Below are 115,343 nucleotides of genomic sequence, written 5' to 3'. Positions count from 1 at the left end.
AGAAACCATCTTCCCGTTGCAGGGTCGAACAAAAGTAATTGAAAATCATCAATAAAAGACGATAAACGATACGGATATTTGTATATCAATTCACGAACTAAAAACCACGCAAAAAACGGAATGACAAGCACTTGAAATCGTTTGCCGAGTTTCACTTCTCTTCTTGAATTGAAAGAAACAAATCCTGACAAAAACATAAATAGTGGCATATGAAACGAGTAGATGGCTATGAATAATCGGTTTGAGGTATCGTAGCCAGAAAGCCATTGTACTGCGTGCCCCATAACTACCAAAAATATAGCCACCCCTTTGAGTAGGTCAATAAGTTCGTTACGTTTCATTTAACTTATTGATTGTTATTTATTTTTACTGTGTTCTTCTGGTTTTAATTTCCCAAAAAATACCTCCCAAAAGCAATAAAACAAGCAAGATATTTCCCATTAGGGCAATCGTGCTTCCTGTTGTAACTACTTCAGGTTCAAACTCAAAAACAATTGTGTGTTTTCCCGCAGGAATAGGCATTCCTCGCAACAGATAATTTACGCGATAGTATTCTTCCTCTTTTCCGTCAATAGTTGCTTTCCAGCCGTAAGGATAGTGCATTTCCGAGAAAACAGCAAATCCTGCATTTTGGTTGTTACTTTCATAAACCAATTTATTTGGCTGATAGCTCTTTAGCGAAATTGTGGCTGTGCTATCTGCTGCAAATTCAGCTTTTGTTTTGAAAGAAGATTTAGCGATATCGTCAGCCAAAATGATAGCCTCTTTTTTAGGATTTAATTTAGTGAGGTTTGCCATCATTTCGTCATTTGTTTTGACATTTTTTAGCTCGGAAACGAACCAAGCATTTCCTAAAGCATCTTCATTCTGCATCGGACGCGTTTGCCCTTTTTCGTCTCGGAGAAGTACGTACTTTACATTGAGCATATTAAGCACTTCCATATTTCCTTTAGAAATCTGATAGTCAAACAATTCTTGCAATCTTTTCGGTTTGGCTGCGTGATATCCTCCGATAGAATGATGAAAATACGAAGTTCTGGCTCCGTTAATTCCTACTTCGGGTTCATACACACGGAAATAGGATTCATCTTCAAGTATTTGGCTATCTGCCTGTGTAACTTGAAAAGGTTGAAGCATTTGGCGAGCTTGAACAAAATCCGAACTGTTTACGTATCTGTTTGCGACACCTCCCAAATCTAAAATGACGAGAAGTAACAAAGCGAGCTGCATTCCCCATTTCGGGATTTTGGAATTTTGATATAAAAACAACGCCAAAGTAGTCAGCAATATAAAGAAAATTGTTCTGAGAAGGTCTGATGTGTAGATAGATTGGCGGTCTTCCATAATCATTGCAACAACTTCTTTTCCGTAGTATTGTTCATATAAAGCATCACTAACTCCTTTAAAATCAAAGAATCCTTTAGTTAGGAATAGTAACAATAAGATTCCCAGAGAAATACATAACGAATAGAATAGAGGTTTTTTGTTTTCCTCTGAGTTATTTTTCGTGAATTGGTACAATCCTAACATAGCCAAGATTGGGACGCACAATTCCAAAATTACTTGAATTGATGAAACGGCACGGAATTTATCATACAGCGGGAAATAATCTATCATAAGGTCAGTTAGGAAACCGAAATTTTTTCCCCACGAAAGCAATAACGCCATAATAGTTCCGCCCAAAAGCCACCATTTTTTGTAGCCTTTGACCAAAAATAAAGACAATACAAAAAGGAAAAAAATAACCGCTCCGATGTAAGCAGGGGCAGCAACTATGGGCTGATTTCCCCAATAGGTAGGCAATCCGTCTGCAAATTCCAACGCCTGAGAAGAAGGAACACCCTGTTTTACTAAAAATTGATATGTATTCGAGTTTTCTCCTAAAGCTTCGTTATTGGAGCCACCAAATAACCTTGGGACAATTAAGTTCAGTGATTCCGCGATTCCGTAGCTGTATTCTGTGATGTATTCTTTTGATAATCCGTTGTTTGTCTTTGGAGTTCCTTCTGGGGTTATTGTCAGTTCAGATTTTCCTCGTGTACTCCATTTGGTGTATTCCTGTGTAGCCAACAGAGAAGTAGCGTTGGAAAGCAAGCTCAGCAGGGCAGCCACCAAAAGCACGGCTTTTGCTTTTAGGAATTGAGGTATAGTTTTGGTTTTCAGTGATTTGTATAGCATAAATCCTCCTAAAATGAGAACCAATAGCATTAGGTAATATGTCATCTGGAAGTGGTTGGCATTGATTTCCAAAGCCAAAGCCAAAGCAGTAAGCAATCCTCCCCAGAAATATTTTTTGTTGAAAACCAATAGGATACCAGCCAAAATTGGAGCAAAGTAACCTATTGCGTGTGCTTTAGCATTATGTCCCACTCCCAGAATGATAATCAAGTAGGTAGAAAAGCCAAACGCCACCGCTCCTAAAAACGCAGTTCTGGTATCAATTTTTAATGTCAATAATAAGATGTAAAAACCTATAAAATAAAGAAATAGATAATCAGCAGGACGAGGCAAAAAACGAATAGCTTTATCTACTTTTTTTATGAAGTCGTACGGATAATTGGCTCCAAGCTGATATGTGGGCATTCCGCCAAAAGCACTGTTTGTCCAATATGATTCTTTTTTTTCGGATGCTCGAAAATCATTACGTTCTTTTGCCATTCCCGTGTATTGTACAATGTCGCTCTGAAAAATGGCTTTTCCTTGTAAAACAGGATAAAAGAAGGCTAATGAAATGACAATAAATAGCCCGATAGCTACGAAATGAGGTATTAATTTCTTCATTTTTAAAAACTTTACCCTGCGAAAGTAATTAAAAAAAAGGAATCCTAAAAATTATTTTTCAGGATTCCGAAAAAGTTCTTTTTCTTTTATTCGTTGTATTTTCCTTTTTTGCTTCCCTCGTACATTTTGTAGTTGAGCAATCGGCTTTCTAATTTTCCGTTGAATAACTTGATTTTTCGTGAAGGGCGTAGTCCTACATATTTTAACGATTCCAAGTTGGAGGTAATAAACCAAGTGTCAGTATTTGGGTAGTTGTTTTTCAATGTGTTACCGATAGATTCATAGAATTTCGGAATATCAATTTGTAAACGTTCGTTATAGGGCGGATTGAAAACCATATGCAAAGGAGCGTTTTTGTTTTCTTTTTCACTTTCGAAGAAATTTTTCTGATGTATTTCAACGTATTCCGAAAGATTGGCGTTCTTCAAATTTTCTTTAGCCTTAGCAACTGCCGACGGAGCTTTGTCGTATCCTACAATAGAATGATGAAATTCACGAGTTTTTTTCAAACAGCTATCGAAAATAAGTTCGAATAAATCTACATCATAATCGTTCCATTTTTCAAAAGCGAATTCTCTTCGGTGGATATTTGCAGGAATGTTGCACGCAATCATCGCAGCTTCAATGAGAAACGTTCCACTTCCGCACATTGGGTCAAGAAAGTCAGACTGCCCGTCCCAACCGCTCAGTAGCAGTATGCCTGCAGCCAACACCTCATTAATAGGAGCGATGTTAGTAGCAGAGCGATATCCCCTGTGGTGTAGCGAAGCTCCTGAACTATCCAATGAAACGATGACTTCATTTTTCTGTATATGAATATGTAGTTGTAAATCAGGATGTAATGTGTCTACATTAGGGCGTTTTCCTATTTTATTTCGGAATCTGTCCACAATGGCATCTTTGGCACGCAGCCCCACGTATTGTGAATGATTGAAAATCTCGGTTTGCAGAGTTACGGAAATAGCAAAGGTCTGTTTTACGTCGAAATATTTTTCCCAATGGAAATCATACAGTTTTTGATAATAATCCTTCTCGTTGCGAATAAAGAATTTATGAATCGGTTTTAAGATTTTCAGTGCTGTTCGCAAGCAAAGATTGGATTTGTACATAAATCCTTTATCTCCTTCAAACGACACGCTTCGTACGCCTTTCTGCACATTTGCAGCTCCTAATTTCTGTAATTCAGTGGCTAAGATATCTTCAAAACCAAAAAAGGTTTTAGCCAACATCGGATAATTCTTTTCCATAAAAAATAAATATGAGTGCAAAGATACGCTAAAAAATTGATTGAAGTAAGTGATGAGATTTTTCTTTGTCCCGTGATAATACTTGCGTGAAATTTTAAGAATTGTTTTTTATTAACACCATAACAGGTTTGTTTTATTATTGCAAAATTGATTTATAGTCATTGTGTTTTTTGTAAGAATACTTTTTGTTGTTTTTTGTTGTTGTGGTAGAAATAATTTTTTTGATATTAAAAAATATTAGAAAAATTTGTTTGTTTAAAAAATATTTCTACCTTTGCCCTGTATTTATAATATATGTAAATGTATTTATGATTATTAAAAAGAATATATTTTTAAATTATATGTTTAATATAGAAAATATTTCTTTTTGGTGTAAAAATAGCTAAACGTAACAGAAAATAATTTTAAAAAACAGTATTATGAGTAAATTTAAACCAGCTACACAGGCATTACACGCAGGATATGACGCTAAACAACACGGAGGAAACAGAGCCATCCCGATTTATCAAACCGTTTCGTATGTTTTTGAAAACAGCGACCAGGCCGCAGCACGATTCAATCTTTCGGAAAGCGGATACATCTACACCCGATTGAACAACCCCACCAACGATATTTTGGAGCAACGTTTGGCTGCTTTGGAAGGAGGCGTTGGGGCGGTGGTTACGGCTTCCGGAACTGCGGCACTTTCCACTACATTCCTAACTCTGTTGCGTACTGGCGACCATATCGTTTCGTCCAACAGTTTGTACGGAGGGACTTATAATCTGTTAAACGTTACGCTACCTCGATTGGGCATTACAACCACTTTTGTTGAGCCGACAGACGCTAATAACTTCGATAAAGCAATTCAGGAGAATACAAAATGTATCTTTATAGAAACATTGGGTAACCCGAAATTGGACGTCCTTGACATTGAAGCAATTGCTGAGGTAGCTAAAAAGCACAATATCCCTCTTATTGCCGATAATACGGTAGCATCTCCGGCTTTGCTTAACCCGATTAAATACGGAGCCAACATCGTAATTCATTCTTTAACGAAATACATTGGAGGCAACGGAACCTCTTTGGGCGGGGCTATTATTGACGGAGGAAATTTTGATTGGAGTAGCGGAAAGTTCCCTGAATTTACAGAGCCTTCTGTAGGATACCACGGATTGGTACTGCACGAGGCATTGGGTAACTTGGCGTTCATTGCCAAAGTTCGCATAGAGGGGCTTCGTGATTTGGGGGCGGCACTTAGTCCGTTTAACGCTTTTCAGATACTTCAAAGTCTGGAAACTCTGGAAATCAGGGTGAAAAGGCATAGTGAGAATGCACTGGCTTTGGCAAAATGGCTTTCTCAGCAGCCTGAGGTGGCTTGGGTAAACTATCCTGCACTGAACGAGGCTAATAAAAAGCTCGTGGAAAAATATCTTCCAAAAGGGCAAAGCGGATTACTTACCTTCGGCTTGAAGTCGGGGTATGAAGGAGCTAAAAAAGCGGTGGATAATGTAAAAATCATTTCACTTTTGGCAAACTTAGGGGATACCAAGTCACTTATCATTCACCCTGCAAGTACTACACATCAGCAACTTAGTGAGGAATCGCAGAGACTTACGGGCGTAACCCCTGATTTAATCCGTTTGTCGGTGGGCTTAGAAGATATTGAGGACTTGAAGGCGGATTTGAAAGCTGCTTTTCAAAGCAATTAACCATCAGTAGTTGATTTTAAGCATTGACTTTTAGAATTTTAATCTTTCAATTTTTCTAATCTTGACCTCTAAACCTTACATAGAGATACCAAATTTTGAAACGCTTTCAGGAGCAAATTACCCGAAGCTACATCTACAATATCAGGTTTTCGGACCTCAGTTAGGTACAGCCCCTCTGGTGGTAGTCAATCACGCACTCACGGGAAACTCGCAGGTAACGGGTGAAAACGGCTGGTGGAATGAGGCTGTTGGAGTAGGAAAACCTGTTGATACGCAGCGATATACCGTATTGGTTTTTGACATTCCAGGTAATGGGTACTGCAACACGTTCCGTATAGAGAATCCCAAAGAGTGGGTGGCTCGTGATGTGGCTCGTCTTTTTTTGCTGGGACTGAATCATTTGGGGGTTGAAAAAGGTTTTGCACTTGTTGGCAACTCGGTAGGGGGAGGCATTGCGTGGGAAATGATAGCCCTCGCTCCTAATTTGTTCCAACATTTTATAGCTGTGGCAACTGATTGGAAGTCATCGGATTGGATTATAGCTAATAGTCTCATTCAGGAACAGATTTTGGAAAACTCTGCCAATCCGTTGCACGATGCCCGTATGCACGCGATGCTTTGTTATCGCTCGCCTCAGTCGTTTAAAATGAAGTTTGAGCGTAGTTTCAATCCTGAAAAATTACCACTTCGTAACGTGGAAACTTGGCTTTTGCATCACGGAGAAAAATTGGAGCAACGATTCACACTTTCAGCCTATAAACTTATGAATCAATTAGTAAAAACGATTGATATTTCCGCGGGAAGAATAAGTTTTGAAAATGCGATGCAGCAGGTTCAGACGGAAATTCACATCATCGGAACGAACTCGGATTTGTACTTTGTTCCTGAAGAAAATCGGCAAACCTATGCTATTTTGCAGAAAATGGGCAAGAAAGCCACCTATCACGAAATAGATTCCGTACACGGACACGACGCTTTTCTGATTGAATATCAACAGTTAGACAAAATTTTGAGAAAGATAATTTAACAATCAATACAATGAAAATATTAAAATTTGGTGAATTAATCTTTTTTAAAAACAATTAAATTGGTGATTAAATTCACTGAAAAATATATGAAATTGGTGAATATGAAAATTTTTCCTATTTTTGTACCAAAATACAATATATGATTTATAGGGATTTTACAGCGGTTTTGGAGCAGAAGATAAATAAAGGTAAAGTTTTACTTCTTATTGGTCCTCGGCAGGTTGGAAAAACAACACTTATTCGTACCTTACTTACCAATAAAAATTACTTGTTTTTAAATGGTGATGACAGCGAAATTGTTGAAATTCTGTCAAATGCAAATACGGAGACTCTCAGAAACATCATTGCTAATTATGAATACGTTTTTATTGACGAAGCTCAACGGATTCCTAATATTGGTTTGAAAATCAAGATTATATCCGACTTGTTTAAAAATGTACAAGTTCTGGTTAGTGGTTCTTCTGCCTTGGATATCAATGCAATGACGCAAGAGCCGCTTACGGGTAGGAAATTTGAATATAATCTTCTGCCTATTTCCTGGAACGAATTTGAAAAACACGTGGGGTATATTACTGCTCAACAACAATTGGAATTACGATTGGTTTATGGAATGTATCCTGATGTGCTGAATCATTTCGGTAATGAGGTAGAAGTACTTAAAAACCTTACTTCGAGTTATTTGTATAAAGATATTTTAGCAATGTCAATGGTCAGAAAACCCGAAGCTTTGGAAAAAATATTGAGAGCACTAGCCTATCAGGTGGGGGCTGAAGTGAGCTATAATGAAATAGCTCAACTTGTAGGAGTTGATAAAAATACGGTTGGCAACTATATCGATTTGTTAGAAAAAACTTATGTGATTTTTACTTTGCATTCATATAGTAAAAACCTTAGGAATGAGATAAAAAACAATCGAAAAATTTATTTTTACGATAATGGAATTAGAAATATGATAATTGGGGACTTTACCTCGTTCATACTTCGGCAAGACAAAGGAGCTTTGTGGGAAAACTTTATGATTTCGGAACGCAAAAAAAACTTGAACTTGAATCAAAGTCTTGCAAAACCTTATTTTTGGAGGACAACCGCACAGCAAGAAATTGATTACATTGAGGTTTCTGCTGATGGTATTGATGCATTTGAATTTAAGTGGCAAACCAATAGGAAAGTGAAAATTCCAAAGTCGTTTGAAAATGCCTATGATGTTAATTTTAAAGCGATAGACAAAAGTAATTTTAGAACGTTTGTCAATAAAATGCAATAAAATGCAACATAGAGAACAATATATTCAAGAAATTCGGCAAATTATATCAGAACAAGATAAAAGAAAACTTGAGAATGTTTTTTATAAAATCATTGCACAATACAGTCGTGATGAAGAGGTTTTATTATTACTCTGTCAAATATTTGAGTCGGATTGGCATACATTTCACGAGGATATGGCGTTAGGGTTTCAAAGTATTAGAAATCCTATTACTGCACAATCATTATTTAATATAGCATTCTCGAATTTTGAATATTTAAAAGAAGATGAAAATTATCCGCTACAACGAAAATGCACGTGGGCTCTTGCTGATATTGGTACAGATGAGGCTAAGAAATTTTTGGAAGAAATAAGATTAAAAGCTCTTCCAGCTATAGCCCAATTTGCTGACAAGCGTTTACGAAACTGGGAAGAAGAACTTCGTAGAAAAGGACAAAAATTAAGAAGTGAGAGAAATTATCATTTAGCAATCAGTCTTGAAAAATACACAGATAGTTTAAAAAATTTGCCTAATGAAGGACAAAATATTGTAGGGAATGTTCTTGAAATAAAAGATGCAGAATACAATTCCTTTTTAAGGAAGGTGGAGTATATTACAACAGAATACATAGTTGTATATCAGGCTTATAATCCAAAAATAGCTAAGTACGCCGTGGAAAATCAGACTTTAGGTGGTGAAGAATTTAGTTATTCTAGAATGAGTTGGATAAAAACTAATTTTTTGTGGATGATGTTCCGTTCAGGGTGGGCAGAAAAGCAAAATCAGGAGAAAATTCTAGCTATTTGGATAGAGAAAAAAGATTTTCAATCGATTTTACAAGATGCAGTTTTTTCGTCTTATCAACCTCATTTGTATGAATCGGAAGACGCTTGGAGGAAGGAGTTGGAGCAAAAGGAAGTGCGGTTACAATGGGATCCCGACCGCAACTATTTAGGTGAAAAATTAAAAAGAAGAGCCATTCAATTAGGACTAAAAGGTAAAAGCCTTGAAAAATTTGGCACAGAACAAATTGTAGGAATTATGGATATTACCGATTTTGTAAAAGAACAAAAGTCACTTATTGATAGTAATCAAGTAGATAAATTATTAATTCCAAAAGAACGTATAATTTATTTTGATGATGGAAAAAATAACAAAAGAATAGATTTAGGGCAAAGAAATAACCATAGTTTAGATACAGAAAATGTTGGGTGGTTTTCTAAAATTATAAGAAAATTTTTTTAGGTACAACATCTATCGTGGTTAAAATATACAAAAAGAGTAAGATAAGTAGAATTATTCTTGTTGTTGTAAGTAATGTTTTTGGGGTAAGGAAAATAAAATTTTTATGGTTTAGCTTCTTCCAAAATTTGAAAGATTATGCAATAATCAATTTCGACTCTGGAGGGATTTTTGAAAACTCCACAAATAGAAAATCTAGAACGTAAATAAATATAAAATAGTTGTCTGTAAAGGTATGAAAATATTAAAATTTGGAGGAAAATCATTAGCCAACGGCAAAGGGTTGGAAACGGTACTTGAAATTGTTGAGCAAAAAATAAAAAAGGGCGAAGCCATTACTTTGGTAGTTTCGGCACGCGGAAATGCTACCGACGATTTGCTGGAAATATTAGAAAAAGCCACTTCGGGTGAGCCGTATCTTCCTATTTTTGAATCGTTTAAAACGTATCAGAAAGCCTATTCGTTGGATTTTCCGCAGGAGTTTGCAATACTTGAAAAACTCTTTGGAGGTGTTTCACTTTTAGGCGATTACAGCGATAAAATCAAAGACCAGATTGTGGCTCAAGGCGAAATCATTTCGGCAAAATTAGTGTCTTATCTGCTTGAAAAAAAGGGAATTTCGTCGGTTTTTGTGGATAGCAGAACGCTTTTGGTAAGCGATAATCACTTCGGAAATGCACAGGTGAAAGAGGCAATTTCCGAGCAGAAAACAAAGGCTTTTTTCGAGCAACTTCCCAAAGGGACGGTGGCTGTGGTAACGGGATTCATCGCGGCAACCGAAAAAGGCGAAACCACTACTTTAGGACGAAATGGAAGCAATTATTCGGCTGCCTTGTTTGCTAATTTTTTGCAAGCCGAAGAATTACAGAACTTTACGCACGTAAACGGAATATACACTGCAAATCCGGATTGGGTTTCGGAGGCTCAAATCATTCGCAATTTATCTTATCAGGAAGCCAATGAGTTGGCAAATTTCGGGGCGACAATTCTGCACGCCAAAACGATTATTCCGCTGATTTCCAAAAATATTCCGCTTCGTATTCTCAATACGTTTAACGCCGATGATGCCGGAACGTTGATTCATTCGCAAACTACCGAAAAAGGAATACGCTCGTTGTCGGTTTTGGAAGGAAATGCTTTGATAATTCTTGAAGGAAGAGGATTGCTTGGGCAAGTTGGGGTTGATGCACGGATTTTCAGGGCTTTGGCACAACGCAATATTAGCGTGAGTATCATTTCGCAGGGTTCGTCGGAGCGTGGTATCGGCTTTTTGGTAGCAAATCAGGATGCCGAAAAGGCGAAAAAGGCTTTGGAGGAAGAATTTGAATCGGATTTTTACACGAAAGACGTTAGTGAGGTTTCTGTTGTGAAAAATGTGGGCGTGATTTCCATCGTGGGGCAGGATATGGCTACTTTTCATAAGCCTTATAACGCCTTGATTCGCAATCAGATAATTCCGCTTTTGATTAACAATGCCGTTACGGGGAATAATGTGAGTGTGGTGGTGTATAATCATCAGCTACAGAAGGCTTTAAATGTTATTCACGGTGAAATTTTCTCCATTTCAAAACGAGTGAATTTAGTGATTTTCGGAAGAGGAACCGTTGGAGGAACGCTCGTTAAGCAAATCTTTGAAGCTCAGGAAGCTATATTGTTACGAAAAAATATCAGTTTGCGGATTGTTGCGGTGGCGAATTCGGCGAAATGCCTTTTCAATCCGAAGGGAATAACTACAAATGAATATCAAAATTTTGAAACGCTCAGTCAGTCGTATCAGTTGGAAGATGTAATCAATTTCGCTAAAAAACATCATCTGGAAAACTTAATAGCGGTGGATGCAACGGCAAGTAAAACTTTTGTTGAAAATTATATTCCACTGATTGAGAATGGATTTGATTTAGTTTCGGCGAATAAAATAGCCAATACTGTTTCGTATGATTTTTATCAGAAATTAAGGCAAGTGCTTAAAGAGAATCAAAAACAATATTTGTACGAAACCAATGTTGGAGCAGGGCTTCCGCTGATTGACACCATCAAATTGTTACACCTTTCGGGGGAAAACATCACGCGTATTAAAGGGATATTTTCCGGAACGCTTAGCTATTTGTTTAATACGTTTTCGGATAGTGACAAACCTTTCAGTGAAGTACTTCGTACGGCTATCGACAGCGGTTACACGGAACCTGACCCGCGTGAAGACCTTTGCGGAAACGATGTTGGACGAAAGTTGCTTATTTTGGCACGTGAATTGGATTTGGAAAATGAATTTGACCAAATCGCTATTCAAAATTTAATTCCAGAGCATTTGCGAGAAGGAAGTGTGGAGGAATTTCTTTCCCGATTGAATGAATTTGATTCTGAATATCAGAGAATTAAAGAAGGTCAAGAGCCTAATCACGTTTTAAGGTATGTGGGCGACCTTCACGGAGATTTAAGCCGAACGGAAACTTCTCGTCTTGAAGTGAAATTGGTGTCCGTTCCCAAAGACAGTGCATTGGGGCAGGTAAAAGGTGCGGATTCCATTTTTGAAATCTATACCGAATCGTATGGAAATCATCCTATTGTGATTCAGGGAGCAGGAGCGGGAGCCGCCGTGACGGCACGTGGTATCTTCGGGGATATATTGAGATTAACCGAGAGAGACAGAAATTAAATAACAAACTTGTGGTGAAAATAGAATAAATTGCCTATGATGTTTGTCATAGGCAATTTTGCGTAAAATATAATTTTAAAAATATGAATTATCCTTTTATTATCTTTTCTTGTCGGTTGATGGACTCTTGGTGTATGGCTTTGAAAAGGTGTGTCACGAATTCTTCACTGAGCCCGCGTTGTTGCCCCTCCAGAATCATTTTGCCTAAAAGTGCATACCAACGCGAATTTTGAAGCACGGCAACGTTTTTATCTTTTTTGAGTTTTCCGATATTGTCCGAAGTTTCCATCCGTTTTCTCAGTAAATCAAGAAGTTGGTCGTCAAGAACGTCGATTTTTGAGCGTAACTCTCCCAGCTGACTTTGATAATCTTCTTCGGAAGTGGTTTGTTTACGCATACGCAAGTTTTTCATTATTTCTATCAGCTTGTCGGGCGTAACTTGCTGAGCTGCATCACTCCACGCTTGGTCTGGCGAAATATGTGTTTCAATCATCAAGCCATCAAAATTCAAATCCAAAGCGGTTTGAGAAACATCAAAAATCATATCGCGTTTGCCCGTAATGTGAGATGGGTCGCAGATGAGTGCCAATTCCGGAAATTTATTTTGAAGCTCGATAACTAACTGCCATTCAGGGATATTTCTGTATTTTGTCTTTTCATAAGTAGAAAATCCACGATGGATAACGCCCAAATTTTTGATTCCCGCTCGTTGCAAACGCTCCAAAGCACCAATCCACAAAGCCAAATCGGGGTTTACGGGGTTTTTTACCAAAACGATTTTATCCGTATTTTCCAACTCGTCAGCAATTTCCTGAATGATAAACGGACTTACAGTGGAGCGAGCACCAATCCAAAGCATATCAATATCGTGTTCCAAAGCTAATTTTACGTGGTCTTTGTTAGCTACTTCGGTGGCAACTTTCATTCCTGTTTCTTCCTTTACACGTTGTAACCACTTCAGTCCCAATGCTCCCACGCCTTCAAACATTCCGGGACGCGTGCGTGGTTTCCAAATCCCAGCCCGAAAGTAATTCACGTCAGTATCTTTCAGTTGATGAGCGATTTTCAACACTTGTTCTTCGGTTTCGGCACTGCAAGGACCTGCAATCACCAGAGGATGAGTTAATTGCAAGTCGGTTAACCATTTCTTATTTTCTGCTGTTATTTCCATAGTTTTCAAAATTTATCGTTGTTTTGAATATTTATTTTTATTTGAAATTCAGTTATTTATGTTTGACTTCTTACTTTAATATCTTTTTGATATAATTGATTTCTTTGATAGTTTTTCGGATTTTTCCATCTTCCTGATCTTGAATCATCTTTCGGAATTCTTCCAAATTTTTGATGTATTCATCAAGTGATTTTAGGACGTTCTCTTTGTTTTCCAGAAAGATAGGACACCACATTGCAGCGTCACTTTTTGCCAATCGCACCGTGGAGGCAAACCCCGTACTTGCCAAATCGAAAATGCTTTGTTCGTCTTTTTCTATTTCCAAAACCGTTTTTCCGAGCATAAACGAACTCACGTGTGAAAGATGCGACACATAAGCCGTGTGGCGGTCGTGGGCTTCGGGCGACATTATTTTGATTCTCATATTTAGCTTTTGAGCGAAATCCATTGCCTTATCTACCAGATGTTTATGACTTTTTTCAATTTCACAAAAAACCATTACTTTGTTGTCAAAAAGGTTATAAATCGCAGCTTCCGGACCTGAAAATTCCGTTCCCGCCATTGGGTGACTTGCTATAAAGTGACTTCTATTAGGGTGATTTTCAACAGATTTACAGATGCTTCCCTTTACCGAACCCATATCCATAACTGCGGTCTGTTCGCCTACATAGTCAAGAGTTTTTTGCAACACTTTCGGGATGATGTCCACAGGAACGGCAACGATAGCTATATCGGCGTTTGTAATGTCGTTGTAATCTACTATTTGGTCTATAATGCTCAATTCCAAGGCTTTTTGTGCATTTTCGGGATTAGCATCAATGCCCCAAATTTGGTATCCGCAACGTTTGCGAAGTTCCAAAGCCATCGACCCTCCGATGAGTCCCAAGCCTATAATAACTGCTGTTTTCATATTCTTTAAATGGGTTATTTTTCTGTTTTAAAATGAATTATTTCAGTGTGTTTTTGTAAATTCCTAAAACTTTAAAGTCTTCAGCCATAATGGATAACAATTTGTGTGCTTTTTCAAAATCTTCATAATTTTCAAAGACGATATCCACAAAAAAAGCGTACTTCCAAGGTGTTTCAATTACGGGAAGTGACTGAATTTTAGTCATATTGATTCGGCAATCGCTAATCACGTTTAAAACCGTGGCGAGGCTTCCTCTTTTGTGATGAACTTGAAATTTTAAAGAGGCTTTATTGGCTTGATTTCGGTCGATTTCCTCATTTTTGGCTGTTAATACCACAAAACGAGTGGCGTTAACTTTCATCGTTTGAATGCTGTGGCGGATGATATTTAATTGATACAATTCCGCTGCCGATTTTGAGCCAATTGCCCCAATTCCAAAAAGTTGCAGCCGATGAATACGTTCGGCGGTACTTGCCGTATCGGTGTCTTCTACCAATTTTATTTGCGGATAATCCTCAAAGAATTGCTTGCATTGAAGCAGTGCCATAGGGTGGGAATGTACCTCTTTCAGTTGATTGATGTCCTGCCCCGGAAGTGCCATCAGATGTTGCTGAATATCAATATAATGCTCCCCGATGATTTTTAGGTTTAATCGGTCGATGAGTGCGTAATTCGGCAAGATGGAACCAGCAATGCTATTTTCGATTGCCATTATCGCCAAGTCGGCATCGTTTTTTAGCAGGCTTTGAGCTACCTTATCAAAGGAATTGCACTCAACAATTGCGATTTCCGAACCAAAATACTCTTGGGCAGCCTGATAATGAAACGACCCTTTAATCCCCTGAATTGCTACTCTCTGTTGCATATTCTTTTCTTACTTGATGCTATAAAACACAAAAAAAGCCCCGCTGTTACTCGAGACTTTTTTCGTTGTTTAACCTTTAAATTTACTATTACCAATTATCGTATTCACACAAAGTCTCGATTCTTATTTAGAAAAATAAAAATAATAAAAATCGAAATATGTGTTGTGAGTTGTCATTATTTTTTGTGTATAACGTTCCGCAAAAATAAAAATTAAAACTTAAAACCCAAAATTTTTATTGAAAAAATCTTAATTAATACAAAAAAATCTCAGCAAATAGCTGAGACTTCTTCGTTATTAGTTTTAAAAAATAAATTCAAAAAATTATTTTTTTTCTTCCTTTTTCTTGCAACAAGATTTTTTACTTTCTTTTGAGCAAGATTTTGCGTCTTTGTTGCATTCTTTTTTGCCTTCTTTGTTTTTGCAACAAGATTTTTTACCTTCTTTTGAGCAAGATTTCTCGTCTTTTGAACAAGATTTTGCATCTTTGCTACATTCTTTTTTGCCTTCTTTGTTTTTACAACAAGATTTTTTCTCTTTTTCTTGTTTTATTCCGTCTTTTTCTTGTACGATTTGTACTTCTTGCTCCAAAGTTGTTGCTTGAACATTTGCATTAAAAGCAAACATCAAAAACGCAACTCCCATCATTTTTAAAGTGTTCTTCATCTTTTTAAAAAATTAAATTAATATTAAAATTACCAATCATCTTTCCTCCTTAGATTTTATTTTTTTCAAAAGGTTTAATTATGTAATAAGGAATAAGCCATTGTTGCTAAACCTACCTTTACATTTTCTACTTTAATTAATTGATTATAACAACTTTCGATAGTTGCTCCGGTGGTTATCAAATCATCAACAAGCAGAACATTTTTTCCTTTTATTTTATCTCCATTCCGGATTGCAAAAATATCTTTACTGTCAGCAAAACGTGACCATAAATCCTTTTGGGTTTGTGTGGTATTCGTTTTTACTTTTATCAGTACGTCATCAATGTATTCCGCTTGCAAAATTCGAGCCAAACATTTTCCAAAAAGAGCAACTTGGTTATATCCCCGTTTTTTTAACTTATTTTTATGTAAAGGAACGGGAATTACAATGTCTGTTTTTTGGAAATCTTGCACTGTTTTTATTTTTTCGCCCAACCAATTTCCCAACCAATTTCCGATTTCCTCCTTGCCTTTGTATTTCAATTGATGGATTAAATGTTGTACTACGCTATCTTTATGAAAATAAAAAAGTGAAGTGGCACAGAATAAATCGCATTGTCCGTAAAGCCGTTTTGTTATTCGATTTTCTTTTTGTAAATGCATCTGTGTTTCAGGAAGTTTCCCTCTGCAAGAGATACATAGAAAAGATTCCTTATCATTCAAGATACAACCGCACCCCATACAGTAATCAGGTAAAATCACGGAAAGTAAATCCCTAAAAATCATAAAATCAGATTTATTTTCAGGGCAAAAATATGTTTTTTTGAAATTATTTACTATGTTTGTGCGTTAAATTTTTGGTAAAAGTATTGATAGATATACTTTCACAAGATAAATTGATATTTTTAATTGTTAAAATAAGCTAAATAAGTGAATAAAAAGAATTTATATTAAAGATTTTTTGTGTTCATTTGTGATTTCAACTAAAAAACTATGGTAAATCAAGAAGATTTTTTCAAGAAAGTAATTTCTCACGCTAAGGAGTACGGTTATATTTTCCAGTCGAGCGAAATTTATGACGGGCTTAGTGCCGTTTACGATTACGGACAAAACGGAGTGGAACTCAAAAAAAACATTCGCGAATATTGGTGGAAAGCAATGGTTCAGATGAATGAAAACATTGTTGGGATTGATGCGGCTATTTTTATGCACCCCACCACGTGGAAAGCTTCGGGACACGTTGATGCCTTTAACGACCCACTTATTGATAATAAAGACTCCAAAAAACGCTATCGGGCTGATGTACTGGTAGAAGATTATGTAGCCAAAATTGAAGGAAAAATAGAGAAGGAAATTGCAAAAGCAGAAAAACGCTTTGGGGAAGCCTTTGATAAAGACCAATTTATAAGCACCAATGCACGTGTGATTGAGTATAAAAATCAAGCTGAGACCATCTTAAAACGCTTGGCGAAATCGCTTGAAAATGAAGACTTGGCAGACGTAAAAGCCTTGATTGAGGAATTGGAAATCGCTTGTCCTGAATCGGGTTCAAAAAATTGGACAGACGTGAAGCAATTCAACCTGATGTTTGGTACGAAACTCGGGGCAACCGCTGATACGGCGATGGATTTGTACCTTCGCCCCGAAACGGCACAAGGGATTTTTGTAAACTTCTCAAACGTGCAAAAAACAGGACGAATGAAAATTCCGTTTGGCATTGCACAAACAGGGAAAGCATTTCGTAATGAGATAGTTGCACGTCAGTTTATTTTCCGTATGCGTGAATTTGAACAAATGGAGATGCAGTTTTTCATTAAGCCAGGCACGCAAAAAGAGTGGTACGAATACTGGAAGGAGGCCCGCCTCAAATGGCATTTGTCATTGGGAATGGGCGATAGCAATTACCGTTTCCACGACCACGAAAAATTGGCACATTACGCCGATGCGGCTTGTGATATTGAGTTTAAGTTCCCGTTCGGATTCAAAGAGTTAGAAGGAATCCACTCACGTACCGATTTCGATTTGGGCAACCACGAAAAATATTCCGGAAAGAAATTACAATATTTTGACCCTGAGGAAAATAAAAACTACGTTCCGTATGTGTTGGAAACTTCCATCGGGCTGGACAGAATGTTTTTGGCGGTTTTCTCAAATTCACTACAAGAAGAAACTTTGGAAGGAGGCGATACGCGTACGGTGCTTCGTCTGCCTTTCGTGTTAGCACCGACCAAAGTGGCTGTGCTTCCGCTACTTAAAAAAGACGGACTACCGGAAATTGCCCGCGAAATCATAGACGAGTTGAAGTTTGATTTCAGTGTAGCTTACGACGAGAAAGATGCTGTTGGACGTCGTTATCGCAGACAAGATGCAGCCGGAACTCCTTTCTGCGTAACGGTGGATCATCAAACCAAAGAAGACCAAACGGTTACTTTGCGTCATCGCGACACAATGGAGCAAATCCGTATCCCAATTTCACAACTAAGAGACACCATTTCCAAAGAAGTAGATATGCGAAATTGGTTGAAAAAGGTAAAATAAAAAAATATAAAAAGAGGCTATTAAGCCTCTTTTTTAATATCCAAAATCTAAATATTCAGCTCCTTCCAAAATAAAATCGGTTATGCGTTGTAAGTAAATGTCAATCTGTGGGTTAGAAGAATTGAAAAGCATTGAAACTACTACTTGTTCTTGCGGATACACATAAAACCAAGCATATCCGCCTACGCCATTGCCAATGTGTCCGTAATATGGGCGGTTATTCCAATCTCTGCTTGATTGCCACCCGATGCTATAGCCTGTTTCTTTGTCGTCATCGGTACATAATGTTGTTAGCATTTCACTTTCAATTTCTTGTGACAGAAAATCGTGGCAAATAACAACATTTCCTAATTTAGCAACATCATCTGAAGTAGAGAGAAAGCCTCCTCCGGCAAGTTTGTAATAATTATGAACTGTGGTAGCCGGTTGAAAGCCTTTTTTTGTTCGGGAGTAAGGAATAGCTTGATTTTGAGTTATTTTTCCTTTGTCGGGGAAAGTATTTTGCATTTGAAGAGGCGTGAGAACTTCCTCCGAAACGATGTCTTCAAACTTTTTGTTTAGGCAACGTTCCATAGCCAACGAAACCAAATTCCAGTTGAAGCTACTGTACAAGTATTTCGTTCCGGGTGCAAATTCTAAAATATCATTTTTGAACATACCAATTCCTTCTTCGATAGACATTGGTTTGTTGCTGAAAATTTCATTTCCTTTGTAACTGCGAATGCCTACCAAATGACCTGCTAATTGCTTGATATTGAAATCGAAAGGTTTTTTGGGGAAATCGGGAACATATTCATAAAGCGATGCATTCCAATCGAATTCCTTTTTTTCTTGCAAACGAGCAAGAGCCACTGCCGAAAGCGGTTTGGAAACACTCGCAATTCGGAAAAGAGTTTTTTGCGGGTCGATTGTTTTCTTCTTTTCGATATCCGCATATCCGTATCCTTTTTGCCAAATTACGTGATTTTGCTTGGTAATAGTGATGGATGCCCCCGGAATTCGTTTTTCTTGCAATAGAAAATATATGATTTTTTCTGCTGATTTTTGAGCATCTTCAAATGAAACCACCTCGGAAGGATTCTTTCTGAATACTTCAACATCAGTAAGAGCTTTATTTTGTCCGAAAAGTGATTGAAAAAATGAAAAAATAGTTGAAAACAATAGAATATATTTTAAGTTCATTGATGAAATTATGAAAAACGTGGCAAAAATAATAAATTAATTTTAATTTAAAACGTAAGTCCGAACATTACTCCATCACGAATGAAACCGCCTTGGTAGGCCCGAACATATTCCACCCGAAGGAAACGAACCATTCCCCAACCGATATTTTCCAAACCAAAAGTAAATTCTTGATAAGGTTTTGAACCTTGCCGATTGATTTGATGAAATCCGGCAGTGAAATGCCATTGCAATTTGTTAAAAAATGGAATTTTGTTGGAAAAGTAGCCGTTAAAACGATGTCGGATATGAGTTTCTACATAATGTTTGTTCGTGGAATGCGAATAGTAGGGGAGCAAATAGAAGGAATTGTTAGGATTTTCCTGCAATTGCACGTGTGTTTGATTTCCGTTAAAATGCTTATAATCAATAAAGTTGATGTCCTTAGCATTGAAAAACGCTCCGCTCCGTATATTGACGTAAAGATTTCCTTTATTGTCGAAGGAAGGTGCATATTTTATCCGTCCTTCCAAATGCTGGTGTTGTAAGGATTTTTCGCTGGAAATGAACGCATTGGTAAGGCTTAAATGAAACGAAGGATAGGAATTTTCATAGTCGTAAATGCGTCGTTTTGGCAAACTGGTATAAGTTCGGTTGATGTAAAAATCGGCATTTACAGAAAGTTTGGCAACGTAATGTTTGCTAAAACTTTGCTCATAGTCGTAAGGTAGCAGTGGGTTGTTGGACGTGTAGGGTTTATCCCGCTTAGTCCAAGAATAATTCGTGTTGTTAAACAAGGGTTTACGCCAGCTGAAAGAGAAATTTCCCGAAAGGTTGATGTTATTTGAAATGTCTTGTCCGTACGAAATATTAAAAAATTCATCGTTGTACACCTTCATATAATTGTCCTTGAAAAACAGTGAAGTAACTTCATTAATTGCTCCCGAAATCGGATTTTCCTTGTTGAATTGTTGGGCTTGTACGCCTCCCCAAATCCGAAGTTTTGCGTTGTTAATTCGGTTAAATTGTCTGCTGATTCCGCCCGTGATACGAAGACGATTTTCAGAAAAACTGTACTGCAAATCCGTGTAAATGTTTGTTGAAGCAAAGGTTTCTTTGTTGGATTTGTAAAAAGAAAAACCAGTGCCTAAAAACAACCCCTGCACGGTGTTGAATCCGACACTCATTGGGTCTGTCAATCCGTTGTAAGACAAGTAAATGCCTTTTGATTTTTTGCGATAACTGTACCCTGTAAAGATGTCCCAAATGCTGAATTTATTGCGTTTAGTTTCTACCGAATCGGTGTATTTTTCGGACGAACGCACCAGTTCAATACTGTCTTTTTTGATGTAATTTTTCGTTTCTTCTTCGGTAAGCGGAATTTGACGAAATTTTGTCCAAAATAAGCTGTCTTTTTTATTGGCATTGTCCGAAAAACTACGGATTTCTCCCCTGAATTCTTTCTTGTCAAAAGTTTCTTTAAAGTTATGATTGCTATATACATACGAGAAAATTCCTTCCAGTTCAATCATAAAAACTTTGGCTTTCAGGTCAATGGTTTGTAGCGTTTTATACCAAGTTTGTTCTGCCTCATTAAAACTGAAATTCTGAACCAAACGAAGCTCTTTAAAGGCAGGATTTTGCATACGATAGCCTTTGAGAATAACCTCTACCCCGTAAATCGCCCACGAGTCTTCCATAATGTAAATGTAACCTTCAAAAACAGGCTCTTTGTCTCGCTTCGGGAGTAATTTTATCTTATTGATTAAAAGACCTTTATCGTTGTAAAAGGTGCTTTCCAACTCATACCTGTAATAGGAAAAGGCGGCATCGGCGATGGGCGAAACCATTTGGGCTTCAAAATTCAGATATTCGTCATAAAAATCGAAATTGGCTTCGGCTGCGGTGTTGATACTGAATCCGTTACTGTTTCCCGCTACTTTGGAAGCGATGATGTGTTCCTTTACCTTGTTGGGCTTCTGAAACTTAATTTTTGAAATGGTCTCGGACTGATACACAATTCCCGTTCGGGTAGAATCCAAACTTCCGTCCAAATCGCCTACTTCCTTTCCTAAAATTTTTTTAGGAACGTTTTTCATTCTGAGAAACCCTTTGGAGTAGAAATCAGCTTCAAATCGGTTGTTTTTTTGGCTGTTTTTCGCTCTGTTTTTTATGGCATTACGAATGATAGTGTTTGCTGGATTGTCTTTATTGCTGACAATCACTTCACTAAGTTGAAAACTTTCCTCCATCAGGGTTATATTTAATTCGTGAGGAAAACGCTCAATATCAAGCTGTTTTCTTTCTGTTTTGTAACCTAAGGACTGAAAGACGAGTGTTAGTTTTTTGTGTTGGCTGTTCAGTATATAATCGCCTTTTTCGTTAGTTGTCGTCCCAATAGTTCCGTTTTCCTGATAGATATTCACAAACGGGATAGGCTGATTATTTTTGTCAGTAACTTTGCCTTTTATTTGAGAAAAAGACATAGAAACTGTAAAAAACAGAATGAAAAGCGTTAAAATCTTCATATTTGTTAGAAAGTTTGGGTTGAAAATCTGGCAAATATAGAAATAAATCCAAAAAATCAAAAAAAATCCGTATTTTTGCGTAATGATTTTAAGAATCTCATTGTCAATATGTAACTAATAAGAGAATACGTAATGAGAAATATTAAAAATTCGGTAGAAAAAGCAAAATAGTAAGAAAAATGCGTATCGAAAAGAAATTTAAGATAGAATCTTTAAAAAATATAAAAAAGAAAGCCCTGTTTTGGGCAAATTCCTTACAAACTGAGATGATTTGGCTGGATTCCAATCACTATCCGGATAAATATCGTCGATTTGAAGCTGTTTTAGCATTTTATCCGCATAAAATATTAAAAAAATATGAATCAAAAGGTGCTTTTGATGCACTAAAATCATTTATTGATGCCACAAATGACTATGTTTTCGGTTATTTGTCGTACGATTTGAAAAATGATGTGGAGAAATTGTCTTCCAACAATGCGGACGGACTTCTATTTCCCGAAATATATTTTTTTCAGCCCGAAAAAATAATTTTTTTTCAAGAAGATTGTCTCGTTTTCAGTTATTTGGAAAACGTTTCTCAAGAAATTGATAGCGATTTTCAGAAGATTTGTACTTTTTCTGAGGAATCAAATTCAAAAAAGGCGGGGTTTTTGCAAAAAAATCCGGTTTCTGCACGAATTTCGAAAGAAAATTACGTAAAACAGGTCGGAAAAATGCAAAAACACATTGCTCGAGGCGATATTTATGAGGCTAATTTTTGTCAAGAATTTTATATTGAAAATATTGAAATTGAGTCTCTTGCAGTTTACGAAAAACTCAACGATATTTCAACGCCTCCTTTTGCCAGCTTTTTGAAATTTGACGGAAAATATGTTCTGTCCGCATCTCCGGAGCGTTATTTGCAACGAAAAGGGAATGTAGTTGTTTCTCAGCCAATTAAGGGAACGGCAAGGCGTTCTGAAAATCAGGAAGAAGACAGAAAACTCTGTTTGGAGTTAGAGCAAAATCCGAAGGAACGTTCTGAAAATGTGATGATTGTGGATTTAGTTCGAAATGATTTGTCGCTTTACGCGGAAAAAGGCAGTGTAAAAGTTACGGAATTGTGTAAACCATACACTTTTAGGCAAGTACATCAGCTTATTTCGACTATTGAAGTAAAAGTAAAAGAGGGAACGCATTCTGTTGATGTGATTCGTTCTACCTTTCCGATGGGAAGTATGACGGGGGCTCCGAAAATTTCGGCAATGCAAATAATTGAAAATCTGGAAGCTACTAAGCGGGGAGTTTATAGCGGTGCGGTGGGTTATTTCACTGCTGATGGCGATTTTGATTTTAATGTGGTTATTCGCAGTATTTTGTATAATTCTGAAAATAAGTATCTTTCTTTTTCGGTGGGAAGTGCCATAACTGCCGAAGCCATTGCTGAAAAGGAATATGAAGAATGTCTTGTAAAAGCCAATGCGATGCGAAAGGTGTTGGAATAGATTTATTTTTAGCGTTTGATGCAAAAAAATAATTTTTATTTGTTGCTTTATTTGTTATAAAATTGTACCTTTGAAGCTCCGTAATACAGAGGAAATATAACATAATAAATATATAAAATATGAAAGTAACAGTAGTAGGTGCAGGAGCCGTTGGAGCAAGTTGTGCTGAGTACATTGCAATTAAAAACTTTGCATCAGAAGTAGTTTTAGTGGACATCAAAGAAGGTTTTGCTGAAGGTAAAGCGATGGATTTGATGCAAACAGCTCCGCTTAACGGATTTGACACACGAATTGTAGGGGTAACAAACGATTATTCAAAAACAGCAGGAAGTGATGTGGCAGTTATCACATCAGGGATTCCACGTAAACCGGGTATGACTCGTGAGGAGCTTATTGGAACTAATGCCAATATCGTAAAATCAGTTGTGGAGCAATTGGTAAAACATTCACCAAACGTGATTGTGATTGTGGTAAGTAACCCAATGGATACGATGACATATTTGGTGAGAAAAGCTACAAACTTACCTAAAAATCGTATTATTGGAATGGGAGGAGCTTTGGACAGTGCTCGATTCAAATATCGTTTGGCAGAAGCTTTGGAATGCCCACTTTCAGATGTTGATGGTATGGTAATTGCGGCTCATAGCGATACAGGAATGCTTCCTTTAACTCGTTTGGCTACACGTAACGGAGTGCCGGTTTCAGAATTTTTGTGCGAGGATAAATTGGCTAACGTAGCTCAAGAAACTAAAGTAGGCGGGGCTACCTTGACAAAATTGTTAGGAACGTCGGCTTGGTATGCTCCTGGAGCTGCGGTTTCAGCTTTGGTTCAGGCAATTGCGTGCGACCAGAAAAAAATGTTCCCTTGTTCGGTAGTTCTTGAAGGCGAGTACGGACAAAGCGATATTTGTTTAGGAGTTCCTGTAATTGTTGGTAGAAACGGAGTTGAAAAAATCGTTGAAATTAAATTAAACGATGCTGAAAAAGCTAAATTCCAAGAAAGTGCAGCAGCAGTAAGGGAAGTAAACAAAGATTTGAACAGTGTTTTGTAAAAGAATCATTTACAAATAAATTTAACTGAGGGCTGCCTTTGGGTAGCCTTCTTTTTTGGAAAGAAAGGTAATTTTACTTGTAAATTTCAAAAAAATACAAAAAGCTGATAAAAAATATTATATTTGCGAGCTATCAATTTTCAACTGATGGTATTGATATAAAATTTAATTTATTTGAAGTTATGAATTTTCTGAAAAATGTATTGGCTGCCGTTTTGGGCTTTTTTATATCCATTGGGATATTTTTTGTATTGTTTCTGATTTTTATTTCAATGATGGTTTCTTCTTTAGGAGCAAATGATACGAATGTCGTTGTGAAAAAAAATTCTGTTTTGGAATTAGATTTTAAAACACCTTTGAAAGATTATGCCGAACGTGTTCATATTGAGGATTTTGATTATACGATAGAAGAATTCAACGGAATGAATTTCATTTTACAAGCCATTGAAAATGCCAAAACCGATGACCGAATAGAGGGAATTACCATCAAAAGTCCCGGAAATATAGGCGGACTCGTATTCGTGCAGGAATTGCGTGCGGCTTTGCAAGATTTTAAAACTTCAGGAAAATTCGTTTTGGCTTATAACGATATGATTCCTCAAACGGATTATTATCTTCAAACTGTGGCTGATAGCGTATTTTTGAATCCACTTGGATACTTGAATTTCAGGGGATTATCTTCCGAAGTGTTGTTCTTTAAGGATATTCAGGAAAAAACGGGCGTAACGATGGAAGTTATTCGTCACGGAAAATACAAAAGTGCCGTAGAGCCTTTCCTTGATAACAAAATGAGCGAAGAAAACCGCTTGCAAATCACAACATTACTGAACTCAATGTGGAGTGTTATCGTGGAAGATATTTCAAAAGACAGGAATATTCCAATTGAAAAACTAAACCAAATCGCTGACAACTTGGATGCAAGAACACCTCAGTTAGCAAAGGAAAATAATCTGATTGACGGAGTGATTTTTAAAGATGAATTTGAACAAATTTTGTGTAACAAAACTCAATCTTCAGAAATTAATGACGTGAACTTTATCAATATTGAAGAATATGCTGAAAGTGTGGCAACTAAAGTTAGTCTGAAAAAAGCGAAAGACAAAATTGCCGTGATTTATGCCGAAGGAAATATTATGTACGGAGTAGGAAAACCGGGTATTATAGGAGATGAAACCATTATAAAATCTTTGAGAAAAGCCACTGATGATAAAAACGTTAAAGCCATCGTGTTGCGAGTAAATTCTCCCGGCGGAAGTGCATTGGCTTCGGAATTGATTCACAGAGAGATAGAGATTGCCAAAAAACATAAAAAAGTATATGTTTCAATGGGGAATTATGCCGCTTCGGGAGGATACTACATTGCTTGCAATGCTGACAGAATTTTTGCCGAAGAAGGCACTATAACAGGTTCCATCGGAGTTTTTGGAGCGTATCCTAACGTGAATAAATTAGCAGAAAAGTGGGGAATTAATGCAGAGCAAGTCACAACGCATTCTAATTCATTGGAATACAGTTTGTTTGAAAAGCCAACTGAAAGTTTTATCAAAGAAGCTAAGGAATCGGTTGAAAATATTTATGATGTATTCCTCAACAGAGTCGCAAAAGGACGTAATATGTCTGTGGAACAGGTAAATGAAATTGCTCAAGGACGTGTATGGAGCGGGAGGGAAGCTTTACAAATTGGTTTGGTGGACGAAATAGGAACACTAAACGATGTTTTATCTTTCGTTTCAAAGGAAAATGGCTTAGAATCTTACAACATAGAATCTTATCCAATTTTTAAAACAAGTCTTAAAGAGATGTTTCAAGAATATCCAACTTCTCTAAAAGTAAATACATTACAAAAAGAAATGGGAAAAGAAGCTTACGAAATGTACCAAAGGATTCAAAATCTTTCTCAACAAGAAGGAATTCAGGCTCGTATGTTATTTAAAATTAATTTAGATTGATTCTATTGATTAACTAAAAATTAACGAATCTTTATCATATTCTTTCGTTTTTATTTTCTATCTTTGCTATAGAGAAACAAAAAAGAAAATTATTATGAAAAGACCTATGATTGAGTACACTAAAACGATTTTATCAAAGGTAAGTTTTGACCCGGGATTATTTCGTAAGGAACTTAAAAAAGCAACAGATAGGTTGTTACCTTACGAGGTGGAGGAGTTGAAAATTTGGTTGGATGCCTATACCAAAAATAAGCCAGAATTGATGGAATGTGTGGCTTACATAGAAAAATAGACAGTATTGATTTTATTCATAACTTGAGGAGAACGGCAGCGTTAGGGTTGCCGTTTTTTTGTTTTTACACTGAAAATAAATTTATTAAAAAGATATTTTATAAATTTGCAATTCGAATTTTAACAGAAGATGAAAGAAATCACAAGTGTTCAGAATCCGTTTATTAAACAACTGATTTTGCTCAGAGAAAAATCCCGAAATAGAAAAAAAGAAGGCGTTTTTGTCATCGAAGGTGAGCGGGAAATACAATTGGCAATTCAAGGAAATTATGTTTTGGAAACCATATTGTTTCAAAAAGAAATTTTTCCGGAAGAAAAGGTAAAACGCTTATTATCAAAAGGAAATAAAGAAGTCCAAACTATTTGTATTTCGAAAGAAGTATATGAAAAACTTACTTATCGCTCATCAACGGAAGGAATTATCGCTGTTGCAAAATCCAAATCTCATTTATTGAAAGATGTTGAATTTAAGGATAATAACCCTCTCATTTTGGTAGCAGAGGCTCCTGAAAAACCCGGGAATATAGGGGCTTTGCTACGCACTGCCGATGCAGCTGGTATCGATGCCGTTTTGATAGCTAATCCTAAAACGGATTTGTACAACCCCAATATTATTCGCTCAAGTGTTGGGTGTGTTTTTACAACTTCTGTAGCAATGGGAACAACCGCTGAAATTATTTCTTTTTTGAAACAGAAAAATATAAAAATATTTTGTGCAGCCCTTTCAGCTTCAAAACCTTACACGGAAATATTGTTTAAGGAAGCTTCGGCGATTGTTGTCGGAACAGAAGATGAAGGACTTACAGATGAGTGGTTGCAAAATTCTCATCAAAATATAATAATCCCGATGGAAGGTGTCATCGACTCAATGAATGTATCTGTGGCTGCTGCGGTTTTAATTTTTGAAGCAAAACGCCAACGTAAAAAATAAAAAGAGTTGCTTATTTTTAGCAACTCTTTCATATTTATTTTATATTTTTCAAGTTTATAATTTCTTGTTGAGTTAGTCTTCTCCAATGTCCGCGAGGAAGATCTTTTTTCGTCAATCCTGCAAAAACAACACGATCTAATTTTTCAACATTGTAGCCTAAATGCTCAAAAATACGACGAACGATACGATTTCTTCCACTGTGAATCTTCACCCCGATTTCATTTTTAGGTTTGTCATTCACATAGCTAATTTCATCAACTTGGATAAATCCGTCTTCAAGCTCAATTCCTTCTTCAATTTTTATCAAATCCTTGTAATCCAGCTTTCTATCAAGTACCACGTGATATATTTTTCGCACTCCGTGGGTTGGATGCGTCAATTTTTTGGCTAATTCACCATCGTTTGTAAGTAGCAGAAGCCCGGTTGTTGGTCTGTCCAAACGCCCGACAGGCAATATGCGAGCCGTTGTGGCATTGGTTACCAAATCCATTACCGTTTTTCGTCCTTTTTCGTCGTTTGTGGTTGTAATGAATCCTTTAGGTTTGTTCAGCAAAATGTATTCCTTTTTCTCGGAAGTGATTACTTTTCCGTCAAATTTTACGATATCCGTAGGTTTTACGCGGTATCCTAACGTTGTCATCACTTCTCCGTTCACTTCAACATTTCCCGATGAAATATAAATATCAGCGTTTCTTCGAGAACAAATTCCGGCATCTGCGATGAATTTATTCAATCGAATTTCTGTATTTACAGGCGTTGGAGCTTCACTTTCGGCGTTAGTGTTGTAATTTTTCTTAATAAAAGGCTTTTTATAATCGTTATTCTTTTTGAAATTAGGATTATAAGTCTTTTTTCGTCCTGAATCTTCTTTAAAATTAGGATTATATGTTTTTTTATAAGAACTCGTTTCTGTTTTTTCAGAAGAAAATCGATTGTTATTGTTCTTTCTGAAATTGTTTGATTTTGGTTTGTAGTCAGAATTCTCAGAGGAATTGCTATTGTATTCCTTTTTGAAGTTGCTTGAATAAGTTTTTTTCTTGTAGTTATTGGTGCGTTGTGAATTTGAATTTTCTCTGCTGGAATACTTTTTATTTTCCATAAGTTTCTCTATTTATTATGATTATTTTGGAGATTGATATTTTAAATTAAATGCTTCTAAAGGATGCAAATATACCATTTTGAAATGAGAAAAAATTATTTTTTGTCAGAAAAAAATAAAAAAAGGAATTATTAATCTGAATTAATACAAATTAATAATTCCTTTTTAGAAAAATTACGTGCTGTTATTTCGTTTCGAACAACTTATCGATACGGGCAACGATGTCTTTCAGATGATTTTTGGTCATAACATCTGCCGAAGATGCCGAGCGAGCCATTGTGCGGATTTGTGAAAGTTCAGCACGAACGGCAGCTTTTATGTCCGAAGTGTGTGCATTGGCACTCGTTCCTTTGAAATACGGGCTTGGTGGAGCAGGAGATAAAGGTTTGGTTTCCAGTAATATTCTTCCTAAAATTTCCACGTGCGAACGCTGCAAGTTTCTGCGGTAGGCATCTATTTTTGCTCCCGTTGTAAGTTCTGTCCATACTCCTTTGCGAATGTCATTCATCAATTCGGTAATTTTGTAGGCTTTTTCTCCGTTAAGAGCTTCATTTTCAATAACTCGATGTAGTCGGGCAACATCTAACAAATGCGATAAACCAACGGCCTGTATGTTTTTGATACGCTCCAAAGTTCCCGCATATTCAATACGTTTGATAATGGCATTATCAATAAGCCAAGAAGGGGTTTTAAACACTTCTTTATTAAGGAATTGAACTGCTTTTTTCTGAATGTCTTTCTCAACATAAACGTACACTTCACCGGGTTGGTCAGCAGTTTTGTAATGCTCGTAAACGCCCCCAACGTTAGCCGAAACGTGCCCGATGTAAAGTCGATATTGCCCTAAAACTTGTCCGTAAAGGGTTTTTAATTCCTCGTAAGTTTCTCCGTCTTTGGTTGTCCAATTTATCAAATTCGAAGCGATACGTTTGAGGTTGGCAATTCCGTACGTGCTTGCTTTCATTGCGTCATCTCCTAAATCCTCCGATTGCGAACTTGGGTCAACTATGTGTCCTACTTGCTGATGTCCAAAGCGATAGAGCGGGTCGCCGGCGTGTTTTAAAATCCATTGGTTTAGAATTTCTTTTTCTTCTTCGGCAGATTTATCCAAGATAGGGCGATATCCCCAAGCGATGGAATATTTGTCATAAATCCCGATTTCGGGCATCAAAGCCACGCCTTTATCCTCAGGTTGAGCAATGTAATTGAATCGAGCATAATCCATAATAGAAGGAGCTGTTCCGTGTTTCTTGGTGAAAGAAGCCGAACGCAACGAATCCACAGGATAAGCGTGGCTACTTCCCATATTATGAGGCAATCCGAGGGTGTGACCTACTTCGTGCGAAGACACAAATCGAATCAAACGACCCATAATTTCCGTTTTAAATTCCGGTTTTTGAGCATCAGGATTGATGGCTGCCGTTTGCACGAAAAACCAATTGCGAAGCAGCGTCATTACGTTATGATACCAGTTGATGTTGGCATTTAAGATTTCGCCTGTACGTGGGTCGCTAATATGCGGACCGTTAGCATTCGGTATGGGCGACGCCAAGTAACGCACCACAGAATAACGCATATCGTCAGGGTCCCAATCGGGGTCTTCTTCTTTGCTTGGCGGGTCTTTGGCGATGATTGCATTTTTAAATCCTGCTGCTTCAAAGGCTTTTTGCCAGTCTTCGATACCTTGTTTTATGTACGGAGCCCATTCTTTTGGTGTAGCTCGGTCGATGTAATAAACGATAGGTTTTTTAGGTTCAACAAGTTCGCCACGTTTGAATTTTTCGATGTCTTCATCTTTTACTTCCAATCGCCAACGGTCAAGATAAGTAACTGATTTTGTTTTTTGTACAGGAAGCCCGTAATCGGTTTGGCTGGTGGTAAACCAACCCACACGCTCGTCGAAATATCTGCGTTTCATCGGATTTTCAGGAAGCAGAATCATTGAGTTGTTGATTTCCACGGTTACGATTCCCGCAATGCGACTGGTACGGGCGGGCGGTTCGGTAGCATTATAGGTTTTGATGCTACGTACTTCAACGTTTTTAGGAAAAGTTTTTACTCGCTCGATAAAACTTCGTTTGGTATCTAAGCCTCCAACTTTGTATTGTTTTCGGTAATGTTCTGATAATCCGAAAGGTTTAGTGTCTTTTTCAAAAAGTTCGTTGATTTCAATAACCGATGAAATACTGTCTTTCCCTCGTGTTTTAATGTCGAAACTTGCCAAAATGGGTTCCACGTTTGAGTTGATAACTGCCTCGTAAATAGGCAAACTATCGCTGGCAATAATACTATGTGAGACCATTCTCACCAATATTTTTTTGTCTTTCTTTTCCCAACGGATTACCTGATTGTTAGCTTCTTCCCCTCCAAAACCAATGCCTGTTGCGGTTTTAGAAATACGAGTAACCATCAGCATTTCTTTACCCAATAATGAATCGGGAATTTGGTAGAAATACTTGTCGTTCACTTTATGAACGGTGAACAATCCTTGTGTGGTTTTTGCCGTTTTTGGGATAACAGCATCGAAGCCTTTGGGTTTAGCTGCTTCGGCTTTTTTCTTGGCTTCAGCCTCAATTTGGGCTTTTTTCTTTTTACTTTTGAAAAGCTGTGCATTTGCTTCATTTACAGAAAATAGCAAAAGCAATGCGGAAAAGTACAATGTTAATTTACGCATAAATAATATGTTTGGTTGTGTAAAATGAATTTGTTAAATCCCGACAAAGGTAATGAAAAATTAACCAATTCGGAGCTTTTCAAATTAAATTATTAACTTTGCCACTTGTTTGTTAAGATAAGAAATTTATGGCAGTACAAAAACCCAGCTTACCCAAAGGAACGAGGGATTTTTCCCCAACAGAATTAGCAAAACGCAACTACATTATAGATAAAATACGAGCCGAATTTGTGAAATTTGGTTTCCAACCCATTGAAACTCCGAGTTTTGAAAATTACGAAACGTTAATGGGAAAATACGGAGAAGAAGGTGACCGACTGATTTTCAAAATTTTAAATTCCGGAAATTTTGCTGAAAAAGTGAACACTATCGATTGGGAAACTAAAAACGTGGGCAAACTCACTCCACAGATTTGCGAAAAGGCGTTGCGTTATGACCTTACCGTACCTTTTGCTCGGTATGTGGTTCAGCATCAGAACGACATCACTTTTCCGTTCAAACGTTTTCAAATTCAGCCGGTTTGGCGTGCCGACCGTCCGCAAAAGGGGCGTTTCCGTGAGTTTTACCAATGCGATGCCGATGTGGTGGGAAGCAACAGTCTTTGGCAGGAAGTGGAGTTTGTACAGCTGTATGATTCTGTTTTTACCTCGCTGAATTTGAAAGGAGTAACTATAAAAATCAATAACCGAAAAATATTGAGTGGTTTTGCTGAGGTTATCGGTGAAAGTGAAAAATTGATTGATTTTACGGTGGCTTTGGATAAATTGGATAAAATCGGGCAAGAAGGTGTTGTAAAAGAAATGCTTTCCAAAGGAATTTCCGAGCAGGCGATTGAAAAAATAAGTCCGATTTTTAGTCTTGGAGGCAGTTTTTCCGAGAAAATAAATCTTCTGAAAGAGATTCTAAAAGATTCTGAAACAGGCAAAAAAGGTATTGAAGAACTGGAGTTTATCGAAAAAGCTATAAATCATTTATCGTTACAAACCGCTGTTTTGGATTTGGATGTAACTCTTGCTCGAGGGCTAAATTATTACACGGGAGCCATCTTTGAAGTTGCTGCTCCTGAGGGAATTGCAATGGGTTCGATAGGTGGTGGCGGTCGATATGATGACCTTACCAGCATTTTCGGACTTAAAGGCATCAGTGGTGTGGGAATTTCCTTCGGATTAGACCGTATTTGCCTAGTAATGGAAGAATTAAACCTATTTCCGGAAGAAATTGGCGACACTTTGGATGTATTATGTATCAATTTCGGAGAAAAAGAAGCCTTACAGAGCCTAAAACTCATTCAAAAATTACGTTCTTTGGGCAAAAAATCGGAATTATATCCTGAATCGGCAAAAATGAAAAAGCAAATGGCATATGCCGATAAACGAAATATTCCTTTTGTGGTTTTAATTGGCGAATCGGAATGCGAAAAAGAAAGTTTCATTCTGAAAAATATGAAAACAGGAGAGCAAAAAGAATATTTAATAAGTGAAGTAAAAAAAGAAATATTCAAATAAAAAGAAAAAAGGCAAGATTAGTTAACTTAACTAATCTTGCCTTTTTCAATTAATAAATTTCAAGCTCTCTTTCTTCCTCAAAGCCATCTCCAATACTGAAAACTATTTTGTATTTTCCTTTCGGAAGATAGTATTTTTTATCAACGGAAGCAGTCAAAATCAGTCTTTGCAAACTTTTTTCATACATTAATTTTCCTACATCTGAGATAGTTAAATCGTAAGGAATATAGTTGAATCCCTTGTTGGTTTTGTATGTGAAAGACTGCAATGTTGCTTTTCCTTTCATTATTTTCACGCTTACAGGTAAGTCTTCTTTTGCGGCAAATCCGTAAAAATGGATTTCTGGAGAAGTCGCTTTTTCCCATTCATTCCAAGTATTTCCCCAGAGCGGTGAATGTGCCACACGAATTTTTTCTTGCAACGGATAAAAATCTTGTGCTATGATTGCAGCACGAAGGTCTTGCAGAATGCTAACAGAAGTTTTATAAACACCGCTTCCTTCAGTGGAAACGAGCATTTCGCCACTATTTTCATCTATAAAAATATCTAAAATTCCTGTTTCTGGCAAATTTTTAACAAAAGGATGCCAGCTTTCTCCCAAATTGAAAGAAACATAAAGCCCATCATTAGTGCCTACATACAAAATTTGCTCATTTTTAGGGTCTTCTTTAATAACGTTGATTCTGCTTTCAGGCAAATCGGAACGAATTTCCGTCCAGCTTTTTCCCAAATCATTGCTTAAGAAAATGAAAGGCTCACGATTATTTTCATCGGTACTTTTAAGGGTGGCAATGACTCTGTTGCGATTGTGTTTTGAAGCTACTAAATTGTTTACATTTAATGGTTTAGGAAAAGCATTATAAATCATTTGCCAAGAAACGCCTCCGTTGTTTGATACGTGAATCATTCCGTCATCGCTTCCTGTGTAAATCAACCCGAAAAGGAAAGGAGATTCCGCGATGGAAGAAATAGTTCCGTAAGCTTTGTTTCCTTTTTTATCGCCATTGGTTAAATCGCCTGAAATAGTACGCCAGTTTTTACCTTTGTCCATTGAAATGTGCAGTTTGTTGCTTCCCGCGTATAAAATATCACTGTTTTGAGGCGAAATGAGTAAAGGAGTTCGCTTTCCAAATCGTAAAGGAGCTTTATTTTCTGCAAAATACATTGAACCCAGCGGATTTAGTACGTTTTTATTATCATCAAAGTCATAAAAACTACCATTTTCTGCTCCTACATATAGTTTATTTCCTGAAATAACTTGTGATTGAGGCAGAATTCTATTCCATTGCGAGTTATTTTTCATCAAAATGCCTTGTTCTCCTGCCAAATAGAAAGTGTTTTTGTTTTTATCGTATACAATTTTATCAAAGGAAGCCGATTGAGGAGCATTTTTAAAAGACCAATTTTTGCCATTGTCGTACGAAATCGAAAAACCGTTTCTGGTTGTCGCAAAAAGAGTATTTAATTGATAATGGATTTGATAAAATCCATTTTGAAGAGAAATAGAATGTTTATTTCTCCAAGATTTTCCTCCATCAACTGATTCTAAAAGCGGAAAGCCACCGATGAATATATGATTTTTATTTGCAGGATTTACTGTGATGCTCGCAAAATCATCTCCGTTTTGATAGAAAGTGTCGTTTAGCGGATTTGAATGCGTTTTTCCCCAAGAAGTTCCTCCGTCATTGCTAAAATAAACTTCTGCTCCCACAACTTCCTGATGTTTAGCTCCTAAGAAAGAAAAAAGTCTTGAAGGAGAGGTGATTTCTGCGGAAATCATATTTTTCAGATTTACGGCAGTATATTTTTCGTTCAAACCTATATTATGTAGGAAAGCGTCGAGCTGATTATCATCCAAATTTAGAAAATCGGACTTGCTCATAGTTTCAAAATCTCGGTCAGAAAGGTGAATTTTTGTTATTCTATCCACACTTTTTGAAGCGGAATTTCTTGTTTTTACAGAGCGATTATCCACAACGGCATAAATCGTGTTTTGGTCGTAAACAGCCAAACCTATTTTTCCTACGAAATTTCCATTGAGAAAGCCGTTGGATTGCGTTATTTTATTCCAGCTTTCGCCTCCGTTACTACTTTTGTATATACAACTTAAATTTCCGTAAGGTTTTGATTCCCAGTAAGAATCTTCAGGATGCCAAACAGAAGCAAAAAGAGTGTTGCCGTTATTGGTCGCTACAATTTGTCGGACGCCGGCACGCGTCCCGATGAAGAGTTTATGCTGCCAAGTTTTCCCTCCGTCATTGGTTTTGAAAATTCCTCTTTTTTCATCTGCATTATACTGATTTCCAAGTACTCCTACTACAACTTCTTCTGTGTTTTTAGGATTAATGGTGATGGAACTGATATTTTGTGAAGAGGCTAATCCTTTGAATTCCCAAGTTTTACCTTTGTCAAGGGAAGCAAACAATCCGTAAGGTGTTCCTACCCAGATTACTCCCGTTTTCCATTCCACTGCCAAGGCACTAATTTGTTGTGTAGGTTGGTTTTCAAAAATAAATTCGAAAGTTTCTCCACCGTTTTGGCTGTGCCAAAGTCCACCCGAATTTGGAGCGATAATAACTTCATTTGCATTGTAAGTATTCACGCTAAAAGTGTTGATTTTGTTGCCAATATCAGCGGCGTGAATTCTTTCAAAAGGAGTTTCTTTTACCCACGATTTTTCCTTCAATTCCGCTTTTTGCCGAATTGAAAGAGGAAGTGTTTCTTGTGCAGAAAGAGCAAGAGAAAATACTGTGAAAAAAGCTGAAAAAAGGTGTTTCATAGTATTGAAAATAAATTTATAAAGGGTTAAAAAGATTGAAATATAATGTTTTTCGTACCAACCTGCAAAGTTAAGGAAAATATATTTATGGAAAAGTTCAAGAAATCTTAAAACTTTCAAAAAAAAAGATTATTTTTGTCCTCAAGTTTAAGAAAAAAGGCCTCGTAGTTCAACGGATAGAATAGAAGTTTCCTAAACTTTTGATCCAAGTTCGATTCTTGGCGAGGTCACTATAATGGACAAATTTTATTAAATGGAATCATTTATGTTTCTGATATTTAATGATTTATAATTTTGTTCTAAAAATAAATTTGTTGGAGATAAAAAAAATATATACCTTTGACTTTCCATTGGTTATGGACTTAATTTATAGTAACTTAAAATTTATGTAGTTATGAAAGACCTTAATGAATATATTGAAGAGCTACTCTATAAGCATCAATGTGTGATAATTCCGAAGTTTGGAGCATTTATTTCCAACAGAAAATCAGCAAGATTGTTTGAGGATAAAACGTTCGTTCCGCCAAAACGTGAGCTTACGTTCAACGCGAGTTTGCACTCAAATGACGGATTATTAATTAAATATATTTCTGAAACCTCAGGAGTTGATTATAATTTGGTTGAAGATTACGTTAATTTGACTGTTGAAGGTTGGAAAAAGATTTTGCAACAAGGTGAAACTCTTACACTTAATAATATTGGTGTGTTGAGACAAACTCCGGAAGGAAGGCTTGCCTTTGAAGTATTTGAAGATGTTAATTATCTTACGGATTCATTCGGGATGTCGGCTTTTGTTCCTCACGAAATTGCTGAGGTAGAGGAAGTTATCAAGCCGGTTGAAAAACAGATTACTCCAACGTTAGATTTATCTGTTGAAAAAGAAGTAAAAACGGAAAATACTTTTGTAAATCGCCAACGAAAAGAAGAGCCGAAAAGAGCTAAAAAGCGTCCGTTTTTGGCATATACTGCAATTGCGATTGTTGGTTTGGGACTTCTTGCCTTTGGTGCGTTTAAGCTTTTTGGTGAGGCTATTATTACAGATGAAGCTCAAAATGAGGTAGTTATTACTGAAAGCCAAATTGAAGAGCAAGTACAACAAAAGCTAAGTGAAGCAACTTTCACAATCCCTTTGACTTTGCCTACGATTTCGTTAAATGCAGTGAAGGTAAAAGAACTTTCGAAATCAAAAGCAGAAGCAAGCCAACAAATGGTTTCTTCTCAAAAAACAGAAGTTACTACTCCGCAGGTGAAAGAGTCTAAAAAAGAGACTGTTACCCCGAAAGAAGTTGTAAAAGAAGTTAAAAAAGAGGTTAAGAAGGAAGTAGCTCCTGTGGCTGTAAAAGAGACTTCTTCTACTAAGAATAAAAAATTCCAAGTTATTGCAGGTGCTTTCAAAGAAGAGAAAAATGCACGTACAAGAGTGGAGCAACTTAAAAAATTGGGATATAAAAATGCTTCTGTAATAGGGAAAAATGCAAAAGGGCTTTACCAAGTAAGTTACGCCGGATTTGATAGTATGGCAGAAGCAGAGGCTCTGAAAAAAGAGGTAAAAGAAGCAAAAGACGAGAAAAAATTAGATGGAGGTTGGATTTTGGTTAATCCGTAATTGATAAGTATGCAGAAAAAAACACCATCTGAATCACGTACTATCTTAACGGATTTGGTACTAACCGGAGAAACCAATCACCTACATCATATGTTTGGTGGGGAGCTTTTGGCACGTATGGATAGGGCAGCAAGCATTGCAGCTCAGAGGCATTCTCATCATTTGGCGGTAACTGCTTCCGTGAATCACGTTGCTTTTAATCACAGCATTCAATTAGGAAGCATCGTAACTGTAGAGGCTTCTATTTCGAGGGCTTTTTCTACTTCGATGGAAGTTTATCTGGATGTTTGGGTGGAAGACCACGTCACGGGAGAAAGAATCAAAGCAAATGAAGCAATTTATACTTTTGTTGCGGTTGATGAAAATGGTCGTCCTGTGAAAGTTCCTGAAATTCAGCCGGAAACAGAACTTGAAAAGGTGCGTTATGAAGGTGCGTTACGTCGCAGACAGCTTAGTTTGGTACTTGCAGGAAAAATGAAACCACACGATGCTACCGAGCTAAAAGCTTTGTTTACAGAATTAGAAAACGAATAGATTAGGTTAATAAGGAGGGAAGCCGTCCGTTTGGTTTTATCTGATTAGAGCAAACCTATGGACGGATTCTCTGTTTATATAAACAAATTATAAATGACTTTATCTGAAGAAAATTACCTGAAAACAATTTTTCATCTTTTTAATGAAGCGGAAGAGGAGGTAAATACCAATGCCATTGCAGAGGCGATGAACACGAAGGCTTCTTCCGTGACGGATATGCTTAAAAAACTATCTGATAAAAAACTTATTAATTATGTTAAATATCAGGGAGTTACACTGACTTCTTTAGGAAGGAAAAAAGCGATTTCAATTGTGCGAAAACATCGTTTGTGGGAAGTGTTTTTGGTAGAAAAACTGAATTTCTCGTGGGATGAAGTACACGAAATTGCTGAGGAGTTGGAGCATATTGAGTCCGAAAAATTGATTGAGCGTTTGGATGCTTTTTTAGGATTTCCTGAAACTGACCCACACGGAGACCCAATCCCAAATAAGGAAGGTATTTTTGAAAAAACAATCAAAATATTGCTCAGCGAATTTGAGGAAAATGAAACGGGGATTTGTGTTGCGGTAAAAAACACTTCAAAGGAATTCTTGCTTTATCTGAATAAAGTTTCAATTGCTTTAGGAGATGAAATAACGGTTCTAAGTAAGGAGAAATTTGATAATTCAATGGTTGTTTTGGTTAATAATAAGGAAGTTACACTTTCGTCAATGGTTTGCAGAAATATTTATGCTCAGAAAGTAACTTCTTGAAAATCTATGTTAAAATAACAATACTATGAGAAAACTTTTACTTTTTTTTCTTTTAATTTTCGCTGTGGCTTGTTCCGACAAACCTAAATTTACTGAAAAAATAATAGAAAAAAGTCCGGAAAATTGTGAAGAAGACTGTCCGTCAATAAATTTGAATTATTTAATTTGCAAAAGACCCAATAAGTTTGCAGAAAATTTTAATAGGGAAATTGAATCACAGGTAGTAAACTTTTTGCTAAGCAACCAAATTGATTCCTTGAGAAATACCGATATGACCATTGATGAAAGTTTGGAGGCTTTTATAAAGGATTACGACAATTTGCATCAGTATTTCCCGAATATTTCCGCTTACGAGTTGATTTTAAACGATAGTATTTCTTTTCAAAATGAGAAAATGCTTTCAGTGGTTTCGAATCGATATTCGTATGTGGGTGGTGCTCACGGAATTGCATCAAAAGTGTTTTTGAATTTCGATATTTCCAACGGAGAGCTAATAGAAAAAGAGGATTTATTTACAGATTTTTCACAAGTACTTAAAGTTGCTGAAAATCATTTCAAGGAGGAGCAAAATATCTTGGTGGATAGCCTCAATGAAAAGGGATTTTGGTTTGAGGATGATAAATTTCATTTTCCTGAAAATGTGGGAATTGTGGGCGAACATCTAATTTTATATTACAATCCTTATGAAATTGCACCTTATGCCGAAGGAATTTTTGAGCTGAGAATCCCCATCGAGGAGGTGAAAAAATATTTGAAATACTAAAAAGTTATTTAGAAAGAGAATAATTGTTTGAAACTTTGAAGATTCGTAGATTTCAAACAATTTTTTATTTGAAAAATAATCAGTATTTTTGCTCTCTAAAAAATTTAAAATGAGCAAGCAAGCAGAACTACTTCAGCAGCAACTTTTAGGGAAAAATGAAATGGAATCGTTACAGTTTTTGGCTTCCTATTTTCCTGATGAAGTTGTTTTTTCTACCAGTTTTGGTATGGAAGATCAAGTAATTACGCATTTTATACGAAATAACGATATCCCAATAAAAATTTTTACCCTCGATACGGGGCGGATGTTTCCCGAAACTTACTCTACGTGGGACAAAACCGATATGAGCTACGAAGCTATTACAATTCCGTATTATCCTGATGCACAGTCTATTGAAGGCTATGTAAAGGATAACGGAATAAATGCTTTTTATAATTCTCCCGAACTTCGTAAAGAATGCTGTCACATTCGGAAGGTTGAACCCTTGAAAAGAGCTTTGGCAGGAAATAAAGTATGGATTACGGGGCTTCGGGCAGAGCAATCGCCTAATCGGGAACAAATGTCACAATTGGAATGGGACGAAGTGAATCAAATCATTAAATTCCACCCGATTTTGCATTGGAAAACTACCGAAGTTTTGGAATTTTTGCGAACCAACGGCGTTCCTTACAATCCGTTGCACGATAAAGGATTCATAAGTATTGGTTGTCAGCCTTGTACGCGAGCAGTTAAAGAAGGAGAAGATTTCCGTGCGGGTCGCTGGTGGTGGGAAGATAAAAGTAAAAAGGAATGTGGATTGCATTCCACAAAATAAAATGTGGCCTTAACAGAGAGAAAACGATGAGAAAAATTATTGCATTATTGATACTATTTTCTTTGGTGGACTGCCAATATTTTGAAAAGAAAAACACCTCGCAAGAAACTTCTTCGGAAATTATTGCAGATACAATATCTAATAAAAGTACGGATTCTTTAAAGATAAGGAAATATGTTACCGACCGGCAAGGAACTCAATTTAAGGAAGAACCCAACGAAAGTTCTAAAAATCAAGGAGATATAGAATATGGCTATCTGCTTGAAATTGAGGGTGAACAAGGCGATTATTACAAAGTAATGAATTATGAAACAGGGAATTACGCTTACGTTCTGAAGAGCAAAGTAGGAGATTTGAACCAAATTTCGCTCATTGCTTCCGATTTGGATATGGTTCAATATATTGCGAAAAACGAAGAAGATGGAGCGGAATTTCTGGAAACTCCTATTGTTTTGGATACGCTTATCAACATCGAGTTGATTGATAAATCGTCGTATGAAAAGGCAAAGAAATCGGCTGTTGATTTCCTTTTGCGTGATACGCTTGCAATCGTGAAAAAGAACGATGTGATTACGTTGCAATGCTTGGATTCTGTCGTTACTTTTAAGGATGTTGAACCTAATTTCGATATGGATAATCAGCAGGTATTCAAGTATGAAGGGCAGATTGAGTTTCTGAATCAGTTTGTGATTTCGGGCAGTTATTGGGAGGCTTACGATTATAAATTTATTGACAAAAAAACGGGAAAGGAAATCTCTTTTTCGGATTTTCCGTATATTTCTCCGGATAAGAAACATATAATTTGCGTATATACAAATCCGTATGACTCGAATAGTGAAATCAGTCTGTACACGATTGATAATGAGCTAAAAGTTAAGCAGATTCTTCTGGCAGGTTTTAAAAATTGGATGGCTTACAATTGGAAAATGGAAAATGCTTTTTGGAGCAACGACGGACATTTTTATATTCCGATAAATCATCGAGTTAAGTTTTGGAATGAAGAAGGTAATTACAATGAGAATTATCAATATATAAGGATTAAAATCAGGAAGTAATTCCGTTTTTTGTTCTTTTACTGGCAGAGAATTAGTAACTTTGCAAGTGGTTAAGTAGAATTTTCCAAAAAGAAAAAGATATACAGAAAAGAAAGATAATTTTTAATTTAGAAGTAAGATTCGCTCAAATAATTGAGGTTTCAAACTTTTTAATATTTTAAAAACATTGAACATTTAAATATGGATTATTTAGAACAATTAGAGGCGGAAGCCATTCATATATTCCGTGAAGTAGGCGGGCAGTTTGAAAAACCGGCGTTGCTTTTCAGTGGTGGAAAGGACTCCATCGTGTTGGTGCATTTGGCATTGAAAGCGTTTCGTCCGTGTAAGTTTCCGTTTCCGCTTGTGCATATTGATACGGGACATAATTTCCAAGAAGCGTTGGATTTTCGAGATAATTTAGTAAAGAAACTTGGTGAGCGACTTATCGTTCGTAAGGTGGAAGATACCATCAAAGCCAAGGGTTTAACAGAACCTAAAGGGAAGTTTGCCAGCCGAAATGCGTTGCAATCTTTCACCCTATTAGACACCATTGAGGAATTTGAGTTCGATGCCTGCATTGGTGGAGCGCGTCGTGATGAGGAAAAAGCTCGTGCCAAAGAGCGTATTTTCTCTGTGCGTGATGATTTTGGCGGTTGGGATCCGAAACTACAACGCCCTGAGCTTTGGCATACCTATAACGGGAAAATACATAAAGGCGAAAACGTACGTGTATTTCCTATCAGTAATTGGACGGAACTTGATGTTTGGAATTACATTCGTCGGGAAAATATTGAGTTACCGAGCGTCTATTTCTCACACGAACGCGAGGTTATTGACCACAACGGGCAACTTATCGCCGTTTCGCCACATATTCAGATTGACGAAAATGATGTAATAATGACAAAAAAAGTACGCTACCGAACCGTTGGCGATATGACTTGTACGGCGGCAGTAGAGTCCGAAGCGTATCATATTGATGATATTATCAACGAAATTACAGCAACCCGAACCAGCGAACGAGGAGAAACCCGAATTGACGACCGCATCTCCGAAGCCGCAATGGAAGACAGAAAGAAAAGTGGGTATTTTTAATCAGAAAATAAAATTTTTTCTTCTGACAAATTAAGGAAGAAAGAAGATAAAATATAAAATAATTAAATCGTTAAGAATAAATGGATATATTACGATTTTTAACAGCAGGAAGCGTTGATGATGGGAAGAGTACGCTTATCGGGAGGCTTCTGTATGACAGCAAAAATATTTTAATTGACCAAATGGAAGCATTGGAACGCAGCTCCAAAAATCGTGAAGACGGAAGTGTAGATTTGGCATTACTAACCGATGGGCTTCGGGCAGAGCGAGAGCAAGGTATCACTATTGATGTCGCCTATAAATATTTTTCAACTCCAAAACGAAAATTTATTATCGCTGATGCTCCGGGACATATTCAGTACACTCGAAATATGGTTACGGGTGCTTCAAATGCAGATTTGATAATCATTTTAATTGATGCCCGAAATGGTGTGATTGAGCAAACAAAAAGACATTCCATTATCGCATCACTTTTGAATATTCCGCACGTATTGGTCGCAATTAACAAAATGGATTTGGTTGATTTTTCTCGCGAAAGATTTGAGGAAATTAAAGCTGAATATCAGAAAGTTGCAGAGGCTCTTGAGCTTAATAATGTTGAGTTTATCCCAATTAGTGCATTGAAAGGAGATAATATTGTGGATAAATCAACTCAAATGGATTGGTACAAAGGTGATTCTTTGTTGGAAAGATTGGAAACCGTTGAATTACAGTCTTCTGTGAATTTAACTAATGCTCGTTTTCCTGTGCAATTGGTGCTTCGTCCGCAAACGGAGGAATATCACGATTACAGAGGATATGCCGGAAAGGTAGAAAGTGGCGTTTTTCGCAAAGGCGATAAAGTAAAGATATATCCTTCTGAAATTGAGGCTACTGTATCAGCAGTTGAAGTAGGAAATAAAGAAGTGGAAGAGATTTATGCCCCTCAAAGTGCTGTAATTCATTTGGAAGAAGATGTGGATATCAGCCGTGGGTCTTTAATTGCTAAGCAGGATAATTTGCTAAAAGTTTCTAACGAAATTGAAGCTACGATTTGCTGGATGGATGAACGCCCAATGAATGTAGGCGGACGCTATTTATTACAACACAATACGCGTGTGGTAAACGCAATCGTGAAGGAAATTAAGGAAAGAATTGATGTAAATACACTCGAAAAATTCAGTGATGTAATGTCAGTTTCATTAAATGAGGTCGTTACGGTGAAGTTGAAAACATCGGCTCCGTTAGCGTATGATAGTTATAAAGAGCTTCGTGAAACCGGAAGTGCTATTTTAATCGACCAGACAAGTTTAGTGACTGTTGGTGCTGTACTTTTCAAATAAAAATGGATTTGATATAAGAAAAGCTGTCTTTTTAGGCAGCTTTTTTGTTTTTTATTGAAAAATCAGTGGATTTTATCCAAGAAAGTGCGTGATGACACATTCTATAAGGCTATCAATGGTAGTTTTTTCCGGAATAATGCAATTTTTTGTGTGTTTTAGAGCTTCATCTGCGGTTGTTTTACCTATACAGAAGACAATTTCATCAGAAAAACTATTTTTCTGTAAAAAACTCTGAATCCCTGACGGACTGAAAAATAGAATTCCTTTTTGTGGAGAATTTATCCTTTCAGAACAGAGGACAGTTTTATAAACTTGTATTTCGTTATGCTCTATCTTAGTTTTTTTCAATACATTAGGAAGAATATCACGTCGTAAATTTCCTGAGAAGAAAGTAATTCTATTTTTTAAACAATGCTGACCTATATAATCACCTAAATCACTTGCATATTCTTCATAATGAATCACTTTCCAATTATTTCCTGACAGAAGTTCGGCTGTTTTTTCTCCTACACAGATGCAAGGTATTGATTTTAAAGAATCAACTTGTGGATGTTGCAAAACACTTCTTACAGCATTTTGGCTGGTAAAAAGTAGCAAATCTCCTATGTTATCAAGCTTAAATTCAGTGGAATGAGCTTGAATGAAATCAATCTCAGTAAGTAAAAAGCCTTTTTCTGACAGTTTTTTTTTCTGCTGTTCTGTTAATGTTTTGGTAGATAGTATAGGTATCATTTTTGAGGCGTTTCGCTGGAAAAATTACTTATTTTTTCGATGATAAACTCATAATCAGATTGATTTTTTACAAAATCCAACTCGGTAACATCAATAATTAAGGAACGAATATCATTATTTTTCTGGATAAAATCCAAATATCCTTGGTGAATCTGATTTAAATATTCTTTTGAGATATTTTTTTCGTATTCTCTGCCTCTTTTTTTGATATTTTCAATCAATCTGTCAGTATTTTGATACAGAAAAATGTACAAATCGGGCTTTACGATTTGGTTGTACAAAATATAAAATAGTTTTCGGTACAAAACGAACTCATCTTCGGTCAATGTTACTTGCGAGAATATCAGCGATTTAAAAATATCATAATCCGAAACGATAAATGGCTTAAAAAGATTGGTTTGTGCCAATTGTTCTGACATTTGCTGATAACGTTCGGTAAGGAAAGACATTTCCAAAGTGAAACCATATTGCTTCGGATTCTCGTAAAATTTTGGCAAAAACGGATTATCCGAAAATCGTTCTAATATAAGTCGTGCATCGAAGTCTTCCGCAATTTTGGTGGACAGTGTAGTTTTTCCCGAACCGATGTTTCCCTCAATGGCGATGTAATTATATTGTTTGAAGGGCGAAACTCGTTCAGGAATAGTAATTTTATCGCTGATTTTTGTTATTTCAGAAGTGTCGTTTGTATTTTTAATGAGTTCTTTAACAGATTGTTGCAAAAAGGGATGTTTTTTCTCCAGAGCAATATCCGCCAGAGGAAATAAAACAAATTTTCGGTTTTCAATCTGAGGATGAGGAATTTGTAAACTTTCTGTTTTTATGATTTTATCATCAAAAAAGAGAATATCCAAATCAATGCTACGCGGCTGATAACCTTCCGTATTTGCATTTCTGATTCTTCCTAATTCTTTTTCAATGGTTAAGAGTTTCTCAAGTGTTTCTTTGGGAGAAAGAGCGGTTTCGGCAAGCAGGCAAGCGTTGTAAAAATTGCTACTTGTGAAACCCCAAGCCGGCGTTTCGTAAATTGGAGAAATCTTGATAACCTTTCCAATTCGTTGATTTATAGCATTTACAGCTGACTGTAAATAGGATTTTCTGTCCCCAATATTGCTCCCTAATGATATGTAGATTTTATGTTTCATACTGTTCGCAAAAATAAATATTAAAGTCAGAAATGGAAAATGAAAAGTGAAAAGTTTTTTGTAATTTTGCGGGAACAAAAACCAAAGTTATGATTATACATCACTTAGGAGAAAACCCCTCCATATTAAATCGTTTTGTAGCAGAATTGCGAGATGTAAATATCCAAAAAGACCGTATGCGTTTCCGCAAAAATTTGGAACGTATTGGCGAAATTCTATGTTATGAAATGAGTAAAAATTTGCATTTCGAGAAAGAATCAATCACGACACCTTTGGGTGAAAAAGAAATGCAAATACCGAAAGACGAGGTAGTTATTTGTTCTATATTAAGGGCTGGATTGGCTTTACATCAAGGTTTGATGAACTTTTTTGATGGTGCGGACAATGCATTTATTTCGGCTTATCGCAAGCACACTTCCGAAACGGAATTTGATATTTTGGTGGAATATTTGGCGTCGCCTTCTTTGGAAAATAAAACTTTATTTTTAGCTGACCCAATGTTAGCGACAGGGCGTTCATTTGTGAATGTATATGAGGCTTTGAGTCCGCTTGGCAAACCAAAATCAATTCATTTGTTTGCTGTGGTTGGTGCAGAAGAAGGTGTTGAATATCTGAAAGATAAATTTCCTGCGGATACGCATTTATGGATAGCGACCATCGATCCTAAATTAAATGAAAAAGGATATATTATTCCAGGTTTGGGAGATGCCGGCGATTTGGCTTTTGGAGATAAAATGCAGCAGTAAAATAGCTAAAGGAATAATCAAGAAAATCCACAGAATAGTTTCCTTTATCCAAGCTCGTTCTATGTTTTCCGTATAAAGAGCAAACAAAATGGAAAGAGGTGCGAATATGAAAATAATTTCTTTTGAAAGAAAAACAACCGCCAACCCAACAAACAGAAATTGTATGATTACTTGGCTACTTCCTCTGTGATAATAGCTTTTAAAGAAATAAACGATAATCGAAACTAAAAGCATAATTGATGTAATTACCAATGAAACGAAAGTTGGTAAGTACATCATTTTTTTATAGTCAGCAGACCATAATTTATTAATTTCCGGCAAGTTAAAAGGAATGTTTAAAAGCAACAATCCGGCAGAAAATAAAATTACTATACAAAAAATTGCCGAAAAAGGGATTAACCAATATTTTCTCTTTTTTGAACCATAAAAAAGTAATGAAATCCAAATGTTTAGCAAGAAAATAAATGCCCAAATATGCAACAATCCCGCACAAACTATCAAAAAGGAAGCATCAAAAATCTTTTGAGGGATATTTTCTTCCGTTTTTAACGTCATAATCCTCCAAATTGCGATTATAACAAGCAAATTGGAAAGACAAAGAGAAAAATCATTGTAAACATTCGGAAAAATTGTTGAAAAGAAACCAAAAAAGAAAATTGAATATGAATTATTTTCTGTTAGTTCGTTCCATTGGACGATTATATTCAGAAAAAATACCGAAACAAACAAAACTAAGAAAGAACCTGCTCTCGTTAGTAAATTACTCGGATTCCACGCATCTTCAAAAATAAAAAAATCATACAAACAAAATCCGGCAAATAACGCAAAGAAGATTATGAGCAGATTTACAGATTTTTTATTTTCAAATCGGGTTGAAATCATAAATTATATCAGATAATTAGAATGTTTAAGTTTTTTCCGAAGTTTTAGTTGTTGATAGTCAGAGAATTTCCTGCAACCGAAATATTGTAGTTCAACAGAGGATATTGCTGCTCGGAATTGCTTGTTTTGATAATACTTCCGTTAACTAAGTTATAAACAGTTCCGTCACAAGGGCAAATTACAAAAATGTAAGACTTCGTGTCGGTTTCGCACGTTATAAAATCATCGCCACTTTTGGAGGCACATTTTAGTCTCTCACAATTGGACGGATTTCTGTTAGGGCAAGCGGCTTCCCAAGCTACGAATCTGTTATTGCCCAAGTTAGTAACAAAAACACCTTTAATCCCTATATTCGGAATATAAACCGTATTTTGAGGGTATTTCAAAGCATTATAAGCAGGCAAATCAATGTTTATTGTATAAGAAAAACGAACTTCTCCCAAATACGGATTTCGCTCAATCTTTGACTTTGAGCAAGATGCTAATATAATCAAAAGAAAACATACAACGAAACGCATTGAATTGATATTTATGGTTTTGTGAATCATTCCGAAATTCTTACTAATCATCTTGGACTTAAGTTATTAAAAAACGTAGCCCACTCCTACAGAAAGAACCGTGTTTTTGAAATTATAATTAGGACTAAATCCCGTATTCGTTAGTGAGCTTTCTTCTGACTCAAGAATGTTGGTCAAACCTTGGCTAAATCGTGCCTCAAAGCACCAACCAAAACTCGTTCTGTAATTGACTCCAACCACTAATGACATATCAAAAGAATCCACAGCTTTACGGCTGACAGTGGTGAAAACTTCGTCCTTCTCGAAAGAAAAGTCATTATTATTGACTAAAAAATTAAATTGAGGACCGGTGTGCAGGCTCAATCCTTCATATATATTAATTTTAGCCAAAGCAGGAACGCTCAAATAATCCAAAGTCAAATTTGTGTTTCCAACGCTTGGCGAACTGATTTTCGCTCCTATCCGAGAATATGAAGCTTCGGTTTGGAAAGAAAAAAATCTCGAAAGCGGAAATTCTAAAGTTACTCCGGCATAAATTCCGTGATTGCCACGAACCGAAGAGCCTTGGGAGGTGTCTCCGCTCAAAGTAGAATGATTGTACCCCGCTCTAACCCCGATGTATTGAGCTTGCATCTGTGAAAATGATGCGATTGCGAAAATTAAAAATAGAAACTTTTTCATTGTTAGTATTTTTTATAAAGTTTTAAAATGCATTATATTATATCTTCTTGGTAGAAATAATTTTAACGGGACACGCTTTTTGGGCGGCTTCACAAGGTTCAAAAATGTTATCATCGTGTGATTTCAACGTAAAAAAGCCCTTCTTTTCGGTGGAACGAAGCAATACGCTTTTTCCGTCTTTTTTGGACATCTGAAACTGCTCGGGAGCCATCTCCACACAGTAATTACACCCAATGCATTTGTCACGTTGTAAGGTTACTACTACCATTGTTTATTTTTATTTATCAATTTATTGAGATAGTTGGCTATTATTAAATAAGTCGCTTTTTGCAATGCCAATATTCTTGTCAGGCTGAGCGAAGTCGAAGCCTTGCGAGAATTTAATGTTTTTGCTTTCGTTCAGCCCGACAGATTAAAAAATCAGATGCTTATAAAACGTCATTTTACTTAATTTTAACGATATCTCTGCTTAAACCAATCAAAATTTTTACTTTTTCTTGGTGTATTATCTTTCTGAAAAAATCATTAGCTTCTTACAAATTTCCCGAGAGCTTCCAAAAGTTGCGGACGGTCTTCAAGGGCAATTTTAGCTACTTTATAGAATTTCGATACCCATTTATCGAGAGCTTCAAAGGCTTTGTTTTTGTCTCGGGTGGCTTGTTGGCTTTCGCCTTTTTCTTGCAGATATGTGGCGTAGGCTTTTTCCACTTCGGGGAATTCTTGAAGCTGATTTTTAATATCTTCCTCAGTGATTTTTAGTTGCTTAAGAGGCGTTAGAAGACTTGGAGTGGTATCCAAAAGCTGATAAAACGCCCGCATCTCTTCCATAGCTACGGCGATGGCTCTGGCAGCACTGCCTTTGAGTTTTAGCTGACGCAGGGCTTCTTCGTTGTCCTCAAAAACGATGCGTGCTTTTTTGCGATGTGTGCTGTATTTTTTCTGTACATTTTGATATTTTTCCTGAAAAGCCAATGATGCGGAAGTTTCTTCGCGTGTTTCTTTTATATTGGCATCGAATGTTTTACGAGCTTCATCGTAAAGGGCTTTTCCTTCAGCGATTTTGGCATCGTCGTAGCCGTATTCTGCTAATTCTGTTTTCAAATCGCCCTCTTTGGACAGATTTTCAAACATCGCTCCAAAATTCTGAAGCATTTGTTCGTTAGATAGATAATATGTTTTCATTTTTTAGCGTTTTTACAATTATTTTCCTATTCTTTGAATTCTTTTTATGTTTTGGTGTCTCCCTTTGTTATTTTAATACTTCGGAAGGTTTTTTAGTTATACATTTGCTTATTTTAGTCCCACATTGACTTATTAAAATGCTTCGGAATGTATTTTAGTGTTACATTGCATTATTTGAACGCTCCGAAGGGTGTTTTAGTGGTGCATTTGGTTATTATGAGTTACTACTTATTTCATTTGTTTCATCATTTCTTTCAGTCAGTAATTCCTTCATTTTTATAGGAAATTCTTTCGCTTTTTCATATAATGTATGAACTTCTTCTATAGTTTTAGGTAAATTATATGAAGCAAAATCATTATGTGCTGATTGATTTCTTTCTTTTCCTATATCCAAAAATGCATTCGTACTTTCTTTAAAATTTGCATTATTTTCTATTTCTGTCTCTACTCTCTTTTTAAAATCTGCACCAAACAAACCTGTAAAATTGTTTATATTCGCTGCGTTCCAATTAAATAGAGTGTGATAATCTCTACTTAAAATCTTATTTTTTACAAGCTCAGCTATTTTTTTATCACTAATATAATTTTTCACATATTCTTCTAATATTTTTTTCATTTCTGCTTCAAAAAAACTAGCACAAGAAAATAAAAATACTTTTGCCATAGTCTTTTCATAAAAAACTAATAGGGAAACTTCATCCTTATCCATTAAAATATTTCTAATATTATTAATTTCGTCCCATAGTTGTTCAACAGAATTACTCCCCATCACTTAGCAATATTTGTTTAGCAATACGATTCCTCTCATCTACATTTTTTTTACTTGAAGTATTATAAGATGATGCTCTGATGAAATCTTCATCCTTTTTCAATCTATTTATCTTTTCTAAACTTGTATTAGATATTGAGTTTTCATCTTCATTCTGATAAGCGTTTTCACACAATGTTGAAAAAATAGCTTCATACACTGAAATATTAAACCTATTATTTGATGTAAAAAATAAATTTTCATCTTTTAGATTCACACAAAACTCAATAAATTTATTAAAAATTTTTTCCAATAAATCTATTTTGTTTTTCTCGAAAGATTTTGCTTCATAAGAGAATATATTAAGGAACTTAGTCATACTTGGTCTATAATTATTCTTATTCACAAGCATAGCAAATCCTCTTAATAAAATTTCTACTTCTTTCATATTTATATTTGGAGTAGGATTTTTCAATAAACTTCTCCAATTCTCAGATGAATTTATTTTATACAACATATCGTAAAATTTCGAATGGTATAAACTTGTTCTAATTTCTTGTGGTTTTAAATTTACTCCCCCTGTATTAAGTCTATTAAAGATTTCAAATTCAACAGAATGATTATTTTCTTTATTCGATCTTATTATTATATTTCTTATTGTTTTTAACTCGAGTGCTGTTTTATCTGTATCCTCTAAAGTAGAATAGTTTTTTTTGTTAAATTTGTTTGGATTATCTGGTAATTGCTCTGGTAAATTTAAATTGAAATCTATAAAATATTCATTATTATATAATATTTCATCAGGAATTTTACTATTTTCCTCAAAAATCTTTCGTAATTCAACCCTTTTGTCTCTCTTTGGAAATCTTTCTTTCATAAAATAGTATATAGACATTAACCTTTGCTGTCCGTCAATAACTAAAAAATTATTTTTCCCTTCTTCGTATAAAAATATTTGAGGTATAGGAATATTCATCAATAGTGACTCTATTAATTTAGAAGCTCTTTTTATATCCCAAACATAATTTCTTTGAAATCCTGGTATTTTAAAAACACCTTTTTCTATAAAATTAAAAATAGTTCCTAAATTGAAATCATTTGGAGATACTGTGATATCATATTCAGATATAGAAGCCGATGATTCATTTTCATCATAATCCCCTTCGTATTTGTTTGTTTCTGTATTATTTTCGTTGATAATTAAATTTTCCATAACGATTCTATTTATATATAATTATTTATTTCATTTTTATAACTACTTCGCAAACTCCGTAGCTACAATCTTATATAGTTTATCTGACAGACGAATTCTGAAATCGGTTTTGATGGTGCAAGAGTCGCCTTTGGTTGCCGTTTGTGCAGGAGCGTCATTGACCATCATATTTTCCAAAACGAACTCCTGTACGCCTGTGGTAGGGCCTGTAATGAGGAGTTTGTCGCCCACTTTAATGTCATAGGCTTCGATGAGAAATTCCGCAATCCCCGATTTTGGAAAATAGTGCTTTCCTTGTCCTACATACACCTTTTTCTGTGTGGCGTTCGACCCCGGATTCTCGCTCCATTCTCCCAATTTCTGTCCCAAATAATATCCACTCCAAAATCCTCTGTTGTAAACGGTTGAAAGGGCTTCCATCCATTTTCCAACCTTTTCTTTTGAGTATGTCCCCTCGTAATACGCATCGATGGCTTCACGATAGGTTTTTATGACAGTCGCCACGTATTCGGGAGCTCTTCCGCGTCCTTCAATTTTGAGTACTTTGGCTCCTGCGTCAATCACTTGGTCGAGAAAGTCAATCGTACACAAATCTTTGGGCGACATCATATATTCGTTATCGATTTCGATTTCAAAACCACTTTCTTGGTCGATAACCGTGTATTTTTTTCGGCAATTTTGCTTACACGCCCCTCGATTTGCCGATGAATTATGCGAATGCAAACTCAAATAGCATTTTCCTGAAACCGCCATACACAACGCTCCGTGACCGAAGATTTCTATCTCGACCAAATTCCCTGACGGACCTTTAATCTGTTCCCTTTGGATTTGCTCGGCGATTTTCTTTACCTGCCTAAGGCTCAATTCACGACTCATTACCATTGTGTCGGCAAACATTGCATAAAAACGCACCGTTTCGATGTTTGTAATATTGATTTGGGTAGAAATATGCACTTCCATACCAATTTGACGAGCATAGGCAATCACTGCTTGATCCATAGCAATCACTGCGGTTAAGTTTGCCTTCTTTGCAGCGTCGAGCAAGGTTTTTATGATGGATAAATCGTGGTCGTATATGATTGTGTTTAAGGTAAGATAGGTACGGATACCTTTTGGGTGGCAACGTTTTGCAATTTCGTCCAAATCGTCAATGGTGAAATTGATGCTCGCTCTTGCCCTCATATTCAGCTGGTCAACTCCAAAATATACCGAATCAGCACCATTATCAATAGCTGCTTGTAACGATTCGAAGTTTCCTGCGGGAGCCATCAGCTCTATTTTTCCTGAATTTGTCATAAATTTGATTGAAAGTTAGCGGGTGCAAAGATAAAAATTTTTACTATATGTAGTGTGAACTAAATTCATATTCGCTAACTGACAATAGTTATAAAATACTTAATATAAATCTTTTACTTCTTGCCACGAACCTCCGCTGTAACATTCAATTCCTTGATTTTGTAGAAGTTTTGCTGCTTTCTGGCTTCTCATTCCTGAACGGCAACAACAGATAACAGGCTTGTTAAATGATTTGATTTCAGCTATTCTGTTTGGAATTTCATCCAAAGGAATATTCACAGAATTTTCAAAATGCCCCGACTGAAATTCTGACGGAGTTCGAACATCAATAACCACAGCTTTCGGAGCGACTTCCTTTAACATTTTTGTATTTTTCTTCGTCGGAACAAGAATGCTCAACAGCAGCCCGCCCATAACAGCCCCGTAAAGTGTACTATTTAGCGGATTAGAAGTAATAGCACAAGTTCCTGATGCACAGCCAATATAATAATAGTACAGATATCCTGCGATAGCTCCTAAAAAAACGCCTATTATTATCCATTTGTTTTTGATAAGATATTTCATTTCTTTTAGTTAAAATAGAAAATTAAGAAAGCACAAAGATAAAAATTTTTGTTTACATCATTTTTTTAAGTACATTTGATTTTTAAAAACTGATTTTATGAAACGATTATTGTATTTCATATTTGCATTTCTTTCTATGAATTTGGATGCTCAAATTTTGACAGAAAAGAATCCGTCTGAGTATATCAAAACAATCATTTTCAAAGCCTCTGAAAACGAAAGAGGACAATTTCCGTTGGTGCGTATCAATGAAACATTTACGTTACAGTTTGACGATTTGCGAGGTGCGGAAGAAGTTTATTACTATAAAATTACGCATTGCAATGCCGATTGGTCGCCTTCTACATTGCTGAAAAGTGAGTATATCAAAGGATTGGACGAACAATCTTTCCAGTCAGAAAGTAGTTCTTATGCTACATTACAGATTTACTCACATTACCGCTTAACATTCCCTAATGAGCTGACTAAAATAACATTAACAGGGAATTATTTGCTCTCAATAACAGATAGTTACGGAGAAGAAATCTTTTCACGCAGATTCGTGGTTTACAATCCGTTAGTAGGCGTTTTGGCTGAGGTGAAGCGTTCCCGTGACTTGCAATTTTTTGACACAAAACAAGTAGTTCAATTTTCTGTAAAAGAGAAAGATATACGCTTGCAAGACCCGAAATCTACCGTGCAAGTTGCTGTTTTACAGAACTATCGTTGGGATAATGCCATAACGAAATTGAAACCACAATATGTTATGGGTAACGAATTGATTTACAGGTATGATTCAGAAAGTGCTTTTTGGGGAGGGAATGAGTTTTTGAATTTTGACAGTAAGGATTTACGAGTTGCTTCGGCTGGAATTCTTCGGATAGAGCAAAATGAATTATTTGAACATTATCTGTTTGGAAATGAAAGTCGTGCAAATCGAGTTTATACATACTTTCCTGATATTAACGGTGATTTTCTGGTAAATACGATAAACGGAATGAATCCTGATAATGAGTCTGATTACGTTTGGGTTCATTTTGCTTTGGAAGGAAAACCAAATTATAATTCAAAGGAAGTTTATGTTTACGGAAAATTCTCAAATTATGAAATTTCAGATGCTTACAAGCTGACATATAACGAGAAAAATGGAATTTTTCAAGGGAAAGTACTTTTAAAACAAGGTTTTTATAATTACAAATTTGCTACGAAAGATAAAAACGAAATAAATTTTAACGAAGTAGGCGGAAATTTTCAGCAAACGGAAAATAATTATTTGATTCTGGTATATTATCGAGCTCCCGGAGCTTTGTATGATTCTGTTGTTGGCGTTGGTTCTGCAAGCGGAGCAAATATTTCAAGATAATTTTCTTGTAATTTTGTATTGATTGTCAATTGTTTATAAAAATAGTTCAAAAAAAATACTTTAAAGCTTGTAACATTTTACGGTTTTAATCGTCTTATTGATAAAAACATTTCATTTTTATCTTTTTTAATTGGTACAAAACAAATAAGCCGCTCCAAACTGGAGCGGCTTATTTTTGTTATTTGTTAGAGTGGTATTTATTGTCTTTTAAGTAAGCGTTGTGCTGCCTCAGAGGCTGCAATCAAACCTCCTGCTGACATAATGATATCTTTCAATACCAAACGTCCTGCACCTGAAAGATATGGGAAACCGAAGTTAGGTGTAGGCATATCTCCTCCTAAATTAGGTACGTAAACTTCAGGAGTTGTAATTAAGAATGAGAGAGTTACGATTGACATACCAAAGGTAAGAAGCCCTCCGATAACACCAATTTTTGGTGACCAAATTCCTAAAAGAACAAGTAATCCGATTATGCAGATAACAGTTCCTAATCCGTATGAAAACCAGTAGGTTCCATTTTGTTTGTGCCACTCAATGTTTTTGGCAACCATTTTCCCTTCAGGGTTTTTGTGTAAAGTGTATTCAGCAACTGTATCTCCTTTGTCATTTACAGCAGTTTTTCCTGTGTTATTGTAGAAAAAGTTCATAAAAGGGCTGTTAATTACAAAAGGAACAATCCCGTCTGCCTCGTATTGAAAAGCTTTCAAACCTCCAATCCAAGCCATTACGATGAAAATTGCTACTCGAATGAAATTCACAAAAGTACGCTGGCTATCTGCCAAAAATGTAAGTAATTTTTCCATTGTTTTTGATTTTTAGAATGTTACGATAATATGTGTTACGTTAAATTTTCGGGTGTAAATATAACAATTATTTGATTGATAATTAAATGGACAAAAAAGGATATAACATAGACTATTTTGCGACGATTGAGATTCCTACGTTTTCTCTGAAAAATTTTGGAGATTTTCCAACGGATTTTTTGAAAAAACGACTGAAGTAAAATTCGTCCTTGAAATTCATATCAAAAGCAATTTCCTTGATGGTTTTATGCGTTAGATGCAATTGTTTTTTAGCTTCCAAAATCATCCTTTCCTGTATCAATTTTGTTGGAGATTTTCCTAATAACTGTTTGATTTTCTTGCTGAAAGCATCAGGAGATAAATATGCTTGGTCGGCGTAGAATTGTATGCCACGCTCGGTTAAAAAATGTTCTTCCAATGATTTCTGAAAATTCAGAGCCAAATTATGCTCAGTGTTTTGTTCCGTTTTTTCTAAAATATTACTTTTTTCCTTGCTTGAAAGAGCCAAAATAAGCTGCAAGTACGCCTTGAGTATGGCTTGAGAATAAGCAGATTCAGATAGTAATTCATTTTCAATACGAGAAAAAATGTGCAAAATTTCCTCAAAGCATTTTTCAGAAACTTTAATATGAGGTAAAAGAAATATGTTATTGAATAACAGTCCGTTACAGGCAACTTCTTTTTTGTGATATTCAATGCAATAAAAATCGCCGTGAAATTGAAGCAGATTTATTTTTTCCATATTTCCTTCATTTTTCTGAAAATTTTGAAAGGGAGAAAGAAATAATAACGTATTACCATCATACTTATATTCCACAAAATCAACGGAAAAAGTACCACTTCCGCGAAAAGCAAAAATGCAATAATCTTCCACACTGAAATTTTCAGTGAGCTGTGTATGAGCAATATTTTTTATTGAAATAGACATTTCAAAAATAAATCCTTTTAAATTCAAAAGATGCGAAGCAAAAATAATTATTTTTCAGCTTTTTACAAAATATTGATATTTAAATATTTTCCGTACATTTGTAAATTATTGTACTTGGTAAATTAATTTTGATAATGAAAAAATTTCGGTATTCTTTATATTTGAGAGAATCTCTGATTTTCAAAATAATAGCTTTTTTGGTGGCTTTGATTCTTATAGTTCAAGTATTTCCTAAAAAGGCAAAATTTAAGTACGAATTTCAGAAAGGTAAGCTGTGGCAACACGAAACACTTTATGCTCCGTTTGATTTTCCTTTGAAAAAAACTGCGGAACAAATTGAGGCAGAAAAAGAAGAAATAAAGGAAAATTCAATTGTGTATTATGTGAAGGATACATCTGTTTATCAGTCTGTTATATCTAATTTCAATAATAAAAAAGAGTCATATTTTAATGATGTTCCCGAGCAAACAAAACAAGAATTACTTGCAAAAGCAGAGGAATTTTTGAAAAAGATTTATCAAGATGGAGTCATACTTTCAATGGAAAGCATTGGTGAGGGAGAAATAAACCTTATCCAACACGGTAATGAATTTTCTGAAATTTCAGCAAATAAGGTATTGAAGTTGAATGAGTTAAACTCGGAAGTTACAAAATATTTCGCCGAATATCCTTACAACAAATACAAGAAGAAATATCACGATTTGTTCTTTGAAATTTTGCAACCAGACATATCGATAGAGCAAAATTTTACAAAGAAAACACTTGAAGAAAATCTGAAAGAAATTGTTTACACGCGAGGTTGGGTAAAAAAAGGACAGCTTATCATCGCCAGAGGGGAAATGGTTGAAGGTGAGCGTTTTAATACGTTATTGTCCTTACAGTCTGAATATGAGGAGGAAACGTGGAATCATAAGAATTATGTGTGGTCATTAACAGGATATTACGTTTTGGTGAGCATAGTTCTTTTGGTTATAGGATTATATTTGAAAATTTACGAAAAAAGCATCTATAAGAATAACGTAAAAATAACTGTTATTCTGCTTAATATGCTCACAATAATTGCATTTGTGGGAATTATTACACGGACTTTCCCTCAGTATATTTACATCGTTCCTGTTGGTATGATGGCTTTGATACTCAAGTCTTTTTTTGATTTAAGAACGGTTATTTTCGTTTTCATAGCCACAATTTTGATAATAGGATTTATTGTTCCGAATAGCTTTCAATTTGTTTTTATTCAGATAGTTGCGGTTTTGGCTATTATCATTGCTCCGAGAGATTTACATTATCGTTTGAATAGCTTTGTATCAGCGGCTTTAATTACGGGAGCTTATTTTGTGATTTACATAGCTTTTCACGCAATTACGGAAGGAACCATTTCCGGATTGAACATTTCTTTGTTTACGCTTTTTTTTCTGAATGGAGTGGGAATGCTTTTCTCTCAGCCATTTACGTATATTTATGAAAAAAGTTTCGGGTTGGTTTCCGATGTTTCGCTTCTTGAGTTGAGCGACACAAATTCCAGATTATTGCGTGAACTTTCAGAGAAAGCTCCCGGCACATTTCAGCATTCAATGCAGGTGGCTAATTTGGCGGAAGCTGCGGCTTCTGAAATTGGTGCAAATGCTTTGTTGGTGAGGGTAGGGGCGTTGTATCACGATATCGGTAAGATGCTTAATCCTGTGTATTTTATTGAAAATCAGAAAACAAGTGCTAATCCTCACGATTCACTGACTCCTTTGCAAAGTGCTAAAATTATAATAAGGCACGTCACTGACGGAATTGAACTTGCACGCAAAAACAAGTTACCTCAGCGAATCATTGATTTTATCCGCACGCATCACGGCACCAGCCTAACATATTATTTTTTCAGAAAAGAACAAGAGCAAAATCCTAATTGTCTGGAGTCTGACTTCCGTTATCCTGGTCCTAAACCTTTTTCAAAGGAAACCGCAATTTTGATGATGGCAGATTCGGTGGAAGCAGCTACCAAAAGTTTAAAAAACCCAACATATGAAATACTTGATGAATTTGTAGAAAAAATCATCAAAAAGCAATTAGATGACAATCAGTTTATGAATGCGGATATCACGCTTAAGGAAATCGAAAAGATTAAAAAAGTCTTTAAAAATAAACTGACAAATATTTATCACATTCGGATAGAATATCCTGAGTAGTAAAGCAATTTTTTAATTAAGAAATATGAAGAACATCATTTTGGCATCGGCATCTCCTCGCAGGCAGCAGTTTTTCAAGGAGTTGCATCTGAATTATGAGATAATTTTAAAACCCATTGATGAAACCTATCCGGAAAATTTGCAAAGGGAGGAAATAACAGATTATTTATCTGTCCAAAAAGCTAAACCATTTTTCGGCACATTGAAGGAAAATGATATTTTGATTACTTCAGATACTATTGTGTGGCACGAAGGAAAGGCTCTCGGGAAACCTAAAGATTATGATGAAGGATTTGAAATGCTCAAATCGTTGTCGGGCAAGCAACACGAGGTGATTACGTCAGTTTGTTTTACCACGTCGAAAAAGCAAAAAATAGTCAATTGTGTTACAAAAGTGACTTTTAAAACGTTTACAGACAAGGAAATAGATTTTTATCTGACAGAATACAAACCTTATGATAAGGCTGGAGCTTATGGCATTCAGGAATGGATTGGTTATGTGGGAGTTACAGCTATCGAGGGTTCTTATAATAATGTTATTGGTCTTCCTACTCATTTGGTTTACAGTGCTTTGGAAGAATTTGAAAATGCAAGATAAAATATTTTGGGAGTAAGAATAAAAGTTGTACTTTTGGCACTATAAACATAAACTGAAATATAATGCAAGAAAATAAAAAAACAATGGAACCGGCTCAATATGAGTTATTTGAAAACGCTCAGAGAAGAATAAAACAGAAAAAACTTTTGTTTTTACATCTGTGGGTATTTGTTTTGGGATGTATCTTTATGGTGGTAATCAATAAGTTACTCTATTCTGAAACAACATATAATTGGTACATTTGGGGGATTCTCATCTGGACGTTTCTTTTTTTGTTACACGTTATAAATGTCTTTGTGATAGAGCGTTTTATGGGAAAAGAATGGGAAAGAAAAGAACGTCAGCGTTTGGTTGAGTTACAGCAGAAGAAAATTCTGAAAATGGAAGCCAGCGTAGAGAAAGAACTTCAAAAAGAGAGAGAAAAAGCTCAACAAGAATTACTAAAGGAACAAACGTTGAAGGAACAAACAGATGTAGTAATTAAGCCACAAGATACTCAAAACCAATGATAACACTGATTGCCGCAGCCTCTGAAAATAATGCTTTGGGGAGAAATGGAGGTTTACTTTGGTATCTTCCGGAAGATTTCAAACGATTCAAAAACCTAACCACCGGGCATTGTATCATAATGGGAAGAAAAACGTTTGAAACTTTTCCTAAGTTATTGCCTAACAGGATTCACATTGTAATTACACGGCAGGAAAATTACACGGCAGAGGGTTGTATTGTGGTCTCTTCCCTTGCTGAAGCAATAAAAAAAGCAAAGGAAATAGACGAAAATCCGTATGTAATAGGAGGAGGGGAAATTTATCATTTGGCGTTAGACATCGCTGACAAAATTGAACTGACACGCGTACACGCTACATTTGACGATGCAGATGCTTTTTTTCCGGAAATTCCTAAAGATAAGTGGAAATTGGAATCTTCACATTATGTGCCAAAAGATGAAAGACATCAATATGATTTTACATTTGAAACTTATGTAAAAAAGGCTCGAATCTAAAAATTCGAGCCTTTTTTTTATTGATAGTCAGTTGATTAAACGCCCATATCGCGTTCCACTTGTTTGATTTCTTTTAGGTGGTCAATAATTTTATTGATATTTTCCACATTATCAACTTCAATAGGGATTTCAGCTTTTAAATATTCCCATCGGATGACTAAACTAATCTTCGTTTGGCTAATACTTTCAAAGGAAATCTCCAATGATTCTTGTAATTCTTTCTGAGCTTGAACAGGAACTTTAATTTCGATAGCATTTTCATTTGGGTCGTAACTGTAAGCCCCCCAGGCATCTGCATCATAGTTTAAAACCACATTCCATTCGTGTTCCTCCGGAGTTATGAAAATAGCATATCTGCCTAATTTTGTGGGTTTACCACCAAACAGAACGCTTTGTTCAAAGGTAATGTTGGTAGCTTCATTAGCTCCCACACGCCAAATCTTTCCATAAGGGACTAATTCTCCAAAAATTTTACGCCCACGAACGCTTGGTCGCCCGTAATCAACAGATATTTTTGTTACCGAAAATTGTTGAGAAATTACTTGTCTCGGGCTCGCCATAGGATATTTGTAGTTTTGTGAGAAACCAATATAAGTACTTAATAATAGTGTGAAAGTTATAATTTTTTTCATTATTATTGCTCTTTTTTGTGTAAGGATTATTCAAAAGTGAGATTAATTAAAAAACCTCGTGATTTTATTCCGCCTAAATTTCCTGTCCAAGGGCTTGAAGCATTATCATCAGGAATGAGTTCGTTATTTACTGAAAACAAAGCTCGTATTGAGGGAGAAAGCCGAAAGAAAGGTGTATAAATATCCAACCCTATTCCCATTTCATAAAAGAAAACACTTCTTTGTGTTCTGAAAATACGTTCGTAATTATCAATATTCAAGTTGTAATTGCTACTTAAATTGATAGCCATCGAAGCTCCGGCAGTCAGATAAGGCTTAACATTATGCCAACGTTCCGAACTAAATTTTACCAGCAAAGGGATATAAATATAAGTAGATCTTACATTACGCAGATAATCTCTCTTTTCATTCATACCGGGAAAATAGAGGTCACGTTTGTTATAAACCAAACCGGGTTCAAGCCGAAGGTCAAGATATTTCATAAGTCGCATTGAGCCTGATAACCCTACGTTAAAACCCCAATTTTTAACGGTTTTGACTTCACGTATTGTGGGAGTTCCATAGTCCAAATCATTATAATCGAATTTGAAATCAAACATATTTCCGCCGAAATAGTAACCCCATTGTAACGGTTTCTCGTCGAAATGTTCCAAATTCATAAGCGGACCTCTTCGTTGTCCCCAAACAGAAAAACTCCCGACAAAGAGGAGAAAAAGAATGGAAAATATACAGATTTTTTTCATCTTAAAGTGTATTAGGTTTATTTCCTACATAAATAGTAGCCACTCCACCCAGAGTTTTTGGATAATATTTGGTTTGAGCATATCCGATTTTATCCAAAATAGCTTTGAATTTTTTTCCGTAAGGAAAAGCCGAAGCCGATTTTGACAGATAAGTATATGCCGAACGGTCTTTCGAGAAAACTTTACCAATTAAAGGCATAATAAATTTGGTGTAAGCAAAATATCCTTGACGGAAAGGAAACTTTTCAGGCACAGAAGTCTCCAAAACAACCAGTCTGCCACCGGGGCGAATAACTCGATAAATCTCCGAAAGCCCTTTTTCCAAGTTTTCAAAGTTTCGCACGCCAAAAGCCACAGTTACAGCGTCAAAATAATTATCGGCAAAAGGCAAATTTTCACTATCACCCGAAACCAATTCAATACGGTCAGAAAGATTTTTCTTCTGAATTTTCTCTCGTCCTACCGATAGCATTCCTTCGGAAATGTCAAGCCCAACAATGTTCAGTCCGTTAATTTCACTCAGAGCAATTGCCAAATCTCCCGTACCCGTTGCTACGTCAAGAACCCTTTTAGGAGTGATTTCAGCCACTTTTTCAACAACAAATTTCCGCCATTTGATATCCGAACCCAATGAAATTACTCGGTTAAGCCCGTCGTAAGTGCCTGATATGGAGTCAAACATTTGTGCTACCTGTTGTTTCTTTCCCTTGGAGGAGTTTTTGTACGGAGTGATGGTGTTTTCTGACATTTACCTTATTACAGTTTTTTTGCAAAGATAGAGAAAAAGTTGAAAGTTAAAACCCGAAAGCTAAAAAATAGATATAAGGATGTAACAAAACATAAAATATTGCCAAAATAACGTAATGGAGATGATTTTGATAGTTTTTTATAAAATCTTTATGGTTTGAGTTTCTAAAACAAGTTTCCGAAAGATATGCCCAAATCTTCTCGATTTTATGAAAAGCTATTATTTGTATTTTTTCTTTTCTTTTCTGGTCATTTCTTTGGTCAAAACTTCAGTGTTGATGACTGTTTTGTAGGTTTTTCTGCTTACTAAAGGAGCTATTCCGTCTTCGGTAAGGAAATTAGGCGTAATATAACTGTATTCTGCGGTTTTTTCACCCTCTGAAAGTGCCGAAAGATAGTAAATTACCAAACTAAGATGCTTTTCAGGAGCTTCTACTTGTATTAAACCACCTAAATAATCATTCGGAAGAACAGTGGTACCTACTTTTACATTAATTCCATTCTTTCTAAAGCCTTTGTATTCAGCAAAAGAACCATCTTGATGCTCTACAACTATCATATTTTTCTCGGAAGTATAAGAAGCATTGTGATTGATGTCTTTACCTTGTTCAACAAAGATTACAACTCCCTTGCGAATGGCAAAAACACTATCCAAAGCTTGTCCTTCAAAGGCATAGGCTTTCCACCCTTTTGGGGCAGGGCGATTCATATATCTTTCAAGCACATATGTTGATTCGCTAACATAAACTTCTTTTCCTTTAGCAAAAGGCAATAGATAAGGAAAAGATTTATCAATCTTTTGAGGTTGAAAAGCACCTTGTGTGTATCTGTAAGAATATGAAAAATTGATGCCTTGCTCTTTATTAGTAGGTCTCATAGTGAATAACTTACCTGAATTGTTTTTTAATATGTAATGAGGAGCTGGAGTATCGTACGAGTTACTCACATCTGAGAGTTTCAAAGTTAAGGTGTAAGAGGTAGCATTTCTTTTGGTATATAAAAAATCTACGGAATTATCCTGATTTCTTTTGGTTTCGATAGTTACTTCCTGTTGAGCAACAAGCTGGAAGCCCGAAAGAAGCAAACAAATAAAAATTAGTGTTCTCATATATTCATTTTTTATTAAGTTATATTTTTACTCAAACTCCAAACTACCATTTTCCCTGAAAGCAGCAAAAGGAAGCTTAAAACCAGCAATTTGCTTTCCGTTGAGATATACCGAAGTACCTTTTTTATCTTCCGAAGTATCTTTTTTATGATTTGTATCATCTTCAAGATGCTTTTTACCCTTAGTGATACTAAAAGTTTTATCATAAGGGAGCTTCATCGTTACTTTATCAAAAAGCGGATAGCCTAAAATATAATCATCTGTTACGGGAGTTACCGGATAAAAGCCCAAAGCACTAAACACATACCAAGCCGAAGTCTGTCCGTTATCTTCATCACCACAATAACCATCAGGGGTAGGGGCGTAGAGCTTACTCATAACCTGATGCAATCGTTCACGTACTTTTTCAGGTTTGTTTACATAATTATACAGATATATTAAATGCTGAATAGGCTGATTTCCGTGTGCGTAATTACCCATATTCATAATTTGCATCTCTCGAATTTCGTGTATGGTAAATCCGTAATACGAATCATCAAACAAAGGAGGCATTTGAAAGACTTCATCAAGCTTTTGTTCAAATTTTTCTTTTCCGCCCATAAGTTCAATAAGTCCTTCAATATCGTGAAAAACCGACCAAGTGTAATGAAAACTGTTTCCTTCCGTAAAAGCATCTCCCCATTTTAGCGGATTGAAAGGCGATTGGAACGAACCATCTTCATTACGTCCACGCATCCAACCGGTTTCTTTATCAAAAACATTACGATAGTTTTGAGCTTTCTTTTTATAGAGTTCCACAACATATTTCCGATTCATTTTTTCTGCCATTTTATAAATCGCAAAATCGGCATAGGCATATTCAAGCGTGCGAGCTACATTTTCATTAATTCCCACGTTGTAAGGAACATACCCCAGTCTGTTGTAATAATCCACACCTTCTCTTCCTACTGATTTTACGGGTCTGCCTGCATCTTGAGTAGCGTTTTTAAGCATCGCTTCAAGCAAAATGTCAGCATCTTTGTCATCGATATTTCCTTTCAAATACGCATCGGAAATAATAGGGGCAGAATTAGAGCCAATCATACAATCACGATGTCCCGGACTTGCCCACTCGGGTAACCAACCCGATTCTCGATACGTATTAACAAGTCCTTTCATAAACTGCTTGTTCATTTCAGGATACATCAAATTAAAGAAAGGAAATACAGCACGGAACGTATCCCAAAAACCATTGTCGGTAAACATATAACCTTTCTCTACCTTTCCGTTATAAGGACTGTAATGCACGATTTCTCCCTGAGAGTCAATTTCATAAAACGTACGAGGGAACAAAAGTATGCGATACAGACAAGAATAAAACGTACGGATGTTATCAATATTGCTATCTTCTACCGAAATTTTAGAAAGTTCTTTTTCCCAAATGTTGAAGGCTTTTTCTTTGGTTTGCTCAAAATTATCCGAGCCGATTTCATTTTTTAGGTTTAGTTCGGCTTGTTCCGTACTGATAAAAGATGAAGCTACTTTTACATTCACTTGCTCGCCACGTTTGGTAGCAAAACCGATAACAGCCCCCACGTGTTCTCCCTGATTTTCAGTGTTGTCCGAAAGTTTCCAGCCATCACCCCACGTATTATAAACCTCAAAATCTTTATCAAATTCAAGCACAAAATAGTTATGGAAATTCTCCGGAACACCTCCGTTATGGTTGCGAGCATATCCGACAATCTTTCGTTCATTAGGAAGAATCTTCACTTTTGAACCTTTAAAATATGCATCGAGCAAAATATATGCTTTTTCAGCCTTTGGGAAAGTAAAACGGAATTGAGCAGCTCTGTTAGTCGGCGTAATTTCTACCGTAGTGTCATAATCTGCTAAGTAAACCTTGTAATAGTGAGGCTTAACTTCTTCTGCTTTATGCGAAAACCACGAAGCACGCTCATTTTCTTCAATTTTTAATTCGCCTGTAACGGGCATTAGCGAAAAAGCTCCGTAATCATTAATCCACGGGCTGGGCTGATGTGTTTGTTTAAATCCGCGAATTTTATTGGCGTGATACTGATACGTCCAACCATCGCCCATTTTATTGGTTTGAGGCGTCCAGAAATTCATTCCCCACGGAACGGCAATGGCAGGATATGTATTTCCGTTAGAAAGCTCAAATTTGGAATCCGTTCCCATTAGCGGATTTACAAAATCAGTATAAATAACTTTGTTTGTTTCTTGAGGTTCTTCCGTTGGGTTACAAGAAAATATAAGAAATAGTACAGCAAAAAAGAAAATGTGTTTCATAGCATTCTGTTTTAGCGTTTAATTTTTTGTTGATTTTTTGTCTTTAAAAATAAGATACTTTAGGTAAAATCATTTAATACTGCTACAAAAATACAATAATTATTTATTATTTGGCAGGTTGTAATTATTTTTGGTAATAATTACGAATATTCATAAATAAAAACAGGTCTTCTGATATTGGAAAACCTGTTTTCAAAAATTAGTGAATATATAACGCTATGTGAATTCTACGCTTTTCGCTCAAATTCCTGAAGAACATCAACCAATACTTGCACGCTTTCAATCGGCATAGCATTGTAAATGGACGCTCGGTATCCGCCAAGGTTTCGATGCCCTTTGAGTCCGCTGATATCAGCATTTTGCCAAAGTGTATCGAATTTTTCTTGCATTGATGCATCTTTCAAAAAGAAAGAAACATTCATAAGCGAACGGTCTTCTTTTGTGGCATAACCTTCCACAAGCGGGTTGCGGTCGATTTCATTGTAAAGAAGCTCGGCTTTATCTTTGTTAAGCTTTTCAAGGGCTTTTACGCCACCTTTTTCCTGAATCCACTGCAAAACCAGCAAATTTACATAAACCGAAAACGTGGTGGGCGTGTTGAACATACTTTCGTGTTGTATCTGATTTTGATAATCTAAAATCGAAGGGATTTTTCGGGAAACTTTCCCCAGAATTTCCTTTTTTACAAGTACCATAGCAGTTCCTGAAGCACCTAAATTTTTCTGTGAACCTGCATAAATAAGGCTGAATTTGGAGTAGTCAATATCCCTCGAAAAGATGTCGGAACTCATATCAGCCACCAGCGGAATTTCAGTATCTGGGATATGATGAAATTGCGTTCCGTAAATGGTATTATTGGTTGTAATGTGCAAATAATCAGCATCGGAAGGAATGCTAAAATCTTTAGGAATGTATTTGTATCCATCAGCTTTTGAGGAAGCTATAATTTCTACATTGCCAAACAGTTGAGCTTCTTTCAAAGCCTTGTTCGACCAAGTTCCTGTATCAATATAAGCGGCTTTTTTCTCTAATAAATTATATGGGACGCACAAAAATTGTGTGCTTGCCCCACCGTGAAGAAATAAAGCCTCGTAGGAATTATCCAAACCCGCCGTTTGCAGTGCCAAAGTACGTGCCTTTTCAATTACATTGAGAAATTCTTTACTTCTGTGTGAAATTTCGAGGATAGATAAGCCTGAATCTTCAAAATTAAGAACTGCCTTTGAAGCCTTTTCAAAAACAGATTGTGGCAGAATAGAAGGTCCTGCACTAAAATTGTGTTTTTTCATTATATTAGGTAAAAAACAAACAGATAGCTGGTTGAGGGCTTCTGTTTGTGTGTGAATTCTTTGCAAAAGTCTTAAATTATTTCTTGATACAGTGTAAAAAGTATAGTTTTTTTGTTATAAATTTGTTAGAAATGTAACAGTGTCTACCCCATCAGCATAATCCCAAAGCTGTGGATGTTGTGTTTGTCCAAACGGAATTTCGTTTTTCATAAAGCCCTTTGATACAACACACTGTATTTTATCTGAATCGGTTTGGAGTCTCTCTTTCAAATCTTCTGGACTGTCGTAATATTCATAGAAAAGTGTTGCGATAGGCGAGGCATAGTTTGTGTCTTCTTTCAGAATTAAAAAACCATTTTCCCGAAGTTTAAACAAACTCATCAGATAAACAGCCTTATTATAATCATAGTTATTAGCATACTTCTGACCATTAATAATATCCTTGAAAGGATAAATAGCATTAAAAAGAAGGTCAAAATCATAGTTTCGAGGTACAAAAACCTTTGAAACACTTCGGCAACCCAGCCCGAAATATGTAAAAATATCTTTCCCAAGCTCGAAAAACTCTTTTTCAGTCTCTTTTCCTGTCAGAACAGCTACCGAATTGCGATTTTTTCGTATGATATGTGGTTTTTTTCCGAAATAATATTCAAAATAACGAGCCGTATTATTGCTTCCCGTGGCGATAACGGCATCGAAATTCGTCATTCGCTCATCGGTAAAAGTGAATTTTCCTTGCCAAGCAGGCTCAATATCTTGTAAATAGCTCGCCACAAAAGGCAACAATACTTTATCATCTGACGATAGTTTCACGATAGCCTTATGCCCTGAAACAAGCACTGACAGAAAGTCGTGAAAACCCACCAATGGAATGTTCCCCGCCATAATAATAGCAACGGTTTTCGGTGAAACGTTCTCTAAATCATATTTTTCGAGCCACTTATTGATGTTTTCCTCCGTCAGAGCCTTTGCCCACGAGTTACAAGCAAATTGTAAGTTTTCAGGAGTGAACCAACCGTTTTGTTGCTCTGCCAAAGCCAATGTTTCTTTAAATTTTTCAAAATGAAAATCATTACCAGAAGGTAAATTTTTATCCTCTGCATAAGGGAAAGAGGCAAATTGTGACAAAAACTTGCCTAAAACTACCAAACTATTATATTTTTGGTTATTCATATGCTATTATTCTGCTGATTATCGTGCAAAAGTAAGTATTATTTCCTAAAAATAAAACATAATTTATTCAAACTAATACGAGATGATGATAAAGTTAATTTTCTTATGTGAATTCTTTTGTTTTTAATTGATTATATGAGGCGTATATTAAAAGCCCCCAATAAAAAGTTTAGGCTAAATAAAGGAAAATTATTTGTTTTGTATAAGTTTTCCTCTATTTAGCCTAATGAATATGTTTGCCCTTATTTGTTTTATCTCACCCCGTGCATTAATTTCTTAACTAAAGGACTGATAAGAATAATAAGTAAGCCTGCAACGATAGGTACGATGGTGAATATCAAGAAAAATGTAGATAAGTTGTATTTTTCAGTGATGTTTTCAATCTGCCCACCTAAGATGGCTGCTAATTTGTTACCGATAGCAATCGCCAAGTACCACACTCCGAACATAAAGGCTATCATTCGGGCTGGGACGAGCTTCGATACGTAAGATAAGCCCACCGGAGCCATACACAGCTCTCCCATTGTATGGAAAAGATACGCTACAACCAGCCAAAGCATACTTACCTTCACCCCGGAGCCGACCCCGTTAGCCCCAAAGGCGAGTAAACCAAAACCAATAGCCATTATGATAAGCCCCATTCCGTATTTCACTGCCGCAGGCGGGTTGTAACGACTATCCCATATGCGGGAGAAAACATTTGCCAATGCGATGATAAAAAATGAATTGAGAATGGAAAACCAAGAGGTAGTAATCTCCACCCAATTGGCTTTTTCCTCCTTAACGGTGGCTCTTATAAGTCCGTTGCTGGCGTTTAGCTCCTCCGCACGCTGTTTTGCCCACGCCGCTTTCTTTACATCGGCATACCCGAAGGATGAGAACTTATTATCCTTGGTTAAGATGAGAATTTCTTCCCCTTTGTTGAAGTGATAATCCCCTTCGCCTATGATAGTCTCTCTGTTTACAATTGAAAGACCGTTGTTATTGCCCGGCACATAGAAGTCGAAAAGTTTATTGCCCTCTTTATCGGTTGCTTGCTTTCCTGTTTTGTTATCCACACGAGGCAAGGCGATTGTTTGAATGGTGTTTTCAATAATTTCAAAATTTCCCTTTGGTATTTTGCTCTCACTGTAAGGAATATGCTTCACGATTGTCTTCCCCTCAGCATCGGTTTCTGTTATTTTGAATAATTTCTCTGTCTTTTCGATGCGGTTTTCTTCTGTAAAAGTGATGTTGTTATCAACATTGAGGGGGATATACTTTGTTGCATAGCTTCCGTCCTCTTTTACTTTGAGGTTTTTGCCATCACTCTCATATACTTCAAATGCTTCATAGCTTACATTGTACGCCACTGTGTTGAAATCGCGTTGCAACATCCAGCCGACAATCACCCACACAAGCCCGAAGCAAATAATCAGAACGATGTTTGATGCCAATATCTTGGAGAAGGTCTTTTTAGCCAAGATGAATAATACATAAGTAATTAACGCAAGCGGAATGACAGTGAGCAAAGCATTTACAATGTTGAAAATGATTGCTTGATTATCTAAAAGCTCTCTTTGAACGTTGTCCCTCGCAAAAAGAATCAAGGAAGAAGCTCCTTGCTCGAAGGAAAGCCAGAAAAACACGGTGAAGAAAGCAAAAATGATGACGGTTATCATACGCTCACGAACGATTTTCGTGTATCGGGTAAGCCTTGAGATAATAACGAAGAAGAAAACAATTAGCCCAAAGATAACGGCGATGTATTGCCCCTTGATGTTGCTTGTTTCCAAGAAGGAGAATAAGTCAATCCCCCCGATGCGTGACAGCGGGTCGTTGATGGCGTATCCCAAACCGATAACGGCTGCCACTCCTATCAATATTTTGTCCAATAATGTAAATGGATTAGGTTTATCCTCGTCGGAGATAGGTTTATTTTGAGCTACTTTGCTTGTTTCTTGCTTGTTTTTTGATGGCACATCACCAATTGAACCAAAAAGCGGACGCGCTAACCAAAATTGAAGCGTACCGATGAGCATAAATATCCCCGCTAAACCAAATCCCCAGCTCCAACCTACTTTTTCAGCCATATATCCACAAAGCATCATTCCGAAGAAAGCCCCCGCATTTACACCCATATAAAAAATGGTATATGCTCCGTCTTTTTTCTCTGGAAGGTCTTTATACATATGCGAAATGATAGAAGTCATATTGGGTTTGAAAAAGCCCGTACCGATTACTAAAAGCCCCAGCCCTACATAAAGCCAAAATTCGGTTTCGAGTGCCATTGCAGCGTGTCCCAGTGTCATAATTACAGCCCCTATAACAATCGCCCATCGGTAGCCTATGAACCTATCGGCGATGGTGCCTCCCACAATGGGGGTGAGATACAAAAGCATCACGTAAGTCCCAAATAATGCCCCTGCGTTCTCTGTTGTCCACTCCCAACCAGGATTATACCCAATCAGTGCCATTGTTAGGAAGTTTACTAAAAGTACCCGCATTCCGTAGAAAGAAAAACGCTCCCACATTTCGGTAAAAAACAATACGAACAATCCTGCCGGATGCCCGAGTACCTGTGTATCAAAAAAGTTGGTTTTCTGTTGCGACATATTTTTCTTTATTTTGTTGTTACAATGAAGCATTTATAAGTTGTTTATTTGCTCCACGTTCTCTTTCTTTTATATTTTTTGTTATTATCTTCTTTTTTTATACTGTAATGTTTCCAGTGCACTTTTTTTCCTTTGATTTTCTAACCATCCGATGCTAAGTTGTAAGCTAATGGGATTTCCTGTTAAGTTTACAACCTTATTTAGTGTGTAGTCCACGATATTATATTTGATACGTAAGCCTAAATAAGCATTGTTTTTGAAATAATAACGATAGGCAATACCAAAATTTATATTGTAGCTGGTTGTTGAAGCACTTTTTAAACCTGCTTCTTCATCTTTTTTTAATGCATCGAAACCGTCAAAAGCAAGCCCACTGACGATTTGTATTTCATTGTTTCCTTTTCTGTATATATCTCTGCCGACTTCAGCTCCTATATGTCCTCCAAAGAAATGCCTCGTAGGTATATAATCTTCTTCTTTGTCTCTTTTTGCCATATATTCGTTAGCACTTTTCAAAAATCGGATACTCATTACAAAATCATAGTTCATTTTCTTATTTTTCAACCCTAATTGAAATCCTAACTCAGGGTGAGTTCCCAAAACATTTAGTTTTCCTGTCGGAATCCAAGCCCCCGTTAATATTGATAAATGTGCTTCGGGCAAATCTATGAATTCGGAAACTCTTTCTTTGTATTCTTTTACCAAAAATGAAGTTTCGTAAGTATTTTCTTGTAATTTCTCAAAGATATTATTATGGTTTCCGCTATAAAAGTCGCATAAAAGATATTCTGTACTCTCTGTTTTGAATTTTTCTTTCAGTTTTTCAAATTCTTTTTGAGTGAATTTGTCAAAATCTTTGCCTATGGGAACATAATCATAATAACTTGCATAGTTTTCATACAAGTATTCTCTTTTTTCTTCAATGAGTTGCATTCTATTTTGGTAGCTTATTATATAATAGATGGCTCTGTCAGTGAGCAAACCCTCGAAGAAACGATTTTCATAGATAGAAAGTAGTAATTTTGCCCTTTGCAAAGGTTCTGTAAGTCCGCATTTGCCTTCCCAATACTCTAAAAGTCTTTTTGCAGATTCTAAGTTGTTATTATTGTAGTATTCTTCAAAAAGCGAAGTGCTGTTGTAAGACACATCAGAGCAGGATAACTGTCTTTTTTCCATTAATTCATCAAAATTTTGACTGAATAGAGATAAACTACTAATGAAAATGAGTAATGTAATATATTTTTTCATATGCTTAGTACGTATTATATTAATATGTTAAACAAACTTTATCAAACCTCAAAGGGAAATAAAACTTTTATAGATTTTATTGTTATATCTTTGAAGTCTGATAAAGTATTATAAGTTTCAGATAGTTAAAAAACGATTGTTATTATTGACTTCGCATTTGTAACCCGATGCCTTCAAGTAGTTGTGGTTTGTCTTCTAAGGCAATTTTAGCAACTGCATAAAACTCTCGTATCCATTTATCTATCTCGGCAAAAGCTTTGTTCTTATCTTGTGTAGCCTGCTGGCTTTCTCCGGATAATTTCTCATACTTGGCTCTTAAAGAAACCACATTTTCAATGGCTGATAGTTGCTGTTGTGCAATGGCTTCCGTGATTTTGAATCTTTCAAGTAGCGGACGTGCTTCCTGATGCGTGATAGCTTGATTGTAGAATATCTTCGCTCCTTTTATAAACGGAAGATATGCTCTTGGGGTTTCTCCTTTGATAGAAAATGTTTCCCATACTTCAGATTTGTGCATCAAGGCTACTTTTGCTGCTTTCCTATGTTTTCCATATGCTTTCACAAGCTGTTCAAAGGCTTGTTCAAAAATAGCATAGGCTTCCTTTGCCTCTGATGTTTCTTGTGTGTTTTTATCATAGAGGTTTTGAGCTTTTACATAAAGCTGTTTTCCTTCATTCATACGGTCAGAATCATAGCCGTATTCTTCCAATTCAGATTTTAATTCTGACATTTCCTCATAATTTGCGAATACTAATCTGTATTTTTCAAGATATAGTAATTCTGAAATTCGTCTTCCCTTCATATTCTGTTGATTTTATATTATTACTATTTGATTTTTGAATTATTGTTGTTGTTTTTGTGTAATTACTGCTTTCTCTTCTAAATATCTTGCTTGATTTTTGATTATTTTTTAATTATTTGTGTTGCTCTTAATTGTTTTTGTATTTTATAGTGTTGTATTTTGATTATTTCTAATTGTTTTTCTGTTTCTTGTAATTGAAAAATTATTTTTAATGGTTGTTTTTGTGTTTTTATGCAATGTTTTTATGTTTTTTTCTTTTGTATTTCTTTTATTTTCTGTTTCAATTGTATTTTTATGTAATTATTCTGTTAATAATATAAATACTCTTATTTTAAATTGATATGTATCTGTTTAAAAATCTTTTTGTTACGTTTTAATAAGGGCAAATATAAAAATTATTTTTAAATATCAAAGTCATATTGTATAAATATTTCATATAAAAGGAATTGTTTTTGGTTGAAAATAAAATAAGACAATATAAAATCAGGTTGAAGATTGTTATATTGTCTTATTTTTTGAATGTTATAGATACGATTCTATTTTAATTCAATCACCATTGAAGTTTTTCCTGCAATTTGTAATGATTTTTGAAGCTGGAATTCTTTTCCTGAGATGATGTCTTTGCCTTTTGTAAATGTTTTTAAGCTTTCTGTAAACCGATTTAGGTCAATAGTTTGTGATTCTTTGTTATTATTTATTACCACCATAACAGATTCAAACTGATTGTACCTGAAATAAATATACACTTCATTATTAGGTATATATTGTTTTGTTTTTCCGTAGTGTATTACAGGTTTTTCTTTCCTCCAATTGAATAATTTTGCTGTAAAATCGAAATATTCCTTTTGTTGTTGGGTTCTTTCTGCCGGATTGAAAGCATTTTGCTTGTCCTCCTTCCAACCGCCGGGGAAATCTTGTCTGATATAAGCATCACCTTTGCTTTTATCGCCTCGCATTCCTATCTCGCTTCCGTAATATAATTGCGGAATGCCTCGTGCGGTGGCTAAAAGTGTCATTATTAATTTATAATCCTCCACATTTTGGTAGATTTCGTTTATTCGGGAAGTATCGTGGTTCTCCGCAAAGATTAAAACGTTATTAATGTCCTTATATAGGAAGTCATTTACGAAATTATCATACACCTGAATTATTCCTTTGTCCCACGAAGGAGTTGCCCGAAAAGCCTCTCCGATGGCATCGTGCAGTGTGAAATCCATAACGGACGGTAAGTGTGTGTTATAGCTTTGAATTGCACTGATTGGGCTGTCCTTTTGCCAATATGATATTTGTGCTTGGTCGTGTAGCCATACCTCTCCTACAATATTGAAGTTAGGGTACTCATTTATAATCGCCTTTGTCCATTTTGCAATGCCCTCTTTGTCATTATATGAGTACGTATCAACTCTGAGTCCGTCCAAGTCAGCATATTCTATCCACCAAATGGCGTTTTGTGTCAGATATTTTAAAACTAATGGATTGCTTTGGTTCAAATCAGGCATAGATTGTACAAACCACCCGTCCACACAGTATTTTTTATCTATTTCAGAAGTGTTTTTATCCATTTGTGTGCTCATTCGATAGTTACTTTGGGCGTATCCAGGGAACTGATGAATCCAATCGTATGTTGGTAGGTCATTTATCATCCAATGCTTCCAGCCCCAGTGATTCGTAACATAATCCTTGATGAGTTTCATTCCTCTTTTGTGCATTTCTTGGGCGAGTTGTTTGTACTCTTGATTGGTTCCGTATCTCGGGTCTATTTTATATACGTCACTTTGTCCATAAGTATGGTAGGAGTAGGTTTCATCATTGTCTTCGCACATTGGCGTACTCCAGATGGCGGTAGCCCCTAAGGATTTTATGTAATCTAACTGCTTGATGATGCCTTGAATGTCGCCTCCGTGTCTTCCCCCGGGCAAGTTTCTGTTTGCTTTTTCATTGAGAGACTTATGCGAGTCGTTGTTTGTGTCTCCATTAGCGAATCTGTCGGGCATTAATAGGTAAATTACATCTGAACTATCAAATCCCTTCCGAAAAGCAGAGCCTTCGCTTCGTTTTTTTAGCTCGTAGTTGAATGTTTTTGCTTTCCTGTTCTGTTGCACCAAACTGATTTTGTATATTCCTTCGTTTTTATTCTTTGTGTCAACAGTAAGGAAAATGTAATTTGGATTTTCAGTTTTAATTACATTTACAATGGGAAGTTCGCTTTCTACCGAATAGTGAGCTATGTTTTTTCCGTAAAGCATAATTTGCAATTCAGGATTTTTCATATCTGCCCACCAAAAAGGAGGCTCTGTTTTCTGGATTTGTGCGTTTATGTTTGTAATGAAAGACAAACAAAACACAAAAAATACAAGTTTAAAATTGAAAAAGTCTTTAATATTTAGCATAATATAAAAAATTATAGAAAAATTGAGGGCTAAATTACGAAAAAAGTTTAGAATCTAAAAATTGAGTGATTTTTGCATTTGAGTTTTGGGTATATTCTTTGAAGGTGAAAAACTGTCTTAAAAACGATTTGAATGTAATAAATTGATTTTTGATAGTTTATAAATGGTGTGTTGTTGTTTGTGTTTTATTCTTTAACTAATTGAAAAACAGTGCTTTGTTTTTTGAGGTTGTAAAATTATTTAAAAAAAGTGTTGATTTTTTTTGCTATGTAAAAATATATCTATACATTTGCACTCCGTTACAAATAAGGTTGTTGCTAACCTTACTTTTAATGTTTTGCCGATATAGCTCAGTTGGCCAGAGCACGTGATTTGTAATCTCGGGGTCGTGGGTTCGAATCCCTCTATCGGCTCAAAAGTTCATAAAATACTGTTTAAGATTATTGGGAAGATACTCAAGCGGCCAACGAGGGCAGACTGTAAATCTGCTGACTATGTCTTCGCAGGTTCGAATCCTGCTCTTCCCACAATTAAGTTAATTAATGCGGGAGTAGCTCAGTTGGTAGAGCGTCAGCCTTCCAAGCTGAATGTCGCGAGTTCGAACCTCGTCTCCCGCTCAATGAAGGCTTTGTGAAATAAAAGCCGGTGTAGCTCAGGGGTAGAGCGCTTCCTTGGTAAGGAAGAGGTCACGAGTTCAAATCTCGTCATTGGCTCTTGGTTTGCACACATTAAACACTATATTTATATAACTAAGATTTAAAAATTTATTTAAAATGGCAAAAGAAACATTTGATCGTTCCAAACCCCACTTGAATATTGGTACTATTGGACACGTGGATCACGGTAAAACAACTTTGACTGCTGCTATTACTAAAGTATTGGCTGATGCTGGTCTTTCAGAGCAAAGAAGTTTTGATTCAATCGATAATGCTCCTGAGGAGAAAGAAAGAGGTATTACAATTAATACATCTCACGTAGAATACCAAACAGCAACTCGTCACTATGCGCACGTTGACTGTCCTGGTCACGCGGATTACGTTAAGAATATGATTACTGGTGCTGCTCAGATGGATGGTGCGATTCTTGTAGTTGCTGCTACAGATGGTCCGATGCCACAAACTCGTGAGCATATCCTTTTAGGTCGTCAGGTAGGTATTCCACGTATCGTTGTATTTATGAATAAAGTGGATATGGTTGATGACCCAGAGTTGTTGGAACTTGTTGAGCTTGAAATGAGAGAGCTTTTGAGTTCTTATGATTACGATGGAGATAATGGTCCTATCGTTCAAGGTTCTGCTTTAGGCGCTTTGAATGGAGAGCCTAAATGGGTTGATACTGTAATGAAATTGATGGATGCTGTTGATAGCTGGATTGAGTTGCCAACACGTGATATTGATAAACCATTCTTGATGCCAATCGAAGATGTGTTCACTATTACAGGTCGTGGAACTGTTGCTACAGGACGTATCGAAACTGGTGTTGCTAAAACAGGTGAGCCTGTTGAGATTATCGGTATGGGTGCTGAGAAATTGACTTCAACTATTACTGGGGTTGAGATGTTCCGTAAAATCCTAGACCGTGGAGAAGCTGGAGATAACGTAGGTTTGTTGCTTCGTGGTATTGATAAAAAAGATATCAAACGTGGTATGGTTATCTGTAAGCCGGGTTCAGTTAAACCGCACGCTAAATTTAAAGCTGAGGTGTATATCTTGAGCAAAGAAGAAGGTGGACGTCACACTCCATTTAAAGATAAATACCGTCCTCAGTTCTACGTTCGTACAACTGACGTAACAGGTACTATTTCTTTACCAGAAGGAGTTGAGATGGTTATGCCAGGTGATAACTTGACTATTACAGTTGAGTTGTTGCAACCAATCGCACTTAATGTAGGTCTTCGATTCGCTATCCGTGAAGGAGGTAGAACAGTAGGTGCTGGTCAGGTAACTGAAATTCTTGACTAATCAATAAAAAATTGATATAAATAATAATAGAGAAGTTTTGAGGTGTTTCTCAAAACTTCTTTATGAAAAACGGGTGTAGTTCAAGGGTAGAATAGCGGTCTCCAAAACCGTTGATGGGGGTTCGAATCCCTCCACCCGTGCAAAAATGATAATGTGATGATTAACTATATTAAGGAGTCTTACGAGGAATTAAAAAATCATGTTACTTGGCCAGCATTGGCAGATGCACAGCGAGAAATGGTTGTTGTTGTTGTGTTTTCGATTTTGTTCTCACTTCTCATATGGGGTATGGATTCTTTTTTTGAATGGGTAATGGCTTTGTATTTTAACTTTATGAAGTAAAAGTAACGGTAGGATGTCGGTAGTGTTAGAAAAGAAATGGTATGTCGTTAAGGCTGTTACAGGGCAAGAAAATAAAGTTAAAAACTACATAGAAAGCGAGACATCTCGTCTGGGATATGCTGACTATGTGGAGGAAGTTTTGGTGCCTACAGAAAAAGTTGTTCAAATTCGTAATGGGAAGAAGATAAATAAGGAAAGAGTGCATATGCCTGGTTATGTGATGGTAAAAGCGAATCTTGTAGGAGAGGTTATACACATTATTAAATCAATACCTGGGGTTGTTGGCTTTCTGAGTGAAACAAAAGGTGGAGATCCTCTTCCGTTACGCAAGTCGGATGTGAACCGAATGTTGGGGCAGGTGGATGAACTTTCTGAAAATGTAGAAGTAATGGCCATCCCTTTTGTAGTTGGAGAAACGGTAAGAGTTGTTGATGGTCCTTTTAACGGATTTAATGGTTCCGTAGAGAAGGTTAATGAAGAGAAGCGTAAGTTGGAAGTGATGGTTAAAATTTTTGGAAGAAAAACACCGTTAGAACTGAGCTATATGCAGGTTGAGAAAGTATAAAAATATTAAAGGTACTGAAAGTCGGAAGTCCTTAGGAATATAAAAAATGGGATTTTTGACTTTCCTTTTTTAGTGAATAAATTAATTATTAATAATAAACAATGGCAAAAGAAATTAGTAAAGTAGTTAAGCTACAAGCTCGGGGAGGTCAAGCGAATCCGTCGCCACCAATTGGACCCGCTTTAGGTGCTGCCGGTGTTAACATTATGGAGTTCTGTAAGCAGTTTAATGCTCGTACACAGGACAAGCAAGGGAAAGTTGTTCCTGTTGTTATCACAGTTTATAAAGACAAATCATTTGATTTTGTAGTTAAAACCGCACCTACTGCAGTTCAGCTATTGGAAGCCGCTAAGGCTAAAGGTGGATCTGGTCAGCCTAACCGTAAAAAGGTAGCAAGCGTCACTTGGGATCAAGTGAAAGCGATTGCAGAAGATAAAATGCCTGATTTGAATGCATTTACAATTGAGTCTGCGATGAGTATGGTTGCTGGTACAGCACGTTCAATGGGAATAACAGTAACTGGAGATAAACCTTTTTAATCTGAGAAATTATGGCAAAATTGACAAAGAAACACAAAGAGGCTTTATCTAAGGTTGACTACAATAAATTGTACTCATTGACTGAGGCTTCTACATTATTGAAAGAAATCACTTACACAAAGTTTGACGCCTCTGTAGATATCGCAGTACGTTTGGGAGTTGATCCTCGTAAAGCCAATCAAATGGTAAGAGGGGTTGTAACGCTTCCTCACGGAACAGGAAAAGATGTTAAGGTTCTTGCTTTGGTTACTCCTGATAAAGAAGCTGAGGCAAAGGCTGCAGGTGCAGACTATGTGGGATTAGATGAATATCTACAAAAAATTAAGGATGGTTGGACAGATGTAGATGTTATCGTTACAATGCCAAGTGTTATGGGTAAATTGGGACCATTAGGACGTGTTTTAGGTCCGCGTGGTTTGATGCCTAACCCTAAAACAGGTACTGTAACAATGGAGATAGGTAAAGCTGTTCAAGAGGTAAAATCAGGTAAAATTGATTTCCGTGTTGACAAGACAGGAATTGTTCACGCTGCAATAGGAAAGATTTCATTCACAGCAGATAAAATTGTTGAAAACGCAAGTGAATTAATTCAAACGTTGATAAAATTGAAACCTACAGCTGCTAAAGGAACTTATGTGAAATCTATCTATATTTCAACGACAATGAGTCCTAGTGTGCCTGTTGATACTAAGTCAGTTTAATTTGTAGTTAAAAAAGAAAATTATGACAAGAGAAGAAAAATCATTAGTAATAGAAAATTTGACTGCACAGTTAACTGAAAATAATATTATTTATGTAACTGACCTAACAGGGTTAAATGCAGAAGAAACAACAAACTTGCGTAGAGCTTGTTTTAAGGCTAATATCAAATTAGCAGTTGTAAAAAATTCATTGCTGGCTAAAGCAATGGAGGCTTCTGATAAAGAGTTTGGTGAATTACCATCAGTTCTTAAAGGCAATAGCACTTTGATGTTTTCAGAGGTAGGAAATGCTCCTGCAAAATTGATTAAAGAGTTCAGAAAAAAATCAGATAAATTGGTTTTAAAAGGAGCTTTTATTGAGGAGGCTATTTTTATTGGAGCAAATCAATTGGAAGCATTATCTTCTATAAAATCAAAAGAAGAGGTTATTGGAGATATCATCGGATTATTGCAATCGCCTGCTAAAAACGTTATTTCTGCTCTTAAATCAGGAGGAGGAAAATTGGCAGGAATCATCAAAACCTTATCAGAAAAATAAAACAAAAAACGCACAAATTATAATTATAACAAATTTAAAAAAACGATAGAAAAATGGCAGATTTAAAAAATTTCGCAGAACAATTAGTAAATTTAACAGTTAAAGAAGTAAACGAGCTTGCTCAAATTTTGAAAGACGAGTACGGAATTGAGCCAGCTGCAGCAGCAGTAGCAGTAGCAGCAGGTCCTGCAGCAGGAGGAGAGGCAGCAGCTGAGAAAACAGAATTTGACGTATTCTTGAAATCAGCAGGAGCTAACAAATTGGCTGTAGTTAAATTGGTAAAAGAGTTAACTGGTCTTGGACTTAAAGAAGCGAAAGAAGTAGTTGACGGAGCTCCTTCAAAAATCAAAGAAGCAGTATCTAAAGATGAGGCTGAAGGTCTTAAAAAATCTTTAGAAGAAGCTGGAGCTGAAGTAGAATTGAAATAATTTTACATTGCTTAACATATAAGGTTTAGGTCTTTTCTTATGCAGGAATAGGCCTAAACCATTTTGCGTATTATATCTAAAAACTTATTGTTCAGATGCTTATTAAGTGTTAGTTTGTTCTTATCTTTTTGAATTTTAGGACTTTGTATCCGTGATTTAATAAAAGTGTATCACTCTAATACTTTTGAAGGTTGAGAAAAAATACACGGTAGATTAATCTATCGTTTTAGACAAAAATAGAATATCGTTTGTTGTTTATGTACAACGTAGCTTACGAGTTTTTGTTGAAAATTCAAGATATTCGGTGACATTTTTAGAAAAACTTATGTATGGTAAACACTGTCAGGTTTTTTGCAGTAGTCTTTCTAAAATGTACATTGTTAAGTAAAAACGTAACACATTTTGCAAGTGCTTTGCGTTTTAAAAGAATAAAGCATAAAATACATTCTTTAGGGAATGATTTAAAATTTAAAAACAGAAGTAAATGTCAACAAATCAAACTGCAAGAATCAATTTTGCTTCGGTAAAACACACGCCAGATTATCCTGATTTTTTGGATATTCAGATTAAATCGTTTCAAGATTTTTTCCAGTTGGAAACGAAATCAGAAGAAAGAGGCAATGAAGGTTTATACAACACATTCAAGGAAAACTTCCCTATAACGGATACACGTAATCAGTTCGTGCTTGAATTTTTGGACTATTTCATTGATCCGCCACGTTACACCATTCAAGAATGTATTGAAAGAGGGCTTACGTATAGCGTTCCCTTGAAAGCAAGATTGAAGTTATACTGCACTGACCCTGAACACGAAGATTTTGAAACCATTGTGCAAGATGTATATTTAGGGACAATGCCTTATATGACAGCTAGTGGTACTTTTGTTATCAATGGTGCTGAACGTGTAATCGTATCACAATTACACCGCTCTCCAGGGGTATTCTTTGGGCAATCGTTTCACGCAAACGGAACAAAATTGTATTCCGCAAGAATTATTCCTTTTAAGGGTTCGTGGATTGAGTTCGCTACAGACATCAATAATGTGATGTATGCGTACATTGACAGAAAGAAAAAATTACCTGTAACTACACTTTTCCGTGCAATCGGTTTTGAGCGTGATAAGGATATTTTGGAAATATTTGATTTGGCAGAAGAAATCAAAGTTTCTAAAACAGGTTTGAAAAAATATATTGGTCGTCGCTTAGCTGCTCGTGTGTTAAATACTTGGCACGAGGACTTCGTTGATGAAGATACGGGAGAAGTGGTATCTATCGAGCGTAACGAAATTATTCTTGATAGGGACACGGTTCTTGATAAAGACAATATTGAAGAAATTTTAGAAGCTGATGTGAAAACTATTCTTTTGCATAAAGAGGATAGCCAAGCAACGGATTATACAATCATTCATAACACTCTACAAAAAGATCCTACGAACTCTGAAAAAGAAGCAGTGGAACACATTTATCGTCAGTTACGTAATGCTGAACCACCCGATGAGGAAACAGCTCGTGGCATTATTGATAAATTATTCTTCTCTGATCAACGTTACAATTTAGGAGATGTAGGACGTTATAGAATCAATAAAAAATTAGGAATTGACATTCCAGAAGATAAGCAAGTTTTAACAAAAGAAGATATCATTACAATTGTTAAATACTTGATTGAACTTATCAATTCAAAAGCAGAAGTTGATGATATTGACCACTTGTCAAACAGACGTGTGCGTACGGTAGGAGAGCAACTTTCTGCACAATTCGGAGTGGGACTTTCTCGTATGGCACGTACGATTCGTGAGCGTATGAATGTGCGTGATAATGAGGTGTTTACTCCAATCGATTTGATTAATGCAAAAACGCTTTCTTCTGTAATCAATTCATTTTTCGGAACAAACCAGCTTTCTCAGTTTATGGATCAAACCAATCCGCTTGCTGAGATTACACACAAACGAAGGTTATCGGCTTTAGGACCTGGAGGTCTTTCCCGAGAGCGTGCAGGTTTTGAGGTGCGAGACGTTCACTATACGCACTATGGTCGTTTGTGTCCGATTGAAACTCCAGAGGGTCCGAACATCGGTTTGATTTCATCTTTGGCAGTGTTCTCGAAAGTAAACGGAATGGGATTCATTGAAACTCCTTACCACAAAGTAACTAATGGTAAGGTGGATTTGAAAGATATGACCTATTTGAGTGCCGAAGAGGAAGAAGGCTTGAAAATTGGTATGGCAAATATCAGTTTAGATGCAGAAGGAAACATAACAGAGGAGAGAGTTGTTGTTAAAGAAGATGGAGATTTCCCTGTAATTGAGCCAAATCAAGTTGAGTTTATTGACGTAGCTCCTAACCAAATTGCCTCAATTTCAGCTTCGTTGATTCCTTTCTTGGAACACGATGACGCGAACCGTGCTTTGATGGGCTCGAATATGATGCGTCAGGCAGTACCTTTGTTGAAGCCTGAATCTCCGATTGTAGGTACAGGTTTGGAACGCAGAGTGGCTTCCGATTCACGTGTTTTGATGAATGCAGAAGGTGATGGAACAGTAGAATATGTTGATGCTGAGAAAATTGTAATTACATACGACCGTACTGAAAATCAGAAATTAGTAAGCTTTGACGAAGATGAAACGATTTACAATCTGATTAAATTCCAAAAAACTAACCAAGGTACTTGTATCAACCTGAAACCGATTGTACGTAAAGGTGACCGAGTTACCAAAGGGCAGGTTCTTTGTGAAGGGTATGCGACAGAACAAGGAGAATTGGCTTTAGGTCGCAATATGAAGGTAGCATTTATGCCTTGGAAAGGGTATAACTTTGAGGATGCTATTGTGATTTCGGAGCGTGTGGTTCGTGAGGATATTTTTACGTCTATCCATATTGATGAGTATTCTTTGGAAGTTCGTGATACTAAATTAGGAGCTGAAGAGCTTACTAATGATATCCCGAACGTTTCTGAGGAGGCTACTAAAGATTTGGATGAGAATGGTATGATTCGGATCGGAGCGGAGATTCGCCCTGGGGATATTCTTATAGGTAAAATCACACCGAAAGGGGAATCTGACCCAACACCGGAAGAAAAATTACTTCGTGCGATTTTCGGAGATAAGGCTGGAGATGTAAAAGATGCTTCTTTGAAGGCTTCTCCTTCGCTTTACGGGGTAGTTGTTGATAAAAAACTGTTCTCAAGAGTAGTTAAAGATAAAAGAAAAAGAGGTAAGGATAAAGAAGACATAGCGGTTGTTGAAGCTAATTTTAATTCTAATTTCCAATCTCTTAAAGATAAATTGGTTAAGAAATTATTCACTTTGGTTGATGGAAAAACTTCACAAGGAGTTTTGAATGACTTGGGTGAGGAAATCATCGCAAAAGGAAGAAAATTCACTATTAAAATGCTTGATTCAATTGAGGATTACGCTCACTTAGTGTCAGGCGGATGGACAGACGAGAAGGAAACTAACGCTTTGATTGATGATTTATTACACAATTATAAAATCAAGTTGAATGACTTGCAAGGAGCGTTACGCCGTGAGAAATTTACTATTTCAGTGGGTGATGAACTTCCTGCAGGGATTTTGAAACTTGCTAAAGTTTACATAGCTAAAAAACGTAAGTTGAAGGTAGGAGATAAAATGGCGGGTCGTCACGGAAATAAAGGTATCGTAGCCCGAATTGTTCGTGATGAGGATATGCCTTTCTTGGAAGACGGAACACCAGTGGATATCGTGTTGAACCCTCTTGGGGTACCTTCGCGTATGAACATTGGTCAGATTTACGAAACTGTGTTAGGTTGGGCAGGTCAGAAATTAGGTCAGAAGTACGCTACTCCAATTTTTGACGGAGCTTCATTAGACCAAATTAACGAACTTACTGATAAAGCAGGCATTCCGCGTTTTGGTCATACGTATTTATATGACGGAGGAACAGGGGAGCGTTTTGACCAACCAGCAACTGTTGGAGTCATTTATATGATTAAACTCGGACATATGATTGACGACAAAATGCACGCACGTTCTATCGGACCTTACTCACTTATTACGCAACAACCACTTGGAGGTAAGGCTCAGTTTGGAGGTCAGCGTTTCGGAGAGATGGAGGTTTGGGCTTTGGAGGCTTATGGAGCTTCAAGCACGCTTCGTGAAATCTTGACAGTTAAGTCAGATGACGTTATCGGAAGAGCAAAAACTTACGAAGCTATCGTGAAAGGTGAGGCGATGCCTGAACCAGGATTGCCAGAGTCGTTCAATGTATTGATGCACGAGCTGAAAGGTCTCGGATTAGATATTCGTTTGGAAGAATAAAGGATTCAAATTCAGAAACTTTGCCGAAGTTTTTAGCTTTGGCAAAGTTGAATTTATAAATAATCTCAATTTGTGATGAATATTGAAGAATTGCGTGAATTCTGCCTGTCACTTAAAGCTTCAGAAGAAAGTTTTCCGTTTGATGATGAAGTTTTAGTTTTTTCAGTCAAAGGAAAAATGTTTTGCTTGGTAAACATTACAAAATATGAGTTTATAAATCTCAAGTGTGACCCTGAGGAAGCCGTTGAGCTTCGTGAACAATATGCCGAAGTTACTGCAGGTTGGCATATGAATAAAAAACATTGGAATAGAGTTCAAATTAACGGGAAAATTTCCGATAATTTACTTAAAAAATGGATTTTGAATTCATATAAACTTGTGGTAAAAGGGTTGCCAAAGAAAGTTCAAGAAGAATTATTTTAAAAATCTAAAATTCTTTCAATAAATCCTCTAAAATAAAATGTTTTAAGAACCTTTGAAGGTTTTACAATAAAATAAAAATTTTTACAACCATATAGTATGGCAAGAGATAAAAATACAACTGTTTCAAAATTCGATAAAATTTCTATCGGATTGGCTTCGCCAGAGTCAATTTTAGCGGCTTCTCGTGGGGAGGTTATCAAACCCGAAACCATCAATTATCGTACACACAAACCTGAGCGAGATGGTTTGTTTTGTGAGCGTATTTTTGGTCCTGTAAAGGATTACGAGTGTGCTTGCGGAAAATACAAGCGTATCCGTTACAAGGGGATTGTTTGTGATAGATGTGGTGTTGAAGTAACAGAGAAAAAAGTGCGTCGTGATAGGGTAGGACATATCAATTTGGTAGTGCCAATTGCTCATATTTGGTATTTCCGCTCGTTGCCTAACAAAATTGGATATTTGTTGGGCTTGCCATCTAAAAAGTTGGATATGATTATTTACTACGAGCGTTATGTAGTTATCCAGCCGGGTATAGCAAAAGGACCTGACGGAGAAGATATCCAACCATTAGATTTTCTTACAGAAGAAGAGTATCTTAACATAATGGAGTCACTTCCTGTTGAGAATCAGTATTTAGAAGATACTGACCCTAACAAGTTTGTGGCAAAAATGGGAGCAGAATGTTTGTTAGATTTGCTCCAACGATTGGATTTGGATGAACTTTCTTACGATTTGCGTCACAAGGCAAATAACGAAAGTTCTAAACAACGTAAAACAGAAGCTTTAAAACGCTTGCAGGTGGTTGAAGCTTTCCGTGAAGCGAAAAACAATCGTGAAAACAAACCAGAATGGATGATAATGAAGGTAATTCCTGTGATTCCACCTGAATTACGTCCGTTAGTTCCGTTAGATGGTGGGCGTTTCGCAACTTCCGATTTGAACGATTTATATCGTAGGGTAATTATCCGTAACAATCGTTTGAAACGTTTGATGGAGATTAAGGCTCCTGAGGTGATTTTGCGTAACGAGAAGCGTATGTTGCAAGAATCGGTAGATTCATTGTTCGACAATACACGTAAGTCATCAGCGGTTAAAACAGAATCAAACCGTCCGCTTAAATCACTTTCTGATTCATTGAAAGGAAAACAAGGACGTTTCCGTCAAAACTTACTTGGAAAACGTGTGGATTACTCGGCTCGTTCGGTAATCGTTGTAGGTCCTGAACTCAAATTGTATGAGTGTGGTCTTCCTAAAAATATGGCAGCAGAGCTTTATAAGCCTTTCGTTATCCGTAAGTTAATTGAAAGAGGAATCGTAAAAACGGTTAAGTCTGCTAAGAAAATTATTGACAAAAAAGAACCTGTAGTTTGGGATATCTTGGAAAATGTGATTAAAGGGCATCCGGTGCTTCTGAACCGTGCCCCCACGTTGCACCGTTTGGGAATCCAAGCCTTCCAGCCTAAACTAATTGAAGGTAAAGCAATTCAGTTGCACCCACTAGTGTGTACGGCGTTTAACGCGGACTTTGACGGTGACCAGATGGCGGTACACTTACCATTAGGTCCGGAAGCTATTTTGGAAGCTCAACTTTTGATGTTGGCATCGCATAACATCTTGAATCCTGCCAACGGTTCGCCGATTACCGTACCTTCACAGGATATGGTTTTGGGGCTTTACTATATGACCAAAGGCAGACGCTCAACACCTGAGTATCCAATTAAGGGAGAAGGAATGACTTTCTATTCTGCGGAGGAAGTAAATATTGCTTACAACGAGAAAAAACTTAGTTTGAATGCCTTTATCAAAGTTCGAGTAAGGGATTTGGACGAGGAAGGAAATAAAGTATATAAAGTGTTGGAAACCACAACAGGTAGAGTTCTTTTCAACGAAGTGGTTCCTGCAGAAGCTGGATATATCAATGAGGTATTGACTAAAAAGTCATTGCGTGATATTATCGGTCATATTTTGAAATCCACAAGTATTCCTACTACGGCAGATTTCTTGGATAAGATTAAGAATATGGGATACAAATTCGCTTTCCAAGGAGGATTGTCGTTTAGTTTGGGAGATATCATTATTCCGCAAGAAAAAGCCGATATGATTGCTGAGGCAAACGGTTTGGTTGACGGAATTATGATGAACTATAATATGGGTCTTATTACCAACAACGAGCGTTATAATCAGGTAATTGACGTTTGGACATCAACTAATGCTCAGCTTACTGAGTTGGCTATGAAGCGAATTAGCAACGACCAACAAGGATTTAACTCTGTATATATGATGTTGGATTCTGGTGCGAGGGGTTCAAAAGAGCAGATTCGCCAGCTTACGGGTATGCGTGGTTTGATGGCAAAACCGAAAAAATCGACAGTAGGAGGGGGCGAGATTATCGAAAACCCAATCTTGTCGAACTTTAAAGAAGGTTTGTCAATCTTGGAGTACTTCATTTCAACGCACGGTGCTCGTAAAGGTCTTGCCGATACCGCTTTGAAAACTGCCGATGCGGGGTACTTAACACGTCGTTTGGTGGACGTTTCACAAGATGTTATTATTAACACGGAAGATTGTGGAACGCTACGTGGTGTGGAGGTTCGTGCATTGAAGAAAAACGAAGAAGTGGTTGAAACTCTGGGAGAACGCATCTTAGGACGTGTTTCACTTCACGATGTTTATAATCCTCTTACGGAAGAATTACTTGTTAGGTCAGGAGAAGAAATCACTGAAAAAGTAGTGGCTAAAATCAATGAAGCTCCTATTGAAATGGTGGAAGTACGCTCTGCACTTACTTGTGAGGCTAAACACGGAATTTGTGCTAAATGTTACGGAAGAAACCTTTCTACAGGAAAAATGGTTCAAACAGGTGAAGCTGTGGGAGTTGTGGCTGCACAGTCTATCGGTGAGCCGGGTACGCAGCTTACGCTTCGTACGTTCCACGCCGGAGGGGTTGCAGGTAACGTTTCCGAAGAGAATAAGGCAGAAGCTCGCTTTAACGGTATCCTTGAAATTGAAGATTTACGTGCAGTAAAAGGTAAAGATAACGAAGGAAATCCGATTAGCGTAGTGGTTCGCTCTTCTGAATTGAAAGTAGTTGACCCAACTACCGGAATGGTATTGCAAACGCACGATATTCCGTATGGTGCGAGCATCTTTGTAAAAGATAAGCAAGAGGTTACTAAAGGAACTTTGCTTTTCCAATGGGATCCGTATAATGCGGTTATCATTTCTGAGTTTTCAGGAAAAATTGCTTACGAAGGTATTGAGCAAGGGGTAACTTATCAAATTGAAATTGACGAACAAACAGGTTTCCAAGAAAAAGTGATTGTAGAATCACGTAATAAAAAATTGGTACCAACGTTATTGATTTTGGATAAAAACGATGAGGTGTTACGTTCGTACACTTTACCGGTTGGTGCTCACATTATGGTTGAGAACGCAAGTAAAGTTGAAGAAGGAAAAGTATTGGTAAAAATTCCGCGTAACTCTGCAAAATCAGGGGATATCACAGGAGGTTTACCTCGAGTTACGGAGCTTTTCGAAGCACGAAATCCTTCAAATCCTGCAATCGTTTCTGAAATTGACGGGGTAGTTTCGTTCGGAAAAATCAAACGTGGAAATAAAGAGGTTATTGTTACATCTCGTTTGGGTGAAGAGCGTAAATATTTGGTGAAATTGTCAAGCCAAATCTTGGTTCAGGAAAACGACTATGTGCGTGCCGGAAAACCGCTTTCTGATGGTTCTGTAACTCCGGATGACATTTTGAAAATCAAAGGACCTTCGGCGGTTCAGCAATATTTGGTAAACGAGGTACAAGAGGTATATCGTTTGCAAGGTGTGAAAATTAACGATAAGCACTTTGAGGTAATCGTTCGTCAGATGATGCGTAAAGTTGAAATTCAAGACCCGGGAGATACCTTGTTCCTTGAAGGTCAGCTTGTTCATAAAGATGATTTTATCGAAGAAAACGATAAATTATTCGGTAAAAAAATAGTTGAAGACGTTGGTGATTCGGAGAATTTAAAAGCAGGTCAGATTGTTTCTCTCCGCCAATTGCGTGACGAAAATTCACTACTTAAACGTGCTGATAAGAATTTAGTAATTGCTCGTGATATTATTCCTGCAACGGCTACGCCTGTGTTACAGGGTATTACAAGAGCATCGTTGCAAACCAAGTCGTTCATTTCAGCGGCATCTTTCCAAGAAACTACAAAAGTGTTGAACGAAGCAGCCGTAAGCGGAAAAGTAGATACACTCGACGGATTGAAAGAAAACGTGGTTGTAGGACATAGAATTCCTGCAGGAACAGGTTTGAAACGTTACGAAAAAATCCTCGTAGGTTCAAAAGCAGAAATGGAAGTTGCTGAAAAGAAAAAATCAAAATAGATTATGAGTGATTTGAAAGAAAATGAAGGACAGTTGAGTATTGAACTTGATGAAAAAGTTGCTGATGGTATATACTCAAACTTGGCGATTATCAATCATTCAATGAGTGAGTTTGTTGTTGATTTTGTGAGTGTTATGCCGGGAATTCCGAAGGCGAGAGTACGCAGTCGGGTTATTTTAACGCCACAACACGCAAAACGTTTGCTAAATGCGTTGTCCGAAAACATACAACGATTTGAAAAAGCCAACGGAATAATCGATGAGAATTCACATCACTCAATTCCTCTATTTGGATTAAAAGGAGAAGCCTAATTAGTTAAAATAGAATTATATAACAAGGTTCGAAATGTACTTTTCGAACCTTGTTTTTTTGTTATTGTTCTTATGAAGCGGAATTAATTCTGATTGAAGAAGAGCAAAAAAAAGAGACTGCTGAAAAATCAGTCAGTCTCAAATCAACAAAAATATAATCATCTCTCTTATGCAGTTATAAAAATTCCTTTCTAAAAGATTTTTTGTTATAATCATATTATCTGTTAAATAAATGCTTTTATATGCTTCTTTTAAGAAAAAGAATAATTATAATGCAAATGTATGTAAAAAATGATTACAAAACAATTTTTGTGGTTACTTTTTTATTGAAAAATGTATTTTAACGTTTTATGTTATTGTTTTTTGATTTTTTTATAAATGTTATACAAATGATTTTTTTGATTTAGAAATTATGCTTATAAAAAATAAACTTTTGTTTTCTAATAATATAAACTTAGTTGATTAATAAGATTTATTTTTGTTATCTTCGCAAAATTAAAAAATGTAATGAGATGAAGAGATTATTTTTTTATTTATTGATGGTAAGTTCCTCAATTTTGTTTGCACAGAAAGCAGTAAACGAAGATAAAGAACAGCTGACACCTTACTATGATTTTAAAAAAGGAGTAGGGATAACGGCTCCTGATAGTTTATTTCAGATGAATATTCGTTTTAGGATGCAGAATCGTTTCAGTGTGGTTACGGACAAAAATGATGAAGTAGGCTATGAGGCTTATATTCGGAGATTACGTTTACGATTTGAAGGTTTTGTTGCAGATCCAAAGTTTGGTTATACGATACAGCTCTCTTTTGCTCCCCGTGACGTAAACGGAAACCACATCATTCGTGATGCAATTGTTTTCTACAAACCTAATAAAAATTGGTTGTTGAGCTTCGGACAAACGAAATTACCAGGGAATCGCCAGCGAATCAATTCTTCTGGAGCGTTACAACTTACAGACCGTTCTATCAATAATGCAACCTTTAATATAGACAGAGATTTCGGTTTTCAAGTTCATTATCTGAAACAATATAACGATAAATTTTCTTACAATTTTAAAACTGCCGTGACTACAGGTGAGGGGCGCGATTTTGTTGGTAGAAATACAGGACTTGCCTATACTGCTCGTTTTGAGGTTCTTCCTTTGGGTAAATTTAAAAAAGGTGGTGAATACTTTGAAGGAGATATTTTAAGGGAGGAAACGCCAAAACTTTATTTCGGAGCGACCTATCATTATAACCACAACGCTACAAAAACTCAGGGGCAAAACGGAAATACATTGGTTAATGACCAAACCAGAAATTTGCAATCAGTGTTAGTTGATGGTTTGATGAAATACAACGGTTGGGCTGCAATGGCATCATATATGCAACGTACAGCAAATAATCCTTTGGTTGATTTGAGTGCAAAGTCATTTGTAGAGACTGGGCGTGGATTTGATGCTCAGTTGAGTTATGCTTTCCCAAGTAACTGGGAAATTGCTTCCAGATATTCGCACCTTGCTCCAACTAATGATTTGAAAGACATAATGCCTAAGCGAAATCAACTTTCATTAGGAGTTACTAAATACATTTGGGAACACGCATTCAAGGCTCAGATGGAAATTACCAGAACTAATAAAACCTTGCTTGATAATTCTCAAAAAGAGTGGTACTTACGATTCCAAGTTGAGATAGGAATTTAAGAAAATCTCGGTAAAAACCAAAAAAAGACTTCTGAAACTCAGAAGTCTTTTTTCGATTATATTTGTTGTTTTGAGGACGTTTCAAATTTTTTTAAGTCGTGACCTTTCAGTGATGCTTCCACTAATTCGGGTAATTTATCGGGAGTGCAGGCAAAGCAGGCAATTCCTAATTTACTGATTTCTTTTCCTAATTTTTCATCATAATCGGGTCTTCCGCTATCGGAAAGAGCGAGCAAAACAATTACTTTTACTCCGTCTTCGTGCATTTGTGAAAGCCGTCGGAGTAATCCTGTTCTCACGCCACCTTCGTACAAATCCGAAATCAGGATAAACATTGTTTTTCTTGGATTTTCGATTAGCGTTTGGCAGTAAGCAACGGATTTGTTGATATCTGTTCCTCCTCCGAGTTGCACTCCAAAAAGCATATCCACAGGGTCTTGCCTGCAAAGTTCGGTAAGGTCTGTAACTTGTGTGTCAAAGGCAACTACGTGCGTGTCCAATGCCGGCATACTTGCAAAGATAGAACCCATTACCGATGAGTAAATGATTGAATCGCACATCGAACCGCTTTGGTCGATATCCAAAATAACAGTCCAATTTTTTTGTTTTTGGCTACGTTCAAAAAAGTAAAATTTTTCAGGAATTAGGCGTTTGGTTTTCGTGTCGTAATTTTTAAGATTTCGGTTAATAGTTCTTTTCCAATCAGTTGAGGCGAAATTAGAAATGGGAGAATGAGCTTTTTTGTTTAAAGCTCCTGTCACGGCACGACGCAAATCCTGCTCCATTCGTTTCATAATTTCATTTACCACTTCCTTAACAAGTTGGCGTGCAGCTTCTTTTGATTTTTCGGGAATTTGCCCTTTCAAAGCCATTAAAGTCCCGACTATTGAGATATCAGGTTTTACATTTTTAAGAGTTTCGGGTTCAAATAAAAGCTTTGTAAGCCCTTTACGTTCAATGGCATCGGATTGAATTATGCTAACTACATCTTGTGGAAAGAAACTCCGTACATCGGTAAGCCATTTGGCTAAATTTGGAGCAGAAGAGCCCAAACCAGCCTTCCTACTTCCGTTATTTTTCGTTGTATCTCCGTCATAGATGGCAGACAAGGCAGAATCCATTATGGATTGTTGCTCATTTAAAGAAGCATTTTCCAAAGCTCTTGCATCTTGCCCGAGAATTAATCGCCAACGTGTAATATTTTCTTCCATAATCAAACTTTCAAGAAACTATAAAATATAGAAAATCAACCCCATTTGTAAAAGAGAAGATTTCAGAGAAGCGTTATTTTCCAACTTCGCATTTTTGAGAATGGAAGACAGATTGTACTGTATGAAAAAATTCCAGGTGTTGTACCCGAAAGCTGAATAAACCTTAAAATGCCAATCTTTGTTAAGGTCTGAGTTATTGAAGTAAATAGTGATATCGTCGCGCTTGTAAAGGCTTCTTGCTCCGAAAACATATCCCAACTTCATTCCCGTGTAAATTCGCCAAAATTTGTGATTTTCAGCTGTTGAAGTTCGCCAACGAAACTCAATGGGGAATTCGAGCGTGTGTGTTTCAAAATAATTTTTGTTGATATTCAAATCGTTCAAATTACTTACGATATGATATAAATCAGAAGTGTTTTCGCGAAAAATATTGCTGTAAACCAAATCGTAAGAATATCCAACCCCCAAGGCAATACCAATATTTCTGCGTTGGTTCATTGGTAAATCTTTCTGAAAACCAGCGTGTATTCCTCTGGAAAGGCTGTGCTGAACAACTTTACTCGCATCAGAAATCAAATAGTCATACGTTAGCCCAACGTAAAACTGGTCTTCCAGATATTTCTGTCCTCGTCCTTTTTTTTCCTTTTTTTCGGTTTTTGTTTGAATCATTCCATCATCGGAATCATCTTGTGAAAAGGCAGATATCGGAAAACCAATAAAGACTAATAATAAGTATGTTAAGTGTTTCATTTTTCAAAAAAGATAAATATTTACAAAGGTAAATTTTTTATTTAAATAATCAAGATTTTGATTAGCAGAAATTACGAAAGAAGATTATTAATAAAAAAAACAATGTACCATTTCAGCACATTGTTTTTCAAAAAAATATGATTTTCTAAATATTATATTTCAAATTGAAGTCCGCCAAATAGGTTTAATTCTTTTGCGTTTTTAGACATTAAATTACTAACAATACTTCTTGAACCAATGAAAAGAGGACCTAAACGAACGGCTGTTCCTACGTTTGTTCCCATCCCGATGGCACTTGACATAGGAAGATAAAACCCGATGTATTTCCATTCCACTCGTGGAGTGATTACAAATCCGCTTGCGTACGAAGTGTTGTAAACTTTGCTGGTATTTGTAATGTTGAAATTTGCAGATACATCTACAAAAATAGGTCCTGTGATGCGTACATCGGCATTCAATCTGAGCGATGTTGGCAATGAAGAAATAATTGAAGCTCCTTTTAAAGATGTTTTTGAAACAAAAAGACTTTCGTCCATACTTTTTTGAACGTCAGATAAATTAATGTTGTGACTTCCCACGTTTAGAGAATATCTTTGAGAATCTTCGGTAGCAGAATATTTCAAACGACCGATGTCAGTAAAAGAAAATCCAAGTTTTAAATCATAAGGAGTTGTAGTACAGCTCGGGCAACCTTCTTTACGATATTCGTACACGAAACCAAAATCAAATCCTAAAGCAGAAGTCTGAGATTTTAAAATATCATTAAACTTTGGACTCTTAGTTACATTGATACCTCCGTTTGAAAGTAAAAATTCAGCATTTTGATTTCCTTGAACGTTTATATTTACAATAGCATCATTGTTGTTTTCAATCAAATTAGCCTTGATATTTCCGTTTATTTCCGAAAAACCAGCGTATGTGCTGATTGCTCCTCTGACAAATTTTGCAGTGATACCCGCTTTTAAGGAATGATTACTTGTTTTGGCTAACAATCTTGCCCAAGTAAAAGCAAATTCAGAGAAAGCGTTGGCAGAAACATTTTGTTTATCAAGATTGAAAGAATATCCTGAAGGAGAAAGGTTTAAATCGCTTGAATTTAATAAGAAAGACTCAAGTACCTTAGCATCAATGCCTCGTGCATCCATAAACACGCGAGCTCTTGAGGTGAAAGCAAAAGCGTTTTTTCGCCCTACGTGGAAATAAAAAGAAGGTCCTAACACGTCCAAGTTCACATCAGCATTGATGTCATTGTGTGAAGAGGCTTGCGATGTGAAGTCATTAAAACTTTTCTTCAAATCAAGGTTTAATCCCATTTTGTTGTTCCCGAAATCGGCATCAACTGAAACAACATTTATTGCAAATCTGCTCATTCCGTCAACAAAATTGGCGGGATTGGTTGTACCTTTGTACATACCACCGTATTGGCTTGTGTTTATCCCGGAAAAAGATTGTTGGGCATTGATTGCAAAAGTAGAAAAAATCGCAACCGAAAATAAAAATTTCTTTATCATTACAAATAAATTGAAAAATTAACGGGGGCAAAGATATAAAAAAGTTTGAAAGTCAATTGTGATGCACAAAAAATTAACATTCTCACTATAAAAAAGCATTTTCAGTGACAAGAAATCATTTTTTCATTTCTTCCAATTTTTTTATTTCATCCCGATATTGAGCTGCTTTGACAAAATCGAGTTCTTTGGCGGCAGTTTCCATCAGTTTGCGAGTTTCTCGGATTTTTTTCTCAATTTCTTTTTCGGAAAGAAGCTCTTTTTCAGGTGCTTTTTCTTTTTTGAACGAAGGGTCGTAGTGAAATTCGGTAATCGGACTTTTACTTAAAGTGTTTTCTATTTTTTTATTTAAAGGCTTGGGTGTGATACCATTACGAAGATTGTAATTCATCTGTTTTTCACGTCGATAGTTGGTGTCGTCAATGGTAATTCGCATACTTTGCGTAATTTTATCGGCGTACATAATGGCTTTTCCGTTTACGTTACGAGCGGCACGCCCCACCGTTTGGGTCAGCGAACGCGTAGAACGCAAAAAGCCTTCCTTGTCAGCATCTAAAATGGCAACGAGCGAAACCTCGGGCAAATCCAATCCTTCACGAAGCAGGTTTACGCCCACCAAAACATCGAACAATCCACGGCGTAAATCTTGCATAATCTCCACACGTTCAAGGGTATCCACATCGCTGTGAATGTATCGGCAACGCACCCCAATTTTGGTAAGATATTTGGTGAATTCTTCCGCCATTCGTTTGGTTAATGTTGTAACCAAAATACGTTCGTCTTTTTCCACCCGAAGCTGAATTTCTTCTGCCAAATCATCAATTTGATTCTCGCTCGGACGGATTTCAATTTCTGGGTCAAGCAATCCTGTCGGACGGATAATCTGCTCAACATAAACTCCTTGCGTTTTTTGAAGTTCATAATCGGCAGGTGTGGCACTTACGTAAATTACCTGATTTTGAAGTGCTTCAAATTCTTCAAATTTCAGCGGACGATTGTCCAAAGCAGCGGGCAAGCGAAAACCGTATTCCACTAAATTTTCTTTCCGACTGCGGTCGCCTCCGTACATTGCGTGCACCTGCGGAACGGTTACGTGACTTTCGTCGATAACCATCAGAAAATCATCAGGAAAATAATCCAACAAACAAAACGGACGTGAACCAGGTTCTCTTCCGTCCAAATAACGAGAATAATTTTCAATACCCGAACAATATCCCAACTCGCGAATCATCTCCAAATCGAAATTTGTGCGTTCTTCCAATCGTTTGGCTTCCAGATGTTTGCCTATTTCTTTAAAATATTCCACTTGTTTGGTCAAATCCTGCTGAATGTTCCAAATGGCTTTCTGCAATACATCGGGCGAGGTCACGAACATATTGGCGGGATAAATGTTCAAGCTATCGTAACGTTCTGTTACTTTGTTAGTTTGCGGGTCAAAAACTTCAATTTCTTCGATTTCATCTCCAAAGAAATGAATGCGGAAAGGCGTATCGGAATAGCCGGGGTAAACGTCCACCACATCGCCTTTCACTCGGAAATTTCCGTGAATGAAATCGGCAGTAGTTCGGGCGTACAAACTTTGCACCAAACGATGCATAAATTTGGTTCGAGGAAGTATTTCTCCACGTTTGATAGTGATGACATTCTTCTGAAATTCAACGGGATTCCCAATTCCGTACAGACACGAAACGGAAGCCACGACCAGCACATCACGTCGCCCCGAAAGCAAGGAAGAAGTGGCACTAAGCCTTAATTTTTCGATTTCTTCATTGATGGAAAGGTCTTTTTCGATGTATGTTCCTGTGGTGGGAATGTAGGCTTCGGGTTGGTAATAATCGTAATACGACACGAAATATTCCACCGCATTGTTCGGAAAAAAGGCTTTAAACTCGCTATATAACTGAGCTGCAAGGGTTTTGTTATGAGCCAAGACTAAGGTAGGATGTTGTACATTCTGCACCACATTGGCCACGGTAAAGGTTTTCCCAGACCCCGTAACGCCGAGCAAAACTTGATACTTTTCCCCTTTTTCGATACTTTGGGTAAGTTGCTTGATGGCTTGAGGTTGGTCGCCAGTAGGCTGAAAATCAGATTGTATGGAGAATTGCATTTTAGTATTGTTATAATTAAAAAGAAATATCAGTGTTTGTAAACTTAGTTATTGCTCCTTATTAATAAATTAAAATCTTTGGGTTCTAATGTAATATAGCTTGGATATTTCCCAAAATCGTAGGGAATGGAAATTACCGTTAAAGGTTTTTTTATAACTTTCAACTCGTTAGAAAGAAAAAACCGTTTTGTTGTATTTTTGGTGAGAAGTTTTATTGTAGCATCTTTCTCTGCAAAAAAATGCTCAACAACAATTTCTTGTGAGTCCTTTTTAGGAACAGAAATTTCTGCTTTTTCAGGAAAATCAAATAAGATGGCATAGTAACTGTCTTTTAAAGCAGAATTCAAAAAACTTCCAAAAAAATTTGCTTGGGGGCTTTTTTCTCTTTTAAAAGATTTTGCAACAAAGTGATTTCTTGACCATATAACAGATTTTCCATCTGTTAAGTTAAGAATTTCATTGGATAAATTCTCAGAAACGAGAGAGACAATTTTAGTATCATCATTGTTTACTTTTGCTATTTTCAGTAATGTGTTGGCAGAGTTTATATCTTTCATTAAGTGATTGTAATACTGATTTTTAGGCAATTTTTCAACCTGACTTATATTGTCCTTGTGCCAAGCTACGATTTTTTGACAAACGCCAATAACATAATCTTCGGTGATACTTTCTATCCATTTTTGTGAAGTAGATTTGCTTTCGCTTTTGTCCAATGGAGAAATATATTTATAAAAAAAATAGGACGGAGAAGGAGAGGAATACTCAGTGCCGTGTAAACTTATCTTTTTTTGGGGATTTTCTAAGTTATATTTTTTTAAAAAAGAAATCAAATCCCAAAAAGCGGAGATTTTAAATATAACATACTCTTTTTTTGTTTTGGAGGGAATTTCTGCAAATATGGAATCTATTTTTTCCTTTTCGTAGACCGAATCACTATTGATATAGTCATTAAAAGGTCTTAATAGAATGTCTGTCGCTGGTACGAAAACGTTCTTAAATTCTTTGTTTTTAATCAGAAATTTGCTTATCTCGAAAGCATAAGAAGAAATTTCTTCCGATGGGAAAGGACCAATGTCCCCCAACCCCACTACTTTTATTTCATCCGTAATTTGTTTATCCAAAATGCTATCTAAAGATATTTTATTTAAATTTTGAGTGTAACAAAATGAAATCAATAAAAAACAGGTAATTGATAATAAAAATTTCATAAAAAATTATTTTAAAATTCTGATAGGGTTTACATTCTGCAATATTACTAGTATATCCAAATCATCAACAATTGACATTATTTCTTTTCCAAACAAGTCTAAATCACTTAACATCAAAGGCTTTTTCTTTTGTAGCAGTTCATTATCTGAGAGCAAAACTCCTTCTTTGAACTTGTATCTTCCTCTCAGGAAAAAAGGAAAAGCGTAATTTGGACACTTAAAAGATTTATTTTCAAAAGGAAAAACTGATATAGAAGTTTCCTCTTTTGAAGAAAACTCTTTTTTTAGAACAGCTATAGTTGCTTCTTTGGAATAAGTTGTTGCTATAGTAAAGTACTGATTTCCATATTTTTTCCCTTAGAAAACTTCCTAAGCGTTTTGTTAAAATTTGATAATATGTTTTTTTATCTTCTTTCTTATAGTAATCTGTAATCGGTAAAATATGAGCATTATGTGCCCAAACAACACTCTTAGAATCAGCTAATTCACAAACATTAACAGCCATTAGGCTATCTCTGTATGTTTCATAATCTTGATGTCTTTTCTTAAGATGGCGTTGGGTAATGTAAGCCTTAGCATTTCTTATGTCCATTGAGCATAATTGAAAATCTTCCTCTTTCAATTTTGATTTTATTTTGTCTTTATTTTTTTCAAACCAATCGTAAATATTACTAATAGCTAACGAATCATTATGAGGAAGTGCCCATCTCTCAATATTTTTATTGACAAAATTAGTATCTATTTTCGTTAGGTAGTTATGTGTTAGATAAGGAATAGGAACAGGAACTATGGTATCAAAACCTCTGAATTTTACTTTTTGCTTACTTTTTAAATTGTGATGCTTTAACCAAATAAAAAAATCAATGTACTCTTCTGTAAAAAATATAGAATTTTTCAATTGAGCATTCACTAATGACTTAATTTTTTCATCGCTAAATTTCTGATTATCATCTAATAAGTAGTTATTAATAGGACGTAAATTTATATCTGAATATTCAAATATAATTTGTTTTACTGATTGATTTTCAATAAGATATTTGCATAATTCCGTTTTATAAAGCACAACCTCTCTCCCTCCGTGGGTGAACTCTCCCAAGCCAATAATTTTCACATTGTTTGGGATTTTGTCAAAAACAGTTTTATCTATAGTAATCTGTCCTGTTTTGGAGAAAATTTGGTTGCTTTTCTGACCATAGGAATGGTAAAAACATAATAGAAGTAATACTAAAAGTCTAATCATATCTATTACTTTTTAATGAAGGCGTGATGCTAGTTTACATTGACTTATTCTCAAAAACCAAGTGTTTATAAACTCCTCCTGCAAGAGGCTGATTATTAGCGTAAACAAATCCTAAGCGAGTGTACAGCCTTTCTGCTTGTGGATTTTTTTCATCAACCAACAAGCCTATTTTTCCTAATTGGTTGTCCGAAGCATATCTTTGAAGAAATCCAATTAATTGAGAACCAATCCCTTTTCCTTGTCCTTGAGGGCTAACGCTTACCGTGTCAATATAAATTTCTCCTTCCGAGGTTTCGTCTTCCACAATTATTTTTCTTCCTGAAATTCGCTCGGAAAGTGTTAAAACAGGTTGCCGAAGTTTATGTAAGTGGGCTCCATCATAAAAAACCAATGAACCTATAACTTGGTTATTTTCTTCAAAAACTATCGTATTTTCGTAGGAATATTGGTTGTTTTCTTCTAAAAATAGCATTTTTAGGAAAGAAATTGCTTCAATTTCATTTTCTTTCCCGATAAGTTTGAAAACAATTTCCTCCATCGCTTGAAACATAAGCGGAGCTACAAATTCAACGTCTTTTTTTGTTGCAAATCGAATCATTTTTTTGTTTTTTTTAGTTTTTAGCTTGTAAGATGTAATTTTTTCACAATTTCTTCCCCTAATTCCTCATTAATGAGAGCTACGATTTTTTCTTTTCCGTATCCCAATTCTTGGCAAAGGGCAGGGGAGGATAACTGCACGTAAAGCACATCTCCTTTGAGTTCAACTGATGTGGTGTATTTAACGATGGCGTTGCCCATTAATCGGTTCCAGATTTCTTGCACTTCTACTTTGTGAAGCCCGTATTCCAAACGATTTTGTTTGATTAATTGTTTTATAACGGAAGACAATAATTGAGTGTTTCCTTCCATAAGATTTAGATAATGAATATTTTAGGGTTTAATTCTTTACTTTTTTGTAATGATAGGTAATGTTAGCTTCATTTTTTACAATAAAGGAAGTTTCATTTACGGATTCCAGAATTTCTGTCCAATGATTTTCTCCATTTTCGTAATTCATTTTGAAGATTCCATCTTCTTTAACGATTTTAAAAATTTCGCTATCGTCGTTAGTCTGGAAATTCCCCATCAATTGCGGATAAACTTTCTTACGAAATCCTGCCAAATCCTTAATTTCGATATAATCATACGTGGTATTTACCTTGTATTCTTTTGTGCTTTTATCTGGCATAATCACTTTTTCAATTTCCCAATATCCGTTCAGATTTTGTAAATCATATTCTTTAATTTGTTGATTACAAGATATTAAAGTAAAGAAAATCAGTAAAGAAAGTAATTTTTTCATATCAGTAATGATTTAAAAATAGTTTTCAAAGGTACGAAAAAAATGTCGGAAAAATTTGGCAATATCAAAAATATTCTGTTGCTTTGCATTTCAAAGTGCTTTTAGAAATGGAAAACAGAAATTATCTTCAAGATTTACAAGATATTAGGCAGATAATGCAGAAATCTACTCAATTTCTGTCACTTAGCGGGCTTTCAGGGGTTTTGGCTGGAGTGTATGCTTTGGTTGGGGCTTATTTCGTGTATTTGCTTTTAGAAAATCACTATGCTTATAATCAGTATGTTATATTAGAAAGCCGTACTTTTAAGGCTATTTTGGGGATAGCTTTTGTGGTTTTGTTATTGTCTGTCGCAACGGCTTATATTTTGTCAAATAGGAAAGCAAAACAAAAGGGAGAAACGCTTGTAAGTGCTACTTCAAAACGTGCTTTTCTGAATTTTGCTATCCCAATGATTACCGGAGGTGTATTGATTTTGTTGCTTTTAAGAAATCAATATTACGGATTATTAGCACCTATGACACTGATTTTCTATGGTTTGGCTTGTGTGAATGTAAGTAAATATACATTTCGTGATGTGCGTTATTTGGGAATTACCGAAATTGTTTTGGGGCTTTTGTCGGTTGAGTTTTCGGGCTATGGTTTGGAATTTTGGACGATAGGTTTTGGAGTATGTCACATCCTTTACGGCTCAATAATGTATTTCAAATACGAATCGCGAAGTTCAAAAAAGATTGAATAACAGATTCTTATAGAGAAAATTAGGAAAAATCTCGGTTCATTATTACAGTGATGTACTTGAAGAAGTTGAGATGCGAATTATTGAGTTTGTAGATATATATTTATTTGATAAACAGATAGATAAGAATTAAAACTAAATTTTTGATAATCAGAATAGTGAAAAATATTCTTCAAAATATAAATAAGGCTTTTGACAATCGGGTAAGGTTGGGGATAATGTCCGTATTGATGGTCAATGAAAGTGCTGATTTTAATACACTTAAGGAATTACTCAATATTACCGACGGAAATCTTGCAAGCCATACAAAAGCTCTTGAAAGCGAGGAATATATAATAGTTGAGAAAAAGTTCATCGGGCGTAAGACCAACACAAGTTACAAAGCCACCGAAAAAGGAAGAAAAGCTTTTAAAGAACATTTAGATGCTTTGGAAAAGATTATAAATCAAGAAAATACGAAGCTTTAATCTCTATTTGAATTATATTTTTTTACAATATAACTTTGAAATTCAAAGTACTTTTAATAAATAAAAACAATTAATTAAATCATTTTTATGGAAACAAATCAAAAATCATTTTTAGCTAATTTATTGAATTCAAACACAACGCGTTTGATAATGATTGGAGCATTAACACTATTTTTGCTTATTCCTTTATTTTTGGTAAAGGGATTAATCAATGAAAGAGCTGTTCGGCAATCAGAGGTAATTCGGGAAATTAATTCAAAATGGGGAAATGAGGTGTTTTTCTATGGTCCTATTTTGAAAATCCCGTACGTAACATACGTACAAAGTGAGGTTTATGACAAAAAAACGGGTAAATCGGTTATTGAAAGAATTCCGGAGCAACATTATGCTTTTTTCTTTCCGGAGGAACTCAAAAACACGTCGAAAGTACAAACCGAAATCAAGAAGCGAAACAATTACGAATCGGTGGTGTTTACCTCTCAGATGGATTTTTCGGGAAGGTATATTCAGCCCGATTTTTCTTCAAAATACGTCTCCGATACGGATATTCAGTGGGAAAAAGCCACGATTCTTATCCGAACAACCAATCTTTCAAGCATTAAAAACAGTGTTAAAATGCTTTTTTCTGGTAAAGAATACGTTTTCGAACCAATTTATGAGGCTCAGGCGAATGAAGATTACAGTTATTATAGTGAAAATAACGGTTACAGAGCAGTTTCGTCACTTGAAACGCCGTTTTTCAATGTAAAAGACCATTTCGAAAACGGAAATTTTAGTTTTTCAATAACCTATGATGGAAGTTCCAAAATCGGTATTGTTCCTATCGGAAAAGTTACAGAAAGCACAATAAAATCCGATTGGAAAGATCCGAGTTTTAGCGGAAGTTTTCTTCCATTTAAGAAAGATATTACAAATGACGGATTTTCAGCTGATTGGAAGATTTTGCATATCAACCGACCCTTTTCACAACAAACTTTTGGTTCTTTGCCCGATATTGGAAAGTACGCTTTTGAAGTAGATTTCGTGATTCCCGTTGATGAATATCAGCAGAATGAAAGAGCCGCCAAATACGGATTTTTAGTTATAGGACTTACGTTTTTGATTTTCTTTTTGATACAGACAATCAGTAAGATAAAAATTCATATTTTTCAATATACGATGATAGGCTTAGCATTAACGATGTTCTACACATTACTGATTTCTATTACTGAACATAGCAGTTTTTCAAAGGCTTATTTAATGGCTTCGGTAATGATAATTTTGCTTATCGGTTTGTATTCAATTTCAATTTTGAAAAATAGAAAATTTCCGATGTTTATAGTAGCTTCTTTATCAGCTCTCTATGGCTTTATTTATGTTATCATTCAGTTGGAGAATTACGCTTTATTGGTAGGAAGTGTTGGTTTGTTTTTGATTTTGGCTTTGGTGATGTATGTTTCAAGGAAGATTGAATGGTAATATAAGTTTTATTAAGATGAAGAGTATTTAATAATACTCTTCATTTTTTGATATTCAATAAATTAAAGAGTCACCATTTTAATGGCAGCGATAGCAGCTTCAACTCCTTTATTTCCGTGTTTTCCTCCGCTTCTGTCCAAAGATTGTTGTAAATTATTGTCTGTCAGAACACAAAAAATAACAGGAACATCTTTCGTTGCGTTCAATTGGGCGATTCCTTGTGTAACTCCTTGACACACAAAATCAAAATGACGCGTTTCACCCTGAATCACACAACCAATGGCAATTACAGCATCAACATTTTGTGTGTCAATCATTTTTTTGCTTCCGTGTATAAGTTCGAAACTTCCGGGAACTTCCCAGCAAATGATATTTTCGTCTTCTGCTCCACAATCTTTTAAGGTTTCGATAGCTCCTTTTTTTAGTCCGAATGTAACTTGCTCATTCCACTCGGAGGTAACAATTCCAAAACGGAAAGGCTTTGCACTGGGAATTGTATTTTTATCGTATTGTGATAGGTTTTTATTTTCAGTAGCCATATTTGTTTATTTTTAAAATATTTACACCTGCCACTTTGGAGTAAATCCAAAAGGTGACAGGTGTGTTTATTGCGTATTATGAAAAATGTATTTTAGTTGTTTATTTTCCCAAGAAGAATGTCAATTGTTCTTGCTTCCTCTGAGGTAGGATATTCATTTTTGATACGTTCAAAATATTTGTTAGCCTCCTCATTGCTGTTTTGCAACATAGCTGTGATTCCCGCTTTTTTCAAATAAATAGGCGTTGTGAATTCATTTTTGCTATGTTCGAAAGCTTTTTTGTAATAATTCAAAGCTTCGGCGTTGTTTTTTTGCTGAGAATAAGCGTCACCAATGTTTCCTAAAGCTAAAGCCCCAAGAATTTCGTCAGGAGAATTGAATTTTTTCAAATGTTCAATAGCTTTTTCGTAGTTTCCTTGGTTCATATATGCCATTCCAGCCGAATAATTTGCCAAATTTGCAGCTTTCGTTCCGCTGTAGTTTTCAATTATTTCCAAGAAACCGTATTTTCCATTTCCTCCTTTTAATGAAACAGTAAATAAAGAGTCTTTAACTTTGTCATCCGTAGCATTCAAAGCTTGGTCGAAAAATTCTTGAGCGAAGAACAATTCATTAGCTCCTTCTTTTTCTTTAGGCTCGGACACGAACTGTTGGTAAAGCAAATAGCCCAAACCAATCACAGCTACCGCGATTAATGTTCCGATGATAGTTTTTTGATTTTTTTGAACCCAAGCCTCTGTTTTTGAAGCACCTTCGTCAAGAGTGTCAAATACCTCCGCTGTGGTGCTTTCTTGGTGGAGTAACTCTTCTTGAAGCTCATCCAAATCTTCTGTTTTCTTCTTTCTGTTAGGTCTGTCGTTTCTCTTTCTGTAAACTGCCATATCTTTTTCTTTAAAAGTTCGGCAAAAATAAAACTTTTATTTTTATTTGAAAGAGGTTTTTGAAAAATTTTTAGTTTCTTGTAGGAAAGTTTTTCGTTTTGAAACGCTTGTGTTTTGTTTTTGATGTTGAAATGAAGGCTGCAAACGTGAAGTTAGATTATTAATCTGCCCGAAATTAGTTTTGAGTGTATGTTTTTTATAAAGAAAGTTTGAATTTTAGGCTGTTTTTTATTCGACTTTCCAAATTATTTATTTATTTTTGCGACTGTTAAAAATATTAAAAGAATATGTCTAAAAAAGAACAACTGTCTTTCGATGTGTTAATCGAGATTCCGAAAGGAAGCCGAAATAAATATGAATACGATTTTGATTTGAAAAAAATCAGATATGACCGAATGATTTTTTCATCAATGATGTACCCTGCCGATTATGGTTTTGTACCTGAAACTCTGGCGTTGGATTCTGACCCGTTAGATGTGTTGGTATTAGTTTCCGAGCCGACTTTTCCGGGTTGCGTGATGGAAGTGAAACCACTTGGGGTTTTCCATATGGCAGATGAAAAGGGGCCTGATGAGAAGATGATTTGTGTTCCGGTTTCTGACCCTGTTTGGAGTAAACTCAATACGTTGGATGACGTAAATCCGCACTTAATTATGGAAATTGAGCACTTTTTCCAAGTATATAAAGATTTGGAAAAGAAAAAAGTAGCCGTGAACGGTTGGGGTAATTTGGAAGAAGCTGTGAGCATTTATCACGAATGCCGAGAGCGTTACGCTACAGGAGGTAAAAACTTCTCAATCAAGTAAAAAACTTCAACGGAGATTGAGTCAATTTCTAAGAGAAAAATAACTAACCACTGAAATTTAAAAAAATATAAAATAATATGAAAAACACAGCTTTAACCGATGTTCATATTGCATTGGGAGCAAAAATGGTTCCTTTTGCAGGTTACAATATGCCTGTTCAGTATGAGGGTGTTAACGCCGAACACGAAACCGTACGCAACGGCGTAGGAGTATTTGATGTAAGTCATATGGGAGAATTTATTCTCAAAGGTAAACACGCTTTGGATTTGATTCAGAAAGTAACTTCTAACGATGCAACGACATTGTACGATGGACGAGCACAATACAGCTACTTGCCAAACGAAAAAGGAGGAATTGTTGATGACCTTATCGTTTACAAAATTGCAGATGAACATTATTTGTTAGTTGTTAACGCTTCTAATATCGAGAAAGATTGGGATTGGATTAGCAAACACAATACTTGGGGAGTGGAAATGGAAAATGCTTCTGACCAATATTCGTTGTTGGCAATTCAAGGACCTAAGGCTTTGGAGGCTATTCAACCGCTTACATCTGTAAACTTATCGGAAATAAAAAACTACCATTTCGTAATTGGTGATTTTGCCGGAGTGAAAGACGTAATTATCTCTGCAACAGGATATACAGGTAGCGGAGGAGTTGAAATATATGTTAAAAACGAACATATTAAACACGTTTGGGATGAAGTTTTCAGAGTGGGAGAGCCTTTCGGGATAAAGCCTATCGGGTTGGCAGCTCGTGATACGCTTCGTTTGGAAATGGGCTTCTGCTTGTACGGGAATGATATTGATGACACAACTTCTCCAATTTCAGCAGGATTAGGCTGGATTACCAAGTTTACTAAAGATTTTGTAAGTTCCGATGCAATTAAATCAGATAAAGAAAACGGAGTTAGCAAAAAGCTGGTTGGTTTTGAAATGCAGGAAAAAGCTATTCCGCGTCACGGATATGAAATCGTTGATGCTGAGGGAAATGTCATTGGAAACGTAACAAGCGGAACGATGGCTCCTTCTCTTGGTAAAGGAATTGGTTTAGGATACGTACCTACCGAGCTTTCTAAACCGGGAAGTGAAATTTTTATCCAAATTCGTAAAAATAAAGTTCCGGCAACGGTAGTGAAATTGCCTTTCTATAAAGGATAGTTTTATATATGACTTAAAATCAGTAAAATAATTTTTAATATTAAGCTCAAAAATCTGAATTCTGTATTTAGATTTTTGGGCTTTTTGTTTTTGATTGAAAAGAAAAACTAATTATTTTAAGTTGATTTTCTTGTATTTCTATCCGTAAATTATATCTATTTGTGAGGATAATTATAATGATTGTTAAAAGTTATCCTAAAAAATGAAGAAAATTTTTACTTTTTTTAACTTTGTAATTGTTTGTTTTTCAGGTTTTTGTTTGTTTTTTGGATAAACAAAAAACTTTAGATTTATTCAAAATAAAAAAAAATGATATATGTCATTTTTTTAACTGATTAAGATTATGTATTTTTGCCACATCCATACGAGAACTGTTTTGAGATGAGTGTGATATATATGTTGATTAGTATAAGTATTGCGGTGGCACTATTGTTTTTTTTCTTATTCATAATGGCAGTAAGAAAAGGGCAATATGATGATAGTCATACACCTGCAGTGCGTATGCTTTTTGAAGACGAGCTTGTTGACGAAAAAACAGAGAATACAATTAAGGAGGAAAAACTAACTGAATAATTAATTTAATAAATAATGGAGAAGCAACAATTTTACTATGACAACAAAATTGTACGGAAGTTCCTTTTTGCAACTCTTTTTTGGGGAGTTATAGGAATGGTAGTAGGGCTATGGTTAGCCTATTTATTCTTGTTTCCGACAATGTCTAACGAAATTCCTTGGTTGAGTTTCGGACGCCTTCGCCCATTGCATACAAATGCTGTGATTTTTGCGTTTGTAGGGAATGCTATTTTTGCGGGGGTTTACTATTCACTACAACGGCTTTTAAAGGCTCGTATGTTTAGTGATTTTTTAAGTAACTTTAATTTCTGGGGATGGCAGCTGATTATCGTTGGAGCTGCGATAACCCTTCCGTTGGGTTACACCACTTCTAAAGAATATGCTGAGTTGGAGTGGCCAATTGACATAATGATTGCCTTAGTTTGGGTAGCTTTTGGGGTAAATATGATTGGAACGCTTTTGAGAAGAAGGCAACGTCATATTTACGTGGCTATTTGGTTCTACTTGGCTACATTTGTTACGGTAGCGGTACTCCACATTTTCAATAACTTAGAGCTTCCTGTGACGATGCTTAAGTCTTACTCTGTTTACGCAGGGGTTCAAGATGCGTTGGTACAGTGGTGGTATGGGCATAATGCGGTTGCTTTCTTCTTGACAACGCCTTTCTTAGGCTTGATGTACTACTTTGTTCCGAAAGCAGCAAACCGTCCGGTATATTCTTACCGATTGTCAATCATCCACTTCTGGAGTTTGATTTTTATCTACATTTGGGCAGGACCACACCACTTATTATATACGGCTTTACCTGAATGGGCACAAAACTTAGGAGTAGTATTCTCTGTAATGTTGGTGGCTCCGTCTTGGGGAGGTATGATTAATGGTTTGTTAACACTTCGTGGAGCTTGGGATACAGTTCGTGAAAGTCCCACATTGAAATTTATGGTTGTGGCTATTACCGGATATGGTATGGCTACTTTTGAAGGACCAATGTTGTCACTTAAAAACGTAAACGCAATTGCTCACTTTACTGACTGGATTATTGCTCACGTTCACGTTGGTGCATTGGCTTGGAACGGATTCCTTGCTTTTGGTATGATTTACTACATTGTGCCTAAAATGTGGAAAACGAATCTTTACTCTATGAAGTTAGCGAATTTCCATTTCTGGATAGGTACTTTAGGTATTGTATTCTATGCTTTACCGCTTTATGTAGCAGGATTTACGCAAGCTTCATTGTGGAAACAATTTAATCCGGATGGAACTTTGACATACGGAAACTTCTTGGAAACAGTAACTCAAATTATGCCGATGTATGCTTTGCGTGCTGTTGGAGGAACACTTTATTTGATTGGAGTTCTTGCCGGAGTTTATAACGTTATCAAAACATTGCAAACAGCTCCTAAATTGGAAGACGAGTTGGCTCAAGCTCCTGCTTTATCAACAATCAGCAGTGGAAGATTACAAGGAGAAACCCTACATACTTGGTTAGAGAGAAAACCTGTTCAAATGACAATTTGGGCTACGGTTGCTATTTTAATCGGAGGTGTTGTACAAATCGTTCCAACTATCTTTGTAAAATCGAACATACCTACGATTTCAAGTGTAAAACCTTATACGCCACTTGAATTAGAAGGACGTGATTTGTATATCCGTGAGGGGTGTGTGTCTTGTCACAGTCAAATGGTACGTCCGTTCCGTAGTGAGGTAGAGCGTTACGGTGAGTTTGCGAAAGCAGGTGAGTTTGTGTACGACCGTCCGTTCTTGTGGGGAAGTAAGCGTACAGGACCTGATTTGCTTCGTTTAGGAGGAAAATATTCCGATAACTGGCATTTTAATCATATGTACGACCCAACAAGTACTTCACCTGGAAGTATAATGCCGGCATATCCTTGGCTGACAAGAGATAAACACGACCGAAGTGATATTGAAGCTAAGATGCGTGGTTTGGCTAAATTGGGTGTGCCTTACACGGAAGAAGATATTGCTAATGCTCATAAATCAATGGATGAGCAAGCTGCAAAAATCGAGAAGAATTTGTATAATGACCCTGATTTTGTGAAACAATATGAAGCTTCTAAGGCAAAGGCTGAAAAAGAAGGTAAAGAATTCATTCCGATGAAAGACCGTGAAATTGTTGCACTTATCGCTTATTTGCAACGATTGGGAACAGATATTAAAATTAAAACTGCAAACGCTGAATAACAACAATGCTCAAGTTTATTAAGGAACATATGGCGACAATTGATGGGATTGAAATATTTCCCATCATATCGCTATCAATATTTTTCATTTTCTTTGTAGGGCTCTTTTGGTGGGTTTTTGGCTACAAGAAAGAAGCTATTGATAGGATGAATAATATTCCTTTTGATAACGATGACGAAAATAACAACACTTTATCATGAAAAGAAATTTAATACCATTTTTACGAGTAATAACCATTGTTGGTGTTGTGGCTCTTATTTTGGAACTTTTATATGGAAGCAAGGATGAGTGTGCCATCGCTAAGTATTCTCAAATACAGATGCTTTTGGTTTTCTTACTCTTTGTTCTGATTTTCACAGAAGTAGTTTTGCGAGGAGTTTCCAACTTAACTTATGGGGTTAAACCTAAGTCAGGGTTCGCAGCAGAAGAAGGCTCTTTGTGGAAGCGTTTTTACGCAAGTATGGTTAATCAAGTTCCGATTGAGCGTGAAAGTGAAATTATATTAGAGCACGAGCACGACGGAATCAAAGAGCTTGATAATACTTTGCCTACTTGGTGGGTGTATTTGTTCTACGCTACGATAGTTTTTATGGTTGTGTATCTTGTTCGATTTGAGGTGATTAAAGATTATAATCAAGTTGAGGAATACGACAGAGATGTAGCACAAGCCAAAATAGAAATTGCCGAATACAGAAAAAATAACCCGAATTTGCTTAATGCTGATAATGTAAAATTACTTACAGATGCTTCGGATATTGAAGCTGGTAAGAAAATCTTCCAAATGAATTGTGTGGCTTGTCACGCGATGGACGGAGGAGGAGGTATCGGTCCTAACTTAACGGATGACTACTGGATTTTGGGCGGAAGCATCAACAAGATTTTCAACACTATTTCAGAAGGAGGTAGAGACGGAAAAGGTATGGTGGCTTGGAAGGCTTCATTGAAACCGGAAGAAATCGCTCAAGTAGCAAGTTATATAAAAACGTTAAAAGGAACTACTCCGGCTAATCCAAAAGCAGCTGAAGGAGATTTATATACAGAAGAATAAGAGTTAGATCTTAAATATTAATGGTAGAGATTAGAGAATTTGGTACTGAATAGCTTCATTGCTATGTGTTCGCATTCTCTAATCTCTTTTCTTATTTTTAAACTAAAGTGTTATGGCACAGCAAGGTAAAGATGTATTTCGCGATTCGATAGGAACCATTGATGAGGAAGGGAAAAGAGCTTGGGTGTATCCTAAAAAGCCTTCGGGTAGGTATTATCGTTATAGAAAATACGTAAGTTATGTTCTTTTACTCATACTTTTTGCGAGTCCTTTTATAAAAATTAATGGTAATCAGTTTTTATTATTCAATGTACTTGACCGTAAATTTAATATTTTCGGACTTCCTTTTTGGCCACAAGATTTTTATCTGTTTGTAATTTCTATGATTATAGGAATTGTGTTTCTTTCCTTATTTACAGTAGTTTTCGGAAGGATTTTTTGTGGTTGGATTTGTCCGCAAACCATATTTATGGAAATGGTTTTCCGCAGAATTGAGTACTGGATAGATGGGGATAGAGGAGCACAAATGAGGCTAAACAAGCAACCCTGGAATGCGGAAAAAATTCGTAAACGTGTGCTGAAATGGACGATATTTTTCTTGATTTCCTTTTTGGTAGCAAACGTATTTTTGGCGTATCTGATAGGTTCTGATGTTCTTCTCACTTACATTGTTGAAGGTCCTCTGAATCATTTAAGTACATTCATAGCCTTATTTATTTTTACTTGTGTTTTTTATTTCATATTTGCTTGGTTCAGAGAGCAGGTGTGCATCATTGCCTGTCCGTATGGGCGTTTGCAAGGGGTACTTTTGGATAATCGTTCCGTGATTGTTGCTTACGATTATGTGCGTGGTGAGGGAGAAAAAGGACGTAAGAAGTTTCGCAAAAACGAGAATCGCCAAGAGCTTGGTCACGGTGATTGTATAGACTGCTCGCAATGCGTACACGTCTGTCCCACAGGGATTGACATTCGTAACGGAACGCAGTTGGAATGCGTGAATTGTACGGCTTGCATTGATGCTTGCGATGAGATAATGGACAAAACGGGCTTCAAACGAGGATTGATACGATTTGCAAGTGAGGAAAATATAGCCAAAAAAGCATCTTTTAAGTTTGATTTGAGAATGAAAGGATATACGGCAGTACTTACTATTCTTGTGGGAATACTGATAGGTATGCTGTTCGTTCGTACTGATGTTCAGGCAAATGTATTGCGAGTGCCGGGGCAGTTGTACAATCACGAAGAAGGAGGAATTATCAATAATTTATATACTTACAAGATTATCAACAAAACCACACGTGATTTTGATAACGTAACCATAAAAGTTGCGGGTTCGTTGAAGGCCGAAGTGGTTTTGGTGGGAAAAACATCTATTTTTGTTCCAAAACAAGGAATGGCAGAGGGGACTTTGTTCATAAAAATTGAAGAATCTTCTTTGGAGGAAGAAAAGACAAAGTTAATTCTGGACGTATATAGCGAAGGAAATAAAATAGAAACAGAGAAAACGATATTTTTAGGCCCGAGGGTTTTTAAATAATTTATAGATTTTTCTTTGATTATTAGTTTCTTACGTTGAAACATTCAAGATGCTTAAAGATAAAACGGAATTAAAACTTTCTATTGTCAAGTTTTAACTCCGTTTTATGAAAAATCATTATTTAAATTTATTGTATCATAAAAGGTTACTAATCGACTACTGATAACTTATAGATTAAATTTAAGAATTGCTGTTAATTTAATCATAAAATGTTATAGTGCAGTGTCTTTTGTTTGATTAATTGATATATTTGCAATTCAATGCACTTATATTAAAAAACGCTCATTATGAAAAATGCATTTAAACACATAAATATGAATTGTTTACGTTTTGTAATTTTAATGGTTGCCTCTCTTATTTTTTGGGAGGTGGGAGCTCAGGTAACTATTCCTCCAAATGGAGTTACGGTTACTGTGGGAGATGATTATGGTTTAGTGGATAATAACTATAAATTAGGAAAATTAACAACTCAGGTTACTTTTAGCGGTTCGGGGACTGCTGAGGTAGTTGTTACATTTCCTGAAGGTATTACTATGGAAGCCAATTCTTTGACGCTTACTCCCTCAACGGCAGTTGCTACAAACATCGCTCAGAATGGTTCGGTTGTAACCTTTCAAATTACGGGGGCATCTGGTTCGGTAACATTTTCGTTGGATAAGCTGATTTCTCCTCAGGCTCATCAAAGGGCTCGGAGTGCAGATACCTCGTATGTGTTGCAGGACAAAGTGAAAATAACTCAAAACGGGGATACGAAGGAACAGAGTAGCAAGGTCTATAACTATGCTTATCCTATATTGGGATTGTCTGGTGTAGTTGCAAATAACACAGCCGTTATGGGGTTGAATACCAGTGGATTTTCTGTTGTAAATACAGGGAACGGAAAAGCTACGGACATCTATCTGGTAGTAGAGTATCCGGCTGATATTACTCATAATGAGGTTTCGATGAACGGAACTCCACTACAACAAATTTCTAATAATGGTAACAAATATACTTTTAAGATAGGTAAGGACAGTTATAATAATGGTAATGGTTTAGTTAATGGGCAGCAAGCACTTGCTTTGGTTCATAAGTATAACGTTACATCGCGATGTGTAAAAAACACACAAATTAAATATGTAGTAAACTGGGGAGAAGGAGATACCGAAGATACTTGGTATCAGAATTCTGGTAATGAGGCTTTACGTACAGTCAGTTCAGAAGCAGGGGCACCCAATATTGAAATTACGCGTAAAGACACAGGCAAATCTAATAGTAAGTTTGACAACACTGATTATACAAAAACTTATTTTACAATCAAAAATGGGCATTGTGTTGCCGAAGGTGGCGTGGTAGGAACATTGCGAGTTTCATACACAAATTATGGTACCAATACCTCACTGGCGTCAGCGTTGTATAAGTTGGGCTTGTATTTGAGAGAAAATCTAAATGATGCTTCAAAGGCATATCATAAGCCAAGCAACGTTCGCGTGGGAAGTGCAACTTTACCAGTAACAGCAGTACCCCTGCCTAATGTTTCAGGTCAGGATAAGCTCTATAAGGTTGATTTTTCAGGGCTTACCTCTGATCCCGATGGAGCGAATGAAGGTTTGGCAGACTTGGATAACGATGGAGTTTTTGATGATTTGCCATCAGGAGCTACTTTTGTGATTGAATATGATTTGATTAAGAATGGGTCGGCAGCTGAATTCGAGTCACGTTGTGTAACCTCGAACATTCAGGGGGGAACGAGTTTTTCTGATTATTTAGTTTATTTGTACAGTAATTACGCTACTTACCAAACAATGTGTGGAGATAAAGTAGGAGGAGAGGGAGCAAACCCATTGGATAAGGCTGTATATTTGGAAAACAGATCATTCAGAAGATATCATCACGTAACTGACGGTTCATTCACTCCGGCTACTTTGTACAGTGGTGCTTCGCCTATTGAGGGACGTTTTGTGTTCGGGTCATCAAGTTTTTTTGTAACTAATATAGGCAGTACGGGAAGAGATAATGCCAAATGGCGTATTCAGTATAAGATAAATTTGCCTGCGGGAGTGAAAGCTACCAACATTAAGTGGTTCAACGCTGATGGATATCCAGCAACAGAACCAGCGACAAATTATGATTCTTCTTCTGTTACTACGGGTAGAAATTTAGTCATATTAGCTCCTCAAAATAATAAGCGAGGCTATGTAACAATGGACTTCGAAGCCGAGTGTGGTAGCAATGTAACTGATGCCATCACTTATGAAATCAATTTGTTAGATAATTATGGTGAAACCGCAGTATGTCCTATTAAGTTGGTATGTGGCAGTAAGCCTGTGAAGGTAGTTTGTACTACTGATTGTGATAATGATGGTCCTATTATGATTGAAACTTCGGGTGAACGTGCTGAAAATTCGTTAGGTTGGACAGACCATACGATGCAGACTCGTCACACGAAAGCCACACTTAAAGCAACCAATGCTGTGATGTTAAAACGTTCATTGCATCACGATGATATTGAGATTACTGCACGTGGAAAACAAGCCAGAGGTACAGCTGATAATCTGTACTACACGTTTACCACTGGTGAGGGAGTTTCGTTGATACCCAAAAGTATTGTAGTGAAGTTTGTATCGGGAAGCATCTCAGGAGTTACTCAAACTCTTACCGCTACCGAGGCAGGTGTAACTACCAATGCAGTAGGAACAGGAGCGGGACTTAAACGGCAAACTAAAATCACTTGGAATTTGACAAAAGCGTTAAATTCAAAAGCTTTGCAACCCGAAGATATTTTTGAAGTGGTGGCAACATATCAGGTGAGCAAGTATGATGACATTAATGAAATTTATTTAGCCAATTCAGCAGAGCGTTTGGTAGGGCACTCATCTTATTTCTATATGCTTGATGCAACAGGGAAAGAACAGTATTGCGGTTCGGCATTAACCCCTGAAATGTACACATCGCTTACAACACCATTTGATGGAGACAACGGAGGCCAACAAAAATTTTCTGGTTGTACAAAAACAAACATAGGTGGAGGTTTTCTTGCGTTTATGGCACGACGTACACCTTCTTCAAATACAAAACTAATTGGAGAGTTCCGTCCTGACCGTTTGTTGAAGCAAATTTCGTTTACATTGCCTAAAACACTCGTGGTATCAAACCCTATGACGTATTATGAGTACGCAACACATTATGATACTAGAACGGGAGTAGCATCACGTCAAACGATTAATATTCCATTATCTGATTACACTAAAACGGAATCGGGTAACTTTGTAACTTATACACTTAAAAACGAATATAATCCTAATACAAAAACCTACAAGATGCCTCCGGGGCTTTTGGTTAATCACAATGCCTACTCTGCTTTATTGCGAGTAGAAACGGTTGGTTCTTGTGATTCTCCTGAGGTTTTTGAGGAAAGAGGACGTGTAGCCAATAATCCAGAATATTATGACTAC

97 protein-coding genes and 6 tRNA genes (2 of these 103 running past the window's edge) are annotated in these 115,343 nt (G+C 36.2%); 55 read left to right on the top strand and 48 right to left on the bottom strand.

Going from position 1 to position 115,343, the window contains the following annotated elements:
- The 3 genes from CGC58_RS03550 to CGC58_RS03540 form a co-directional block, all read right to left on the bottom strand.
- On the bottom strand, nt 1-341 hold the start of the coding sequence (locus CGC58_RS03550; protein ID WP_095895147.1) for an acyltransferase family protein. 565 nt of this gene lie to the left of the window's left edge; the window shows 341 of its 906 coding nt (coding positions 1-341); the start codon lies at nt 339-341; the stop codon falls past the left edge of the window.
- Nucleotides 342-366: 25 nt separating this feature from the next.
- Nucleotides 367-2,781 carry a YfhO family protein gene (locus CGC58_RS03545; protein ID WP_095895146.1) on the bottom strand — a complete coding sequence of 805 codons (2,415 nt, stop codon included), beginning with the start codon at nt 2,779-2,781 and terminating at the stop codon, nt 367-369.
- A gap of 86 nt (nt 2,782-2,867) precedes the next feature.
- A complete protein-coding gene (locus CGC58_RS03540; protein ID WP_095895145.1) occupies nt 2,868-4,028 on the bottom strand; it encodes a THUMP domain-containing class I SAM-dependent RNA methyltransferase in 1,161 nt (386 codons plus the stop codon).
- Nucleotides 4,029-4,447: 419 nt separating this feature from the next.
- Here CGC58_RS03540 and CGC58_RS03535 point away from each other — a divergent pair, with 419 nt between their 5' ends.
- The 5 genes from CGC58_RS03535 to thrA all read left to right on the top strand — a co-directional run bounded on the left by CGC58_RS03535 (nt 4,448) and on the right by thrA (nt 11,886).
- A complete protein-coding gene (locus CGC58_RS03535) occupies nt 4,448-5,719 on the top strand; it encodes an O-acetylhomoserine aminocarboxypropyltransferase/cysteine synthase family protein (RefSeq protein ID WP_095895144.1) in 1,272 nt (423 codons plus the stop codon).
- Between the two features lie 61 nt (nt 5,720-5,780).
- Nucleotides 5,781-6,746, top strand: a complete 966-nt coding sequence (locus CGC58_RS03530) for an alpha/beta fold hydrolase (RefSeq protein WP_095895143.1) — start codon at nt 5,781-5,783, stop codon at nt 6,744-6,746.
- A 140-nt stretch (nt 6,747-6,886) separates the two neighbouring features.
- Complete coding sequence (locus CGC58_RS03525) at nt 6,887-8,011, top strand: ATP-binding protein (RefSeq protein ID WP_095895142.1); 1,125 nt, start codon at nt 6,887-6,889, stop codon at nt 8,009-8,011.
- 1 nt (nt 8,012) lies between these two features.
- Nucleotides 8,013-9,236, top strand: a complete 1,224-nt coding sequence (locus CGC58_RS03520) for a DUF4291 domain-containing protein (protein ID WP_198540748.1) — start codon at nt 8,013-8,015, stop codon at nt 9,234-9,236.
- A gap of 232 nt (nt 9,237-9,468) precedes the next feature.
- The gene (thrA, locus tag CGC58_RS03515) at nt 9,469-11,886 is read left to right on the top strand and encodes a bifunctional aspartate kinase/homoserine dehydrogenase I (protein WP_095895141.1); all 2,418 of its coding nucleotides are present in this window, start codon (nt 9,469-9,471) and stop codon (nt 11,884-11,886) included.
- 88 nt (nt 11,887-11,974) lie between these two features.
- Here thrA and CGC58_RS03510 read toward each other — a convergent pair whose 3' ends face one another.
- From CGC58_RS03510 to CGC58_RS03490, 5 genes are all read right to left on the bottom strand, one after another.
- Nucleotides 11,975-13,057, bottom strand: coding sequence for a bifunctional 3-deoxy-7-phosphoheptulonate synthase/chorismate mutase type II (locus CGC58_RS03510; protein WP_095895140.1), 1,083 nt, complete (start codon nt 13,055-13,057; stop codon nt 11,975-11,977).
- 70 nt (nt 13,058-13,127) lie between these two features.
- The gene (locus tag CGC58_RS03505) at nt 13,128-13,967 is read right to left on the bottom strand and encodes a prephenate dehydrogenase (protein WP_095895139.1); all 840 of its coding nucleotides are present in this window, start codon (nt 13,965-13,967) and stop codon (nt 13,128-13,130) included.
- A 37-nt stretch (nt 13,968-14,004) separates the two neighbouring features.
- Nucleotides 14,005-14,832, bottom strand: coding sequence for a prephenate dehydratase (locus CGC58_RS03500; RefSeq protein WP_095895138.1), 828 nt, complete (start codon nt 14,830-14,832; stop codon nt 14,005-14,007).
- A 324-nt stretch (nt 14,833-15,156) separates the two neighbouring features.
- The gene (locus tag CGC58_RS03495) at nt 15,157-15,498 is read right to left on the bottom strand and encodes a hypothetical protein (RefSeq protein WP_095895137.1); all 342 of its coding nucleotides are present in this window, start codon (nt 15,496-15,498) and stop codon (nt 15,157-15,159) included.
- 74 nt (nt 15,499-15,572) lie between these two features.
- On the bottom strand, nt 15,573-16,265 hold the full coding sequence (locus CGC58_RS03490; RefSeq protein ID WP_095895136.1) for a ComF family protein: 693 nt from the start codon (nt 16,263-16,265) through the stop codon (nt 15,573-15,575).
- Nucleotides 16,266-16,472: 207 nt separating this feature from the next.
- On the opposite strand from CGC58_RS03490, the gene CGC58_RS03485 reads away from it, so the two are divergent.
- Nucleotides 16,473-18,017, top strand: coding sequence for a glycine--tRNA ligase (locus CGC58_RS03485; RefSeq protein WP_095895135.1), 1,545 nt, complete (start codon nt 16,473-16,475; stop codon nt 18,015-18,017).
- A 33-nt stretch (nt 18,018-18,050) separates the two neighbouring features.
- Here the strand turns inward: CGC58_RS03485 and CGC58_RS03480 are convergent, their stop codons facing one another.
- Complete coding sequence (locus tag CGC58_RS03480) at nt 18,051-19,199, bottom strand: serine hydrolase domain-containing protein (RefSeq protein WP_095895134.1); 1,149 nt, start codon at nt 19,197-19,199, stop codon at nt 18,051-18,053.
- A gap of 47 nt (nt 19,200-19,246) precedes the next feature.
- Nucleotides 19,247-21,706 (bottom strand): DUF5686 and carboxypeptidase regulatory-like domain-containing protein, encoded by a 2,460-nt coding sequence (locus CGC58_RS03475; protein WP_095895133.1) that lies wholly within the window; start codon nt 21,704-21,706, stop codon nt 19,247-19,249.
- 179 nt (nt 21,707-21,885) lie between these two features.
- Between CGC58_RS03475 and CGC58_RS03470 the strand changes: the two genes are divergently transcribed.
- The 5 genes from CGC58_RS03470 to CGC58_RS03450 all read left to right on the top strand — a co-directional run bounded on the left by CGC58_RS03470 (nt 21,886) and on the right by CGC58_RS03450 (nt 27,413).
- Nucleotides 21,886-23,190, top strand: coding sequence for an anthranilate synthase component I family protein (locus CGC58_RS03470; RefSeq protein ID WP_095895132.1), 1,305 nt, complete (start codon nt 21,886-21,888; stop codon nt 23,188-23,190).
- A gap of 119 nt (nt 23,191-23,309) precedes the next feature.
- Nucleotides 23,310-24,242: a malate dehydrogenase gene (gene mdh / locus CGC58_RS03465; RefSeq protein WP_095895131.1), complete on the top strand. Its 933-nt coding sequence runs from the start codon at nt 23,310-23,312 to the stop codon at nt 24,240-24,242.
- Nucleotides 24,243-24,424: 182 nt separating this feature from the next.
- The gene (gene sppA, locus CGC58_RS03460; RefSeq protein ID WP_095895130.1) at nt 24,425-26,191 is read left to right on the top strand and encodes a signal peptide peptidase SppA; all 1,767 of its coding nucleotides are present in this window, start codon (nt 24,425-24,427) and stop codon (nt 26,189-26,191) included.
- A 94-nt stretch (nt 26,192-26,285) separates the two neighbouring features.
- Nucleotides 26,286-26,483 carry a hypothetical protein gene (locus CGC58_RS03455; RefSeq protein WP_095895129.1) on the top strand — a complete coding sequence of 66 codons (198 nt, stop codon included), beginning with the start codon at nt 26,286-26,288 and terminating at the stop codon, nt 26,481-26,483.
- Between the two features lie 129 nt (nt 26,484-26,612).
- Entirely contained in the window at nt 26,613-27,413 is an 801-nt protein-coding gene (locus CGC58_RS03450; protein WP_095895128.1) for a TrmH family RNA methyltransferase, read from the top strand.
- Nucleotides 27,414-27,447: 34 nt separating this feature from the next.
- Here CGC58_RS03450 and CGC58_RS03445 read toward each other — a convergent pair whose 3' ends face one another.
- Complete coding sequence (locus tag CGC58_RS03445; RefSeq protein WP_095895127.1) at nt 27,448-28,512, bottom strand: pseudouridine synthase; 1,065 nt, start codon at nt 28,510-28,512, stop codon at nt 27,448-27,450.
- A 184-nt stretch (nt 28,513-28,696) separates the two neighbouring features.
- Nucleotides 28,697-31,186 carry a zinc-dependent metalloprotease gene (locus CGC58_RS03440; RefSeq protein WP_095895126.1) on the bottom strand — a complete coding sequence of 830 codons (2,490 nt, stop codon included), beginning with the start codon at nt 31,184-31,186 and terminating at the stop codon, nt 28,697-28,699.
- Between the two features lie 128 nt (nt 31,187-31,314).
- On the opposite strand from CGC58_RS03440, the gene hisS reads away from it, so the two are divergent.
- The gene (gene hisS, locus CGC58_RS03435; RefSeq protein ID WP_095895125.1) at nt 31,315-32,691 is read left to right on the top strand and encodes a histidine--tRNA ligase; all 1,377 of its coding nucleotides are present in this window, start codon (nt 31,315-31,317) and stop codon (nt 32,689-32,691) included.
- A gap of 49 nt (nt 32,692-32,740) precedes the next feature.
- On the opposite strand, the gene CGC58_RS03430 is transcribed toward hisS, so the two are convergent.
- A complete protein-coding gene (locus CGC58_RS03430) occupies nt 32,741-35,470 on the bottom strand; it encodes a beta propeller repeat protein (RefSeq protein WP_095897092.1) in 2,730 nt (909 codons plus the stop codon).
- Between the two features lie 158 nt (nt 35,471-35,628).
- Between CGC58_RS03430 and CGC58_RS03425 the strand changes: the two genes are divergently transcribed.
- The 9 genes from CGC58_RS03425 to CGC58_RS03385 all read left to right on the top strand — a co-directional run bounded on the left by CGC58_RS03425 (nt 35,629) and on the right by CGC58_RS03385 (nt 43,391).
- A tRNA-Arg gene (locus CGC58_RS03425) sits at nt 35,629-35,700 on the top strand.
- Nucleotides 35,701-35,864: 164 nt separating this feature from the next.
- The gene (locus CGC58_RS03420; RefSeq protein ID WP_095895124.1) at nt 35,865-37,076 is read left to right on the top strand and encodes an HU domain-containing protein; all 1,212 of its coding nucleotides are present in this window, start codon (nt 35,865-35,867) and stop codon (nt 37,074-37,076) included.
- A gap of 9 nt (nt 37,077-37,085) precedes the next feature.
- Nucleotides 37,086-37,610 (top strand): acyl-CoA thioesterase, encoded by a 525-nt coding sequence (locus CGC58_RS03415; RefSeq protein ID WP_198540747.1) that lies wholly within the window; start codon nt 37,086-37,088, stop codon nt 37,608-37,610.
- 93 nt (nt 37,611-37,703) lie between these two features.
- On the top strand, nt 37,704-38,363 hold the full coding sequence (locus CGC58_RS03410) for a metal-dependent transcriptional regulator (protein ID WP_095895123.1): 660 nt from the start codon (nt 37,704-37,706) through the stop codon (nt 38,361-38,363).
- 25 nt (nt 38,364-38,388) lie between these two features.
- Nucleotides 38,389-39,126 carry a DUF3298 and DUF4163 domain-containing protein gene (locus CGC58_RS03405; RefSeq protein ID WP_095895122.1) on the top strand — a complete coding sequence of 246 codons (738 nt, stop codon included), beginning with the start codon at nt 38,389-38,391 and terminating at the stop codon, nt 39,124-39,126.
- 109 nt (nt 39,127-39,235) lie between these two features.
- Nucleotides 39,236-39,940, top strand: coding sequence for a phosphoadenylyl-sulfate reductase (locus CGC58_RS03400; RefSeq protein ID WP_095895121.1), 705 nt, complete (start codon nt 39,236-39,238; stop codon nt 39,938-39,940).
- 26 nt (nt 39,941-39,966) lie between these two features.
- Nucleotides 39,967-40,995, top strand: coding sequence for a hypothetical protein (locus CGC58_RS03395; protein ID WP_232748859.1), 1,029 nt, complete (start codon nt 39,967-39,969; stop codon nt 40,993-40,995).
- A 180-nt stretch (nt 40,996-41,175) separates the two neighbouring features.
- The gene (gene cysD / locus CGC58_RS03390; protein WP_095895120.1) at nt 41,176-42,069 is read left to right on the top strand and encodes a sulfate adenylyltransferase subunit CysD; all 894 of its coding nucleotides are present in this window, start codon (nt 41,176-41,178) and stop codon (nt 42,067-42,069) included.
- Between the two features lie 80 nt (nt 42,070-42,149).
- Nucleotides 42,150-43,391 carry a sulfate adenylyltransferase subunit 1 gene (locus CGC58_RS03385; RefSeq protein ID WP_095895119.1) on the top strand — a complete coding sequence of 414 codons (1,242 nt, stop codon included), beginning with the start codon at nt 42,150-42,152 and terminating at the stop codon, nt 43,389-43,391.
- 72 nt (nt 43,392-43,463) lie between these two features.
- Here CGC58_RS03385 and CGC58_RS03380 read toward each other — a convergent pair whose 3' ends face one another.
- Complete coding sequence (locus CGC58_RS03380; RefSeq protein WP_095895118.1) at nt 43,464-44,123, bottom strand: uroporphyrinogen-III synthase; 660 nt, start codon at nt 44,121-44,123, stop codon at nt 43,464-43,466.
- The gene (gene folK, locus CGC58_RS03375; RefSeq protein WP_095895117.1) at nt 44,120-45,268 is read right to left on the bottom strand and encodes a 2-amino-4-hydroxy-6-hydroxymethyldihydropteridine diphosphokinase; all 1,149 of its coding nucleotides are present in this window, start codon (nt 45,266-45,268) and stop codon (nt 44,120-44,122) included. Before folK ends, CGC58_RS03380 begins: the two co-directional genes overlap by 4 nt.
- 89 nt (nt 45,269-45,357) lie before the next feature.
- On the opposite strand from folK, the gene upp reads away from it, so the two are divergent.
- Nucleotides 45,358-46,014, top strand: coding sequence for a uracil phosphoribosyltransferase (gene upp / locus CGC58_RS03370; protein WP_095895116.1), 657 nt, complete (start codon nt 45,358-45,360; stop codon nt 46,012-46,014).
- Here the strand turns inward: upp and CGC58_RS03365 are convergent.
- The 9 genes from CGC58_RS03365 to CGC58_RS03325 form a co-directional block, all read right to left on the bottom strand.
- Entirely contained in the window at nt 45,937-46,896 is a 960-nt protein-coding gene (locus CGC58_RS03365) for a DUF6427 family protein (protein ID WP_095895115.1), read from the bottom strand. The two genes, upp and CGC58_RS03365, sit on opposite strands and share 78 nt — an antisense overlap.
- A gap of 44 nt (nt 46,897-46,940) precedes the next feature.
- On the bottom strand, nt 46,941-47,465 hold the full coding sequence (locus CGC58_RS03360; RefSeq protein WP_232748858.1) for a hypothetical protein: 525 nt from the start codon (nt 47,463-47,465) through the stop codon (nt 46,941-46,943).
- A gap of 15 nt (nt 47,466-47,480) precedes the next feature.
- Nucleotides 47,481-48,095 (bottom strand): porin family protein, encoded by a 615-nt coding sequence (locus tag CGC58_RS03355; protein ID WP_095895114.1) that lies wholly within the window; start codon nt 48,093-48,095, stop codon nt 47,481-47,483.
- Between the two features lie 37 nt (nt 48,096-48,132).
- Nucleotides 48,133-48,363, bottom strand: coding sequence for a ferredoxin (locus CGC58_RS03350; protein ID WP_041997440.1), 231 nt, complete (start codon nt 48,361-48,363; stop codon nt 48,133-48,135).
- A gap of 257 nt (nt 48,364-48,620) precedes the next feature.
- Nucleotides 48,621-49,277: a hypothetical protein gene (locus tag CGC58_RS03345; protein WP_095895113.1), complete on the bottom strand. Its 657-nt coding sequence runs from the start codon at nt 49,275-49,277 to the stop codon at nt 48,621-48,623.
- Nucleotides 49,278-49,491: 214 nt separating this feature from the next.
- Complete coding sequence (locus CGC58_RS03340) at nt 49,492-50,046, bottom strand: HEPN domain-containing protein (RefSeq protein WP_095895112.1); 555 nt, start codon at nt 50,044-50,046, stop codon at nt 49,492-49,494.
- Entirely contained in the window at nt 50,036-51,238 is a 1,203-nt protein-coding gene (locus CGC58_RS03335; RefSeq protein ID WP_095895111.1) for a GmrSD restriction endonuclease domain-containing protein, read from the bottom strand. The genes CGC58_RS03340 and CGC58_RS03335 overlap by 11 nt, the downstream gene beginning before the upstream one ends.
- Nucleotides 51,239-51,280: 42 nt before the next feature.
- Complete coding sequence (locus CGC58_RS03330; protein ID WP_042344443.1) at nt 51,281-52,534, bottom strand: peptidase U32 family protein; 1,254 nt, start codon at nt 52,532-52,534, stop codon at nt 51,281-51,283.
- Nucleotides 52,535-52,633: 99 nt separating this feature from the next.
- Nucleotides 52,634-53,098 carry a DUF6132 family protein gene (locus tag CGC58_RS03325; RefSeq protein WP_095895110.1) on the bottom strand — a complete coding sequence of 155 codons (465 nt, stop codon included), beginning with the start codon at nt 53,096-53,098 and terminating at the stop codon, nt 52,634-52,636.
- A gap of 97 nt (nt 53,099-53,195) precedes the next feature.
- On the opposite strand from CGC58_RS03325, the gene CGC58_RS03320 reads away from it, so the two are divergent.
- Nucleotides 53,196-54,440: a type IX secretion system plug protein gene (locus tag CGC58_RS03320; RefSeq protein WP_095895109.1), complete on the top strand. Its 1,245-nt coding sequence runs from the start codon at nt 53,196-53,198 to the stop codon at nt 54,438-54,440.
- Nucleotides 54,441-54,637: 197 nt separating this feature from the next.
- On the opposite strand, the gene CGC58_RS03315 is transcribed toward CGC58_RS03320, so the two are convergent.
- Both CGC58_RS03315 and CGC58_RS03310 read right to left on the bottom strand, forming a co-directional pair.
- Nucleotides 54,638-55,243, bottom strand: coding sequence for a DUF417 family protein (locus tag CGC58_RS03315; protein ID WP_095895108.1), 606 nt, complete (start codon nt 55,241-55,243; stop codon nt 54,638-54,640).
- 112 nt (nt 55,244-55,355) lie between these two features.
- The gene (locus CGC58_RS03310) at nt 55,356-56,171 is read right to left on the bottom strand and encodes a helix-turn-helix domain-containing protein (RefSeq protein ID WP_095897088.1); all 816 of its coding nucleotides are present in this window, start codon (nt 56,169-56,171) and stop codon (nt 55,356-55,358) included.
- 134 nt (nt 56,172-56,305) lie between these two features.
- On the opposite strand from CGC58_RS03310, the gene CGC58_RS03305 reads away from it, so the two are divergent.
- From CGC58_RS03305 to CGC58_RS03290, 4 genes are all read left to right on the top strand, one after another.
- The gene (locus CGC58_RS03305) at nt 56,306-58,348 is read left to right on the top strand and encodes an HD family phosphohydrolase (RefSeq protein WP_095895107.1); all 2,043 of its coding nucleotides are present in this window, start codon (nt 56,306-56,308) and stop codon (nt 58,346-58,348) included.
- A 25-nt stretch (nt 58,349-58,373) separates the two neighbouring features.
- Nucleotides 58,374-58,946 (top strand): Maf-like protein, encoded by a 573-nt coding sequence (locus CGC58_RS03300; protein WP_095895106.1) that lies wholly within the window; start codon nt 58,374-58,376, stop codon nt 58,944-58,946.
- A gap of 62 nt (nt 58,947-59,008) precedes the next feature.
- Nucleotides 59,009-59,455, top strand: a complete 447-nt coding sequence (locus CGC58_RS03295) for a 2TM domain-containing protein (protein WP_095895105.1) — start codon at nt 59,009-59,011, stop codon at nt 59,453-59,455.
- Nucleotides 59,452-59,949 carry a dihydrofolate reductase gene (locus CGC58_RS03290; RefSeq protein WP_095895104.1) on the top strand — a complete coding sequence of 166 codons (498 nt, stop codon included), beginning with the start codon at nt 59,452-59,454 and terminating at the stop codon, nt 59,947-59,949. Before CGC58_RS03295 ends, CGC58_RS03290 begins: the two co-directional genes overlap by 4 nt.
- 35 nt (nt 59,950-59,984) lie before the next feature.
- Here the strand turns inward: CGC58_RS03290 and CGC58_RS03285 are convergent, their stop codons facing one another.
- The 11 genes from CGC58_RS03285 to CGC58_RS03235 form a co-directional block, all read right to left on the bottom strand.
- Nucleotides 59,985-60,581, bottom strand: coding sequence for a DUF2911 domain-containing protein (locus tag CGC58_RS03285; protein WP_198540746.1), 597 nt, complete (start codon nt 60,579-60,581; stop codon nt 59,985-59,987).
- Between the two features lie 26 nt (nt 60,582-60,607).
- Nucleotides 60,608-61,324, bottom strand: coding sequence for a type IX secretion/gliding motility protein PorT/SprT (gene porT, locus CGC58_RS03280; protein WP_095895103.1), 717 nt, complete (start codon nt 61,322-61,324; stop codon nt 60,608-60,610).
- A 1-nt stretch (nt 61,325) separates the two neighbouring features.
- A complete protein-coding gene (gene ubiE / locus CGC58_RS03275; protein ID WP_095895102.1) occupies nt 61,326-62,072 on the bottom strand; it encodes a bifunctional demethylmenaquinone methyltransferase/2-methoxy-6-polyprenyl-1,4-benzoquinol methylase UbiE in 747 nt (248 codons plus the stop codon).
- A 219-nt stretch (nt 62,073-62,291) separates the two neighbouring features.
- The gene (locus CGC58_RS03270; RefSeq protein WP_095895101.1) at nt 62,292-63,179 is read right to left on the bottom strand and encodes a M23 family metallopeptidase; all 888 of its coding nucleotides are present in this window, start codon (nt 63,177-63,179) and stop codon (nt 62,292-62,294) included.
- Between the two features lie 27 nt (nt 63,180-63,206).
- Nucleotides 63,207-65,468: a GH92 family glycosyl hydrolase gene (locus CGC58_RS03265; protein ID WP_095895100.1), complete on the bottom strand. Its 2,262-nt coding sequence runs from the start codon at nt 65,466-65,468 to the stop codon at nt 63,207-63,209.
- A gap of 227 nt (nt 65,469-65,695) precedes the next feature.
- Nucleotides 65,696-66,757, bottom strand: coding sequence for a 3-phosphoserine/phosphohydroxythreonine transaminase (gene serC / locus CGC58_RS03260; protein WP_095895099.1), 1,062 nt, complete (start codon nt 66,755-66,757; stop codon nt 65,696-65,698).
- Nucleotides 66,758-66,871: 114 nt separating this feature from the next.
- Entirely contained in the window at nt 66,872-67,930 is a 1,059-nt protein-coding gene (locus CGC58_RS03255; protein WP_095895098.1) for an acyl-CoA reductase, read from the bottom strand.
- A gap of 251 nt (nt 67,931-68,181) precedes the next feature.
- A complete protein-coding gene (locus tag CGC58_RS03250) occupies nt 68,182-70,524 on the bottom strand; it encodes an oligopeptide:H+ symporter (protein WP_095895097.1) in 2,343 nt (780 codons plus the stop codon).
- 84 nt (nt 70,525-70,608) lie between these two features.
- On the bottom strand, nt 70,609-71,772 hold the full coding sequence (locus CGC58_RS03245; protein WP_095895096.1) for a hypothetical protein: 1,164 nt from the start codon (nt 71,770-71,772) through the stop codon (nt 70,609-70,611).
- 142 nt (nt 71,773-71,914) lie between these two features.
- On the bottom strand, nt 71,915-72,574 hold the full coding sequence (locus tag CGC58_RS03240) for a hypothetical protein (RefSeq protein WP_095895095.1): 660 nt from the start codon (nt 72,572-72,574) through the stop codon (nt 71,915-71,917).
- Nucleotides 72,575-73,110: 536 nt separating this feature from the next.
- Complete coding sequence (locus tag CGC58_RS03235) at nt 73,111-74,964, bottom strand: glycoside hydrolase family 13 protein (protein ID WP_095895094.1); 1,854 nt, start codon at nt 74,962-74,964, stop codon at nt 73,111-73,113.
- 339 nt (nt 74,965-75,303) lie between these two features.
- Between CGC58_RS03235 and CGC58_RS03230 the strand changes: the two genes are divergently transcribed.
- From CGC58_RS03230 to CGC58_RS03150, 17 genes are all read left to right on the top strand, one after another.
- Nucleotides 75,304-75,377: transfer RNA gene (locus CGC58_RS03230), tRNA-Thr, on the top strand.
- A gap of 32 nt (nt 75,378-75,409) precedes the next feature.
- Nucleotides 75,410-75,491, top strand: a tRNA-Tyr gene (locus tag CGC58_RS03225).
- A gap of 17 nt (nt 75,492-75,508) precedes the next feature.
- Nucleotides 75,509-75,581: transfer RNA gene (locus CGC58_RS03220), tRNA-Gly, on the top strand.
- A 24-nt stretch (nt 75,582-75,605) separates the two neighbouring features.
- A tRNA-Thr gene (locus tag CGC58_RS03215) sits at nt 75,606-75,677 on the top strand.
- Between the two features lie 60 nt (nt 75,678-75,737).
- A complete protein-coding gene (gene tuf / locus CGC58_RS03210) occupies nt 75,738-76,925 on the top strand; it encodes an elongation factor Tu (protein WP_095895093.1) in 1,188 nt (395 codons plus the stop codon).
- Between the two features lie 69 nt (nt 76,926-76,994).
- Nucleotides 76,995-77,065, top strand: a tRNA-Trp gene (locus tag CGC58_RS03205).
- A 16-nt stretch (nt 77,066-77,081) separates the two neighbouring features.
- Nucleotides 77,082-77,267 carry a preprotein translocase subunit SecE gene (gene secE, locus CGC58_RS03200; protein WP_095895092.1) on the top strand — a complete coding sequence of 62 codons (186 nt, stop codon included), beginning with the start codon at nt 77,082-77,084 and terminating at the stop codon, nt 77,265-77,267.
- Nucleotides 77,268-77,280: 13 nt separating this feature from the next.
- Nucleotides 77,281-77,832 (top strand): transcription termination/antitermination protein NusG, encoded by a 552-nt coding sequence (gene nusG / locus CGC58_RS03195; RefSeq protein ID WP_095895091.1) that lies wholly within the window; start codon nt 77,281-77,283, stop codon nt 77,830-77,832.
- Between the two features lie 101 nt (nt 77,833-77,933).
- Complete coding sequence (gene rplK, locus CGC58_RS03190; RefSeq protein WP_095895090.1) at nt 77,934-78,371, top strand: 50S ribosomal protein L11; 438 nt, start codon at nt 77,934-77,936, stop codon at nt 78,369-78,371.
- An 11-nt stretch (nt 78,372-78,382) separates the two neighbouring features.
- A complete protein-coding gene (rplA, locus tag CGC58_RS03185) occupies nt 78,383-79,072 on the top strand; it encodes a 50S ribosomal protein L1 (protein WP_095895089.1) in 690 nt (229 codons plus the stop codon).
- Between the two features lie 22 nt (nt 79,073-79,094).
- On the top strand, nt 79,095-79,610 hold the full coding sequence (gene rplJ, locus CGC58_RS03180) for a 50S ribosomal protein L10 (protein ID WP_095895088.1): 516 nt from the start codon (nt 79,095-79,097) through the stop codon (nt 79,608-79,610).
- Nucleotides 79,611-79,663: 53 nt separating this feature from the next.
- A complete protein-coding gene (rplL, locus tag CGC58_RS03175; protein ID WP_018280437.1) occupies nt 79,664-80,038 on the top strand; it encodes a 50S ribosomal protein L7/L12 in 375 nt (124 codons plus the stop codon).
- Between the two features lie 484 nt (nt 80,039-80,522).
- Complete coding sequence (gene rpoB, locus CGC58_RS03170; RefSeq protein ID WP_095895087.1) at nt 80,523-84,332, top strand: DNA-directed RNA polymerase subunit beta; 3,810 nt, start codon at nt 80,523-80,525, stop codon at nt 84,330-84,332.
- A 75-nt stretch (nt 84,333-84,407) separates the two neighbouring features.
- Nucleotides 84,408-84,755 (top strand): MmcQ/YjbR family DNA-binding protein, encoded by a 348-nt coding sequence (locus tag CGC58_RS03165; RefSeq protein ID WP_095895086.1) that lies wholly within the window; start codon nt 84,408-84,410, stop codon nt 84,753-84,755.
- 96 nt (nt 84,756-84,851) lie between these two features.
- The gene (gene rpoC, locus CGC58_RS03160) at nt 84,852-89,135 is read left to right on the top strand and encodes a DNA-directed RNA polymerase subunit beta' (protein WP_095895085.1); all 4,284 of its coding nucleotides are present in this window, start codon (nt 84,852-84,854) and stop codon (nt 89,133-89,135) included.
- Nucleotides 89,136-89,138: 3 nt separating this feature from the next.
- Nucleotides 89,139-89,447, top strand: coding sequence for a DUF3467 domain-containing protein (locus CGC58_RS03155; RefSeq protein ID WP_095895084.1), 309 nt, complete (start codon nt 89,139-89,141; stop codon nt 89,445-89,447).
- A gap of 512 nt (nt 89,448-89,959) precedes the next feature.
- Nucleotides 89,960-91,132, top strand: coding sequence for a porin (locus CGC58_RS03150; RefSeq protein WP_095895083.1), 1,173 nt, complete (start codon nt 89,960-89,962; stop codon nt 91,130-91,132).
- Nucleotides 91,133-91,188: 56 nt separating this feature from the next.
- Here CGC58_RS03150 and CGC58_RS03145 read toward each other — a convergent pair whose 3' ends face one another.
- The 9 genes from CGC58_RS03145 to CGC58_RS03105 all read right to left on the bottom strand — a co-directional run bounded on the left by CGC58_RS03145 (nt 91,189) and on the right by CGC58_RS03105 (nt 100,501).
- Entirely contained in the window at nt 91,189-92,343 is a 1,155-nt protein-coding gene (locus CGC58_RS03145) for a VWA domain-containing protein (protein WP_095895082.1), read from the bottom strand.
- A gap of 18 nt (nt 92,344-92,361) precedes the next feature.
- Complete coding sequence (locus CGC58_RS03140; RefSeq protein WP_095895081.1) at nt 92,362-93,093, bottom strand: outer membrane beta-barrel protein; 732 nt, start codon at nt 93,091-93,093, stop codon at nt 92,362-92,364.
- Nucleotides 93,094-93,245: 152 nt separating this feature from the next.
- Entirely contained in the window at nt 93,246-94,604 is a 1,359-nt protein-coding gene (locus tag CGC58_RS03135) for a DUF5723 family protein (RefSeq protein WP_095895080.1), read from the bottom strand.
- Between the two features lie 115 nt (nt 94,605-94,719).
- Nucleotides 94,720-96,711: an excinuclease ABC subunit UvrB gene (gene uvrB, locus CGC58_RS03130; protein ID WP_095895079.1), complete on the bottom strand. Its 1,992-nt coding sequence runs from the start codon at nt 96,709-96,711 to the stop codon at nt 94,720-94,722.
- Between the two features lie 44 nt (nt 96,712-96,755).
- Nucleotides 96,756-97,919: a TraB/GumN family protein gene (locus CGC58_RS03125; protein WP_157909183.1), complete on the bottom strand. Its 1,164-nt coding sequence runs from the start codon at nt 97,917-97,919 to the stop codon at nt 96,756-96,758.
- A 232-nt stretch (nt 97,920-98,151) separates the two neighbouring features.
- Nucleotides 98,152-99,159, bottom strand: coding sequence for an erythromycin esterase family protein (locus CGC58_RS03120; RefSeq protein WP_095895077.1), 1,008 nt, complete (start codon nt 99,157-99,159; stop codon nt 98,152-98,154).
- 34 nt (nt 99,160-99,193) lie between these two features.
- Nucleotides 99,194-99,757: a GNAT family N-acetyltransferase gene (locus CGC58_RS03115; protein WP_095895076.1), complete on the bottom strand. Its 564-nt coding sequence runs from the start codon at nt 99,755-99,757 to the stop codon at nt 99,194-99,196.
- A gap of 20 nt (nt 99,758-99,777) precedes the next feature.
- Nucleotides 99,778-100,068: a DUF721 domain-containing protein gene (locus CGC58_RS03110; RefSeq protein ID WP_095895075.1), complete on the bottom strand. Its 291-nt coding sequence runs from the start codon at nt 100,066-100,068 to the stop codon at nt 99,778-99,780.
- Nucleotides 100,069-100,096: 28 nt separating this feature from the next.
- The gene (locus CGC58_RS03105; protein ID WP_095895074.1) at nt 100,097-100,501 is read right to left on the bottom strand and encodes a hypothetical protein; all 405 of its coding nucleotides are present in this window, start codon (nt 100,499-100,501) and stop codon (nt 100,097-100,099) included.
- A 107-nt stretch (nt 100,502-100,608) separates the two neighbouring features.
- Between CGC58_RS03105 and CGC58_RS03100 the strand changes: the two genes are divergently transcribed.
- From CGC58_RS03100 to creD, 3 genes are all read left to right on the top strand, one after another.
- Complete coding sequence (locus CGC58_RS03100; protein ID WP_095895073.1) at nt 100,609-101,241, top strand: hypothetical protein; 633 nt, start codon at nt 100,609-100,611, stop codon at nt 101,239-101,241.
- 155 nt (nt 101,242-101,396) lie between these two features.
- On the top strand, nt 101,397-101,705 hold the full coding sequence (locus CGC58_RS03095; protein WP_095895072.1) for a winged helix-turn-helix domain-containing protein: 309 nt from the start codon (nt 101,397-101,399) through the stop codon (nt 101,703-101,705).
- Nucleotides 101,706-101,792: 87 nt separating this feature from the next.
- Nucleotides 101,793-103,163, top strand: a complete 1,371-nt coding sequence (creD, locus tag CGC58_RS03090) for a cell envelope integrity protein CreD (protein WP_095895071.1) — start codon at nt 101,793-101,795, stop codon at nt 103,161-103,163.
- 62 nt (nt 103,164-103,225) lie between these two features.
- Here creD and ribH read toward each other — a convergent pair whose 3' ends face one another.
- Together ribH and CGC58_RS03080 are read right to left on the bottom strand one after the other, a co-directional pair.
- Entirely contained in the window at nt 103,226-103,702 is a 477-nt protein-coding gene (gene ribH / locus CGC58_RS03085; protein ID WP_095895070.1) for a 6,7-dimethyl-8-ribityllumazine synthase, read from the bottom strand.
- Nucleotides 103,703-103,794: 92 nt separating this feature from the next.
- Nucleotides 103,795-104,583, bottom strand: a complete 789-nt coding sequence (locus CGC58_RS03080; protein WP_095895069.1) for a tetratricopeptide repeat protein — start codon at nt 104,581-104,583, stop codon at nt 103,795-103,797.
- 287 nt (nt 104,584-104,870) lie between these two features.
- Here CGC58_RS03080 and CGC58_RS03075 point away from each other — a divergent pair, with 287 nt between their 5' ends.
- The 8 genes from CGC58_RS03075 to CGC58_RS03040 all read left to right on the top strand — a co-directional run.
- Nucleotides 104,871-105,389, top strand: coding sequence for an inorganic diphosphatase (locus CGC58_RS03075; RefSeq protein WP_095895068.1), 519 nt, complete (start codon nt 104,871-104,873; stop codon nt 105,387-105,389).
- 77 nt (nt 105,390-105,466) lie between these two features.
- Nucleotides 105,467-106,549: a glycine cleavage system aminomethyltransferase GcvT gene (gene gcvT, locus CGC58_RS03070; protein WP_095895067.1), complete on the top strand. Its 1,083-nt coding sequence runs from the start codon at nt 105,467-105,469 to the stop codon at nt 106,547-106,549.
- A gap of 381 nt (nt 106,550-106,930) precedes the next feature.
- Nucleotides 106,931-107,122, top strand: coding sequence for a cbb3-type cytochrome oxidase assembly protein CcoS (gene ccoS / locus CGC58_RS03065; protein ID WP_095895066.1), 192 nt, complete (start codon nt 106,931-106,933; stop codon nt 107,120-107,122).
- Between the two features lie 15 nt (nt 107,123-107,137).
- Nucleotides 107,138-109,324 (top strand): cytochrome-c oxidase, cbb3-type subunit I, encoded by a 2,187-nt coding sequence (gene ccoN / locus CGC58_RS03060; RefSeq protein WP_095895065.1) that lies wholly within the window; start codon nt 107,138-107,140, stop codon nt 109,322-109,324.
- A gap of 5 nt (nt 109,325-109,329) precedes the next feature.
- A complete protein-coding gene (locus CGC58_RS03055) occupies nt 109,330-109,524 on the top strand; it encodes a CcoQ/FixQ family Cbb3-type cytochrome c oxidase assembly chaperone (RefSeq protein ID WP_095895064.1) in 195 nt (64 codons plus the stop codon).
- Nucleotides 109,521-110,372 (top strand): cbb3-type cytochrome c oxidase N-terminal domain-containing protein, encoded by an 852-nt coding sequence (locus CGC58_RS03050; protein WP_095895063.1) that lies wholly within the window; start codon nt 109,521-109,523, stop codon nt 110,370-110,372. The genes CGC58_RS03055 and CGC58_RS03050 overlap by 4 nt, the downstream gene beginning before the upstream one ends.
- Nucleotides 110,373-110,484: 112 nt before the next feature.
- Nucleotides 110,485-111,909, top strand: coding sequence for a cytochrome c oxidase accessory protein CcoG (ccoG, locus tag CGC58_RS03045; RefSeq protein WP_095895062.1), 1,425 nt, complete (start codon nt 110,485-110,487; stop codon nt 111,907-111,909).
- A gap of 287 nt (nt 111,910-112,196) precedes the next feature.
- Nucleotides 112,197-115,343: the beginning of a T9SS type B sorting domain-containing protein gene (locus CGC58_RS03040; RefSeq protein ID WP_095895061.1), read on the top strand. 5,943 nt of this gene lie beyond the right edge of the window; 3,147 of the gene's 9,090 nt are visible here — the first part of the coding sequence; the start codon lies at nt 112,197-112,199; the stop codon falls past the right edge of the window.

The sequence above is a fragment of the Capnocytophaga stomatis genome (assembly GCF_002302635.1).
In the GTDB taxonomy this organism is placed as follows: Bacteria; Bacteroidota; Bacteroidia; order Flavobacteriales; family Flavobacteriaceae; genus Capnocytophaga; species Capnocytophaga stomatis.
The sequence above is the reverse complement of the archived record's forward strand: the minus strand, read 5'-3'. Positions and strand labels throughout refer to the sequence as shown.

Bases quoted from the DNA above. Each gene is read 5' to 3' on its own strand.
- CGC58_RS03155 (WP_095895084.1), top strand. From the start codon at position 89,139: ATGAGTGATTTGAAAGAAAATGAAGGACAGTTGAGTATTGAACTTGAT.
- rpoC (WP_095895085.1), top strand. From the start codon at position 84,852: ATGGCAAGAGATAAAAATACAACTGTTTCAAAATTCGATAAAATTTCT.
- CGC58_RS03535 (WP_095895144.1), top strand. From the start codon at position 4,448: ATGAGTAAATTTAAACCAGCTACACAGGCATTACACGCAGGATATGAC.
- CGC58_RS03140 (WP_095895081.1), bottom strand. From the start codon at position 93,093: ATGAAACACTTAACATACTTATTATTAGTCTTTATTGGTTTTCCGATA.
- CGC58_RS03525 (WP_095895142.1), top strand. From the start codon at position 6,887: ATGATTTATAGGGATTTTACAGCGGTTTTGGAGCAGAAGATAAATAAA.
- CGC58_RS03075 (WP_095895068.1), top strand. From the start codon at position 104,871: ATGTCTAAAAAAGAACAACTGTCTTTCGATGTGTTAATCGAGATTCCG.
- CGC58_RS03295 (WP_095895105.1), top strand. From the start codon at position 59,009: ATGCAAGAAAATAAAAAAACAATGGAACCGGCTCAATATGAGTTATTT.
- CGC58_RS03360 (WP_232748858.1), bottom strand. From the start codon at position 47,465: ATGATTAGTAAGAATTTCGGAATGATTCACAAAACCATAAATATCAAT.
- CGC58_RS03355 (WP_095895114.1), bottom strand. From the start codon at position 48,095: ATGAAAAAGTTTCTATTTTTAATTTTCGCAATCGCATCATTTTCACAG.
- CGC58_RS03135 (WP_095895080.1), bottom strand. From the start codon at position 94,604: ATGATAAAGAAATTTTTATTTTCGGTTGCGATTTTTTCTACTTTTGCA.
- CGC58_RS03125 (WP_157909183.1), bottom strand. From the start codon at position 97,919: ATGAAATTTTTATTATCAATTACCTGTTTTTTATTGATTTCATTTTGT.
- CGC58_RS03100 (WP_095895073.1), top strand. From the start codon at position 100,609: ATGGAAAACAGAAATTATCTTCAAGATTTACAAGATATTAGGCAGATA.
- rplK (WP_095895090.1), top strand. From the start codon at position 77,934: ATGGCAAAAGAAATTAGTAAAGTAGTTAAGCTACAAGCTCGGGGAGGT.
- CGC58_RS03335 (WP_095895111.1), bottom strand. From the start codon at position 51,238: ATGGAAAATTTAATTATCAACGAAAATAATACAGAAACAAACAAATAC.
- CGC58_RS03380 (WP_095895118.1), bottom strand. From the start codon at position 44,123: ATGATACCTATACTATCTACCAAAACATTAACAGAACAGCAGAAAAAA.
- CGC58_RS03050 (WP_095895063.1), top strand. From the start codon at position 109,521: ATGAAAAGAAATTTAATACCATTTTTACGAGTAATAACCATTGTTGGT.
- ribH (WP_095895070.1), bottom strand. From the start codon at position 103,702: ATGGCTACTGAAAATAAAAACCTATCACAATACGATAAAAATACAATT.
- rpoB (WP_095895087.1), top strand. From the start codon at position 80,523: ATGTCAACAAATCAAACTGCAAGAATCAATTTTGCTTCGGTAAAACAC.
- mdh (WP_095895131.1), top strand. From the start codon at position 23,310: ATGAAAGTAACAGTAGTAGGTGCAGGAGCCGTTGGAGCAAGTTGTGCT.
- CGC58_RS03315 (WP_095895108.1), bottom strand. From the start codon at position 55,243: ATGGAAAAATTACTTACATTTTTGGCAGATAGCCAGCGTACTTTTGTG.
- CGC58_RS03150 (WP_095895083.1), top strand. From the start codon at position 89,960: ATGAAGAGATTATTTTTTTATTTATTGATGGTAAGTTCCTCAATTTTG.
- gcvT (WP_095895067.1), top strand. From the start codon at position 105,467: ATGAAAAACACAGCTTTAACCGATGTTCATATTGCATTGGGAGCAAAA.
- CGC58_RS03505 (WP_095895139.1), bottom strand. From the start codon at position 13,967: ATGAAAACAGCAGTTATTATAGGCTTGGGACTCATCGGAGGGTCGATG.
- CGC58_RS03470 (WP_095895132.1), top strand. From the start codon at position 21,886: ATGCGTATCGAAAAGAAATTTAAGATAGAATCTTTAAAAAATATAAAA.
- CGC58_RS03475 (WP_095895133.1), bottom strand. From the start codon at position 21,706: ATGAAGATTTTAACGCTTTTCATTCTGTTTTTTACAGTTTCTATGTCT.
- CGC58_RS03325 (WP_095895110.1), bottom strand. From the start codon at position 53,098: ATGAAATATCTTATCAAAAACAAATGGATAATAATAGGCGTTTTTTTA.
- CGC58_RS03490 (WP_095895136.1), bottom strand. From the start codon at position 16,265: ATGATTTTTAGGGATTTACTTTCCGTGATTTTACCTGATTACTGTATG.
- CGC58_RS03305 (WP_095895107.1), top strand. From the start codon at position 56,306: ATGAAAAAATTTCGGTATTCTTTATATTTGAGAGAATCTCTGATTTTC.
- rplL (WP_018280437.1), top strand. From the start codon at position 79,664: ATGGCAGATTTAAAAAATTTCGCAGAACAATTAGTAAATTTAACAGTT.
- CGC58_RS03545 (WP_095895146.1), bottom strand. From the start codon at position 2,781: ATGAAGAAATTAATACCTCATTTCGTAGCTATCGGGCTATTTATTGTC.
- CGC58_RS03080 (WP_095895069.1), bottom strand. From the start codon at position 104,583: ATGGCAGTTTACAGAAAGAGAAACGACAGACCTAACAGAAAGAAGAAA.
- CGC58_RS03430 (WP_095897092.1), bottom strand. From the start codon at position 35,470: ATGAAACACCTTTTTTCAGCTTTTTTCACAGTATTTTCTCTTGCTCTT.
- rplA (WP_095895089.1), top strand. From the start codon at position 78,383: ATGGCAAAATTGACAAAGAAACACAAAGAGGCTTTATCTAAGGTTGAC.
- CGC58_RS03290 (WP_095895104.1), top strand. From the start codon at position 59,452: ATGATAACACTGATTGCCGCAGCCTCTGAAAATAATGCTTTGGGGAGA.
- porT (WP_095895103.1), bottom strand. From the start codon at position 61,324: ATGAAAAAAATCTGTATATTTTCCATTCTTTTTCTCCTCTTTGTCGGG.
- folK (WP_095895117.1), bottom strand. From the start codon at position 45,268: ATGAAACATAAAATCTACATATCATTAGGGAGCAATATTGGGGACAGA.
- CGC58_RS03310 (WP_095897088.1), bottom strand. From the start codon at position 56,171: ATGTCTATTTCAATAAAAAATATTGCTCATACACAGCTCACTGAAAAT.
- CGC58_RS03120 (WP_095895077.1), bottom strand. From the start codon at position 99,159: ATGATTAGACTTTTAGTATTACTTCTATTATGTTTTTACCATTCCTAT.
- CGC58_RS03365 (WP_095895115.1), bottom strand. From the start codon at position 46,896: ATGATTTCAACCCGATTTGAAAATAAAAAATCTGTAAATCTGCTCATA.
- serC (WP_095895099.1), bottom strand. From the start codon at position 66,757: ATGAAAAAACACAATTTTAGTGCAGGACCTTCTATTCTGCCACAATCT.
- rplJ (WP_095895088.1), top strand. From the start codon at position 79,095: ATGACAAGAGAAGAAAAATCATTAGTAATAGAAAATTTGACTGCACAG.
- ccoN (WP_095895065.1), top strand. From the start codon at position 107,138: ATGGAGAAGCAACAATTTTACTATGACAACAAAATTGTACGGAAGTTC.
- CGC58_RS03495 (WP_095895137.1), bottom strand. From the start codon at position 15,498: ATGAAGAACACTTTAAAAATGATGGGAGTTGCGTTTTTGATGTTTGCT.
- CGC58_RS03285 (WP_198540746.1), bottom strand. From the start codon at position 60,581: ATGAAAAAAATTATAACTTTCACACTATTATTAAGTACTTATATTGGT.
- CGC58_RS03420 (WP_095895124.1), top strand. From the start codon at position 35,865: ATGAAAGACCTTAATGAATATATTGAAGAGCTACTCTATAAGCATCAA.
- CGC58_RS03480 (WP_095895134.1), bottom strand. From the start codon at position 19,199: ATGAACTTAAAATATATTCTATTGTTTTCAACTATTTTTTCATTTTTT.
- ccoG (WP_095895062.1), top strand. From the start codon at position 110,485: ATGGCACAGCAAGGTAAAGATGTATTTCGCGATTCGATAGGAACCATT.
- CGC58_RS03320 (WP_095895109.1), top strand. From the start codon at position 53,196: ATGAAACGATTATTGTATTTCATATTTGCATTTCTTTCTATGAATTTG.
- CGC58_RS03055 (WP_095895064.1), top strand. From the start codon at position 109,330: ATGCTCAAGTTTATTAAGGAACATATGGCGACAATTGATGGGATTGAA.
- CGC58_RS03110 (WP_095895075.1), bottom strand. From the start codon at position 100,068: ATGGAAGGAAACACTCAATTATTGTCTTCCGTTATAAAACAATTAATC.
- CGC58_RS03145 (WP_095895082.1), bottom strand. From the start codon at position 92,343: ATGGAAGAAAATATTACACGTTGGCGATTAATTCTCGGGCAAGATGCA.
- CGC58_RS03400 (WP_095895121.1), top strand. From the start codon at position 39,236: ATGAGCAAGCAAGCAGAACTACTTCAGCAGCAACTTTTAGGGAAAAAT.
- CGC58_RS03415 (WP_198540747.1), top strand. From the start codon at position 37,086: ATGCAGAAAAAAACACCATCTGAATCACGTACTATCTTAACGGATTTG.
- CGC58_RS03115 (WP_095895076.1), bottom strand. From the start codon at position 99,757: ATGATTCGATTTGCAACAAAAAAAGACGTTGAATTTGTAGCTCCGCTT.
- CGC58_RS03265 (WP_095895100.1), bottom strand. From the start codon at position 65,468: ATGAAACACATTTTCTTTTTTGCTGTACTATTTCTTATATTTTCTTGT.
- nusG (WP_095895091.1), top strand. From the start codon at position 77,281: ATGTCGGTAGTGTTAGAAAAGAAATGGTATGTCGTTAAGGCTGTTACA.
- creD (WP_095895071.1), top strand. From the start codon at position 101,793: ATGGAAACAAATCAAAAATCATTTTTAGCTAATTTATTGAATTCAAAC.
- CGC58_RS03345 (WP_095895113.1), bottom strand. From the start codon at position 49,277: ATGAAAACATATTATCTATCTAACGAACAAATGCTTCAGAATTTTGGA.
- CGC58_RS03255 (WP_095895098.1), bottom strand. From the start codon at position 67,930: ATGAATAACCAAAAATATAATAGTTTGGTAGTTTTAGGCAAGTTTTTG.
- CGC58_RS03300 (WP_095895106.1), top strand. From the start codon at position 58,374: ATGAAGAACATCATTTTGGCATCGGCATCTCCTCGCAGGCAGCAGTTT.
- upp (WP_095895116.1), top strand. From the start codon at position 45,358: ATGATTATACATCACTTAGGAGAAAACCCCTCCATATTAAATCGTTTT.
- CGC58_RS03250 (WP_095895097.1), bottom strand. From the start codon at position 70,524: ATGTCGCAACAGAAAACCAACTTTTTTGATACACAGGTACTCGGGCAT.
- CGC58_RS03270 (WP_095895101.1), bottom strand. From the start codon at position 63,179: ATGAGAACACTAATTTTTATTTGTTTGCTTCTTTCGGGCTTCCAGCTT.
- CGC58_RS03445 (WP_095895127.1), bottom strand. From the start codon at position 28,512: ATGGAAAATAAAAAGTATTCCAGCAGAGAAAATTCAAATTCACAACGC.
- ubiE (WP_095895102.1), bottom strand. From the start codon at position 62,072: ATGTCAGAAAACACCATCACTCCGTACAAAAACTCCTCCAAGGGAAAG.
- cysD (WP_095895120.1), top strand. From the start codon at position 41,176: ATGGATTATTTAGAACAATTAGAGGCGGAAGCCATTCATATATTCCGT.
- CGC58_RS03340 (WP_095895112.1), bottom strand. From the start codon at position 50,046: ATGGGGAGTAATTCTGTTGAACAACTATGGGACGAAATTAATAATATT.
- CGC58_RS03510 (WP_095895140.1), bottom strand. From the start codon at position 13,057: ATGGAAATAACAGCAGAAAATAAGAAATGGTTAACCGACTTGCAATTA.
- CGC58_RS03330 (WP_042344443.1), bottom strand. From the start codon at position 52,534: ATGACAAATTCAGGAAAAATAGAGCTGATGGCTCCCGCAGGAAACTTC.
- CGC58_RS03405 (WP_095895122.1), top strand. From the start codon at position 38,389: ATGAGAAAACTTTTACTTTTTTTTCTTTTAATTTTCGCTGTGGCTTGT.
- CGC58_RS03500 (WP_095895138.1), bottom strand. From the start codon at position 14,832: ATGCAACAGAGAGTAGCAATTCAGGGGATTAAAGGGTCGTTTCATTAT.
- secE (WP_095895092.1), top strand. From the start codon at position 77,082: ATGATTAACTATATTAAGGAGTCTTACGAGGAATTAAAAAATCATGTT.
- CGC58_RS03165 (WP_095895086.1), top strand. From the start codon at position 84,408: ATGAATATTGAAGAATTGCGTGAATTCTGCCTGTCACTTAAAGCTTCA.
- uvrB (WP_095895079.1), bottom strand. From the start codon at position 96,711: ATGCAATTCTCCATACAATCTGATTTTCAGCCTACTGGCGACCAACCT.
- CGC58_RS03105 (WP_095895074.1), bottom strand. From the start codon at position 100,501: ATGAAAAAATTACTTTCTTTACTGATTTTCTTTACTTTAATATCTTGT.
- sppA (WP_095895130.1), top strand. From the start codon at position 24,425: ATGAATTTTCTGAAAAATGTATTGGCTGCCGTTTTGGGCTTTTTTATA.
- hisS (WP_095895125.1), top strand. From the start codon at position 31,315: ATGGCAGTACAAAAACCCAGCTTACCCAAAGGAACGAGGGATTTTTCC.
- CGC58_RS03540 (WP_095895145.1), bottom strand. From the start codon at position 4,028: ATGGAAAAGAATTATCCGATGTTGGCTAAAACCTTTTTTGGTTTTGAA.
- ccoS (WP_095895066.1), top strand. From the start codon at position 106,931: ATGAGTGTGATATATATGTTGATTAGTATAAGTATTGCGGTGGCACTA.
- CGC58_RS03240 (WP_095895095.1), bottom strand. From the start codon at position 72,574: ATGAAGGGAAGACGAATTTCAGAATTACTATATCTTGAAAAATACAGA.
- CGC58_RS03245 (WP_095895096.1), bottom strand. From the start codon at position 71,772: ATGAAAAAATATATTACATTACTCATTTTCATTAGTAGTTTATCTCTA.
- CGC58_RS03410 (WP_095895123.1), top strand. From the start codon at position 37,704: ATGACTTTATCTGAAGAAAATTACCTGAAAACAATTTTTCATCTTTTT.
- CGC58_RS03395 (WP_232748859.1), top strand. From the start codon at position 39,967: ATGAGAAAAATTATTGCATTATTGATACTATTTTCTTTGGTGGACTGC.
- CGC58_RS03485 (WP_095895135.1), top strand. From the start codon at position 16,473: ATGGTAAATCAAGAAGATTTTTTCAAGAAAGTAATTTCTCACGCTAAG.
- CGC58_RS03450 (WP_095895128.1), top strand. From the start codon at position 26,613: ATGAAAGAAATCACAAGTGTTCAGAATCCGTTTATTAAACAACTGATT.
- CGC58_RS03385 (WP_095895119.1), top strand. From the start codon at position 42,150: ATGGATATATTACGATTTTTAACAGCAGGAAGCGTTGATGATGGGAAG.
- CGC58_RS03235 (WP_095895094.1), bottom strand. From the start codon at position 74,964: ATGCTAAATATTAAAGACTTTTTCAATTTTAAACTTGTATTTTTTGTG.
- CGC58_RS03455 (WP_095895129.1), top strand. From the start codon at position 26,286: ATGAAAAGACCTATGATTGAGTACACTAAAACGATTTTATCAAAGGTA.
- CGC58_RS03350 (WP_041997440.1), bottom strand. From the start codon at position 48,363: ATGGTAGTAGTAACCTTACAACGTGACAAATGCATTGGGTGTAATTAC.
- thrA (WP_095895141.1), top strand. From the start codon at position 9,469: ATGAAAATATTAAAATTTGGAGGAAAATCATTAGCCAACGGCAAAGGG.
- tuf (WP_095895093.1), top strand. From the start codon at position 75,738: ATGGCAAAAGAAACATTTGATCGTTCCAAACCCCACTTGAATATTGGT.
- CGC58_RS03520 (WP_198540748.1), top strand. From the start codon at position 8,013: ATGCAACATAGAGAACAATATATTCAAGAAATTCGGCAAATTATATCA.
- CGC58_RS03440 (WP_095895126.1), bottom strand. From the start codon at position 31,186: ATGCGTAAATTAACATTGTACTTTTCCGCATTGCTTTTGCTATTTTCT.